The following is a 115343-nucleotide window of genomic DNA, read 5'->3' as shown; positions in this document are numbered from 1 at the left end:
GTCCCCGCGGGCACGGTCCGCGTGTTCGGGCACGACGCGGCGCGGGAACGCATGGCGGTGCGGCGCCTGCTCGGCTACGTCCCGCAGCAGCTGTCCGCCGACAGCGGGCTGACCGGCCGGGAGAACGTCGCCCTCTTCGCCCGCGTGTTCGACGTGCCGCGCCGCGAGCGTGCCGAGCGCGTCGCCCAGGCCCTCGGCGCCGTCGGTCTCGCCGATGCCGCCGACCGGCTCGCCGGCACCTACTCCGGCGGCATGGTCCGCCGCCTCGAACTCGCCCAGGCCCTGGTCAGCGCGCCCAGACTGCTCATCCTCGACGAGCCGACCATCGGCCTGGACCCGATCGCGCGCACCGGCGTGTGGGAGCACATCAACGCCGTACGCGCCGCCACCGGCATGACCGTGCTGGTCACCACCCACTACATGGACGAGGCCGACCAGTACTGCGACCGGGTCGGCCTCATGCACCGCGGCCGCGTCCGCGCCCTCGGCACCCCGGGCGAGCTGCGGGCGGGCCTCGCCGAGCGCCACGGCGCCGGCACCCTGCCCACACTGGAGGACGTCTTCCGCGACGTCGCCGGCAGTGGCCTCGACGACAGCTCCGGAGGAGGATTCCGCGATGTCCGAAGCACCCGCCGCACCGCGCGCCGTGTCGGCTGACGGCCACCTCGACGGCGGCGCCCCGCTGCTGCTCAGCCCGCCGGTGCCGCGCCCCGGCTGGCGGCTGCTGCCGGCCCGGGTCGTCGCCCTGTGCGCGGTCGAACTGCAGAAACTGCGCCACGACCGCACCGAGCTGTACACCCGCGCCGTCCAGCCCGCCCTGTGGCTGCTGATCTTCGGGCAGACCTTCACCCGCATCCGGGCGATACCCACCGGCGGCATCCCCTACATCGACTACATGGCGCCCGGCATCATCGCCCAGTCGGCGATGTTCATCGCGATCTTCTACGGCATCCAGATCATCTGGGAGCGGGACGCGGGCATCCTGAGCAAGCTCCTCGTCACCCCGACCCCGCGCTCGGCGCTGATCACCGGCAAGGCGTTCGCCGCCGGCGTGAAGTCCCTGGTGCAGGCGATCGTCGTCGTCGTCATCGCCGCCCTCCTCGGTGTCGCGCTCACCTGGAATCCGCTGAGGCTGCTCGGCGTCGCCCTCGCCGTGGTCCTCGCCTCCGTGTTCTTCTCCTGCCTGTCGATGACCATCGCCGGCATCGTCCTCAGCCGCGACCGCCTCATGGGCTTCGGGCAGGCGATCACCATGCCGCTGTTCTTCGGCTCCAACGCCCTCTACCCCGTCTCGGTGATGCCGGGCTGGCTGCAGGCCGTCAGCAAGGTCAACCCGCTGAGCTACCAAGTCGACGCCCTGCGCGGCCTGCTGCTCGGCACGCCCGCACATCTCGCCGCCGACTTCGGGGTACTGGTGGTGGCCGCCGCCCTCGGCATCACCGCGGCCTCCGCACTGCTCGGCCGCCTCGCCCGATGATCTCCCCCCGGCCGCCCGCCCGGTGATCTTGCCGGCGACGTGATGTGCGGCACGCGCGCGTACCCCGCCCGAACCCGTTGTGAACGGATTCTTCCTGGGCAGCGCTTGATCACCGATCAAAGCGGGCGAACCCGCTGGCCACAGCGCATTCCGCTCATTTGACAGTGCGATCGGCACACAGATAGACAGCTGCTCTCGAAGGTCGAGAGGGGCACTGTGTACGAGCCGAACGTGGTCGGGGACTGGCACGAGTACGACGAGCATGCCGGTCTGCGGGTCCGCGTCCACCGTCTGGAGGCGGCCGAGCCGCCGCGTGGACGCGACGACGCCGCCGACGGGCTGACGTACTTCAGCATCCGGGTCACCGTCGAGAACCGCGGCGAGCGCCACTACGGCATCCATCTGGAGGACGGCCAGCTCGACGTCCGGGTCGGCCCCGACGGCGAGGGCGCCTTCATCGACTGGCGCAACTCCCAGTTCATCGAGGGCTTCGACGTCTATCCGCTGCGCCGGGCCACCGCCGTCCTCTACGCCGCCGCGCCCGAGGCCGCCCTCTGCCACGTGGACGTGCAGGTGCAGCTGAGGGTGGACGAGGAGTGGACGGACCGCCGGCTGTGGACGGGCGGGATCGGCGTCGTGGAGGGGGCCACCGCGGCCGCCCCCGCCGGCAGCGGCCAGGCCGGCCTGGCCCACCAGGTCAGCGCGTTCCTGAGGGACCAGACGGAGCCCGGCACCGCCTGACGCGGGCGGCGGTGCCGTTCGCACGGCCAGTGGGCGGTGCACGTCCATGCCCCCCGCACGGTGCGTGGGCGGTGCGCGTCGATGCCACCCGTACGGTGCGTGGGCGGTGCGCGTCGATGCCGTCCGCACGGCCAGTGGGCGGTGCACGTCCATGCCGCCCGTACGGTGCGTGGGCGATGCGCGTCGACGCCGCCCGGTACGGTCAGTGCGCGATGCCGTCGATGATCTCCCGGGCGCCCTGCCGCAGCAGCGCCACCGCCACCGACGTGCCCAACGTGGCCGGGTCCAGCCGGCCCGCCCACTCGTGGGCGTTCAGCCGGGTCTTGCCGTCCGGGGTGAACACGCAGGCGCGCAGGGAGAGTTCGCCACTGCGGTCCACGCGCGCGTAGCCGGCGATCGGGCTGTTGCAGTGGCCCTGCAGCACGTGCAGGAACATCCGCTCGGCCGTGGCCTCGCGATGGGTCGCCGGGTCGCCCAGCCCGCTGACCGCGTCGATCAGTTCGGCGTCGTCCTCCCGGCACTGCAGAGCGAGGATGCCCGCGCCGATCGGCGGCATCATCGTCTCCGGTGACAGCACCTCGCTGATGACGTCCGTGCGGCCGATGCGCTCCAGGCCGGACACCGCCAGCAGCAGCGCGTCCGCCTCACCGGCGGCCAGCTTCTCCAGCCGGCGGTTGGCGTTGCCGCGGAACGGCACGCACTGCAGCTGCGGGTGCGTGGCGGCCAGCTGGGCGATCCGGCGCACCGAGGAGGTGCCGATCCGGGTGCCGTCGGGCAGCTCGTCCAGGGTCAGCCCGCCCGGGTGCACCAACGCGTCCCGGACGTCGTCCCGTTTCAGGAAGGCGGCGAACACCGTCCCGGCGGGCAGGGGGCGGTCGGCGGGCACGTCCTTGACGCAGTGCACCGCGAGGTCCGCCTCCCCGGCCAGCAGGGCGGCGTCCACCTCCTTGGTGAACGCACCCTTGCCCTCGACCTGGGAGAGATCGCCCATCCACTTGTCACCGGTCGTCTTCACCGGCACGACCTCGGTCCGCACACCCGGGTGCAGGACGGCGAACTCGGCGCGGACACGCTCGACCTGGGCCAGGGCCATCGGCGAATCACGGGAGACGATGCGGATCAGTTCCGGCGCAGACATGGGGCCACGATAGACCCTGGCGCCCCGCGCCTTGGGCCCGGTCACAGCATGACGTGCGCGACCTGGGTTTGGTCGAGCAGGCCGGTGAGCGAGAGGTCGCTGCCGTAAGCAGAAGGCCAGGGGCGGCAACGCTCGACCCGGCCCGGCCCCCGGTCGACCACCGCCCGGCATGCGGTCGACCGCCGGCCGCGTGCCCGGCGGCCGGCAGGGGGGTCCGGGCCGCCGCTTCACGGCCTCACCGCCCGCCGCCGTCCGGCAGGTCCGCCGCAGACTCCTCGGGCGCGAGGTCCGGGCGCAGCCGGAGCCAGGACGGCTGGCGCAGCATCCCGGACCGGGTACGGGTGCTGTAGCCGACCTCGCCGACCAGCCGGGGCAGCACCCAGTGGGCGTCCGCGATCCGGGGCGCGGGGTCGAAGGGGCACCGGCTGCTCGCGGCGGCCCGCAACAGCCGTGCCAGCTCGGTCCGTTCCGTCTCGCTCCAGCCGGTGCCGACCCCGCCGACGTACCGCAGCCGGCCGCCCGCCCGCTGACCGACCAGCACCGCGCCCGGCAGCCCGGTCAGCCGCCCCTTGCCGGGGAGCCAGCCGCCGATGATCACGTCCTCGGCCCGCATGTTCCGGATCTTGATCCAGGCCCGGGACCGCGTCCCCGGCTCGTACACCGAGTCCAGCCGCTTGCACACCAGGCCCTCCAGCCCGTGCTCCCGGGTCGCCGCGAGCGCCTCGGCGCCATGCCCGGTCACGGCCCCCGGCGTCGACCAGTACGGCCCCGCCAGCGCCAGCTCCCGCAGCCGTTCCCGGCGTCGTACGTACGGCAGCCGTACCAGTGACTCCGCCAGGTACGGCACGTCGAACAGCACCAGGTGCACCGGCACCCGGGTGGCCCGGCGTGCCGCACGCGCGGGGGCGTGCGCGAGGCCCATCCGGCTCTGCAGCAGCTGGAAATCGGCCCGGCCGTGCTCGTCCAGGGCCAGCACCTCGCCGTCCAGGACGGCGGGTGTCCCGGTCAGTGCGGTACCCAGCGCCTGCAGTTCGGGGTAGGCCGCGGTGATGTCCTCGCCCGAGCGTGCGCGCAGCAGCACACTGCCGTCACCGGGCAGGTAGACCATCACCCGCTGGCCGTCCTGCTTGGTCTCGTAGGCCCACCGCCCGTCCTGGGAGGCGGGCGGCAGCCTGCCGGGAGTGGCGAGCATCGGCGGGACGAGCGGCAGGTTCACGACGGTCACGGCTGAAGGTCTCGACCGCCGCCCGGACCCGCACGCTCCTTTCGCCACCGGTTCGCCTGAACGGGCCCGGCCTCAGCCGACCGCTTCCGTCGACGGCCGCGGGGCCACGGGTGCCGGCACGCCGCCGTCCCCCGCCGGTCGGGTCCACCCGCTGCCCTCACCGGTCCGGCCCACCCGCTGACCCCGCTCCCGCCGAAGACGGGCCGATGAGCGCACGGGCTCCGGATCGGCGGACGGCGTGCCGGGCGTGCCCGGTGGCCGCGGAGCGACCGGTCGGGGCGGGCCGGTCAGTCCGGTCGCGGTTGCCGGGCCCAGTCCAGGGACCGTTCGACGGCCCGCTGCCAGTTGTCGTACTCCGACTTTCGCAGCTGGGGATCCATGCCGGGCAGCCACTGGGCGGCCCGGTGCCAGTTGCGGCGCAGCACTTCGAGGTCCGGCCAGTAGCCGGCGGCGAGCCCGGCGGCGTAGGCGGCGCCGAGGGAGACCGTCTCGGCGACCATGGGCCGCACCACGGGCACGTCGAGCACGTCGGCCACGAACTGCATGAGCAGGTTGTTCGCCGTCATGCCCCCGTCCACCTTCAGCTCCCGCAGCCCGAGGGGGGAGTCGGCGTTCATCGCGTCGACCACTTCCCGTGTCTGCCACCCGGTGGCCTCCAGGACGGCACGCGCCAGGTGCCCCTTGGTGACGTACGAGGTGAGCCCGACGATGACCCCGCGCGCGTCGCTGCGCCAGCGGGGAGCGAACAGGCCCGAGAAGGCGGGGACGATGTAGCACCCGCCGTTGTCCTGGACCGTCCGCGCGAGCGTCTCGATCTCCGGGGCGCTGCTGATCAGGCCCAAGCGGTCACGGAACCACTGGACGAGGGCGCCGGTGACGGCGATCGACCCTTCCAGGGCGTACACCGGCCGCTGGTCCCCGATCTTGTAGGCGACGGTCGTGAGGAGACCGTGCCGGGAGCGCACGATGTCGCCGCCCGTGTTCAGCAGCAGGAAGCTGCCCGTCCCGTAGGTGCACTTGGCGTCGCCCGGGGAGAAACAGGTCTGGCCGAAGAGGGCGGCCTGCTGGTCGCCGAGGGCGGCCGTGATGGAGACACCGGGCAGCAGCGAGCGGGCCTCCCCGTAGGTCTCGGCGGAAGACCTGATCTCGGGCAGCATCGAGCGGGGCACTCCGAAGAAGTCCAGCAGCTCGTCGTCCCAGTCGAGCGTGCGGATGTTCATCAGCATCGTGCGGCTGGCGTTGGTGGCGTCGGTGATGTGCAGGCCGCTGCCGGGGCCTCCGGTGAGATTCCAGATCAGCCAGCTCTCCATCGTGCCGAACAGCACGTCGCCGTCCCGCGCGCGCTGCTCGATCCCCTTCACGTGGTCGAACAGCCACCGGATCCGCAGCGCCGAGAAGTAGGTGGAGGGCGACAGAGCGCACCGCCGCAGGAAGAAGGCCTCTCCGGGGTGCCGTGCGAGGTCGTCGACGAGGGACGCCGTGCGGGTGTCCTGCCAGACGATCGCCCGGCACAGCGGGGTGCCGGTCCGCCGGTCCCAGAGCACCGTCGTCTCCCGCTGGTTGGCCAGGCCGATGGCGGTGACCTGCCCGGTGTCCACCCCGGCTTCGGACAGGGCCTCGGGTACCACCCGTCGCAGGTTCTGCCAGATCTCGACGGCGTCGTGCTCGACCCACCCGGGGCGGGGGAAGTGCTGCTGGTGCTCCCTCTGTGCGACCGAGACCAGGCGCCCGCGGTGGTCGAAGAGGATGCATCGGGTCGAGTTGGTGCCCTGATCGATGGACATTACGTACCGTTCTGCCATGATCGGGTCTGCCTTCCGACGGATCGAGGGGGCGGCTGTCCTGGCCTACCAGCGGGCGGCTCCCAGATCCCGGGAGACCGCCCGCGCGGCCTCCCGGATCAGGGTGATCAGGGGCGGGCGGGGGTGGCCCCGGCCGTCGCAGACCCGCTCGACCGGACCGGACAGCCCGATGGCGCCGACGACGAGCCCGCCGTGGCCGCGGATCGGCGCGGCGAGCCCGGCCTCGCCCATGCTCATCTCCTGGGTCTCCGCGGCCCATCCGACCTCCCTGACCTCGGCGAGCGCCCGGGTCAGCCGCTCGGCGTCGACCAGGGTGTGCCGGGTGTACGCCTCCAGCCCCGGGGCCTGGTCCGGATCGACGGTCGCGGCCCCGTAGGCCAGCAGCACCTTGCCGAGCGAGGAGGCGTGCAACGGCAGCAGTGAGCCGACGTCCAGGGTCTGGAAGGTGTCGTCCGGCCGGAACACATGGTGGACGACGAGCACCCTGCCCTCCAGGGGCGTGCCGAGGCGTACCGCCTCCCCGCTGCGGGCGGCCAGGGCGTCCGCCCAGTTGAGAGAGCGGGAGCGCAGCTCGTTGACGTCCAGGTAGCTGGTGCCGAGATGCAGCAGGGCCGCTCCGAGCTGGTACTTTCCGGTCGCCGCGTCCTGCTCCACGAAGTCCACGTGCTGGAGTGTGCGCAGAATGCCGTGGGCGGTCCCCTTCGCCAGCCCGAGCGACGCGGCCACCTCGCCGAGCCCGAGCCGGCGAGGCCCACCGGCGAGCAGGCGCAGGATCGCCGCCGCCCTTTCGATCGACTGGACCGGGCCCGTCATGAGGCGAGCCTATTACCGACTCGTACACGCCGCCCGTGGACGGCGGGACGCCGGGAGGACGGCCCCGTTCGGTAATGCCGACCATCGTTCATTGACCAGCCCGACTTGTGTCCATAGCGTGCACGAAGGCCTGAAACGCGCCGGAAGGCGGCGCACGACCGGCAGCACATCCTCACCCCGGGAGAGAACATGGCGGCACAGCTCAACACGCTGTTTCGGGCGGCATGCGAACACGTGTGTCCGGTGCCGCCCGTGGCCGGCGCCGTCCCGGCCGTCCGCCGGCGGGTCGCCGCGGTCCTCGCCGAGTGGAGCGTGAGCCCCGAGATCGTCGAGGACTCGCTCCTGGTGGTGTCGGAACTGGCCACCAACGCGATCATCCACGCCCGGCCGCCGGCCGTGCTGCGGCTGTCGTGGACGGGGGGTGACGGCGACGGCACCCTGCGGGTCGAGATCACGGACGCGGGGCCCACACTTCCGCCGGGCCGTTCCCCGGCCGGGATCGACCCGGACGAGCACGGCCGGGGCGAGGCGATCGTGCACGCCCTGGCGACGCGTCACGGCATACGCACCCACCCGGCCGGCATCACCCGCTGGGCCGAACTCGTCGCCTTCTAGAGCGCGGATGCCCGGGACGGCACGGGAACCGGCTCGTCCGCGGTCTTGCGGAGCAGGAGCAGGGCGGCGTCGTCGTGCAGCCGGCCGCCCACATGGGCCAGGAGTTCGTCGTGCAACGCGGTGAGGGTGCGAGCCGGCTCGTCGCAGACATGGCGGGCCACCCCCTCGGCCAGTGGATAGAACGCGCGCGCGTGATCGCGGGCCTCGGTGACGCCGTCGGTGTGGAGCAGCAGTTGCTCCCCCACGGCGAAGGGCAGCCGCTGCAGGCGGGGGGCCTGGCCCGACAGGGCGCGCAGCCCGAGCGGCGGCGAGGGGTGGCCGGACTCCAGCGCCCTGACCTCTCCCGAGGCGGATATCAGCAGCGGAGGCGCGTGCCCGCAGTTGACGATCTCCAGCTGCCCCGAACGGCGGTGTCCGGCGACCACGGCGGTGACGAAGTCGTCGGGGCCGAGGTTGCGCGCCAGGCTCCGCTCGATCCTGCCGACGACGGCGAGCAGGTCGGGCTCGTCGTAGGCGGCCTCGCGGAACACCCCGAGCACCAGCGCCGCCGTCCCCACGGCGGGCAGCCCCTTGCCGCGCACGTCGCCGACGATCAGCCTGATCCCGTGCGGCGTCGGCACCAGGGCGTAGAGGTCCCCGCCGATCCGGGCCTCCGCCGCTGCGGCGCTGTAGCGAACGGCCACCTGGAAGGGGCCGACGGTCTCGGGGACGGGCTGGAGCAGGGCGTGCTGGGCGGCCTCGGCGACCGAGCGGACGGCCGCGAGGACCCGCTCACGGCGGCCGCGCAACGCGCTGGCCAGACCGCTCGCCGCGGCGACGGCGAGGACGGCGGACAGCATGGCCGCCAGCTCGCGGGGAGGAACCTCGTGCGCGATGCCCAGCGCCGCGCCCGTCACCGCGGCGAGGAGACCGACGCAGAGCACGCCCCGCGGCCCGTTGGTGGCCGCCGCCAGCGCGGGCCCGGCCGCCAGCAGCGGCAGCCAGGTCGCGCCCGTCCCCCCGGCGACGCAGACGATCAGGACACCGACGAGGACCAGTACCGGCAGCACGGGCATGCCCGCCGCCAGCTGCCCGGCGGCGCGGGGGACCCGCGCCCGGACGCCGGCGGCACGGGTTGCGGACAGCGGCGTCGACGCGTGGTCGCCGCCGTGGATTCGGGCCTTGCTCATGCTGTTCCGCAGTCCTCATCTGTACGGGTGCACACCCGGAATGTCCCTTTCGTCCAGGAAACGTGGCGGAACGGGCGGCCACAAGGCGCGGAATTTCAGATAGTGAGCGAGAGGCTCCTGGTCACCCGGCTCGCGACGGACAGCAGCCGGGCCCGGACGTCCTCGAGCGCGACCTGCCGCTCCGCCGGCATGGAGACGCCGAGCGAGCCCAGTGTGTCCCCCCGGTAGACGGGTACGGCGACGCACACGGTGCCGAGCGTGTACTCCTCCAGGTCCGTGACGGCCGGCGCCAGGGGCGACGACTCGATCCTGCGGAGCAGCTCCGGAAGGCTGGTGATGGTCCGGGGCGTGAGATCGGCGAGGTGGTGCCGGGACAGGTACTCCCGGCGGCCGTCCTCGTCCAGTTCGCGCAGCACGGACTTGCCGAGTGCGGTGGCGTGTCCGGCATCCTCGAAGCCCACCCAGAGATCCGCCCGCGGTGTGCGGGGGCCGTCGACGATCTCGGCGACCCGGATCTCTCCCTCCTCGTAGAACGTGAGGTAGGTGGCGCTGGACAGCTCGTCCCGCAGGGCGGCCAGCGCCGGACGGGCGCGGTTGAGCAGCGTCTGCGCGCCGCCCACAACGGACAGGTGGCTCAGTTTGTCGCCCAGGACGAAACCGCCGTCGTCCAGTTTCCGCGCGTATCCGTCGTGGACGAGCGTGCGCAGCAGGTGGTAGGCGGTCGCCAGCGGCAGCTGCGTCTCGCGTGCCAGTTGCTTCGCCGGTGCGCCGTTGCTGTGGGCGCTCACCGCTTCCAGCAAACGGAAGGCCCGCTGGACGGATGCGATGAGCGTGGGACCGTCCTGAGCGCCCATAGCCCCAGCCTGCTCCGGGCATCCGGCGGGGGCAAGGGGGGCGGCACGGTGTGGCGGCGAGACGGTGCCGAGGCGGTGCGGTGGTGGGCGGGCCCGGGCGGTGAGGTCGCGTGACGGTGGGGGCGCGGCGTCCGGTCGCGGCCCGTGGCACCGGGCCCGGGCCGGTTGTCGCCGGCGGCGCTCGTCGCGTGGGTGGGTCACTCCCGGGGGCCGGGCTCCACGTCCAGCCCCGTGCAGGCCAGCTCTTCGTCCACCTCGGCGCATGCCTCCACACCCCGGGGCGAGGACACCGGCAGCATCGGACTGCTGTAGCCGGTGGAGTCGTCGGCCGGATAGCTGGCCGAGAGTACGTCCCGGCCCGCCCGGATGGACACCTCGCGTGATCGCGGGGAGTGGATCCGCACCTCGGACCAGGCGGTGCCGCAGGCCGGTGAGTAGCGCAGCCGGACGGCGTACCCGGCGTCGGTGACCGCGCTCCGGGTCTGCGCGTCCCGGGCGCAGGCCGAGGCGTCGGGCAACTCGCCCTGGCAGGAGCGGCCGTGGCAGCGGGGCGGCGCCGGCAGCGGCTGCGCGGCGGGCACCGGCCCCGCGCGTCCGGACAGGGCGAAGGCGGCGGCCAGCCCGGTCACCGCACCGCACAGCACGAGAGCCGACAGCGGCAGCCAGCCGCGCCGGCGGCGCGGCGCGGGCGCCTCGGGCGGGTCCGACGGAGGCCCCGCGGCTTCGGCGTCCCACCGGGCCAGTGCGGGCTCGGGATCCACGCCGGCCAGCCGGCACAGGGCCGCCACCGCCGCCCTGGGAGGCCGCTGGGCGCCGGAGAGATAGCGGTGCCAGGCGGACTTGCTGTACGGGGTGCGTGCGGCCAGCGCGGCGAGACTCAGTCCCGTGCGGTCCTTCAGCTCGCGCAGTCCCACCGGCGGTGGCCCGTCCGGCGTGGTCGATCCTTGGGGATGCCGCATCGTGCGTTCCTCGACTCCCATTCCGCTATGGGCGCATTTCGCCCCTGTTGCCGGAATGGCTTCCCGTTCGAGCGGCGCCTGGAACTCCGGTGAGGCGGGAGAAGCGCGGAGTGGCGACATACCGAAGGCCCGTTCGGGGGTCGTCGAACGGGCCTTCGGCGGTCAGTGGGCGGGGTGGTGAGGGCCCGTCAGCACCAGGGGAGCGCGCGGTTCAGGCGCACGTAGCGGGCGGAGACGTAGCCGTGGTGGTGCGGCAGGCGGTACCAGGTGCGGTTGCCGTACACCGAGGAGCCGCGGGTCTTGCAGGTGAGCGCGACGAGCCGCCGGGTGTGCCGGTGGCCGATCACGCGATAGCCGGTGCCCGGACCGGAGCGGACGTTGAGCCGGGCGTGACGCGTGACGACGCGGCCGGTGGCGGCGACGCGGTACGCGGTGCGGTGTGACGTGAGGCCGGCCGTGGCGCGGTGCGACACGAGACCGGCCGTGACGAGGCGGTACGACGTGCCGGGCACGGCCCGGCGGTACGCCGGCGTCCGCGGGGCAAGGTGGTGCATCCGGCGCACCTGGTGCCCGAAGCGGTGGACCGGCTGGTGGACGCGGTGCGTGAGGTGGCCGCCGTGCAGGCGGATCCCGTCCTGGTGGGTGTGGTGGTGCCGCACGGTGACGCCGGGCACCGGCTGCGAGGTCGTGGCGCTCGCCGGCGCGGCGCCGGTCGCCGTCGGCAGGAAGGCGAGCACCGCGATCGTGCCCAGCACTCCGCTCTTGAGAGTCCGTCGGATCATGGAAACCTCCGGCTGTCGTTCTCGTGGCCACGAGCAGTGGTCACGAGAGCCAGATTTGCCGTGGCAGGCCCCGGGAATGCCGTTCCCCTGTCCCGGGGGACGGCCGGGACGTCCCCCGGGACGTGCGGGCATGGCCGCGGTCCGTCCGGTCCGGTATCCGGCGGGCGAGCCCGCCCGGTGCTTCGGCAGGGAGCCGGTCCGGTTCGACGGGGGCGCGGTCCGGGTTCGACGCGGAGGCGGTCCGGGTCGACGGGGAGGTGATCCGGGTCGCTGGGGGCGCGGTCCGGGTCGGCGGGGAGGCGGTCCCGGTCGCTGCGGGCGCGGTCCGGCGCCGACGGGGGCCGTCGCCCTTCCCGTCGTGGGGAGGCCCGGGCCGGAGGCCGGCGTCGCGGGAACCGCCTCGCGGCAGGTCTACTGTCGAGTAATATCCGGCGGCAGGTCATCAGAGGAGGAACAGTGTCCCGGTCCGAACGTTCACCCCTGCTGCTCGCCGGCCTGCTGGCCGCCGCAGGAGTCGCCCACTTCGCCGCCCCGCGGCAGTTCGACGCCACCATTCCCCGGATGCTGCCGGGCTCGCCCCGCACCTGGACGTACGGCAGCGGAGTCGTCGAACTGGCCCTGGCGGCCGGGATCGCCGCGCCCCGCACCCGTGCGGTGGCCGCGAAGGCGGCGGCGGCCTTCTTCGTCGGGGTGTTCCCGGCCAACGTGCAGATGGCCGTCGACTGGCGCCGCCGCCCCGCACCGCAGCGCAGGGCCGCCCTGGCGCGCCTGCCGCTGCAGGTGCCGCTGGTCCTGTGGGCCCGCGGGGTCGCCCGGAACGGGGAGGGGCGGTCGTGACGGGACGCGTCCAGGTCGGGGACAAGGTCGAGGACTTCGCCCTGCCCGACGAGACGGGCGCCGTCCGGCGGCTCGGTGAGCTGCTGGCCGAGGGCCCGGTGGTGCTCTTCTTCTACCCGGCCGCCCTCACCCCCGGCTGCACCGCCGAGGCCTGCCACTTCCGCGACCTCGCCGCCGAATTCGCCGACGTCGGTGCCCGCCCCGTGGGGATCAGCGGGGACGGTGTCGAGAAGCAGCGGGAGTTCGCCGGGCTGCACGGCCTCGGTATGCCGCTGCTCTCCGACGCCGACGGCGCGGTCCGTGAGCGGTTCGGCGTCAAGCGCGGCTTCTTCCTCGCCCCGACCAGACGCGCCACCTTCGTCATCGCCGAGGACCGTACGGTACTGGAGATCGTCCGCAGCGAACTGCGCATGAACACCCACGCAGACCGCGCCCTCGCCGCCCTGCGCGCCCACCGGTCCTGACCGGCTCCGCCCACCGGGCGTGCTCCGTCGCGCCCACCGGTCCTTTCCGGGCTCCGTCCACAGGCCCTGTACCGCCCCCGCCCGCCGGTCCTTTCCTCTGTCATCGGCCCTCTATCGCCCCCCGCCCGCCGGGCCTTTCCGGGGTCCGCCCCTCCGGTCCAGCAGCGCCCCGCCCCACCGCCCAGCCCCTCCCTTCCGCGGTTGATGCACCGGGGCAATCGGAACATCCTTGGATATATGGAGCATGTCGCCGCCATGGCGGTCATGGACGCCCAGGGCAGGGTGACCGGTTGGAGTGAGGGCGCGCGGCTGCTCACCGGGCATCCCGCCGGTGAGGTGGTGGGCCGGCCGGCGGCCGGCCTGCTGGCCGAGGAGGTGCCGGCCGACATCCTCGCCGCACGCACCGGGACCGTCGCCGTGCGCCATCACGACGGCCACCGCGTCGATCTGTCCCTCACCGCCTGCCCGGTGGCCGGGGACGGCGGACGGGCGGCCGGCTTCGTCGTGACGGCCGTTCCGGCGGACACCCTCCTCGCCGCCCGCGCCTTCGAGCAGGCCTCCATGTCCATGTCGGTGTTCGACCTCCGGCAGCGCTATCTGCTGGTCAACGAAGCCGCCTGCAAGGTGATGGGCGTGGACGAGGCCGCTCTGACGGGCCGGTTCTTCTCCGACACCGTGCCGGGCACCGAGTCCGACCAGGGCTTCCTGCGCCATCTCCGCGAGGTCTCGGCGACCGGCCGCCCCGTCCGCTACGAGAACTTCGCAAGCGCCCCGGCGCTGAACCGCGAGCATCTCTGGAGCATCGAGATGTGGCCGCTGCGAGCCGCCCCGGGCCGGCTGGCCGGCGTCGCGATCGCGGCCTTCGACAACACCGAGCAGTACTGGGCGCGGCGCCGCCTCTCCCTGCTGAACGAGGCCGCGGCCGGCATCGGCACCACCCTGGACGTGGTCCGCACCGCAGAGGAACTGATCCAGCTCCTCGTCCCGCGGTACGCCGACTTCGCCAGCGTCGACCTGCTCGACTGGGTACTCGGCGCGGACGAGCCGCCGATGCTGCCGGACGGCGCCGTCGTGCTGCGCCGAGTCGCCCACGGTTCCAGCCGGCCGGGCAACCCCGGAGCGGCGGTGCGCATCAACGACACCCATTCGTATCCGCCGCTCTCACCGCCCGTCCTGGCCCTGCGCGCCGGCCACGCGGTGCTCGGCCGGGCCGGTGAGCCCGGGGTCGTCCAGTGGCTCGAGGAGCGCAACACGCGTTCGCCCCAGGGGCGGCCCTTCCGGGAGGGCGGCCACTCCATGATCGCGGTGCCGCTGCGGGCCCGCGGCACCACCCTCGGCGTCGCGGTCTGCGTCCGCTCGGCCCACCCGGACGACTACGCCCCCGACGACTCCGTGTTCGCCGAGGAGCTCGCCAGCCGTGCCGCCGTCTGCATCGACAACGCCCGCCGCTTCGCCCGCGAACGCTCCACCGCCCTCGCCCTCCAGCACAGCCTGCTCCCGAGCGGCCTGCCAGGGCAGGTCGCGGTCGAGGTGGCCCACCGCTATCTGCCGTGCGGATCACTGGCCGGCATCGGCGGGGACTGGATCGACGTCATCCCGCTCTCCGGGGGCCGGGTCGCCCTGGTCGTGGGCGACGTGGTCGGCCACGGCATCCAGTCCCTGGCCACCATGGGCCGGCTGCGCACGGCCGTACGCACCCTCGCCGACGTGGACCTGCCGCCGGACGAACTCCTCACCCACCTCGACGACCTGGTCACCCACCTGGTGGCCGGCGACAGCGGCGACGAGGTCGCCGAGCTCGGCGCCACCTGTCTGTACGCCGTCTACGATCCCGTCTCCCGCCGCCTGTCGATGGCCGCCGCCGGCCATCCGGCACCGGCCGTCGTACTGCCCGGCGCCGCCGCCGAGTTCGTCCCCGTGGCCGCAGGGCCGCCCCTCGGCGTCGGCGGACTGCCCTTCGAGGCGGTGGATCTCGAACTCCCGGAGGGCTCCCTCGTCGCCCTGTACACCGACGGCCTGCTGGAGGACCGGGCGCGGGACCGGCCCGGCGCGGCCGAGGAACTGCGCCGGGCCCTCGGCGCACCCGCCGACACCCTCGAGACGCTGTCCGACAGCGTCCTGAAGGCCGTCATGCCGGGCCAGCCCGACGACGACGTCGCCCTGCTGCTCGTCCGCACCCGGGCGCTCGGCGCCGACCGGATCGCCACCTGGGACGTGACACCCGACCCCGCCCAGGTCGCCGTCCTGCGGCAGGCGGCCGACGAGCTGCTGACCGCCTGGGGCCTGGAGGAGACCGCCTTCGTCACCGAACTCGTCGTCAGCGAACTGGTCACCAACGCCATCCGCTACGGAGCCCCGCCCATCCAGCTCCGCCTCATCCGCGACCGCGCGCTCATCTGCGAGGTCTCCGACGGCAGTTCCACCTCGCCGCACCTGCGCCGGGCGCACGCCTACGACGAGGGCGGCCGCGGACTGCTCCTCGTCGCCCAGCTCACCCAGCGCTGGGGCAGCCGGCAGACGGGCAGCGGCAAGACGATCTGGGCGGAACAACCGTTGCCCGACACCTGATCACGGGGCGGGACTTCCTGCTGCGGTCGCAACGAATACGCGGCCTGCCTGCGGTGGTCGTACGGCGTACGCGGACTGTCTGCGGTGGTCGGACGGCGTACGCGGCCTGCCTGCGGTGGTCGTACGGCGTACGCGGACTGTCTGCGGTGGTCGGACGGCGTACACGGCCTGTTTGCAGCGGTCGTACGGCGTATGCGGGCGGCCTGCTGCGGTCGCACGGCGTACGCGGCGGCCTGCCGCGGCCGCGCGGTCTGCGACATCTACGACGGGCCCCCGGCACACCGGCCGGGTCCCGGACCCGTGATCGGGGTTCAGGCCGCGGCGCGCTCCCGCACCACGTCCCGGGGACTCTTTTCCTCGCGCAGCCCGAGGAACCGCGGATGGCGCAGCATCCCGTCCCGGGTCCACTCGGTGAACGCGACCTGTGCGACCAGCTCCGGCTCCGTCCAGCGGGCCCGCGGCTCCCGCACCACCCCGGAGAAGGGAGAGGTGTCCCGGCGCAGCCCGTCCAGCCGTTCGCGCAGCGCCAGCAGGGTGCGCCGGTCGAAGCCGGTGCCGACCTTGCCCGCGTAACGCAGCCGGTCGCCCTCGTAATGGCCGAGCAGCAGCGCACCCAGCCCGACCCGGCTGCCGGCCGGTTCGGTGAACCCGCCGATCACGAACTCCTGTGCCTGCTCGCACTTGAGCTTCAGCCAGTCCGTGGACCTGCGGGGCCGGTACGCCCCGTCGGCCCGCTTGGCGATCAGCCCCTCCCAGCCCCGGCCGCAGGCGTCGGCCAGCAACTCGGCGCCGCCCGCGTTGCGATGCGGGGTCAGCCGCAGCGGCGGCCGGTAGGTCAGCGCCCGGCGCAGCAGTGACTTGCGTGTCCGCAGGGGCAGTCGGCGGGTGTCGGCGCCGTCCAGACGCAGCAGGTCGAAGACGTAGTACGTCACCGCGACCCCGGACGCCTCGATGTCCCGGAGCCGGGTCAGCCCCATCCGCCGCTGCAGCCGCGCGAAGTCGGTACGGCCCCCGGAGAACGCCACCACCTCGCCGTCCACGACGAAGTCCGCGCACTCCTGCGCGGCGAGCGCCGCCACGATCTCGGGGTAGGTGTCGTTCAGCCGCTGCCCGGTGCGGGAGAGCAGCCGTACCCGGTCGCCCTCGCGCACCGCCAGCAGCCGGACCCCGTCCAGCTTCCGTTCGAACACCCAGCCCTCGCCGAACTCCCGCCGGTCGCTGAGTGTCGCCAGCATCGGGGTGGCCGCCAGTTCGGCGCCCGGCGCGGCCGGCCGCAGCAGCCGCCGCAGCTCCGCGGGCAGGGTGTCGAGCAGCCCGGGCACCGCCGTCACCCGTCGCCGGCGGCCGCGACCTGGGCGAGGGTGCGCCCGGTGCGCACCGAGCGGGCCCGCCGGGGATCCGGCGTGCCGTGCCTGTCCGACCGCGCCGGGCCCTTGCGCACCAGCAGCCAGGCCTCCTCGTCGTCGCCGCTCCGGAAGCGGGTGAGGGCGTACTCGCCGTGCAGCTTCCTGCCGTGCAGCCGGAAGGTGGCGTGCCCGCGCTCCAGCGACTCCGCGAAGTCCACCGGACGCCCCCGGCGGTCGTGGCTGAGCGGCTCGTAGGTCCCGTGGTCCCATACGATCACGGTGCCGCCGCCGTACTCGCCCGGGGGGATCACGCCCTCGAAGTTCTCGTAGTCCAGCGGATGGTCCTCGGTCGGCACGGCCAGCCGTTTGTCCCCGGGGTCGGTGGACGGCCCCTTGGGGATCGACCAGGACTTCAGGACGCCGTCGACCTCGAGCCGGAAGTCGAAGTGCATCCGGCGCGCGTCGTGGATCTGCACCACGAAGCGGGGTTCCTCGCCCACGTCCCCGGCCGCCTGGCCCGACGGCTCGCGGGTCCGCTCGAAGTCTCGCTTGCCGCGGTACTTCCGCAGCCGGTCCTCCGCTGCCACCTGCGGCTCCCTCCGGTACGTCCGTTTCGCCGGCCTCCGGGTACCCCGCACCGCGGCACTCAGGCAGCACCGCCCGTCCGGCGGGCCGCGCGCACCACGCCCCCCCTGCCCGGCCGCGCGCACCACACCCCCCTGCCCGGCCGCGCGCACCACGCCCCCCCTGCCCGACCGCGCGCACCACACCGCCCTGCCCGGCCGCGCGCCCCCTGCCCGGCCGGGCGCGTGGCCGCGCTCCGACGGGACATCCTCGGCAGCCTCAGCGCGTGCCCTCGCCCGGCATCGCCGCGGAACGCCTGGACGAGCGGCCGGTCACCGCACCCGTGCGGAGTCCGGCGGGGGCCGCAGGCGGCGGGCCCCGGCGTAGCCGGCCGCGACACCGCCCGACAGTGCCGCCACGCACAACAGCGCCGGGCCGGGACCGAGGCGCAGCAGCAGGGCACCGGTGACTCCGCCGACGAAGACACCGAGGACGGTGCCCAACCGGCGCGCCTGGGGCAGCACGGGCTCCCGGGCCGCGGCCGAACGGCCCGGCAGCAGGCCGGAGAGGAACTTGACCAGGGTGATCTGCAGGACCGTCGTCGGCATGTCGGGGATGCCCGCCTGCATCATCACGCGACTGCGCCATCCCATGGCGGCGGCGAGCAGCGCGACGGCGATGGCCGTGGCGAACTCCGGGGGAGTGCGCCGCCCGCTCACACCCACCACGGTCAGCCCGGCGAGCAGCACCGTCGCCGCCTCCAGGCAGAGCGCGGGCACGAACCACCGGCGCCCGCCACGGTCGAGCCGGGTGACGACCAGATGGGCGGCCACGGTCCCGGCCACGAAGGCCGCGAGGGCCTCGGCGGGCCGGGCGACCGGTGTCCCCGCCCTCACCACCCCGAACCCGAGGAACAGCACGTTGCCGGTCGTCAGCGCGGCGAACGCGTGCCCGAGCCCGAGAAAGGTGATGGCGTCGACGGCGCCCGCGATCACGGTCAGCGCGAAGAGGACGACGGCGATACGGACGTGCGTGCGCGCCGGTTCACCGTTCACGTCGTCCGCCGATCGACCGCTCAGCAGGGAAGGGGCGAACATCCGGATCGGCCTGCCGGCCCCGGGCGCGCCCGCCGCTCCCATCTTCCGGTGCCGCACCGCGCCCCGCATCCGGAACCGTTTCCGCGCAGACCGCCGGGGCCGCCGGCGGGTGGAGGGGCGGACGGCGGGTGGGCGGCCGGTACGGCTGCGTCCGGGAGGCCGCGTACCGAGGTCGCGGTACCGCAGTTCGCCGTGCGGGGGACGGAGGTGCCACGATCGTGGTGAGCCGGTACCGACGAGCATCGGAGCGCGCATGACGACGCACAGGGCCACTGCGGAGCACACGGAGCGGGTCGAGGGCGTGGAGGTGAAACCGGTCGCCGGGCACATCGGCGCCGAGATCACCGGCGTCGACCTCGCGGCGCCCCTCGCCCCCGCCGTGGTGGCCCTGGTCCGGCAGGCCGTGCTGCGGTGGAAGGTGGTCTTCTTCCGCGGGCAGCGGCTCGACCACGCCGGGCATGTCGCCTTCGCCCGCCGCTTCGGGGAACCGGTCGTCCTCGCCCGGCGGGGCAGCGCCTCACCGGCCGGCTTCCCGGAGGTGGAGACCACCGCGGACCGCCTGGAGCTGGGCGGCCGGTTCGGCATGGAGCACGAGGAGTGGCTGCGGCGGCGCCGGCACACCCTGCTGCGCGGCTGGCACTGCGACCACGGCGCCCGGATCGACCCGCCGGCCGCGACCGTCCTGCGCGCGGAGACCGTCCCGCCCTACGGCGGCGACACCACCTGGGCCAACCTGGCCGCCGCCTACGCCGGGCTGTCGGCGCCGGTCCGCGCCTTCGTGGACGGGCTGCGCGCCGAGCACCGGCTCGGCGTCGGTTATCAGCCCCGGCCCGGCGACGACGCCTACCTGCGCCATCTGCTGGACCATCAGGTCGCCTCCGTGCACCCGCTGGTCCGGGTGCACCCGGAGACCGGCGAGCGGGTGCTGTTCGTCAACGGCTACTACCTGGAGCAGATCGTGGACGTCTCCCGCCCGGAGAGCGCGGCGCTGCTGGAGATGCTGCTGGAGCAGGTCGTGCGCCCCGAGTACACGGTCCGCTTCCGCTGGGAGCCCGGAAGCGTCGCCTTCTGGGACAACCGGGCCACCGTCCATCTCGCCCCCGGCGACAACGCCCACCTGGGCCATCCCCGGATCATGCACCGGGTGATGCTCGCCGGAGACGTGCCCGTGGGTGTGGACGGAAGGCCCTCCGAAGCGGTCACGGGGACGGTGGCGGGCCGCTGGTGAACGGGTGCGGGCGAGCCGCCCGCACCCGTCCACCGGCGCGGGGCGTCGGTCAGCCCGCCGGCCGTCTGCCCAGCGCCGGGCCCAGCTTCGTCGCCATGTCCGTGAGAATCTGCACGTAGTCCTCGTGGTCGAAGCTGAACGGCAGCGCGAACGCCACCTCGTCGACCTCACGGAATGCGGCGTGGGCGTGCAGTCGTTCGGCCAGCTCCTGCGAGGTGCCGACCAGGTCCGGCGCGAACAGCAGCCGTGCCGGACCCTGCGGGGCGGCCGTGCGGGGCAGGCGCCGCGCCGCGTAGTCCGCGTACTTGGCACGCTGCTCCGGCGTCGCCGAGTCCGTGGGGATCACCACCAGGCCCTGCGAGACCCGGGCCGCCTCGCCGTCCGGGTGGTGCGCCCGGAACTCCCGGATGTGGGACAGCTGGATCTCGGCGAAGTCCGGCGCGGCGTCCGTGTCCCCGGCCTTGACGACGCTGCTGGTCAGGAAGTTCATCCCGTGCTCGCCCGCCCAGCGGGCCGAACCGAGGCTGCCGCCGCCGTACCACAGGCGCCGGCCGAGCCCGGGGGAGTGCGGCTGGACCACGTCCGAGAAGGTCTCGAAGCCCTCGACCCCGCTGAAGTCGGAGGCGGGCTTGCCGCGCACCAGGTCCAGCAGCCGCCGCACCCGCTCGTGACCGAAGTCCTCCGCGTCCCCGGTGTCCGGGTACAGGGCGTTCCTGACCTGCTCGTAGTGCGTGGGCGGCCCGACGCTGACGCCCGGGTTCAGCCGGCCGCCGGACAGGATGTCGACGGTCGCCAGGTCCTCGGCCAGCCGCAGCGGGTTCTCCCAGCCCAGCGGGATCACCGCGGTGCCCAACTCGATGCGCCGGGTGCGCTGCGAGGCGGCCGCCAGGACGGCGACCGGTGACGAGATGCCGTACTGCAGATGGCGGTGGCGGACCCAGGCGCTGTCGAAGCCGAGCCGCTCGCCCAGCTCGATGATCTCCAGCGTGGACTCGTGGCCCCGGGCCGGGTCCGCCGCGTCGAACAGGCCGATCGTGAGGAAGCCCAGCCTGCGCAGGGGCCGAGGGGTGGACGGCACGGGCTCCTCCAGCGGTCGCACGGCGGTCATACCGCGATTGTGGCAGCCGAGTGTGACAACCGTGTGATCCGGGTGTGATCAGCGCAGCGGGATGGTGACCTCGTCCTCCACCGGCGGATCGACCTCCTGCGCGCGGTTGCCGGTCGCGGCGAAGCAGCGCAGCCGTACCGCGTCCGCCGTGACGTCCAGGCGCAGGAAGCACTTGAAGAACGGCGGGCTGTAGGTGGCCGAGGACGGCGAGAACAGCTGGGTGTAGATCTTGCGCACCGGCAGCCGGAAGCGGGCGGCGCGCCCGGGCCGGCGTCCGGTGCCGAGGAGGCTCGCGACGAGCCTGGTGCGCCGGGTGACCCGCGTCCCGGCGTCGGGAGCGCGGGCCGGCTCGATGCCGAGGCGTTCGGCGACGACCGCGGTCGCCGCGGCCTCGGTCAGGTCGAACAGGCGCGGCAGCCGCAGCCGGCGGCCGTACAGGCGGCTGTAGAAGGCCAGCGAGTCACCGCGCAGCGGGTAGCAGCGGAAGTCGCGCTCGGTGACGCCCGCGACCGACACCCGCGGGATGGTGTGCGTGGCGTGCATGAAGGCGCCGCCGCCGCCCGCGACCACGTACTGGACGAGGCGGCCGTCCACGTCGACCGGATATCGCTGGTAGTTGTGGATGTCACCGCCGATCGCGGCCACGTAGTGGTGCTCGGCGGCCCGGACGACGTCGTCCACGGTGCCGCCGCCCTCGATGGGACAGGGATGGTGCTCACCGTCGACGTACAGCGGTGACCCGGTGATCAGGATCTTCGGCCGCGGTCCCCGGGACACCTCGCGCAGCCACGCGCCCTGTTCGGCGTCGATCGTGCCGAGCAGGCCGGTGTCGATGCCGACGATCCGCACCGGTCCGGCGTCGAGCGCCCAGTAGGGGCCGGGCTGTTCGGCCCGCTGGGCCGGGGCCGGCCGCAACGCCCGTGCCGCCGCCAGGCGTCGCTCGTCCGTGGGGCGCGGCCGGTGCCACAGCAGGGCGCGCCACCAGGCGCGGGTCAGGGGGCGGGGCCGGGGCTCGGGGGCGGGTGCGGGGGTGTCGGCGCAGAAGACGCGCATGAAGGCGCCGAGGTCCTCGTACCAGTCGTGGTTGCCCGGTATCGCGTATATCGGCGCCGGATAGCCCTGGTACGGCCGGAAGAACTTGTCGCCGTAGCCGTCGGCGGCGCCCACGGGATAGTTGACGTCGCTCGCGATCACGGCGAACTCGGTGTCCTGACCCATTTTCAGAAAGCCGGGCACGACGGCGTACTGGGGGGCGTCGCCCTCGCCGGTGTCCCCCATGACCATGAAGGAGAACCGGTCCGGAACCTCGCGCCGGATCACCTTGTCGGCGGGTGCCCCCGCCGCCTCCCGAAGCGCGACCAGGCGGCTGCGCGTCCGGCCGGTGGGATCACCGAACCAGGATGCCAGCACGCCGTTGCGGGCGGCCCACAGGGTCCGCGGGTTCAGCCAGGACAGCTTCTCGACGTGGTCCGGCATCAGTTGCCGGTAGGCGCCGGGTTCGGCGGGGCCCCAGCCGGCGCCCTGTGCGGTATCGCGTGAGGAGTCAGACACACGGTGCACCGTAACAACGCGCCGGTCACGGAAGGGATTCGGGGCGCGCGAACACCCGTGCGCCAAGCCGGCAGCAAGGCGCGGGAGCACCCGGTCGTCGGCCGGCCGGCCCTCGACCGGGCCCCCCTGTCCTCCGCCGCGGACACCGAGCGGCAACCGGCCGTGCGGTCCGCCGGACCCGGCTCCCCGTCCCACGGGCGTCGAGGTGCCCGTGCGGGCGCCGAGGCGTTCTGCCGTCGGACCCCGCGCGAGCACCCGGGACCCTCCCCGCCCGCGGCGGCGGCATAGGGAAAACCCTCGAAACACCTCTCCTGAGTGACATGTTCGAGACAAAGCTGGGATTCTCCACTCCGGCACACCGCACGCGTGGTGTGCGCACCCCATCACGGCCCCGCACAGCTCAGCTCACCCGGGCAGCAGACCCGTCTGCCCGGTCTGTCACCGGTCGCGACCCGGCGGCCGCAGCAGGAGGAGTACGAGTGAGACGCCTTCCCCACAGACCCCTTCCCCACAGAGGTCACCTCCGGACCACGGTCGGAGCCGCCCTGGTCTCCACCGCCGCCCTCCTCGCCGTGGGCATGCAGGCCGTCCCGGCGACCGCCCACCCGGCCACCGCGCACCCCGCCCCCGTGCGCACCGGCGGCCTGGAGGCCAGACTCTCCCCGGCCCAGCACCAGGCGCTGCTGGAGAGCGCCCGGCAGAAGACCGCCGCGACCGCCCGCACCCTCGGGCTCGGCGCGAACGAGAAGCTGATCGTCAAGGATGTCGTCAAGGACAACGACGGCACCGTGCACACACGGTACGAGCGCACCTACGCCGGCCTCCCCGTCCTCGGCGGCGACCTCGTCGTGCACACCCCGCCCGCCTCCCTGGCCGCGGGAACCGTGAGCACCACGTACAACAACAAGCACCGCATCCAGGTCGCCTCCACCGCCGCGACCTTCACCAGGGCGGCCGCCGAGGCCAAGGCCCTCACCGCGGCGAAGGCCCTCGTCGCCGAGAAGCCCACCGCCGACAGCGCCCGCAAGGTGATCTGGGCCGGCACCGGCACCCCGAGGCTCGCCTGGGAGACCGTGATCGGCGGCTTCCAGGACGACGGCACCCCCAGCAAGCTGCACGTCATCACCGACGCCACCACCGGCAAGGAACTGCACCGGTTCCAGGCGATCGAGACGGGCACCGGCAACACCCAGTACAGCGGCACGGTCTCCCTGACCACCGCGCTGTCGGGGTCGACGTACCAGCTGTACGACACCGCGCGCGGCGGCCACAAGACCTACAACCTCAACAAGGGCACCTCGGGCACCGGCACCCTGATGACCGACGCCGACGACGTCTGGGGCGACGGGACCGGCGCCAACACCCAGACCGCCGGCGCCGACGCCGCCTACGGCGCGCAGACCACCTGGGACTTCTACAAGAACACCTTCGGCCGCAGCGGCATCCGCAACGACGGTGTCGCCGCCTACAGCCGTGTCCACTACAGCAGCGGTTACGTCAACGCCTTCTGGGACGACAGCTGCTTCTGCATGACCTACGGCGACGGCTCGGGCAACACCCACGCCCTGACCTCGCTGGACGTCGCGGGGCACGAGATGAGCCACGGTGTCACCTCCAACACCGCGGGCCTGGACTACAGCGGGGAGTCGGGCGGGCTCAACGAGGCCACCTCCGACATCTTCGGCACCGGCGTGGAGTTCTACGCCAACAACGCCAAGGATCCCGGTGACTACCTCATCGGCGAGAAGATCGACATCAACGGCAACGGCTCGCCCCTGCGTTACATGGACAAGCCGAGCAAGGACGGCGGCTCGGCCGACAGTTGGTACAGCGGGGTCGGCGGCCTCGACGTGCACTACTCCTCGGGCCCGGCGAACCACATGTTCTACCTGCTGTCGGAGGGCAGCGGCACCAAGGTCATCAACGGTGTGACCTACAACAGCCCGACGTCCGACGGCGTCGCCGTCACCGGCATCGGCCGCGCCGCCGCGCTGCAGATCTGGTACAAGGCGCTGACGACGTACATGACGTCGAGCACCGACTACGCGGGAGCCCGTGCCGCCGCCCTGCGCGCCGCGACCGACCTGTACGGCGCCAACTCCGCGCAGTACGCCGGGGTGGGCAACGCCTTCGCCGGCATCAACGTCGGCGCCCACATCAACCCGCCCGCCAACGGCGTGACGGTCACCAACCCGGGCAGCCAGTCCGCCACCGTCGGCACCGCCGTGAACCTGCAGATCCAGGCGAGCAGCACCAACAGCGGCGCGCTGACCTACAGCGCCTCGGGTCTGCCCTCCGGCCTGTCGATCAACGGCTCGAGCGGGCTGATCTCCGGCACACCCAGCACGGCGGGTTCGTACAACACCACCGTGACGGTGACCGACTCCACCGGTGCGACCGGCACGGCCACCTTCGCCTGGACGGTCAGCACGACCGGCGGCTGCACCTCCAAGCAGCTGCTGGCCAACCCGGGCTTCGAGTCCGGCAGCACCGGCTGGACCGCCAGCACCGGCGTCATCACCACCGACACCGGTGAGGCCGCCCACAGCGGCTCCTACAAGGCGTGGCTGGACGGCTACGGCTCCTCGCACACCGACACCCTGTCCCAGTCGGTGACGATCCCCGCGGGCTGCAAGGCCAGCCTCACCTTCTACCTGCACGTCGACACCGCGGAGACCACCGGCAGCGTCCAGTACGACAAGCTGACGGTGACGGCCGGTTCGAAGACCCTGGCGACCTACTCGAACCTCGACAGTGCCTCCGGCTACACCCAGAAGACCTTCGACCTGTCCTCGCTGGCGGGCCAGACGGTCACGCTGAAGTTCAACGGCGTGGAGGACTCCTCGCTGCAGACCAGCTTCGTCGTGGACGACACGGCCCTGACGACCGGCTGATCCCGGCCTGACGACAGCGGTCCCGCACCCGGACGTCCGGGTGCGGGACCACTGTCGTTGTCAGCTCAGCGGATCCAGCGTCAGATACGCCTGCTGCGGGCCGCCGTCGTGCACCAGCGACTCCTGGTTGCCGACGTCGTCGAAGGCGAACGCGTACGCCTTCCCGTCGGCCATCTGCGCGTGGATCTTGCGCGCGTACTGGTTGGTCACCGCGTCCTGGTAGAAGTTCGCCGTGGTGGTGTCCGGCTGATTCGGATTGACCAGCAGGGTCGAACGGTTGAAACCGGCGCACAGCGTGCGGGAGATGGGGCCGCGCACGTTGTCGTTGGGTGCGTCCAGCAGCTTGTGGCAGCCGAAGATGCTGGAGGCGTCCGGCTTCTGGAAACTGGTGACGACCGCGCCCGAGGAGTTGGTGAAGTTCATGACGTTCCCCGACACCCGGCCGAAGTACTTGGTGTTCGGCTGGTCGGTGAACGGGGTGACGGTCAGCGTCGACGTCGTGTACTTCTGCCAGACCCGGTTCACGTAGTCGTCCATCACGTTCGCCGGCAACGCCCCCGTCTCCACGCCGTACAGCGGCGACAGGGCGCGCAGCACGGTGCCGTCGGAACGCGTCTGGATCAGGCCCGCCCAGCCGCCCGGCTGTCCGCGCAGGGCGTTGAAGAATCCCGTGTAGCCACCGGACTTGAGGTGCCCGGTGCTGCTCACCGTGCCGTCGGCCCGCTGCACGCCGACCGCGTACGGGGCCGAGAACATGTCGACCTGGGTGCTGTTGAGCCACAGCCCGGAGTCGTTGAGCGTGTACTCCGACCAGTTGAAGAGGATGTCCCGGTTGGGGTCGGAGGGGTTCTGCACGGCCGGCTGCACGAGCCCGCCCGTGGTCAGCCTGAAGTCGAGCTTGCGGCCGTAGGAGAAGTAGATCCGCCCGGAGAACTTCGGTATGCGGATCGTCGTCGACTGCCCGGCCGCCGGGCCGGGAATCGCCGCGTCCGGGGCGGGCGTCGGCGGGTTGCCGCCCGCGGGCCACGCGTGGAAGGTCCCGCTCGCATCCGCCCAGCCCTGCCGTCCCGAGGACAGCTGGGTGCCGAGGTCGTAGACGTAGACGGGTTCGGAGCGGCCCGAGTTGTTGGTGATCTTCAGAGGGATGGTGTCGGGTACGGCGGCCTGGGCGGGGCCGGTCGCGCCGAGCGCGAGCAGTCCGCCGACCAGGGCGGCCGCTGCCGCCAGGGGCAGTGCGGGGCGTGTGAGCCGATGAGGCACTCTCCACCTCCGTGTGGGGTCGGGGTCGCACGGACACGTGGTCCGTACCTGCCTGAGAGCGCTCTCAGCGTCGTGTGACGGCGCGTCCATGTCAATGATTCGGACGAGATCGGTATCCGGCGCCCCCCTCGCGGCGGGCGCCGGCATCCGGTGTCAGAACGTGCGTTTGAGCAGGTCGAGCAGGGCCGCCCAGTGCCGCTCGTCGGCCTCGCGGTCGTAGGCGGGCGTGTCCGCCTGCGTGTAGCCGTGGTGGGCGCCGCGGTAGACCTCGCAGACGTGCCGTACCCCGGCGCCGGTCAGAGCCTCCTCGAAGCGCGCGATCTGCTCCGGCGGCAGCGACGGGTCGTCGTCGGCGTGGCCGAAGTACAGCTCCGCGGTGATGTCCGGCGCCCCCAGGTGCGGGCTTCCGGGATCGTCGGTGGCGAGCCGTCCGCCGTGGAACCCGGCCGCCGCGGCGACCCGGTCCGGGAAGGCGGCCGCCGTCCACAGGGCGAGCCGGGCGCCCATGCAGTAGCCGGTCAGGGCGACAGGCCCCTCGGCCGTGAGCGGGCTGTCGGCCAGCCAGCGCAGATAGGCGCCCGCGTCCCGCTCGACCAGCTCCGGCGTCAGCGACGAGACGACCGGGCCGAGCCGCTCCCAGATCGACGGGTCGGCGGCCGGGTCGATGAACGCGGGCAGGTCGACGACCGGGGTCCGGCCGAGGCGGTAGAAGACGTTCGGTACGAGCACCGTGTAGCCGGCGGCGGCCAGCCGGTCCGCCATCGACCTCAGGTGCGGGCGCAGGCCGTAGGCGTCCTGGTAGAGCAGTACGGCCGGACGGGGACGTGCGTCGGCGGGGTGGACGAGGTAGGAGTCGGCGACGCCGTCCTCGGTGGGGATGTCGACGGCGGATCCTCGTACATCGGACATGGGAACAGGGCCCTCCCTCGGGAATGCGCGTCGGGCGCGGAACGTCTTCCCGGCGCCGCGGCTTCGGCCCATGCTGTCACGCGTGATCCGGGCCGGCGCAGCCGGAGGGCCGCGTCCTCACTCGAAGCGGCTGGGGTCGCCCGCACCCCGGCGGACGATCTCCGCCTCACCGCTGGAGAAGTCCACCACCGTCGTCGGCTCCGTACCGCAGTCGCCCGAGTCGACCACCGCGTCGACCGCGTGGTCGAGCCGGTCCTTGATCTCCCAGCCCTGAGTCAGGGGCTCCTCCTCGTCCGGCAGCAGCAGTGTGCTGGACAGCAGCGGCTCGCCCAGCTCCGCCAGCAGCGCCTGGGTGACCACATGGTCGGGGATGCGCACGCCCACCGTCTTCTTCTTCGGGTGCAGGAGCCTGCGCGGCACCTCGCGGGTGGCCGGGAGGATGAAGGTGTAGCTGCCCGGCGTCGAGGCCTTCACGGCCCGGAACACGTCGTTGTCCACCCGCACGAACTGGCCCAGCTGCGCGAAGTCCCGGCACATCAACGTGAAGTGGTGCCGGTCGTCCAGACGGCGGATGGACCGGATCCGGTCCATTCCGTCCTGGCTGCCGAGGCGGCAGCCCAGCGCGTAGCAGGAATCGGTCGGGTATGCGATGAGTGCCCCCGAGCGCACCGCGTCGGCGACCTGGCCGATGCTGCGCGGCTGCGGGTTCTCGGGGTGCACGTCGAAGTACTTCGCCATCCGTCGAGCTTATGCCGTCGCCGGGCGTCGCAGGCGCAGGCCCGGCAGCCGGCCGTACGAGACCGAGCGGTCGGTTTCCGGCCATCTCTCGTCCGTCCCGGAATTCCTGTGTGTAGCGCGCGGCATCGGGGGCATCGGACCTCTGAGCCGTCCGGGGCACCCCCCCGCTCCGGACGCGGCGTCTCCGCCGGCGGCCCCACCCCCCCCGGGCCGCCGGCGGAGCCTTGTCCGGCGGCGCGTGGTCTGCCGGCGCGCGGGCTTGTCCGGCGGCGCGGGCTCATCGAGAGGTGCGGCTCGTCCGGCGACTCGGGCCCGGGCGTCGGCCGTGGCGTCGGGTCACCTGGCCGCCGGCTCGGCCGGCAGGTCGAACACGTGCCGTGGGGAGATGACCTCCGTGACCGCCTGACCGATCAGCGTGCTGGGTTCCTCGTTGTCGTGGCCGATGTCGGTGTTGAGCAGCACGACGAGCGTGGTACGCGTCGCCGGAAGGTAGACGGTCAGGGACTCGTACCCCGGCAGGGAGCCGTTGTGGCCGATCCACCCCTGCACGTCGAAGACGCCCAGCCCGTACCCGGCGCCCGGGATCGTCGTCGGCGGGGTGACGAGCCGCTGCTTCTGCGTGGCGGGGCTGATCATGCGCCTGCCGTCCGGCAGCCGGCCGGTGGCGACGGTGGGCGCCCAGATGCGCAGGTCGTCCAGTGTCGAGATCATCGCACCGGCCGCCCAGCCCCAGGACGGGTTCCAGTCGGTCGCGTCGGCGACCTTTCCGTCGGCCGTCTGGTCGGTGTAGCCGTGCGCGTGCGGCGCGGGGAACTCGTTGCCCGTCGGAAAGAGCGTGTTCCTCATGCCGGCCGGACCGAGGATGTGCTGATCGATGTAGTCGCCGAGGCGCTGACCGCTCTCCTTCTCCACCACCAGGCCGAGCAGGATCAGGTTCGTGTTGGAGTAGGAGAACTTCCGCCCCGGTGCGAAGAGCACCGGATGCCTGAAGGCGTAGCCGAGCAACTGCCGCGGCGTGAAGGGACGTTCGGGGTCGGACGTCAGCGCCTTGAAGAAGCCCTCGTCCTCGGTGTAGTTGAACAGCCCGCTGCGCATGCCGGCCAGTTCGCGCAGCGTGATCCGGTCGCCGTTCGGGACGCCGTCGACGTATCCGCCGATCGGGTCGTCCAGGCCCACCTTTCCCCGGTCCACCAGCTGCAGCAGTGCCGTCACGGTGAACGTCTTGGTCTCGCTGCCGATGCGCGTGTACAGATCCGGCGTCATCCTCAGGCCGGTCGCCCTGTCGGCGACGCCGAACGAGCGGACGTAACGTGGCTGTCCCGGCGTCCAGATGCCCACGCTCACGCCGGGCACCTTCGCCTCCCGCATCACGCGCCGGACGGACGCGTCGAGTTGCCGTGCCACATCGGGGGTGAGAGCGCGGACGTCCGGTGTCGAGGGGGACGGGCTGGGCGACCCGGCGGCGAACGCGGCCGGTACGGAGGCCGGTAGGGCCCCTGCGGCGAAGGGTGTCAGCAACGTACCCGCCGCCACGGCGGCCAGGACCCCGCGGCGCAGACGTGCGGTGACGTGCGGCATGGGCTGACTCCCAGCACGTGAGACGAGACCGCGGTGAGCGGGACGCCGGAGCCCGGACCTTCCCAGCATAGGAGCGCCCGTCCCGCCGCGCCCGTCGACCCGGGGCGGTGTCGCCGCTACTGCCCGTACGACGGCGTCAGCACGGTCAGGGCGCCGTTGGCCTCGCGCAGCGCCTCCTCCAGGGTGCCGGGGGAGTGCAGTGCGCCGCCGCCGTCGGGCGGCACGAGCCAGTCCAAGAAGCGGGCGGGCCGGTACGGCGGCGGTACCGCGACCCAGGAGCCCTTGCCGGCGTAGCGCAGGCCGGCCCCCACCCAGCCGCCGGCCGGGTCCGGCGGCAGGAGGAACCCCACCCGGCCCGCAGCCGTGTCCACCAGGGTCGGGCCGGGCACGGGCAGCGAGGGCCGCCACAGCAGATCGAGGGTGAGCAGTCCGAGCCGTTCGGGAACGCTCAGCACGTCCCAGAAGCGGCCCGCCTCCAGCAGCGCGACGCCCTCCCCGTGATCCCATTCCCACTTGCATGCGCGGGGGTCTGCCGCCGCAGCGGCCAGCCATTCCACGCCCCGCATCCACATCGTCTTCGTCATGAACCGCTCCGGATGTCCTCGCTCGCCTGCTCTGGGCGCAGGGAACAGCCTTGACCGGGCACTTCGTGCACCTGCACACCAACCCGGCATATGCATGCTGGTAGATATTTCTAACTGGCGGAAGGGGTGGCGAGGCATGGCGTTTCAGGGGGGATGTTCGAAGTCCGCTTGTCGGTTCGTCAGCTCGGCAAGGGGGGTGCATCACCCTTGCGCACCCACCGCTGCCCGTGCGATGGCGGCGGGGACGGGCCCGGCGCCCCGGGCCGGGGCGCCGGGGTCAGACGACCGGTGGCTCGGGTGCCAATACCAGCATCGTGGCGTCGTCCCGGACGGCGTAGCGCAGCCGGGTCAGGTCCGCCCACACCGCACCCGGCAGCGCGGCGGTCGCCGTGCCGGTCAGGCCGGCCAGCCGCTCGGTCAGCGGATAGAAGCCGCCGGCCGGGTCACGGGCCTCCCAGACACCGTCGGAGGCCACGAACAGCCGGTCACCCGGGCCGAGGGCCAAGGTGGCCTCCTTCGGCGGATCGACACCGACCAGCCCGATCCCCAGGGGCGGCCCGGGCGTGACCGTCACGTCCACGGCCTGTCCCGCGCGCAGCAGGACGGGCGCCGGATGCCCGCAGGCCACCACCCGCACCGTCCGCGCGTCGGGGGAGAACTCCAGCAGCACCCCGGTGGCGAACAGCTCCGCGTGCCGCACGGCCGCCGAGTCGACCCGCAGTCTGCGGTCCATCCGCGCCGCCACCGACTCCAGGTCCGGCTGGTCGAGGGCGGCCTCCCGGAACGCCCCCAGCAGCGACACCACCGTCGCCATCGCCGAGAGCCCGTGCCCCTGCACGTCGCCCATCACCGCCCGCACCCCGTTCGGCCCCGCCCGCACGTCGAAGAAGTCGCCGCCCACCAGCGTCCCGTCCTGCGCCGCCCGGTAGAAGCCCGCGCAGCCGATGCCCGCGACGCTCTCGGGCAGCGGCGGCATGACGGCCCGTTGCACCGCCTCCCCGATCGCCCTCTCCGTGTCCAGCTGGGCGTCCCGGCGGCTGCGCACATAGGACACGAACACGCTCAGCGCGGCCACGAACGCGATGGTGAGCAGATCCGTGTTGCCGGGGCGGTTGAGATGGGTGCCGGGAAGGTTCAGCACGACGACCACGCCCACGCCGAGGACCGCGGTCGCCAGCGGGCCGTAGGAGAGCACCGCAAGCGGGGGAATGGCTCCGAGCAGGAAACCGAGATCGCCCGCGTGCGGGGTCATCAGTGTCGCCGTGGTCACCGCGGCGAGCAGCAGCACAGGCAGCACACGCACCCACCGCGGTGGCGGCGCGCCCCGCAACCAGCCGCGAGCCTCCGGTAGTCCGCGCGACCCCGAGCCGCGCACCGATCCCACATCCCCACGCTACGCCGCCGACCACCTCCCGGCCTCCTCCCGGCCGGGGACCGCGCGGCGGCCGGTGAAAACCGGTGGAGTCCGGCGCCGCGGCCGGTATACCGTCTGACCGCACGCCCGAGACCGACGGAAGGAGGGGAGTGTCATGGCCACTGTCATCCTGCGCTCCCCCCTCCCCGTCGCCCGGGTGTGCCACGCCTGACCGGGAGCGCGCCCCGCCGTACGCAGCACGCACCCCGGAGGATCCGTGACCGACCTGGTCATCCGCACGCTCGACGCGAGCAGTGCGCACCTTTTCGACACCATGCCCGACCCGCTGGCCTTCCGCGAGAAGCACCGGCGCACCCGCTACCGCCCCGACTGGCAGCGCATCGCCCAGCGCGACGGCCGCACCGTGGCCCGCGCCGCCTGGTGGGGCCTGCCCGAGGACTCCGATCCGCTCCTGATCAACTGGTTCGACGTGGCCGAGGGCGAGGAGGAAGCCGGAGCCGAACTCCTGCGGACCGCACCCTGGCGGCCGGGCGAACTCGAACTCGACCTGCCCTCCGGCTGGCGCGACGACCCCCGCCTGCGGGCGGCCGCCGACGTCCGCGCCGCCGCCGCGCGCACAGCGGGCTACGAACTGCTGGTGGAGCGCTTCCTGTACCGCTGGACCCCGCAGCACGGCCTGCCCGGACGACCCGGCCGCCTCGTCTTCGGCGGGGAACCGGACGACTCCGTCTTCTTCGACCTGCTGCGCCGCATCCACTCCGTCACCCTGGACGCGCACGCCCGCCGGGCCATCGAGCAGGGCGGCGTGGACCGAGCCGCACAGGCGGAACTCGACGTCTTCCACTGGATGCCGTCCCCGCGCAGCTGGTGGCAGCTGGCCCGCACTCCCGGGGGCGAACCGGTCGGCATGCACATCCCCGCCCGCAATGCGTCCGGCCCGTGCGTCGGATTCATCGGCGTCGTGCCCGAACAGCGCGGCCGCGGGTACGCCTACGATCTGCTCGCCGAGTGCACCCACTTCCTGGTCGGACACGGAGCCGAGTGGATCGCCGCCGCCACCGACCAGGGCAACTTCCCCATGGCCGCGCACTTCACCAGGGCCGGCTACCCGGTCGTACGGGAACGCGTCAACTACCGGGCCGACCACGCACCGGGCGCCGGATGACGTGCTGAGGCCGCGGCGGTCGCACGCACCCGGGCGACCGGCTGTGACCGGCCGTCTCCCTCAGTCACCTTCACGGTCAGCCTCGTCGCCGGCGCCACCGCCGTGACCACCGCGCGGTGAGCCGGTCCGGGCGGCGCCGGCCACCAGCCGGGCCTCCGCCGCCGCGAGGATCTCGGTGACGCGCAGGCCGAACGCGGCGTCGCAGGCGTGCGGGCGGCCCGTACGAGCCGCCGTGACCAGGGCGTCGGCGGCACGGGTGAGCGCGGGGACCGCTCCCTCGGAACTGCCCGGCAGGTGCGTCACCCCGGCCTCGCCCCGGAGTTCCACATCGGCGCCGGCCGCCGCGGGCGGGGCCGACAGGCTCAGGGTGAGGGTGCTCGACGCGCCGGTGGCGTGGTCGAGGACCAGATGGACGGTGTCCGCGGGACCGTGCGCGGCCGCCACGACCCGCCGTACGTCGCCGAGCACCGGCAGCAGCACGGACAGGGCGTGCGGGCCGACGTCCCACAGCGCGCCCTTCTCGCGCCGCCACGGGGAGGCCGCGAACGGGCTGCCGGTCGTGAACACCGACCCCAGCCACTGGGCGCGGGCGGTGAACCAGCCCGGCGCGGCGGCCTGTTCCTCGATCCAGGCCTCCGGCTCCTTCTGGAAGCGGGCGGTGAAGAACACCACCGAGGCCACCCCGGCGCGCTCCACGGCCGCCACGACGGCCCGTGCCTCGGCGGCCGACACCGCCAGCGGCTTGTCCAGCAGCAGATGACGGCCCGCCCGCGCCGCGCGCACCGCCAGCTCCGCCTGCACGGACGGCGGCAGGGCCACCGCCACCGCGTCCACGTCGGCCAGCAGCGCGTCCACGTCCGTATAGGCGGCGACGTCGTACCGCTCGCCCAGTTCGGTGGCCGCCGCCGGCCGGCGCCCCCACACTCCGGCGAACTCCACGCCGGTGTGCCCGGCGAGGGCGGGAGCGTACGCCGTCCGGGCCCACGGCCCCGTTCCCAGCAGTCCGATGCGCATGTCGCGTCTCCTGTCTCCGAGTTGTTCCCCGCAGTCTCGGCACACGGCGCCGCGAGCCGTCCCCGCGGCCCCGTCAGGCCGCGGGGGCAAGTCCTTCCCGCCGCGTCACCACGCCGCGCCGCCGGCCCTGCCGGGCAGCGTCAGGACGCCGCGCTCCGATCGCCCTCCGCGCACGTGCGGTCCGTGTCCGACCGCCCGGCGAGCCAGTCGGCGATGGTCGCGGCGATCGGTTGTCCGGTGTCCATCTCGATGAAACCGAACTGGCCCGACTGGTTGCATTCCAGGAACCACCAGATCCCGTCCGCGTCCTCCGCGAAGTCGAAGGCCCCGTAGGCCAGTCGGGCATCGCCCAGGTAGCGCAGCACGCTCTCGGCGACACGCGGGGGCACGTCCGCGGGCTGCCAGGGGGAGACCGACGGGGCGAAGCGGACGTCCACCTCCTCGGGCGCGTCCGGGTCGACGGGCTTGCGCGCGGCCAGCAGGGTGTCGCCGACGACGGTGAGCCGGATGTCGGCCCGCTTGGGGACCCGCCGCTGCAGCAGCGTCGGACCGAAGGCCACCGCCGAGAAGTCGGCGTCCGGCGGGACCCGCGTCGTGGGCACCGCGCGCGGCGGCTCCTGCGGGTGGGCACCGGAGACGGGCTTGACCACCAGGTCCGGGAACCGCTCCGCGAACTCCCGCGCCGCCTGCGGAAACGTCGTGATCAGCGTGGCGGGCACCGCCAGGCCGCTGCGCTGGGCGAGGTGCAGCTGCCAGGGTTTGTGGCGGGCGCGGCGGGCGGCGTCCGGGTGGTTCATCCAGCGCGCCTCGGTGGCCCGCAGCATGCCGTACAGGGCCTGCGCCGACTCCTCCGTCAGCCATGCGGACGGCTGGGCGGCGCGGGCCGCCGCGTTCCCGGGTCTGCGCACCCAGATGGAGCGCAGCCCGCTCAGGCCCACCAGGCGTCCGCCGACGGACAGATGCGCACGGTGGGCTCCCTGCACGAATTCGCCCGACAGTGCCACCCCGCGGGTGAGATCGGCGGGGTCGAGCCGGACGACGGGCACGCCGGCCTCGCCGAGCCGGAGGACCACCATGTCCGCCGTCACGTCCTCGTCACTGGTCAGGATGAGCACGGTCATCTTCCAAGGCCCACGCTTCAGTCGTCGAAGTGCGTCTTGGAACCCGCGGTCGACGTCGTCGTTCCGAGTGCTCTCAAGGTCGCGTGATCGGTGGCGGCGATCCGCCCGTCCGGGAGGACGTTCAACTGCAGTCCGGAGTCGTACGCATACGGCGTGGTGACGTCCAACTGCACTGCGGGCCGCGCGTAGTTGAGCGTGAACGGTTGCATGGTCTCTCCCTGATTCGGCTTTCACGTCCTTATACGAATCGAACGGGTGAATGGTTTCCTTACTCTGCGTGATGGTGACGCGGAGGAGTCGCCGCGAGAGTGCCGCGGACGGGCGGCAGTGAAACGTCGTCCTGCTGCGACGCCGGGCGGCACGCCCGCGTGACACATGACGAAGTGTCGGACATCACAGTAGATGGCGTCGAAACGGCGCGGAGTCACCTCGCCGGCGCCGGCGACGGGTGTCGGCGGGCGCCCTGGCGGACGGTCACCTCGCCAGCGCCTCGCGCGCCACCGTCAGGGCCTGTTCCGCGTAGCCCCGCCCGAACAGCACCGCGTGCACCAGCAGCGGGAAGAGCTGGTGCACCCCGACCCGCTCCGGACGTCCGTCGGCCGTCGGTGCCGTCTCCTCGTACCCGGCGAGGACCCGGTCCAGGTGAGGGCAGCCGAACAGCTGCAGCATGGCCAGGTCCGTCTCCCGGTGGCCGCCGTGCGCGGCCGGGTCGATGAGCCGGACCTCTCCGTCGGCGCCCCACAGCACGTTCCCGTTCCACAGGTCGCCGTGCAGCCGGGCGGGCGGCTCGGCGGGCCCCGCCAGCTCCGGCAGCCGGGCGCAGACCCGTTCGAACACGGCCGCCTCGGCCGGGCGGAGCGTGCCCCGGTCGACCGCGCCGCGCACATACGGCAGCACGCGCTGCTCGCCGTACCAGCCGGCCCAGTCCGGCCGGTCGGGGTGCCCTGCGTTGCGCATGGGAGCCAGGCCGATGTAAGCGTCCTCGGGGCCGCCGGGGGGCGGCGCTCCGAAGTGGGGCGCCCCGGCCGCGTGCAGGGCGGCCAGCGCCTGGCCGAAACGGTGCGCCGCCCCGGGGTCCGGGCGCCCGGTCGGCACCCGCTCGGTGACCAGCCAGCGCTCGTCCTGACCGAGCACCGCCGGCACCCCGACCGCCTCAGCGGCGGCCAGCCAGCGCAGTCCGGCCGCCTCGGCGCGGACCGCCCCGGGGGCGTCACCAGGCTTGACCATCACCGGCGTCCCGTCGTCCAGCGTCACTTCGGCGGGCCATCCGTGCGCCGCCCGGGCACCGGTGACCGGGCGTCCGGTGAGCCGGGACGCCACCTGCCCTGGATCCTCGTCTCGGTCGGCCACGCCCCCAGCGTAGGGCCGCGACACGGCCTCGCCGCAGAGCACTTCGACCATTACTACGACGCTTTTGAGTCAAACCCAGGCGGTTACTACCCGTGCCGATCTCGTACGACTAGCGTGAAGGCGCCGCGTCGCCACACCAGGGGCACAGGGCCCCACGGGACTTGCGAGCGGCGGAGGATCTTCCCCGTGACCACAGCATCCGTGCTGATGGCCGACGTCTTCGAAGTCCAGCCCTACACTCCCCACTGCGAGATCATCCTCGGCGAGGGCGCGCATGCCGTGATCGGCGTGTCCCCGGGCAACAGCTACTTCTCCGCCCGACGCCTGCACGAGCTCGCCCGCTGGGGACTGGACCGCTTCGACAGGGTCGACTTCGTCTACACCGACCTGTACGTGGCCGAGATGTACGAGGCTTCCGGCTATCGGCCCGACGAGGCCCGCCGCAAGGCCGTGAAGAACCTGAGAGGCGTCCGCGCCAAGGTGCGTGACGCGGTGTCGGCGGCCGACCCGCAAGGCCTGCGGCTGGACTGGCACCCGATGTCCGAATTCCGCACCAACCCCGCCTACCAGGAGATCCACCGGGAACTGCAGGCGCGCCTGGCGTCCGACGGTGCCTTCCGGGCCGTCTGCGACGCTCTGGTGAATCGTTTCCTCACTGCGCGTGGCGAGGCGCCGAACGAGCGGCAGCGAGCCGTGTGCCTGGAATACGTGTGCGCCGAGGCGCCGCTGTTCCTGGACACCCCCGCCATTCTCAAGGTGCCCTCCTCGCTCAACTGCTACCACCAACTGCTGCCGATGGCCGAACTGCTGTACTCACGCGGTGCCGGCCTGCGGGCCTCCCGCAACCAGGGCCACGCCATCGTCACCCCGACCGCCCTGGAAGGAGCCGTGGCATGACCACCGCCCCCGGCATCCGCGCCGACCACCCGCCCCTCCTCGACTTCCCGTTCTCCTGGGACGGCACCCGCGTGCCCGCCGAGGTGGCGGAACTGCGCGCCGCCGGCCCCGTGCGGCGCGTGCGCACCATCGCCGGCGACGAGGCATGGCTGGTGTCGTCGTACGAACTGTGCGCCCAGGTCCTGAAGGACGACCGGTTCTCCCTCAAGGACACCTCCGCACCCGGCGTGCCCCGGCAGTACGCGCTCACGATCCCGCCCGAGGTCGTGAACAACATGGGCAACATCACCGGGGCCGGGCTGCGGCGCGCGGTGATGAAGGCGCTCAACCCCAAGGCGCCGGGCCTGATGGACTGGATGCGCGAAGAGGCGCACCGCCTGGTGGACCTGATGCTGGCCGACGGCCCCACGGCCGACCTGCGCGGGGCGTTCTGCGAGCCGTACTCGGCGGGCATGCACTGCCGGCTGCTCGGCATCCCGCAGAGCGAGGCCCCGGCCTTCCTGCGCAGCCTCGACATCGCCTTCATGAACTCCGCATGCCCGATCACCGGTGCGCGGATCAACTGGGACCGGGACATCGCCCGGATGACGGCCCTGCTCGACGACCCGGCGACGCACGGCCTGATGGGTGAACTCGCCGCCCTGCGCGACGACCCCGACCACGCGCACCTGACCGACGAGATGCTGGCCACCGTCGGCGTCACCATGTTCGGCGCCGGCACCGTCTCCACCTCGGGCTTCCTCGCCATGGCCCTGGTCCACCTGCTGACCCGTCCCATCGCCCGCGATCTCCTCAGGGACCGCCCCGACCTGACCGGCGCGGGGGTGGAGGAACTGCTGCGGGTCAACCTCTCGATCGGCGACGCCCTGCCGCGCCTGGCCCTGGAGGACGTCCGGCTCGGAGACGTCGAGGTGCGCCGGGGCGAACTGGTCCTCGTGCTGGTCGAGGGCGCCAACCTCGACCCGGCCAAGTTCCCCGACCCGCACCGCTTCGACCCGTACCGCGACAACGCCGCCGACCACCTCTCCTTCGGCGGCGGCGCCCACTACTGCCCCGCCACCGCGCTCGGCCGCGCCCACGCCCGCATCGCCCTGGAGGTCCTGCTCGACCGCCTGCCACAGCTCGCGCTCGCCGTGCCGCCCGGCCAACTGGTGTGGCGCACCGGTTTCATGAAGCGGATACCGGAGCGGCTGCCGGTCACCTGGTAGCCCGTCGCGGGCGGCTGCCCGAGCGGCGTGCCCGGCCCGGTACCCCGGGCGGGGCCGCCCGGTACCCCGGGCGGGGCCGCCCGGACCGCGGTGCGTGAGCCGCCGGCGGACCGCGGTGCCCTGTCAGCCGCCGGCGGGGTACGCCGTCCGGGTCAGCCCCACCGGGTTGCCGGGCGGCAGCAGTCCGGCGCCCTCGACGGTGCGGGTGAGCGGCTCCAGCAGGCCGGCCAGGCGCGCGGTGCGCTCCGCGCCGAGCGCGGCCCACGGCCCTTCGGCCGCCGCGTCGGTCAGCGCCTCCACCTCCGCGCGCACGGCCGCCCCGGCCGGGGTGAGCGATCCGTCGGCGGCGATGCGGCCGCGCTCACGCTGCCGCGCCTCGGCCGCCGCCCAGTCCGCCTGCTCCCACTTCCGCGTCTGACGCAGGAACAGTGCGTCGGACTCGCCGGCCGCCGCCTTCAGCACCATGGCGTCCACCGGACCGAGGCCCTGGCCCACCAGCACCGCGACATGCCCGTCGCCCCGGTGCTCGCGCAGGGTCGTGAGGGCCTGCCACAGGCGTGCGGCCGGCTGTTCCGGGCGGTCCAGCGCCTGGTTGGCGGCGGCCAGCACCCGGCCCGCGGTGTCCGCGCCCGCCGCGGCCTCCCACGCGAGGTCCGCGGCCTCGGCGAACCCGGCGGAGCCGACGACCTCCGGCCCGAACAGGCCGGTCAGTGCCGCGTCCATCGCCCGGCCGCGCGCCGCCAGTATCTCGGCCGGAGCCGCGTACCCCCAGGCGTCCGGCAGCGCCCGCGCCACCCGGGAGGGATGGAAGACGTAGAACGAGCTGGTCACCACGGCGGGGGAGACCGCGCCGAGCGGCGCGGACCGCAGCGCGAAGTACCCCATCCAGTAGCCGCGCATCCCGAGCGCGTCCGCGGCCAGGCGCGCCTCCGGTGCGAAGTACACCAGGTCGTGCACCGGCTCGTACCGCTCCCACATGGCCCGCGCCATCCCGTCCGCCACCGCTTCCTCCCACCGCCTCGGCCTGCCGTTCCGTGGTCACCAGCCTGCGCTATGACGCCTGTCATAACAAGGGGTGCGGGTGATCGGCCGTCACCGGATCGGTCCGCGACCGCCCGGCCGGCGAGGCCGGGCCCGGCGCGCGCGGTCCCCGTCCGGTGCGCGCCGGCCCCGCCGCGCCGCTCAATTGACCCGGACGAGGGGCCGTACGGCGCAATCAGTGGGTCAGACGGGTGGTGCGGTGCCCCGGCTGGGCGGCCCGGATGGTGGGAGTCGAAGCCCTCACTGACGGTGGTTCATGTCGGGGCCGGGTCCAACCAGCTGATGAGGTATCCGCTGCCCGGTCACGTCGGAAGGACATCACTATGCGCTCTGCCCGCATGCTTCTGGCCACGGCGGCCGCCACGGGCGCCATCGCCATCGCCACGCCGGGCGTCGCGTTCGCCGCTTTCGGCGGCGACGACGGAGGCCGTGACGACTCCTCATACAGCCGGAGCCGGGACTCCGGCGGCGACCAGGAAAAGGGTGGTTCCGGCAGGGACCAGGAAAAGGATTACGGCAAGGAAGGCGGCGACGAGCACGGACGCGGCGAGCCGCGCGGCGGAATGCACACGGGTGGCGGAGCGCTCGCCTCGGTGCCCCGGAGCGGCAACTGGGGTTCGGGCTCGGACTCCGACTCGGGCGGCGACAGCCGGTTCGACCCCGAGAGCTACAAGGGCGGGGGCGACGACGGCGGCGGCAAGGGCGGCAAGGGCGGCGACGACGGCGGCGGCAAGGGCGGCAAGGGCGGCGACGACGGCGGCGGCAGGGGCGGCAAGGGCGGCGACGACGGCGGCGGCAAGGGCGGCTGGGGTGACGACGAGGAGAAGCCGCGCGGTGGCATGCACACCGGCGGTGGCGCGCTCGCCACTCCCGGAGTCACCGCGGGCGGCCTCGCCGTCCTCGCCGTAGGCGCCACCGGCATGTACGCACTGCGCCGCAAGAAGGCCACCGCGCCCGCGTCCTGACGGGGCGGCACGGGGCTGCGGGCGCCGTCGGCGCGTTGTGCGTGCCGGCGGCCCGCGCCCCCGGCCCCCCGCCCGGTCGCCGGTACCGGTGTCCTGCCCCTTGCTCCGATCCCCGTGCTGCCGTGCCCGAATGAGGTGATGTCCGATGGCAGCAGACCCATCCTCCCCGACCGCCACCGAATCCACGGACGAGCCGAATGCCGCCCGCGGCGGGCGCCTGGTGCTGTGGGGCGTGGCGATCGTCGTGCTCGCCGTCAGCATGTTCGGCGGGCACAAGGGCTCCAGCGGCGCGTCCGGCGCGTCCCGCGCCCCCGGCGCGAGCGCCGTCGCCCAGGCCGACCCCGAGCAGCCGGGCAACGCGCTGCCCCGCTCCGTGCCGACCCGCCTGCTCATCCCCAAGATCGCGGTGGACGCCCCCTTCACGTCCCTGGCCATCGGAACCACGGGGCAGTTGCAGCCCCCGCCGGCGGGGGACACCAATCTCGTGGGCTGGTACGCCGACGGCGCCACGCCCGGCGAGCAGGGCACCTCGATCATCGCCGGGCACGTCGACACGACGACCTCCCCCGCCGTCTTCGCCAACCTGGACCAGCTGGAGTCCGGCGACACCTTCTCCGTGGAGCGCGCCGACGGGCGGACGGCGCAGTTCGTCGTCGACACCGCCGAGTCCTTCGCCAAGGACGACTTCCCCAGCAAGCGGGTGTACGCCGACGCGGCGCGCCCCGAGGTCCGGCTGATCACCTGCACCGGTGACTACGACCACGAGGCGCGGGACTACACCGAGAACCTGGTCGTCTTCGCCCACCTGGTGTGACCGCTCCCGCCGGTCCGGGCGGTGGGGCCGGGAGCGTCGCGGGCCGGGGTGGCCCGGGCCGGGGTTGCGCGTGCCGGGGGCGGGCTCAGGCGGCGCGGGTTCAGGCGGCGGGGCCGGCGAAGGGGCCGCCCGCGGCGAAGGCCAGTGCCGCGAACCGCTCGCCGATCCGCCGGTGCGCGGCCGCGTCCGGGTGCAGGCCGTCGGGCAGCGGCAGCTCGCCGAAGTCGGCCTCGCCGTACAGCTCACGGCCGTCCAGGTAGTGCAGCCCCGGGTCGTCGGCCGCCCGTTCGCGGACGATCCGGGAGAGCTCCTCCCGGACGACGCCGAGGGTGAGCTTCCCGGTCGCCTTGTCCGCCGGGGCCCCGGCGGCGTGGAACCGCATCCGCCCCTCGCTCAGGGCGGAGAAGTCCGGGGCGGTGGGGCCCGGCGTGTCCTCGTGGATGGGACACAGGATCGGGGAGACGACGAGCAGCGGTGTGCCGGGATGCCCCTCGCGGACGGTGTCCAGGAAACCGTGGACGGCCGGGCCGAAGGCGCGCAGCCGCATCAGGTCCGTGTTGACCACGTTGAGGCCGAGCTTGACGCTGATCAGGTCGGCGGGGGTGTCGCGCAGCGCTCGAGCGGTGAACGGATCGAGCAGGGCGCTGCCGCCGAGACCCAGGTTGATCAGCTCCACCCCGCCGAGGGACGCGGCCAGGGCCGGCCAGGTGGTGGTGGGGCTCGCGGCGTCCGAGCCCTGGCTGACCGAACTGCCGTGGTGCAGCCACACCTTCCGGCCCCGGTCCGGTACGGGCTCCACGGGCGCGTCGGTGCGCAGGGCGACCAGTTCGGTCGTCTCGTTGTGCGGCAGCCAGATCTCCACGTCCTTGGGGGCGTCGGACAGGCCGGTGAAGCGCACGGTGCCGACGGGGCCGGGCCGGTGCTCGGCGGCACCGGTGCTCAGATCGACGGTGAGGGTGTTGCCGCCGCCGACGGTGGCGCCGCCGGCCGGCCGGCCGTCCACGAGCAGGTCGTAGACGCCGTCCGGGCGAGACGGTGCGCCCACGTAGACCCGTTTGGTCGCCAGGGTGTCGAGTTCGACGGTGGTCGCGCGGGTGCGGAAGGCCAGGCGTACGCCGGAGGGCTGCGACTCGGCCAGCGCCAGCTGGGGGTCGGCGCACTGGGCGCGGGCCCGGGCGGGCAGCCGGTGCGGCAGCAGCCCGTGGGCGGTGCGTTCCAGGTCGAGCGCGCCACGGATCAGTTCGGGGGTCAGGGGGGTGTCGAGCATGGGGTGGCCTGTGTCTCCAGGGGCGGGCAGGTGGGGGGTGTCAGAGGCCGGGCCAGTTGCGCAGCAGGGCGTCGAGGGCGTCCAGGATGCGGGTCCACGACTCCTGCGAGTCGGGAGCGCTGTGACTGAATCCGCCGGCCGCCTCCAGGCTGACGTAGCCGTGGAAGACGCTGCCGAGGAGGCGGACCGCATGGGTCTCGGCGGGCTCGGGCAGGTCGTAGCCGCGCAGGATCGCCCGGGTCATCAGCGCGTGCCGGCCGCCCGCGCTCGCGGCCGCCGTCTGAGGGTCCAGCGGGTAGCGGGCAGCCGTGTAGCGGCCCGGGTGCTCGCGGGCGTAGTCACGGTAGACGCCGGCGAAGGCGGTGAGGGCGTCCTTGGCGGCCCGCCCGGCCAGGGCGTCGGCGGCGAGGTCGGCCATTTCCTCCAGGGCGAGCAGCGCGATGCGCGTCTTCAGGTCCTGGGAGTTCCGCAGGTGGGAGTACAGGCTCGCGACCTTGACGTCGAACCGCCGGGCCAGCGCCGACACCGTCACCTGCTCGAAGCCGACCTCGTCGGCCAGCTCGGCGCCCGCTCGGACCAGGCGCTCGGTGGTCAGGCCTGCGCGAACCATCAGTGTGCTCCCATCCGTCAGGAAGGAGTATGCGTTTGCCTAAGGTGTTTAGGCAAACGGCGCAGGTGTGTAGGCATGTCGGTGCGGGGTGCGGGGTGCGGGGTGCGGGGTGCGGGGTGCGGGGTGCGGGGTGCGGGGACACCGGAGGGACCGGCCGGGGGACGTAATCGGGTCGCGCGCCGTCCGTCCGCCGTCCTAGCCTGCGCGGCATGGCGAAAGCACCCGTTCTCACGCCCCGCGCGGACGACTTCCCGCGCTGGTACCAGGATCTGATCGGCAAGGCCGAGCTGGCCGACAACGGGCCGGTGCGCGGCACCATGGTCATCCGACCGTACGGCTACGGTCTGTGGGAGCGGATGCAGCAGGAGATGGACGCCCGCATCAAGCGGGCGGGAGCCCAGAACGCCTACTTCCCGCTCTTCGTCCCGCAGTCGTACCTGACGAAGGAGGCCGAGCACGTCGAGGGCTTCGCGCCCGAGCTGGCCGTCGTCACGCACGCCGGCGGCAAGGAGCTGGAGGAGCCCGTCGTGGTGCGGCCCACCTCCGAGACGATCGTCAACGACTACTTCTCGAAATGGGTGCAGAGCTACCGCGACCTGCCCCTGCTCATCAACCAGTGGGCGAACGTGGTGCGCTGGGAGCTGCGGCCGCGCGTGTTCCTGCGGACGACGGAATTCCTGTGGCAGGAGGGCCACACCGCGCACGCCACCCGCGAGGAGGCCCGGGAGTACGCCGCCCACATCCACCGCGACGTTTACGCCGACTTCATGCGCGACGTCCTCGCCATGGACGTCGTACCCGGGCGCAAGACGGCCAGGGAGCGGTTCGCCGGCGCGATCAACACGCTCACCCTCGAGGGCATGATGGGCGACGGCAAGGCCCTCCAACTGGCGACCAGTCACGAGCTGGGGCAGAACTTCGCCAAGGCCTTCGACACGCGGTACCTGTCGAAGGACGGCCGTCAGGAGTACGTCTGGCAGACCTCCTGGGGCTCCACCACACGCATGATCGGCGCCCTGGTGATGATGCACGGGGACGACGACGGCCTGCGCGTGCCGCCCCGGCTGGCGGCCGTCCAGGCGGTGGTCGTCGCGGTCAAGGACGACGCGGCGGTGGCGGCCGAGGTCCAGGCGATCGGTGAGCGGCTGCGCGCGGCGGGCGTACGCGTCCACGTCGACGACCGCACGGACGTGCCGTTCGGCCGCCGGGCGGTCGACTGGGAGCTCAAGGGCGTGCCCGTGCGGATCGAGGTGGGACCGCGCGATCTGCACAGCGGCACAGCCGTCCTGGTCCGGCGCATCCCCGGCAGCAGGGAGCCGGTGCCGGCCGCCGCGCTGCCCGGGCTCGTGCCCGGCATGCTGAAGGACGACCAGGCGCTGCTGCTGGCGCAGTCCCGCGAGCGCCGCGAGGCCCGCACCGCCGAGGTGACCACGATCGGGGAGGCCGCCGAGGCCGCGAGCACCGGCTGGGCGCGCATCCCGTGGGCCGCGCTGGGCCCGCAGGGCGAGGCGACTCTTGCCGAGCAAGGGGTCTCCGTACGGTGCCTGGTCGCCGCCGACGGCTCGGTCCCCGGCAGTGACGACCAGCCGGGCAGCATCGCGATCGTGGCGCGCGCCTACTGACGGGAACACACCGGCTCCCGCGCGGGGCGGACTCCGGCGGCCGCCCCCGCCCACGCGCCTGACCAGGGCACGGGCTTCCGGGGCGGCGCCGTCTCGGCGCCGGCGGCCGCGCGCACCTGTCGTCCCGGCACCTGCCCGCTCCCCGGGGGCGCCGTCTCGGCGCCGGCGCCCGCGCGCACCTGCCACCCCGGCACCCGCTCCCTCCCCGGCGGTGCCGTCTCCGCACCGGCTCGCGCGGGCGCGTGCAGGACTGCGGGCCCGTGACTTGTGCGGGTCAGGACGGCGGGCCCGTGACTTGTGCGGGTCAGGACGGCGGGCCCGTGACTTGTGCGGGTGGGGACACGATGGAACGCTTCGGTCGGCCGGTCACGACCATGCCCGGTGACGGCTGTGAGCACCGGGTTCCCGGTTGGCGCACGCTCCCGGCCGGCCGCGGGACGAGACGGGGAGTGGACGGATGGAGCTGGAGCTGCGGCACCTGAGAGTGCTGTGCGCGATCGCCGACGCGGGCAGCGTGGGCCGCGCCGCCACGCAGCTCGGGTACTCGCAGCCCGCCGTCAGCACCCAGCTGCGGCGCATCGAGCGGCACCTGGGTGAACCGCTCTTCGAACGCGGCACCAGCGGGGTCCGCCCCACCCGCTACGGCGCCGAGGTGGTCGCCCAGGCCCGCGACGTGCTGGCCCGGGCCGACGCCATCGGTCACCGCCCGCCGGCCGAGCGGCCCCGCCGTACTCTGCGGGTGGCCGCGACCAACTCGCCCATGCTCTCCGGCACCCTCTCCCGGGTCCGCACCCGGCTGCCGGAACTGTCCCTGGCGGTCACCAGCGTCTACGCCTCCTCGCGCATCGTCGAACTGCTGGAGGAGGGCGCCGCGGACATCGCCATCGCCGCCGACTACCCGGGGATGGAGCTGCGGCATGCGAGCGCGGTGCGGCACCGCGGGATCGTCACCGAGCCGACGTTCGTCGCCCTGCCGTCCCGGCACCGGCTCCGGCAGTGCGCCCAGGTGCAGCTCGCCGATCTGGCGGAGGACGCCTGGTTCGTGACCCCGGACGACGGCGCGGGCTGGCCGGGGGTGTTCTACGACGCCTGCGCGGCGGCCGGGTTCACCCCGGTCGCCGTGCACGAGTTCCTCGGTGACCAGACCCAGCTGCAGAGCATGATCGCCGACGGCCTCGGGGTGTCGCTCGTACAGCCGACGCTGCGGCCCATGCCGCACGTCCTCGTGAAACCCCTGGTCGGCTCCCCGCTGTGGTGCCGCTATGTGCTCGCCTGGCGGCCCGACGTCGTCGCGGACGACATGGTGGAGACGGTGTGCCAGTCCGCCACCGCCGCGTACCGCGACCTCGTCGCCCAGGCACCTCACCTGCGGACCTGGGCCTCACGGACCTGGAGCGCCGCCGGGGCGTAGCGGCACCGCGGGAGCTCCGCGATGTTATGGGCCGACTGTGCCATGTGCTATGTCACACGCCATTGTTGGGCGTACGGCTCGCTGCCACAGTGCCTCACACGCCTCAACACCCCACAGAGGCGCATCCCTTCGTGGAGGAACCCAGATGCGCTATCGCTTCGCGCTGCCCGGGCACGCGCCCGGACGCAGAGCCCGACGCCTGGCGGGCGCCGCCGCCGTCTGCGTCACCGTGGCCGGTCTGCTGTCCACACCGGCAGCGGCGGCATCCCGGCCGCACCCCGGTACGGCGGCGGCCGCGCCCCGCAAGGCCGTTCCCCAGCCCTCACCCAGCGGTGCGGCCACCGCCGCGACGGAGCGTCCGGCCGCGCGGACCCGCCTGCCGAGTCCGGCCCAACTCCCGCCGCACGCACCGCAGCTGTCGCCCGGTCACGAGAGGGAACGCAAGAGCGTGGCGGCCTCCTGCACCCCGTCCGACTTCGGCGGCCGTACCGGCTCCGCCCTCGTCTCCTTCGTGAAGGCCGCGTCCACGGACTGCGTCAACACTCTCTTCCCGGTCACCGGCAAGGACGCGCACGACGTCTTCCGGCAGGCGCAGATGCTGACCGTCGCGAACGCCTACGCGCGCGCCGCCGGGCAGTACCGCGGTGACAACTCCGGCAGTCTGCAGCAGCTGGTGCTGTTCCTGCGCGCCGGCTACTACGTGCAGTTCAACCACCCCGCCGACGTGGGCGCGTACACCTCCCGGCTCACCACGGCCGTCACCGCCGGCCTCGACACCTTCTTCGCCCGGCCCCACTCGCGCGACGTCAGCGCGGCCAACGGCGGCGTCCTCGGCGAGACGGTCGTTCTCACCGACAGCGCCGACCAGCAGGGCCGTTACCTCCACGTCTACCGACGGCTGCTGAACGACTACGACAGCTCCTACGACTCCGTGGACAGCATGATCAGCGCCGTCAACGACGTCTACACGCCCCTGTGGCGCGGCAACTGGAACCCCGAGTACGTGAAGGCGGTCGAGGCCGACCCGCGCGTCATCGACACCCTGTACGACTTCGCGCGGTCCAACACGGACCTGCTCGGCACGAGTCTGGCGTTCCTGGACTCCAATGCCGGGATGAACGTGGCCCGTTACGTCGAACACGCCACGCTGCGCGACATCGCCGCGCCGCTGGCCAAGGACCTGCTGGACGCGACCGGGATCACCGGTCCGACGGCCGGGCTCTGGGTCGCCGTCGCCACGCAGGCGAACTACTACGACGCCGCCGGCTGCGCCTACTACGACGTCTGCGACCTGCCGGGCAAGCTGACCCGGGCCGTCCTGCCCACCACGCACCGCTGCGACGCCCATGTGACCCTGCGCGCCCAGGCGCTGACCGCCGCCGAGCTCGACGCCGCCTGCGCGAGCGTCCTCCACCAGGACGCGTACTTCGCCTCGCTGGTGAAGGCGACCGGCCCGATACCGGGTCAGTACGCCTCGGCGATCGAGCTCGTGGTCTTCGCGAGCCGCACCGACTACCGGACCTATGCGGGCGCCATCTACGGCATCAGCACCGACAACGGCGGCATGACCCTCGGGGGCGACCCGACGGACCCGGCCAACCGGGCCACCTCGATCATGTACCAGAAGGACCACGACGACGGCTTCGTGGCCCGGATCTGGAACCTCAACCACGAGTACACGCACTTCCTCGACGCCCGTGACGACATGCGCGGCGACTTCGGCCGGCAGATCTCCGTGCCGGACGTGTGGTGGATCGAGGGCCTGGCCGAGTACGTGTCCTACGGCTACCGGAACATCCCCGACGACCAGGCGGTCCAGGAGGCCGGCAAGCACACGTACCGGCTCAGCACCCTGTTCGAGAACACCTACGACAACAGCGACACGACCCGCGTCTACCCCTGGGGATACCTCGCCGTGCGCTACATGGCCGAGAGGCATCCCGACGACGTCCAGCGCATGCTCGTCAGGTTCCGCGCCGGAGACTACGCCGGTGGATACGCCGTCTACCACGACGGCATCGGCAGCCGCTACGACGCCGACTTCGACCAGTGGCTCACGGCGTGCGCCGCGGGAGCCTACGGCCGGCCGGCCCCGGCCTGACCGCACGCGCCGCGGTGGAACGGCCGCCGACCGGAGAACCCGGTCGGCGGCCGCACGCGTCCGCGGGCCCCGGCGTCAGACCGCCGTGACCGGGAACGTCGGGTACTCCACGCCCGAGACGTGCTGGACGACCCGCACGACCTGGCAGGAGTAGCCGAACTCGTTGTCGTACCAGAGGTAGAGGATCGCGTTGTCCCCGTCGACCTTGAGCGCGCCCGCGTCCACGATCGAGGCGTGCCGCGAGCCCATGAAGTCGCTGGAGACCGCGTCCGGCGCCGTGGTGAAGTCGATCTGGCGCTTGAGCGGCGAGGTCAGCGACACCTCACGCAGATAGTCGTGCACCTCCTCGCGGGTGGTCTCACGGGCCAGCTGCAGGTTGAGGATCGCGATCGACACGTCCGGCACCGGGACGCGGATCGAGCTGCCGCTGATCTTCGCCTTGAGGTCGGGCAGCGCCTTGGCGACGGCTGAGGCGGCGCCGGTCTCGGTGATCACCATGTTGAGCGGCGCGGAGCGGCCGCGGCGATCGGACTTGTGGTAGTTGTCCAGCAGGTTCTGGTCGTTGGTGAACGAGTGGACGGTCTCCACGTGCCCGCGCAGCACGCCGTACTCGTCGTCCATCGCCTTCAGCGGCGGGACGATGGCGTTGGTGGTGCAGGAGGCGCAGGACAGGATCTGCTCGTCCGGCTTGATCGTGTCGTGGTTGACGCCGTGCACGATGTTCGGGACGTCGCCCTTGCCCGGAGCGGTCAGCACGACCTTGTCGATGCCGGGGCGCAGGTGCTGGGACAGGCCCTCGCGGTCACGCCACTTGCCGGTGTTGTCGATGAGGATGGCGTCCCGGATGCCGTACTCGGTGTAGTCCACGTGCGACGGGTCGTCGGCGTAGATCACCTTGATCTCGTTGCCGTTGGCGACGATCGTGCTGGTGTTCTCGTCCACGGTGATGGTGCCCTGGAACTGGCCGTGGATGGAGTCGCGGCGCAGCAGCGAGGCGCGCTTGACGAGGTCTCCGGCCGCCCGGGCCCCGCCGCCGCGGACGACGATGGCGCGCAGCCGCAGGCCGTTGCCCGAGCCGGACTTCTCGATCAGCAGGCGGGCGACCAGGCGGCCGATCCGGCCGAAGCCGTACAGGACGACGTCGCGCGGTTCGCGGCGCTCGATCCGGTCGGGGCCCGTGGCCCCGGCGACGGCCCGGGCGGTGAACTCCGCCACCGTCAGGCCGCGGTCGTCGGCCTTGTGCAGGGTGGCCAGCATGCCCAGGTCGATCTGCGAGGGCCCGAGGTCGAGGGCGGTCAGGGCCTGCAGGTACGGCATGGTCTCGGTGACCGAGAGCTCCGCACCGGCGATCTGCCGGGCGAAGCGGTGCGTCTTCAGGATGCTGACCACCGACTTGTTCACCAGGGAGCGGCTGTGCAGCAGGACGGTGACGTCCCGCTCGCGGTGCAGCTTCCCGATGAGCGGGATCATCGACTCCGCGATCTCCTCGCGGATCTTCCAGTTGGTGAACGAGTCGTCGTTGACAGTCACAGATCTATCTTTCGAGCTAGGCAGCGCTCATATGCTAACCACACCCTACTTCGATCATCCCGGTGGGTTGCCGGGGGGTGCCGGGGCGTGAGGAGCCGCCCGTGTTCCGGCGACCTCCACGGCACCGGTCGCGGGGTCCGTTCCTGAATCAGGGTGGAAGTGCGGGAGAAACCCGGGTCGTGAATTGCGCGCCCGCACGGGCGTGCCCAAGGTCAGGGGCGTGAGCACCTCCTCCGTCCCCCGGCCCGAGCCGGCCGCCCCGTCCGGCCCACGCCGCTGCCCGACGCTCCCGCGGATCGCCCGGCGCGGTGTCCCCGAGGGCGCGCTCCCGGCCCTCGTCTTCTTCACCGCCGTCCGGCTCGCAGGCCTCCTGGCCGTGATCCTCACGAACGCCCTCAGGGGACGCCCCCTCGTCAGGAACCTGGCCCACTCCTGGGACTCGCGCTGGTACCTGCACATCGCCACCCATGGCTACGGCCGCCTGATCGACGTCACCCCGGGCGGCGCCGTCCAGACCGACTGGGCGTTCTTCCCGCTGTACCCGGCGCTCATCAGGGCGCTCACCACCGTCCTGCCGGTCACCCCGGGCCAGAGCGCCCTGCTCATCGCCTGGGCCGCGGCGGTCGCGGCCGCGTACGGCGTCTACGCCGTCGGCCACCGCCTGTACGGGCGCGGTGTCGCCACCGCCCTGGTCGCCCTGTGGGCCGTGCTGCCCCATGCCGTCGAACTGACCATCGCCTACACGGAGTCGCTGTTCGCCGCGCTCGCGGCCTGGTCCCTGTACTGCGTCCTGCGCGGCCGCTGGCTGTGGGCGGGCGGGCTGGCCGCGCTGGCGGGTCTGAGCCGGCCCAGTGGATTCGCGGTGGCGGTCGCCGTCTGCCTCGCGGCCGCCCACGAGGCGGTGCGGCAGCGCGGCCGGGTCCCGGCGAGCCTGTGGGCCGGCGCGCTGCTGGCCCCGCTGGGCTGGCTCGGCTATGTGCTGTGGGTGGGCGGCCGGACCGGTGACCTGCTCGGCGGCTATCTGCGGGTGCAGAGCGCCTGGAACTCCCGCTTCGACCTCGGCGCGGGCGCGCTGCACTTCCTGAAGGCCCTGCTCCTGCACGGCGGCGTTTTCGTCTACCCGGCCGCCCTGGTGATCGTCGCCGCGGCGGTCCTGCTGTTCGCCCTGCTGTGCCTGGAACGCGCCCCGCTGGCCCTGGTCGCCTTCTCCGGGGTGCTGATCCTGCTCGTGGTCGGGGGCTCCGGCTCCTTCTCGTCCAAGCCGCGCTTCCTGCTGCCGGCCTTCCCGCTGCTCATCCCGATGGCACGCGCGCTCGTCCGGACCTGGCGCCGGCGACCGGCCCAGGCGCTGCTCGTCCTCGGGGCCCTCACCGCGACGTCCCTGCTGTTCGGCGCCTATGTGCTGGTGGTGGCCCACTCTCCGCTGTGAACCACCGCGGGCCGGCGGTCCGGGCCGGCCCGCGTGTGCGTGGCGGGGCCGGGCCGCCGCCACGCCGCCCGGGCCGCGTTCGCGGCGGAGAGCACCCGTGCCCGGCGCCGCAGCGTGTCGGGCGGCCGGAACGTCCGTGGGCGCGGCCCGAGCGTTTCTTCTCGCGGTCCGAGCGGCGTGGTCGCGGTCCGGGTGTCCGTGCCGCGGGGTGGCGGGGTCGCTCAGCGCGGGTTGAAGACGACGCTGGCGAAGCGCTTGCTGTCGGGCGCCGCGTGACCGGGGGCGATCCGCTGGGCGGAGCCCCTGCACTTCTTCTGCGAGTAGACGACGAGCGGCTTCTTCGTCGCGTTGCGTGCTCCGCGCGCCTCCTGGGCCATGTCGAAGCACTTGTTCTCCGGCGGGGCGGCGAGGGAGTACGCCTGGCCCTTGGGGCCGATCCAGAGGAACGTACCGTCCGCGGCGAGGGCGGAACCGGTGGAGGTCAGGACGAGGGTGAGCCCGCCGAGCACGGCGACGAGCGGACGGCACAGGCGCATGTCGGTGTCCTTCGTGGGGTGGGGGAGGGGGCGGAAGACGCGGACGACGGCCGCATCCGCCATCTCACACCCGGGCCATCCGCGGCCCCGTCGCCGACACGGGCACGTCGGCCGTCCGGGCGACCCGCCACGCCGACGACGCTCAGACGGCCGTGCGACCGCCGTCCACGTTGAGCACGGCTCCGGTGATGTAGCTCGCGTCGTCCGACGCCAGGTAGGCGATGGCCGTGGCCACCTCCTCGGGCCGGGCGACATAGCCGAGCGGCGACTGCGCGGCCAGCTTGTCCAGGCCGTCACCCAGGATCTCCGCTCCGGGAGTCCGGGTGGTGCCGGGACTGACCGCGTTGACCCGCACGCCGCTCGGCCCGAACTCGGCGGCCCAGCTCTTGGTCAGCAGGTCGAAGGCCGCCTTGCTCGCGCCGTAGACGGCCGCATCGGCGATGCCCAGCTGGGCGGCCATCGTCGTGACGTTCACGATCGCACCCCTGCCGCGCTCGGCCATCGCCGGCGCGAGTTCACCCACCAGATAGAACGGAGCCTTCAGATTGACGCCGAAGACGGCGTCGAAGGTCTCCTCCGGGAAGCCCGGTGTCGGTCCCAGGGCGACGATGCCGGCGTTGTTCACCAGGATGTCGATGTGGCCGCCCGCCGCCGTCGAGGCACGACGCGCCACATCCCGCGCCGACCGCGCGTCCCCGAGGGCTCCCTGCACGAAGTCGGCCCTGCCGCCCCCGGCCCGGATGTCCGCGACGGCCTGCTCGCCGCGCTCCGCGTCGCGGCCCATGACGATCACATGCGCTCCCAGCTCCGCGAGTTTCACGGCGGTGGCCCTGCCGATGCCGCTCGTGGAACCGGTGACCAGCGCCGTACGACCCGAAAGACTCTGACCAGACATGACGCTCCTCGGACTGACCGTCCTGCATTGCCGGTTCCCACCAGCATCGGGCGGGACGGGCAGGCGCCGCATCAGGAGGCGGACGCCGCGCCCGGCCGGGGGCGCCGGGGGCGGGAGCCGCACCGGATCGGCACAGGGCCGCGTGGGGGAGGGGGCCGAATGTGGAGGGGCCGCACCGGGAGAGGACGATGCCTCGGCGGCGGCTGCCGCTCGCCACGGATGTGGAGGGCGCTGCGCGAAGGCCGTCAATCGCTGTGCGAAGGCCGTCAATCGGGGTAGGCGAGCAGGCCCGAGGAAAGGATCGCCATGACGACCTTCGTGATCAGCGTCCCCGGCACGTTCACCACCGCGGTGGCGGCGGACACCCGGACGCGGCTGGCCCGCGCGCTGCGGCCCGCCGATCCCCATGGCACGCGGCTGGGGAACGCCGAGGACCTGGACGTGCTCAGCGTCAACGAGGACAACACCTTCACGCTGCGCCTCACCGTCGAGGCGGACACCGGCCGGCACGCCGAGGAGGAGGCACGCCGGCTCGCGGACTCCGCTCTGCGCGACGCGGGAGTGGACGAGGCGAGCGCGCCTCTGGGGCCCGCCGTGATCACCGGAATCGACTCGGAGGTCCGCTGACCCCGGACCACGCGGCGGTGCCGGCCACCGGTGGGGCCGAATCATCGAAAACGGATAAAATCAAGTCATTTGCCGAATAGTCACGGCAGGCCTACCGCGTGTCACCGCCCCGCCGGAAGTGATCGATGCCCCGCAAGCGCGCCCCGGACGAAGGCGACGAGCTGCTGGCCAGACTCGGTTCGCTCACCGCCCAGGCGCGCCGGCGCGCGGAGCTGCAACGCACCCAGGTCGAGCTGGCCCTCGCACTGCAGCGGGGCATGCTGCCGCGGGACCTGCCCGCCGCCCCCGGCCTGCACCTGGCGGTACGGTACGCGCCGGCCAACCTAGGTCTCAACGTGGGCGGCGACTGGTACGACGCCTTCACCATGCCCGACGGCCGGATCGGACTGGCCATCGGCGACGTCCAGGGACACAACATCGAGGCCGCCGCCTTCATGGGCCAGGTCCGGGCCGGCCTGCGCGCGCTCGCCTCCGTCACCGGCGAGCCCGGCGAACTCCTCGCCCGCACCAACGACCTGCTGGTCTCCCTGGGCAGCGACCTGTTCGCCACCTGCACCTTCATGCGGCTCGACCCGGCCACCGGAGTTCTGGAGAGCGCGCGGGCCGGCCACATCCCCTGCGTGTGGGCCACCGGGGACGGGAAGTCCGGCGTCGCCGAGGACGAGGGAGGACCGCCGCTCGGCATCGAGAAGGGCGTGGACTACCCGGTGACCCGGTACCGGCTGGCCGCCGGCGGCCTCTTCGTCCTGCTGACCGACGGCGTGGTGGAGGGCCCGTCGCTGGACATCGAGGACGGCCTCGACCAGGTGGTGCGCCTCGCGGGCGTCGCCGCCGTCGCCGGTCTGGAGGCCCGCTCGCTGGCAACCGCCGTGATCAAGGGCGCCGAGGGCATCGGACACGAGGACGACGCCGCCGTCCTCGTCGTCGGCCTCGACGGCCCCGCCGGCCGACCGTGAACCGGTGCGGGCCGGGACCGGCGGCCGCCGGAGGGCGGCGGCCCCGTATTCAGCCGTAGAGCCGGACCGCGCGGTCCCTCGCCTCGCCGACCGTGCTCCGCCGGTGTGGGATGGCTGCTGTGGTGGGTTGTGAGGATCTGCGCCGGCCGGGCGGCTACATCGTCCGGGTGCTGGCCGTCGCGGCCTGCTACTACGCGGCGGGCCGGCTCGGCCTGCTGCGCGAGCTGTCCGTCGAGGGCGCCGTCGTCACCCCCATCTACCCGCCGACCGGCGTCGCGGTCGCCGCGCTGCTGATCCTCGGCCTGCCCTGCTGGCCCGGCATCACGCTCGGCGCCCTGTTCGTCGTGCTCTCCCTCACCGGCTTCCGCCCGGACGTGCTCGGCACCCTTTTCGGCAACACCGCGGCACCCGTGTGCGCGGTGCTCCTGCTGCGCCGGGCCGGGTTCCGCAGCGACCTCAGCCGACTGCGGGACGGCGTCGCGCTGGTGTTCCTGGCCGCCCTGGCCGCCATGCTGATCAGCTCCACCGTCGGCGTGGGCGTCCTGGTCCTCACGGACAGGCTGGCCGCGCACAGCTTCTGGCCCGTGTGGCTGGCCTGGTGGGTCGGCGACGCGATGGGCGTCCTGCTCGTCACCCCGCTGCTGCTGTTGCTCCGCCAGGCCCGCTGGCCGCCGCCGCTGGGGCGCTGGAAGGAGGCGACCGCGCTGGCCGTCGTCACCTGCCTCCTCGTACCGGTGGCCGTCTACGCCTCGATCAGCCTGCTCTTCCTCGTCTACCCGCTCATCATCTGGGCCGCCCTGCGCTTCCAGCTCGTGGGCGGCGTCCTGTGCGCGCTGCCGACCTCCGTCATGGCCACGATCGCCGCGACCGACGGCGCCGGGGCCTTCGCCGGGCTGGGCCGGATCGAGGTCATGCTGAAACTGCAGGCCTTCAACGGCGCGATGGCCCTCACCGCCCTGCTGCTGTCCGCCGTGATCATCGAACAGCGCAACACCCGGAACTCGGTGGAGAAGGCCTGCCAGGAACTCGTGGAGGTGCTGGAACACCTCACCGCCGGCGACGCCCCGCCGCCCCGCTCCCATGCCACGGACGACGGCGACGACCGCCCGTGGCCCACGGGGACCTCCTAGGTGCGGCGATGCCGCGAGGGCGTAGTGGCAGCGGGTGCGCGAACGGCGTGTCTAACGACCTGCCCGGGACACTGGGAGACGATGGGTGCGGCCCGCACGGGCAAGGGCCGGACCGGAGGAACAGGGGCGGCATGGAGCAGCGGGTGACACCGCGGACGGCGGGCGCGGCGGACAAGGCGACCGGGACGGCCGATCACGGCCGCCGGGACCCGGCACACCCTCGGGACGACGGCACGACCCGGCCGGGCGGGACCGCCGGCGCCCCCGGCCCGGCAGGGCACCGGGACGACGCCACCACCAGGCCGGCCGCGACCGCTCCCGGCCACCCGGCCCCGCCGCACGACCGGGACGACGGCACGACCCGGCCGGGCGGGACCACCGGCGCCCCCGGCCCGGCAGGGCACGGGGACGACGCCACCACCAGCCCGGCCGCGACCGCCGACGCCCCGCCCGGGGCCGACCGGAGCGCACGGACCTCCGGGGGCGCCGACGTGCGCCGCCGCATCCCGCGCACCGACGCGCTCCTGCGCGAGCCGCGGCTGTCCGCGGCACTCGAGCGGCTCGGGGCGGGCGTGGTGAAGTCCGCCGTCCGGCAGGCGCAGCAGCGGGCCCGGGCGGGGGACATCACGCCCGAACAGGTGCCGGACACGGCCCTCGCCTTGTTGCCGGGCAGCGCCGGCGGCCTGCGACCGGTGATCAACGCCACCGGAGTGCTGCTGCACACCAACCTGGGCCGGGCCCCGCTGTCCGCCGCGGCCCGGCAGGCGGTCCAGGAGGCCGCCGGACCCACCGACGTCGAACTGGAGCTGTCGACCGGCGTACGGGCCCGCCGGGGACGCTCCGCCCTCGCCGCGCTGCACGAGCGCGTGCCGTCCGCCGGTGCGGTGCACGTCGTCAACAACGGCGCCGCCGCCCTGGTGCTGGCCGCCACCGTGCTCGCGGCGGGCAAGGAGATCGTCGTCAGCCGGGGCGAGATGGTGGAGATCGGCGACGGCTTCCGGCTGCCCGACCTGCTCGTCTCCACCGGCGCGCGGCTGCGCGAGGTGGGCACGACCAACCGCACGACCGCCGCCGACTACGCCGACGCGATCGGCCCGGACACCGGGTTCGTGCTGAAGGTGCACCCGTCCAACTTCCGCATCACCGGTTTCACGAGGTCCGTCGAGGCCGCCGAACTCACCGGCCTCGGCGTCCCGGTCGTCGTCGACATCGGCTCCGGGCTGCTCGCGCCGCATCCGGCCCTGCCCGAGGAACCCGACGCCGACACCCAGCTCCGCGCCGGCGCCGCGCTCGTCACCGCCAGCGGCGACAAACTGCTCGGCGGGCCCCAGTGCGGACTCCTGCTCGGCGACGCGGGGCTCGTCCGCACCCTCGCCCGGCATCCGCTGGCCCGCGCCCTGCGCGTCGACAAGCTGACCCTGGCCGCGCTCGAGGCCACGCTCACCGGGCCGCCCACCCCGACCGCCCTCGCGCTCACGGCCGACCCCGACCGGTTGCTGGCCCGCGCAGGCCGGCTCGCCGCCGGCCTCGCCGCCGGCGGCTTCGACGTACGGGCCGTGGAGTGCACCGCCACGGTCGGCGGCGGCGGCGCACCCGGCGTTCCTCTGCCCAGCGCGGCGATCTCGCTCCCCGAGCGGTACGCCGCCGCACTGCGCACCGGCCCCCTCCCGGTCGTCGGACGCCTGGAGGCCGGCCGGTGCCTGCTGGACCTGCGGTCCGTACCGGAGCAGGACGACGAACGACTCGGACAGGCCGTCCGCTCGGTGGCCCCGGCGGGCGAGACGCGGACGGCCTCGTCGGGCGGTTCGCGGACGGTCCCGGCGGGCGGTTCGCGGACGGCCTCGGCGGGCGGTTCGCGGACGGCCTCGGCGGGCGGTTCGCGGACGGCCTCGGCGGGCGGTTCGCGGACGGTCCCGGCGGGCGGTTCGCGGACGGCCTCGGCGGGCGGTTCGCGGACGGCCTCGGCGGGCGGTTCGCGGACGGCCCCGGCGGGCGAGACGCGAACGGCCACGGCGGGCACCTCGCGGACGGCCCCGGCGGGCGAGACGCGAACGGCCAGGGCGGCCACCTCGGGGACGGTCCCCGCAGACGCCCCTCGGCCGGCCGCGGCGGCCGATAAGCCGACGCCCGCGGCAGCCGATAAGCCGACGCCCTCGGCGAGCGGCGAGCGGACGGCCCCCGTGGGCGGCGAGCGGACGGCCCCGGCGGGCGGGACGCCGACGGCCCCGGGGAAACCGGCCGCCCCGGCGAAGGACACGCCGGCCGCCCCGCCAGGCGGGAAGCGGTCGGCCGAGGGCGGGCGGCCGGGGCGGGCCGCCGCGGAAGGCTAGGCGGGCGCGATGCGGGTCCTCGCCACCGCCGGGCACGTCGACCACGGCAAGTCGGCCCTGGTGCGCGCCCTCACCGGCATGGAGCCCGACCGGTACGAGGAGGAGCGCCGCCGGGGTCTCACCCTCGACCTCGGCTTCGTGTGGACCGCGCTCCCGGACGGCGAGCACCTCGCCTTCGTGGACGTGCCCGGCCACGAACGCTTCGTCGCCACCATGCTGGCCGGCGCCGGGCCCGTGCCCGCCGTGCTGTTCGTGGTCGCCGCCGACCAGGGCTGGCAGCCCCAGTCCCAGGAGCACCTGGCGATCCTCGACGCACTCGGTGTCCGGCACGCCGTCCTCGCGGTGACCCGGTGCGACCTCGCGGACCCCGCACGGGTGCGCGCCGACGCCGTCGAGCGACTGGCCAAGACCTCCCTCGGCACGGTCCGGGCGGTCGCCGTCAGCGCCGTCACCGGTGCCGGCCTGGACGAGCTGCGCACCGAACTGGCCCGGCTGGCCGGCGAGTTGCCCGTGCCCGACGCCGAGGCCGACGTGCGCCTGTGGCTCGACCGGGCCTTCACCGTCCGCGGTCACGGCACCGTGGTGACCGGCACCCTCGGCGCGGGCACCCTGCGGGTCGGTGACCGGCTGGTCACCGGGGACGGCAAGGCCGTCCTGCGGGTGCGCGGGCTGCAGAGCCTGCACGAGGAGCGCACGGCCGTCAGCGGCGTGGCCCGGGTGGCCGTCAACGTGCACGGCGAGGGCGACGACGGCCTGCGCCGCGGGCAGGTGCTGCTGAGCCCGGACCGCTGGCTGTCCACCGAGGTGATCGACGTCCGGGTCGCCGGCGAGCCGGTGGCCGACCTGCCCCGCTCGGTCACCCTGCACATCGGCGCGGCCGCCGTACCGGTGGCCGTCCGTCCGCTCGGTGCGGACACCGCCCGGCTCACCCTGAGCCGCGGACTGCCCCTGCGGGTCGGCGACCGCGCGGTGCTGCGCGAACCCGGCGGCGGCCGCACCCCCTGCGGGGTCACCGTCCTCGACGTACGGCCACCTCCGCTGACCCGGCGCGGCGCCGGCCGGGCCCGCGCGGCCGAACTCGACGGCATGACCGGCCGCCCGGAGGGCGCCGCGGAACTGCGCCGCCGCAAACTGGTCCGCGGCGCCGAACTGCGGGCGATGGGCGTCCCCCCGCCCGTGGCGCCCGTCGCCGGGGACTGGCTGGCCGACGCCGCGCACTGGACGGACCTCCGGGACCGGCTGGCCACCGAGGTCGAGCGGCACGCCCGCGCACACCCGCTGGAGCCAGGGCTGCCCACCGAGGCCGCCCGCCGTCTGCTCGGCCTGCCCGACCGAGCCCTGGTCGACGCACTGGCCCGGGCGATCCCCCGGCTGCGGGCCCGGCAGGGCCGGCTGTACCCCCTCGACGCCACCCGGCCCACGCTCCCCCCGGCCGTCGGCGCGGCCGTGGACGCCGTGCGCGGCGACCTCGCCCGTACGCCGTTCCGCGCACCCGAGGCCGGCCGGCTCGCCGAACTGGGCCTGGACCGCAAGGCGTTGGCCGCAGCGGTGGCCGCCGGGGCTCTGCTCCGCATCGCCGAGGGGATCGTGCTGCTGCCCGGCGCCGACGCCGGGGCCGCGGCCGTGCTGGGCGGCCTGCCGCAGCCGTTCACGCTGAGCGAGGCGCGGCGCGCGCTCGACACCACACGCCGGGTGGCCGTACCGCTGCTCGAGTTCCTGGACGCCCGGGGCTACACGGAGCGCGTCGACGACCAGTGCCGGCGCTGCCGTGCCGGCGCGGTGAACGGAGGCGGACAGGAATCGAACCTGCCTGCCCGAGATCCTCGGGCACCTCGGTTTTGAAGACCGGGAGGGCCACCAGGCACCCACACGCCTCCACCGCCCGTCAGGCTACTGCTCCAGGAGACCGGGATGACACCGACCCGCCAAGCGTCCGTACGACTCACGCAGTTCGCCCACGGCGGCGGCTGCGCCTGCAAGATCCCGCCGGGTGAGCTGGAGGAGGTCGTCGCGGGGCTGACCGCGCCACCGCTCGCCGGGGGTGACATCCCCCTGCTCGTCGGGCTGGCCACCGGTGACGACGCGGCCGTCGTGCTGCACGGGGGGACTGCGGTCGTCTGCACGGCCGACTTCTTCACCCCGGTCGTGGACGACCCCTACGACTGGGGCCGCATCGCCGCCGCCAACGCCCTGTCCGACGTGTACGCCATGGGCGGCCGGCCGGTGCTCGCCGTCAACCTCCTGGCCTGGCCGCGCGACCGGCTCCCCTTCGACCTGGCCCGCGAGGTGCTGCGCGGCGGGCTGGACATCGCCACGCAGGCGGGCTGCCACGTCGGCGGCGGGCACAGCGTCGACGACCCCGAGCCCAAGTACGGCATGGCCGTCACCGGCATCGCCGATCCCGAGCGGCTGCTGCGCAACGACACCGGCCGGCCCGGGCTGCCCCTGTCGCTGACCAAGCCGCTGGGCCTCGGAGTCCTGAACAACCGGCACAAGGCCACCGGCGAGCGCTTCGAGCAGGCCGTCGCCACCATGACCGCCCTGAACCGGGAGGCCTCCGAGGCCGCGCTGGCCGCCGGGGCCACGTGCGCCACCGACGTCACCGGGTTCGGCCTCCTCGGCCATCTGCACAAGCTGGCCCGTGCCTCCGGCGTCACCGCCGTGGTCGACACCGCGGCCGTGCCCTACCTGGACGGCGCCCGGGAGGCCGTGCGGGACGGCTACGTCAGTGGCGGCACCCGGCGCAACCTCGAATGGGTCACCCCCCACACCGACTTCGGCAGCGCGGACATGGACACCCGGCTGCTGCTGGCCGACGCCCAGACCTCCGGAGGACTCCTCGTCGCCGGAGAGGTGCCGGGCGCCCCGGTGATCGGACGGCTGGTGCCGCGAGGGGCCCACTCCGTCGTGCTGGAGTGACCCGGGAGCCGCTCCGCTTCCGTCGGGCAGGTCCGCCGTCAAACCGACGCGGGTACCCCGGCTGTCCGGATCCATGCTGCCCCTGATCGGATGATTCTCGTGATCGGGGAAGATTGGCAGATCACTTTGTCCGATGCCGCGGGAGTGGGTTAGCCTGCGGCGTATTTTTCTCATCGTGCAAATCCGTGAACTGCGGAAATGCAACGCCAATGCCGGGTCAGGCCGCGTGCCCGGCCGTGGTTCCGAGCCCTCCGCACGAGGGCTCCTGGGGAGCGGAACGAGGGTGCGCATGGCCGGCAAGGCGACCGGGACGACCGACGTGGTCCCGGGTGACCAGGAACTGAGAAGACTGCTCGCGGGACTGACCGCGGTGCGCGACGGAGACTTCGGCACCCGGTTGCCGGACGACTCCACCGGCCTCATGGGCGACATCGCCACCGTCTTCAACGGCATGGTGGACCAGTTGTCCGTGTTCACCTCCGAGGTCACCCGCGTGGCCCGTGAGGTGGGCACCGAGGGCACCCTCGGCGGCCAGGCGCAGGTACCGGGCGTCTCCGGCACCTGGGCCGACCTCACCGACTCCGTCAACGCGATGGCGGGCAACCTCACCACCCAGGTCCGTGACATCGCCCAGGTCGCCACCGCCGTGGCCAAGGGCGACCTGTCGCAGAAGATCGACGTGCCCGCGCGCGGCGAGATCCTGCAGCTGAAGGAGACCGTCAACACGATGGTCGACCAGCTGTCCGCGTTCGCCGACGAGGTGACCCGGGTCGCGCGCGAGGTCGGCACCGAGGGCCGGCTGGGGGGCCAGGCTCAGGTGCCGGGGGTCGCCGGGGTCTGGCGCGACCTGACGGACTCGGTCAACTTCATGGCCGGGAACCTGACCGCCCAGGTGCGCAACGTCGCCCAGGTGACGACGGCGGTGGCGCAGGGCGATCTGTCGCAGAAGATCACGGTGGACGCGCGCGGCGAGATCCTGGAGCTGAAGAGCACCATCAACACGATGGTGGACCAGCTGTCGGCGTTCGCGGACGAGGTGACCCGGGTGGCCCGCGAGGTCGGCACCGAGGGCCGGCTCGGCGGGCAGGCGGACGTCAAGGGGGTGAAGGGAACCTGGCGCGACCTGACGGACTCGGTCAACTTCATGGGCGGGAACCTGACCGCCCAGGTGCGCAACGTCGCCCAGGTCGCCACCGCGGTGGCGCAGGGCGATCTGTCGCAGAAGATCACGGTGGACGCGCGCGGCGAGATCCTGGAGCTGAAGAACACCATCAACACGATGGTGGACCAGCTGTCGGCGTTCGCGGACGAGGTGACCCGGGTGGCCCGCGAGGTCGGCACCGAGGGCCGGCTCGGCGGGCAGGCGCAGGTGCGCGGAGTCGCCGGCACCTGGAAGGACCTCACCGACAACGTCAACGTGATGGCCTCCAACCTCACCGGCCAGGTCCGCTCCATCGCCCAGGTCGCCACCGCCGTGGCCAAGGGCGACCTCTCGCAGAAGATCACCGTCGAGGCCAAGGGCGAGGTCGCCGCCCTCGCCGACGTCATCAACACCATGGTCGACACCCTGTCCGCGTTCGCGGACGAGGTGACCCGGGTGGCCCGCGAGGTCGGCACCGAGGGACGGCTCGGCGGCCAGGCCCACGTGCCCAACGTGGCCGGCACCTGGAAGGACCTCACCGACAACGTCAACTCCATGGCCAACAACCTCACCGGCCAGGTGCGCAACATCGCGCTGGTGACCACCGCCGTGGCCAAGGGCGACCTGTCCAAGAAGATCGACGTCGACGCGCGCGGCGAGATCCTCGAGCTGAAGACGACCATCAACACGATGGTGGACCAGCTGTCGGCGTTCGCCGACGAGGTCACCCGGGTCGCGCGCGAGGTGGGCACCGAGGGGCGGCTCGGTGGACAGGCCGAGGTCGAGGGTGTCTCCGGCACCTGGAAGCGGCTCACCGAGAACGTCAACGAACTCGCCGGCAACCTCACCCGGCAGGTCCGCGCCATCGCCGACGTGGCCAGCGCCGTCGCGGAGGGCGATCTGACCCGCTCCATCACCGTCGACGCCTCCGGCGAGGTCGCCGACCTCAAGGACAACATCAACTCGATGGTGGAGTCCCTGCGCGAGACGACCCTCGCCAACCAGGAACAGGACTGGCTCAAGACCAACCTCGCCCGCATCTCCGGCCTCATGCAGGGCCACCGGGACCTGCCGGTCGTGGCCGAACTCATCATGGACGAGCTGGCGCCCCAGGTGTCCGCCCAGTACGGCGCCTTCTACCTCGCCGAGGACGGCGAGGCCGGGCCCGAGCTGCGCCTGGTCGGCTCCTACGGCCGTCCCGAGGAGGACACCAGACCCGTCCGGATGTCCTTCGGCCGCACCCTGGTCGGACAGGCCGCGCGCAGCCGCCGCACCATCGCCGTGGACGAGCTGCCGACCGGGTACGTCACCATCTCCTCCGGGCTCGGACAGATCGAGCCCACCGCACTGCTGCTGCTGCCCATCGTCTTCGAGGAGCAGGTCCTCGGCGTCATCGAACTGGCCTCGGTCACCCGGTTCACCCAGATCCACCGGGACTTCCTGCAGCAGCTGGTCGACACCATCGGCGTCAACGTCAACACCATCGTCGCCAACGCCCGTACCGACGAACTGCTCGAGGAGTCGCAGCGGCTGACCAGCGAACTGCAGTCCCGCTCGGCCGAGTTGCAGGCCCGGCAGGAGGAACTGCAGAGCTCCAACGCCGAACTGGAGGAGAAGGCCTCGCTGCTGGCCGACCAGAACCGCGACATCGAGGCGAAGAACCTGCAGATCGAGCAGGCACGCCAGGAACTGGAGGCGCGCGCCCAGCAGCTGTCGCTCGCCTCCAAGTACAAGTCCGAGTTCCTCGCCAACATGAGCCACGAGCTGCGCACCCCGCTCAACAGCCTGCTCATCCTCGCCCAGCTGCTGGCCCAGAACCCCTCTCGCAACCTCACCCCCAAGCAGGTCGAGTACGCGGGCATCATCCACTCCGCCGGCTCCGACCTGCTCCAGCTGATCAACGACATCCTGGACCTGTCCAAGGTCGAGGCCGGCAAGATGGACGTGACGCCCGAGCGCGTCTCGCTGCGCCAGCTGATCGAGTACGTGGAGGCCACCTTCCGGCCGATGACCTCGCAGAAGAGCCTGGAGTTCACCGTCGCCACGGCGCCCGGCGCCCCCGCCGACCTGCTCACCGACGACTCCCGGCTCCGCCAGGTCCTGCGCAACCTGCTGTCCAACGCGGTGAAGTTCACCGAACAGGGCGGCGTCGAACTGCGCGTGGAACCCGCCCCCGACCACGAGGTGCCCGCCGGTGTGGTGCGGGGGAGCGCGATCGTCGCGTTCCGCGTGAAGGACAGCGGCATCGGCATCCCCGAGCAGCAACTGGAGACCATCTTCGGTGCGTTCCAGCAGGCGGACGGGACCACGAGCCGCAAGTACGGCGGCACCGGGCTCGGGCTGTCCATCACCCGGGAGATCGCCCATCTGCTCGGCGGCGCCGTCAGCGTCGACAGCACCCCCGGCAAGGGCAGCACCTTCACCCTCTTCCTGCCCGTGGCCCTGCCGGACTTCGACGAGGCCCTGCGCAACGGGCGCAACGCGCCGAAGCCGCCGGCCGAGCAGCTGCCGGCGGACGGCGCGACGGGCCGCGAACTCCTGGCGGAGGCACCGCTCGCCGACGCGAAGCGGCAGCGCGCGCGCCGCCTGCTCGTCGTCGAGGAACGCTCGCGCGGTCTGCTGACCCTGGTCGCCGAGAGCGTGGTCGGGGACCTCGCACACGGCCCCGCCGACGAGGGCGGACTGCCCGTCGACATCATCACCGCGGTCGGCGCCCAGGAGGCGGCGGGTGCCCTCGCCGCCGAGCCCTGCCACTGCGTCGTGGTCGAACTGGGCGCGCCGGACGGGGAGTCCGCCCGCTTCCTGGACGCCCTGCGCGGGGACTCCGCCCTCGCGAGCGTCCCCGTGCTGGTGCACAGCTCGCACCGCACCGAGCACACCGCCGACGGGACAGACGGCCCGCTGGAGTACCTGTTCAGCCTCGACGAGCTGCGCGAGCGGATCGCGCTGCACCTGTCCGCCGAGGAACCCGGCGAGGTGCTCACCCTGGTCCGCGGCGACGAACCGCAGATCACCGCCCCGCACCTGATCGACGAGGACACCCACGGCCGTACCGTGCTGGTCGTCGACGACGACGCCCGCAACCTGTTCGCGCTCAGCGGCATCCTGGAACTGCACGGCTTCCGCGTCCTGCACGCGGAGAACGGCCGCAAGGGGATCGACACGCTGATGAACAACCCGGACGTCGAACTCGTCCTGATGGACGTGATGATGCCCGAGATGGACGGATACACGGCCACCGCGGAGATCCGCAAGATGGCGCAGTACGCCGACCTGCCGGTCATCGCCGTGACGGCCAAGGCCATGCAGGGCGACCGGGAGAAGAGCCTCGCCTCCGGCGCCAGCGACTACGTGACGAAACCGGTGGACACCCATGACCTCATCGCCTGCGTCCGGCGCTGGCTCCCCGCATGAGGACAGCACGGTGCCTGTCCGCACGACGAGGAGCGCGGACCCGGTGAGCACCCACGAACTCCCCGCCGTACCGGACACGGCCGGCCTCGTCCGGCTGCCCGACGTGGACGAGGTGTCGACCGACGTGCCGGCCGCCTCGCCGGTCGGCCGGCTCGCCGCCACCGTCGAGCGGCTGCGCCGCGAGGTACGGGCGGCCCAGGCCGAGGCCGAGGGCCGGGCCCTGATCGAACTGGCCAAGGGCATCCTCGTCGAGCGCCTCGGCTGCGGCCCGGCGCAGGCCGCGCGCCAGCTCGCCGAACTGACCGAGCAGGCCCAGACGACCCCGCTCGAATTCGCGGTGGACGTCATCAACCAGGCGGCCCGGGACCGTGTCTCGGAGGTGACCGAGGCGTTCCTGTCGGTCGCCGCGAACCCGCCGGAGACCGTCGAGGAGTCCGCCGCCGTACGGCTGCGTGCCGCCGAGAGCGGGGTGCTCGCCGCGCACGACGCCCAGGCGATGGCCGACTCGCTGCTCGAACACGCCCTGCGGCCGCTGGGCGCGGTGGCCGTCGCGATCTGGGCCGTCGGTTCGGACGGCTCGCTGAGCCTCGCGGGCAGCGCCGGCTTCCCGGCCGGCGAGGCGGCCCGCTGGCGGTACGTCCCGCCCGACGTGGTCACGGTCGCCCGGCGCGGCCTGACCGAACCCGACGGGCAGTGGCTGCCCTCGCTCGCCGGCTCCGGGCTGCCCACGCTGGGCCGCCGGGAGTACGGCGACGGCGCCCGCATCGCCCTGCCCGCGGGCGCGGGCGGCCGGATCCACGGCGTCCTGGAGATCGCCTGGCCCAAGCCCGAGGGCCCGCTGCCGCGCCCGGTCGTCCGGCAGGTGGAAGCCCTCGCCGAGCTGTGCGCGCACAGCCTGGAGAGCATCGCGCCGCCACCCGGCGCGGGGCAGGAACCCCGCATGCTGCCCGACGTGGTCGAACTGATGGACCTGGCGGACGGGCTGCACGACCCGGCCCTCGTCCTCGTGCCGCACCTCGACGGCAGCGGGGAACTCGTCGACTTCCGCATCCAGCACGTCAACGGCCGCTTCCTCGATCCGGCGGGCCGGCCACGAGCCGTCGTCAACGGCGCCCTGCTGCTGGAGGCCTATCCGATGACGGCCGGCGCCAGCGAGCTGTTCCAGCGCGTGGAGCGCGTCTACGCCACCGGTGAGCCGTTCCGCGCCCGCCGGATGCGGCTGACCGCCCTGGTCGACGAGGTGCCGCTGTCGGCCGTCGCGGACATCAGCATCAGCCGCCACGGCTCCAGCATGCTGCTCATCTGGCGCATCGAGGACGAGACGGCCCGGCTGGCCAGCCTGCTCCAGCACGCCCAGCGGCTCGGCCGGATCGGCGGCTTCGAGGAGAACCTGCTCACCGGCGAGATCACCTGGAACGGCCAGCTGTTCCACCTCTACGGCCGCCCGGCCACCAGCCCGCCGGTGGCCCTGGAGGAGCTGACCGCGTACGCGCATCCCGACGACGCCGTCTCCATCGGCCGTTTCCTGCGCACGCTGCTGCACCACCACCGGCCCGCGTCCGCCGCGTTCCGGTTGCAGCGTCCGGACGGCGTGACCCGGCACATGCGGGTGGTCGCCGAACCGGTCCTCGACACCGAGGGCCAGCTCTTCGGTGTCCGCGGCGCCTACCAGGACATCTCCGCCCAGCACTGGACCGAGGTGGCCCTCGCCGCCACCCGCGACCAGCTCGCCCACACCGAGCAGCAGGCCGACGAGCGCAACCGGCTGGCCCTGCAGCTGCAGCACGCCATCATGCCGCCCACCCAGGCCCCGTTGAAGGTGCCCGACCTCCAGGTGGCGGTGCGCTACCGGCCCGCCGAGACCGAGCAGCTGGTCGGCGGTGACTGGTACGACACCGTCGTGCTGCCGTCCGGGCTGGTGCTGCTGTGCGTCGGCGACGTCGCCGGGCACGGGATCGAGGCCGCCACCAGCATGGTCGTCCTGCGCAACGCGCTGCGCGGCCTGGCGGTGACCGGGGCGGGTCCGGCGCAGCTGCTGTCGTGGCTGAACATCGTCGCCCACCATCTGACCGGCGCCGTCACCGCGACCGCCGTCTGCGGGCTGTACGACGGTGAGCGGCGGACCCTGCGCTGGGCCCGGGCGGGTCATCTCCCACCGGTCCTGGTGCGGGAGTCGGAGGCCACCGCGCTGCCCACGCTCAAGGGGCTGCTGCTCGGTGCCCTACCGGAAGCGGTCTATCAGGAGACGGAAGTGCAACTCGCCGCGGGGGACACCCTGTTGATGTACACCGACGGCCTGATCGAGCGCCGGGACCGCTCGGTGGAGGAGTCCTTGTCCCATCTGCTGGAGACGGCGCGCTCGGCGCCGGCGACCCTGGACCAGAAACTGGACCGGCTGCTCACCTACAGCAGGTCCGACACCGACGACGACACCTGCATCGTGGGTATCCGGGTCGGCTGAGCCGGCGGCCCCTCAGCCGGACTGTCGGCCGGTGAGCCGCACGGTGGCGGTGATCCGCTTGCCGCGGGGCAGCGGGGTGACCTCCAGGTCGCTGGAGAGCATCGTGACCAGGTGCAGTCCGTGGCCGCCGACCCGCCGGGGGTCGGGAGGGCGCCGCCGGGGCTGCTCGGCGGAGGTGTCCGTCACGCTGATGCGCACCTGGGAGGCGTCGGGCGGCACCTCCAGCCCCAGCTCGCACGGGCCGGGGGCGTGCTTGGTGGCGTTGGTGACGAGTTCGCTGACGACCAGCTGGGCATCCTGCACCGAGCGCCGGTCCGGTGCCGGCTCCACCCGGGAGAGCAGCGTCGCGACGGCGTCTCTCGCGTCGGCGATGCTGGTGACGCCGCTGCCCCAGGTGCGGCTGCTCCGCAGGGGTGCGGGGCGGTCCTGCGTCGTCGTGTGCGTCCTGAGCGGGATGTCCATACCTCGTTGCCCTTTTCCTCCGGGGTCGGGGTCCCTTCCTGTCCACTCGGGATTCCTGCCGTCCTTGCTCCGGCTACCCGCTGAACCGTCGACCAAGGGGACGTCCGCCGGGAATCCTCCGGTTGCACACGATCCCCGGACGAGAGGCGGCCGGCCGGGTGGCGGCACGGCCGCCCGCGGTCGTACACGCCCCTCCCTCCGGCCTCGGTTGCGGAACAGGAACGGGTCCGGGAAAGCCGCCTCCACGGGGGTTTCCCGGACCCGTTCCGAAACCCGAATAGGTGGGCCCGATTCAGTGCTTGAAGGTGTCCTTCGTCTTTTCCTTGGCCTGCCGGGCGTCCCCGCGCGCGCCTTCCATGCGGCCCTCGGCCTCCAGGCGCTCGTTGCCGACCGCGCGGCCCGCGACCTCCTTGGCCTTGCCCTTGGCCTGCTCCGCCTTGGCCTTGGCCTTCTGGTTGCCAGCCATGGGTTTCACATCCCAACGTGTTCGCCGTGTGTGGTCGACATTCGGCTTGCCTCTGCGCCGCGGTCCAAACCAGGAAATCGGGTCCCGGGTCCAACCGAAAAGCGGGGGGTGGCCCGGCGGTCGGCGGGAAATCGCCGTTTCGGAGGCCGACGAACATGGTTCCTCCGCTTCTGGTTCTCGTCGGCAGACGCACCCGGGCGGAAGGAGCGGGCCGCGACCGTGTCCGGGGCCCGCTGGGGTGTGTACGGGCGCGGATTGCCCGGCCCCGGTTGTACAGCCCAGACTGATAAACCTAGTGTTATCACCTGTGGATACCACTGCACTCGCCGGCGCGCTGCGGCTGGCCATGGGGCGGATCGTCCGCCGGCTGCGCCAGGCGCACGCCGTAGGGGACGTGTCGCTCTCCGGAATATCCGTGCTGGCCCGGCTGGCCCGGACCGGCCCCGACTCACCGGGCTCGCTCGCCCACCTGGAGCGCGTACGGCCGCAGGCGATGGCCGGCACCCTGGCCGGACTCGAACAGCGCGGGCTGGTGAGCCGTAGCCCCGACGCCGTCGACGGGCGCCGGGTCATCGTGTCCGTCACCGGGGAGGGACGCGCGGTGCTGGAGCAGCGCCGGTCCGAGTCGGTCAGCCGTCTCGCCCGCGCCCTGGACGAGTTCACCCCGCAGGACCGGCAGGCGCTGCACGACGTCCTGCCCCTGCTCGACCGGCTGGCGGAACGGCTGTGACCGGCCGGGCGCCCGCCCGGCGGGACCGTGCCGCCGAGGGCCTGCGCGCCCGTGTGCTCGCCCGCTCCGCCCGCCTGCGCGACACGCCGCCGGGCCCCGGCTACAAGTGGGTCGCCCTCTCCAACACCACGCTCGGCGTGCTGATCGCCACGATGGACGCCTCCATCGTGATCATCTCGCTGCCGGCGATCTTCCGCGGGATCGGCCTCGACCCGCTGGCGGCCGGGAACATCGGCTACCTGCTGTGGATGATCCTCGGCTACCTGCTGGTCTCGGCCGTGCTGGTCGTCGTCCTCGGCCGGCTCGGCGACATGTTCGGCCGGGTCCGGATCTACAACCTGGGCTTCCTGGTCTTCGCCGGGGCCTCCATCGCCCTGTCCCTCGACCCGTTCCGGGCCGGCGCCGGCGCGCTGTGGCTGATCCTGTGGCGTGTCGTGCAGGCCTTCGGCGGCTCCATGCTGACGGCCAACTCCGCCGCCATCCTCACCGACGCCTTCCCGGCCCGGCAGCGCGGCACGGCCCTCGGCATCAACCAGATCACCGCGCTGGCCGGGCAGTTCCTCGGCCTGCTCGCCGGGGGCCTGCTCGCGGCCGTCGACTGGCGGGCGGTGTTCTGGGTGAGCGTCCCGATCAGTGTCACCGGCACCGTCTGGTCGTACCTGAGCCTCAGGGAGACCGCGACCGGCGTGCGGGGCCGGGTCGACTGGCTGGGCAACCTCACCTTCGCCTCGGGCGCCGGCATCCTGCTCGCGGGCATCACCTACGGCATCCAGCCCTACGGCGGCCACCCCACCGGCTGGACCAGCCCCTGGGTGCTCACCGGACTGTTCGGCGGCGCCTTCCTGCTGCTGGCGTTCTGCGTCGTGGAGAGCCGGGCCGCCGAGCCGATGTTCCACCTGCCGCTGTTCCGGGTACGGGCGTTCGCCGCGGGCAACCTCGCCGCCCTGCTCACCGCGATCGCCCGCGGCGGGCTGCAGTTCATGCTCATCATCTGGCTGCAGGGCATCTGGCTGCCCCTGCACGGCTACGACTTCGAGGACACCCCGCTGTGGGCGGGCATCTTCATGCTGCCGCTCACCCTGGGCTTCCTGGTCGCCGGGCCCCTCTCGGGCTATCTGTCCGACCGGTTCGGCGCCCGTCTCTTCTCCACCGCCGGGCTGCTCCTCGTCGCCGCGTCCTTCCTCGGCCTGCTCGCCCTGCCCGTGGACTTCGACTACGGCCTCTTCGCCGCGCTGCTGCTGCTCAGCGGCCTCGGTCAGGGCATGTTCTCCTCGCCCAACACCTCGTCCATCATGGGCAGCGTGCCGGCCCGCTACCGGGGTGTGGCCTCCGGGATGCGCTCAACCTTCCAGAACTCCGGTACGGCCCTGTCCATCGGCGTCTTCTTCTCCCTGATGGTGAGCGGCCTGGCCGCCTCCCTGCCGTCGACGCTGAGCAGCGGCCTGCAGGCACACGGAGTGCCCGCCCCGACCGCCCACGAGGTGGCGTCGCTGCCACCGGTCAGCACCCTGTTCGCCACGTTCCTCGGCGACAACCCCGTCGGCCACCTGCTCGGGGCCGGCGGCACCCTGGACCATCTGACCGCGGCCCAGCGCGCCATCCTGACCGGTCACACCTTCTTCCCGGAACTGGTCTCCGGCCCCTTCCACCACGGGCTGAGCATCGTCTTCGGTGTCGCGGCCGGCATGTCCCTGGTCTCCGCGCTGGCCTCGGCGCTGCGCGGCGGCCACGAACGCGCCGCCGACGAGACCCGGCCGAGCGGACCGGACCGCTCGCCCGAGGGGGAGGGCCGGCCCACGCGCACCTCCTCCTAGCCGGCGTACGCCCGCAGCGGACAGTGGCCCCAGGCGCGCACCGGACGGCGCGCGGCGGGCGAACAGGGAGCCGGGCGTTCGAAGCTCCCCCAGCACATCTCCGAACCGAGGGAGCCACGGACCGGGGACCAAGAGAAACCCGGTCTGAGTTCCAGTGTGCTCCTGCCCGGGGACCGCGTGCTGCCCTGGCACGCCTCCCGGGAGGGCGGCTGCCCGCCTTCTCCGGGCGCCAGGGCGGAGGGCGGGAGCGGAAGGGGTGGGGAACGCCGGCGGGCGGCGACTGATCGGGGCGGTGCCGTGTGTGCGGGTGCGGAAGCCGTGGCCGGTGTGGCGTGTGTGAGGGCGCCGAAGCCGTGGGCGGTGTCCCGTGCGGCGAGGCGCCCCGGTGATCGTGCGACGGGTGGCGGACCGTGCCGTGGTGCCGGCGCCCATGCCGCCGGAGGGCGGAGCACCCGCCGGGACCGGCGGCGCGGCCGGCGGTGCCGGCAGAGATCACGTTGCCGGGGGAAGCTCAGGTCTCGTGCCGTCGACGCAGGAAGTGCCGGAGTGCGAAGACGGCGATCAGGAGTGCGGCGGCGATGAGGACGTAGAGCTGGTAGCGCCTGATCTCGTCGTAGAGGGCCGTGATGTGGTCGCCCGCCAGATAGGCCAGGGTCGCCCACATGCCGACCCACAAAGCGGCGCCGAGGGCGTTGAAGGCGAGGAAGCGGCGCCAGTGCATGCCGGTCGTGCCCGCGATGATGCCGTTGGTCTGGCGCAGGCCCTCGACGAACCGGGCCACCGTCACGATCTTGCCGCCGTGCCGGGCGAAGAAGGCCTCGGCGGCCGCGAACCGCTTGGGGGTGAGGAAGACGTACCGGCCCCAGCGGTGCACGAAGGCCCGCCCGCCGACCCGGCCGATCAGATAGCCGATGTTGTCGCCGATGACGGCCGCGGCGAACGCGATGGCGGCCACGGCCACGATGTCCAGCCGCCCCGCGCCCGCGTACACCCCCGCCGCGAGCAGGATCGTCTCACCCGGCGCGGGAACACCGAAGTCCTCCACGAGGACCACGGCCCCGACGGCCCAGTAGCCGTAGTGGCCGAGCAGGGGCTCCAGAGGGGCCAGTGGTCCCGGCAGCGGAGGCGACATGCCACCACGGTACGGCCGTGCCGCGGCGCGGTGTCGAGTGCCGGCCGGCGGTGTCCTGGTCGCGTCCGGACCGGCCCCGTGGCCGGCGCGCCCTCGGTCCGGCAGGGGGAGCGCTAGGGGAGGGTGGGGGCGGCCTTGTCGTCATCGGGGCCGGACTGGCACGAGTGGCACAGTTCGTGGATCCCGTCGCGGGTGACGACGGTTCCCCAGCCGAGGCACTGTTCGCAGTCGCGCGCCAGGCTCAGCTCGGGGTGGGGAGGCAGGACGGGGGTGCGGGGGGCTCCGTACGCCATGCGGTGAGCGGCTCCTCGAAGTCGCGGGTGTAACGCAGGGGGAGAGGTCGGGGAGCCGGCGTGGGGCACGCTGGCAACGCTGTCCGGACCACCACCATTATGTCCTACTTTTCCCTTGTGTCCATACCCTCACGGCACGCGATGCCGGATTTTCCTGCACCCCGTGCCGGCTCAGTCGAGCGTGCCGAGCCGGGCCTCGCGCCACAGGTCCACGCCGCCCTCGGTGGCATACGTGTCGATCTCCGCCAGCTCCTCCTGGCTGAACTCCAGGTTCTCCAGCGCGGCCACGTTCTGCTCCAGCTGCTCGGTGCGCGAGGCGCCGATGACGAGGGAGGTCACCCGCTCGTCGCGCAGCGCCCAGGCCAGAGCCATCTGGGCGAGGGTCTGTCCGCGCCGGGCCGCGATGTCGTTCAGGGCGCGCAACCGGCGGCGCATGTCGTCCGTGAGCCATGCGGGGTCGAAGGACTTCCCCTGCGCCGCCCGCGAATCCTCCGGCACGCCGTCGAGATAGCGGCCGGTCAGCAGCCCCTGGGCGAGCGCGGTGAAGCCGATGACCCCGAAGCCCTCCTCCTCGGCCACGTCCAGCAGGCCGTCGGTCTCGATCCAGCGGTTGAGCATGCTGTACGAGGGCTGGTGGATCAGCAGCGGGGTGCCGAGGTCCCGCAGGATCGCGGCCGCCTGCCGGGTCCGCTCCGCGTCGTAGGAGGAGATGCCGACGTACAGCGCCTTGCCCTGGCGGACGGCGGTGTCGAGCGCGCCCATCGTCTCCTCCAGCGGCGTGCTCGCGTCCAGCCGGTGGGAGTAGAAGATGTCCACGTAGTCCACGCCCATGCGACCGAGCGACTGGTCCAGCGAGGCCAGCAGGTACTTGCGGGAGCCGCCGCCCTGCCCGTAGGGGCCGGGCCACATGTCCCAGCCGGCCTTGGTGGAGATCACCAGCTCGTCCCGGTGGGGCGCGAGGTCCTGCTTCAGCAGCCGCCCGAAGTTCAGCTCGGCCGAGCCGTACGGCGGGCCGTAGTTGTTGGCCAGGTCGTGGTGGGTGATCCCGAGGTCGAAGGCGCGCAGGGCGATCTCGCGCTGGGTCTCGAAGGGGCGGTCGTCGCCGAAGTTGTGCCAGTAGCCCAGGGACAGGACCGGCAGGTCCAGTCCCGAGCGGCCGGTGCGCCGGTAGCGCATGGTGCCGTCGTAGCGAGCGGGGTCCGCGACGTACGTCATCGGGTCTTCTCCGGGTGGTGCCGTAGGGGCGCCCGTGCGTGTGCGCAGGGGCCGCTCCAGCCTCCGTCGCGGTGCCGGGGAATGTCCAACCGCCGTCCCGTATGGGATTGAGTGGTTCCGTTTCTGAATCGGCCATCGGGGCAGGCGGTGATCAATGGCGCGAGAGAACGGAGACGCTCGTGAGCGGCGCGAAGTCCGAACCGGAGCAGCACGGCGGCAACCGGCCCCGGGTGCCCAAAGCCGTGGCACGGCTGCCGCACCAGGTCCGCGAGGAGTTGACCCGCAGGCTCCGCCGCAACCGCCGGGCCTTCGGCAAGGACGACGTCCAGGTCGTCGAGGCCCCGTTGCTCAAGCGCGCCGTCGGGGCCTCCGCGCTCGGCAACTGCATGGAGTGGTTCGACTTCGGCGTCTACAGCTATCTCGCCGCCACCCTCGGCAAGGTCTTCTTCCCGGGCGCCTCCCCGGGCGCCCAGGTCATCTCCTCGTTCGCGACCTTCGCCGCCGCGTTCGTCGTACGGCCCCTCGGCGGCCTGGTGTTCGGGCCGCTGGGTGACCGGATCGGGCGGCAGAAGGTACTCGCCACCACCATGATCATGATGGCGCTGGGCACCTTCGCCATCGGCCTCATCCCCGCCTACTCCACGATCGGGATCGCCGCGCCCGTGCTGCTCCTGCTGGCCCGCATGGTCCAGGGCTTCTCCACCGGCGGCGAGTACGGCGGTGCGACCACCTTCGTGGCGGAGTACTCACCCGACCGCAGCCGCGGCTTCCTCTCCAGCTGGCTCGACTTCGGCACCTTCGTCGGCTACGCCCTCGGCTCGGCCCTGGTCACCGTGCTGAACCTGACGCTGTCGGACGACCAGATGCTGTCCTGGGGCTGGCGCGTCCCCTTCCTGATCGCCGGGCCGCTCGGTGTGATCGGCCTCTACATGCGGCTCAAGCTGGAGGAGTCCCCGGCCTTCCAGCAGCAGTTGGACGAGCACGAGAAGAGCCTCGCGCAGGAGTCCGCGGGCAGCGAGTTCAAGGACATCGTCAAGAACCACTGGCGGGCGCTGCTCGTCTGCATGGGCCTGGTGCTGCTGTACAACGTCACCAACTACATGGTCACCGGCTACCTGCCCACGTATCAGACCGAGACCCTGAACCGCTCCAGCGGCTCGGCCGACCTGCTCGTGCTCATCGGCATGGTGTGGATCGTCGTGCTCATCACCTTCCTGGGCCGGCTCAGCGACCGGGTCGGCCGGCGGCCGCTCTACGCCGTCGGCGCCGCCGCGATGATCGTGCTCGCCATTCCGGCCTTCCTGCTGATCAAGGCGCACGGCACCTGGCCGCCGATCCTCGGGGTGCTGCTGCTGTCCACCCTGCTGGCGTGCTTCGCGGCTCCGAGCGCGGCCACTCTGCCCGCCCTGTTCCCGACCGCCGTGCGCTACGCGGCCATGGGCATCGGATTCAACTTCGCCGTCGCGGCGTTCGGCGGGACCACCCCGCTGGTCACCGCCGCGCTGGTCAGCGCCACCGGCGACGACCTCATGCCCGCCTACTACCTCATGCTGGCCGGCGCCATCGGCCTGCTGACCGTCAAGTTCCTTCCCGAGACCGCCCAGGTGCCGCTCAAGGGCTCGCAGCCGATGGTCGGTTCGCGGGAGGAACGCGGCGAGCTCATCACCACCTCCAAGGAGCTGTACGCGTTCACCCGGGAACGGGAGGAGGCGCGGCACGGCTGACCGCCCCCGCGGGCTCGCAGGGAGCTGTTCGATCCTACGAACTTCTCCCCGCCGGGTTACCGGTCCGCACCGCCTTTGATAGGAAACTTTCCTACCAGTATCGGCACGGACCAACGACCCACCCCCCACTCCCACTTGGAGCCCCCGTGGTGCATGCAGACCGCTCATCGGCAGCCCCCGCCCACCTCTCCCGCCGGACCGTCGTCGCCGCGCTCGGCGTCGTCGCCTCCGGCGCCCTGCTGGGGACCCGGCGTGCCGCCGCGGCACCGGCCGCCGCGCCGGGTCTGGACGACCCGGCGAAGAAGGAGACGGCGATGAAGCTGGTGTCGAGCGCGGAGAACTCCTCGCTCGACTGGAAGGCCCAGTACAAGTACATCGAGGACATCGGCGACGGCCGCGGCTACACCGCCGGCATCATCGGCTTCTGCTCCGGCACCGGGGACATGCTCGACCTGGTCCAGCTGTACACCGACCGCAAGCCCGGCAACGTCCTCGCCAAGTACCTGCCCGCCCTGCGCAAGGTCAACGGCACCGACTCCCACGCGGGACTGGACCCGAACTTCCCCAAGGACTGGGCGAAGGCCGCCCAGGACAGCGCGTTCCAGCAGGCCCAGAACGACGAACGCGACCGCGTCTACTTCAACCCCGCGGTCGCCCAGGGCAAGACCGACGGCCTGCGCGCACTGGGCCAGTTCGCCTACTACGACGCCATCGTCATGCACGGTGACGGCGACGACCCCACCAGCTTCCGCAACATCCGGGCGCGCGCCCTGCGCAGCGCCAAGCCCCCGGCCCAGGGCGGCAACGAGACGACCTACCTGAACGCCTTCCTCGACGCCCGGGTCTGGGCCATGAAGCAGGAGGAGGCGCACAGCGACACCAGCCGCGTCGACACCGCGCAGCGGGTGTTCCTGCGCAAGGGCAACCTCGACCTGAACACCCCGCTCGACTGGAAGGTGTACGGGGACAGCTACCACATCGGCTGACCCGCCGGGACGGCGAGGCGGCACGGCAGGCAGGCCGGCGCGGGTGCCACGGGACCCGTGCGCGCGCCCCGGCGGCCTGCCGTGCCGTGCGGCGCCGGAAGACGGCGATCGCCGGCGCACCCGCCTCGCCCCGGCGCCGTGCGCCGAGGCGAGGCGGGCGGGGCGCACTCGCATGGCACGCCCCTGACGAGGAAAGATGGGTGGTGAGTGCACGACCCCACCGATGCGGAGGAACAGAACTCATGCCGCACGAGCGAGCCGGCCGGCCGGCCGGTCCCGAGGACCTCGTCGACGTGGCCCGGCTGGTCACGGCGTACTACACACTGCACCCGGACCCGGCCGACCCGGGCCAGAGGGTGGCGTTCGGCACCTCGGGACACCGGGGCTCGTCCCTGGCCACCGCGTTCAACGAGGACCACATCGCCGCCACCAGCCAGGCGATCTGCGAGTACCGCGCGGGCCAGGGCACCGACGGCCCCCTCTTCCTGGGCGCCGACACCCACGCTCTGTCGGAGCCCGCCAAGGCGACCGCGCTGGAGGTGTTCGCCGCCAACGAGGTGACCGTGCTCATCGACGCCGAGGACGGCTACACGCCCACCCCCGCCGTCTCGCACGCCATCCTCACCCACAACCGGGGCCGCACCTCCGGGCTCGCGGACGGCGTGGTCGTCACCCCCTCGCACAACCCGCCCGCCGACGGCGGCTTCAAGTACAACCCGCCGAGCGGCGGCCCGGCGGCCTCCGACGCGACCTCCTGGATCCAGGACCGCGCCAACCAGATCATCACCGGCGGCCTGAAGGACGTCCGCCGGGTGCCGTACTCCCGCGCGCTCGCCGCGGGGACGACCCGGCGGTACGACTTCCTCGGCTCCTACGTCGCCGACCTGCCGAGCGTCGTGGACCTGGACGCCGTCCGCACGGCCGGCGTGCGCATCGGCGCCGACCCGCTCGGCGGGGCCTCCGTCGCCTACTGGGGCCGTATCGCCGAGGAGCACCGCCTCGACCTCACGGTGGTCAACCCGCACACCGACCCGACCTGGCGGTTCATGACGCTGGACTGGGACGGCCAGATTCGCATGGACTGCTCCTCGCCGTACGCGATGGCCTCCCTCATCGAGCAGCGCGACCGGTTCCAGATCGCCACCGGCAACGACGCCGACGCCGACCGGCACGGCATCGTCACGCCGGACGCCGGCCTGATGAACCCCAACCACTACCTCGCCGTCGCCATCTCCTACCTGTACCGGCACCGCGAACAGTGGCCCGCCGAGGCGGGCATCGGCAAGACCCTGGTCTCCTCCAGCATGATCGACCGCGTCGCGGCCGACCTCGGGCGCCGCCTGGTCGAGGTGCCGGTCGGGTTCAAGTGGTTCGTGGACGGGCTGATGAACGGCGACCTCGGGTTCGGGGGCGAGGAGTCGGCCGGAGCGTCCTTCCTGCGCCGGGACGGCTCGGTGTGGACCACCGACAAGGACGGCATCATCATGGCCCTGCTCGCCTCCGAGATCACGGCGGTCACGGACCGGACCCCGTCGCAGCACTACGCCGACCTGACCGGACGTTTCGGCGCACCCGCCTACGCCCGCATCGACGCGCCCGCCACCCGCGAACAGAAGGCGCTGCTCGCCAGGTTGTCGCCGGACCAGGTCACCGCGGACACCCTGGCGGGAGAGCCGGTCACCTCCGTCCTCACCGAGGCGCCCGGCAACGGCGCCCCGATCGGCGGCATCAAGGTCTGCACCGAGAACGCCTGGTTCGCGGCCCGCCCCTCCGGCACCGAGGACGTGTACAAGGTGTACGCCGAGTCCTTCCTCGGCGCCGACCACCTCGCCCGGGTGCAGGAGGAGGCCCAGGCGGTGGTCCTGGGGGCGCTCGGCGGCTGACGGTCCGTACGGCGGCCTCCGGCGGGGTGCGGCGGAGGCCGCCTTCGGTGCCAGGTCGTGGCGGCGGCCCGGCCCACCCGCGGCCCGGGTTCGGATGCGCCCGTGGGCCGCGCCCGCTCGCGCCGGCCGGCCGGCGCGCTCGTGCGGGTGGGGGCCGCTCAGCCGTGGTCGCGGCCCGCGTCCAGCCGGTTCAGGACCGCCTGTGCCATGGCCGCCTCGCCCTTGGCGTTGGGGTGGGCCGGAGCCGCGGGGGAGGCCGGCTGCAACGGCTCGATCCAGCGGTCCGCGGGGGCCTTGCACATGTCGTGGCCGACGGTGGGCCGGTAGGTGTCGGCGTACTCGGCCCGGTTCACCGCCGCCACCAGGCGCAGCATCAGGTTCAGCCGCTTCTCGGTGTCACGGAGGTAGGGGAAGTCCTGCCGCGCGAACGGCACCTGCGGGAAGCAGCCGCTGCCGTCGTCGGGCAGCAGGTCCGGATAGCCGACGACGACCACCCGGGCATGCGGCGCCCGGGCGCGCACCGCGCGCAGCACCCGGTCCACCTTCGGCGCGGTGCGGACGACGGCGAGGGTCAACTGGTCGTATCCGCCGGCCCGGTAGGAGCGTTCGCACGGGTTGCCCGCCGGATCCTGGGCGGCCAGGCGGGCACAGGTGCCGATGATGGGGCCGAAGCCGACGTCGTTGCCGCCGATCTGGAGGGTGACCAGGTCCGTGTCCCGGCGCAGCGCGTCGAGTTGCGGGGGGTTGGAGCCCTGCGCCTGCCACATCTGCGCGGTCGTGGCACCACCGCAGCTGACGTCCGTGAACGAGGTCGCCTGCCGTTGCGCCGCCACGAGGGAGGGGTAGTTGTGGTCCGAGCGTGCGCACCCGGCGTCCACCTGGCCCGGGATACCGGGGCCCGAGGTGTAGGAGTCGCCGAGAGCCACGTAGGCCAGGCCGTGGCCACCGGGGTGCGCGGCGGCCGGTGCCGTGGACGCGGCGACCAGGGCGCATCCGCTCATCGCCACTCCGAGTGCGGTGGCCCGCCGCCGGCCTCTCGCCCCGCCCGCCACCCGCGTGCCGTCGTTCACCATGGTTCCGCCCCCTGAGGCCGCTGCGGCGCGCGGGGGCCACCGTGGAGCAGCCCTCGCGCCTTCGACTGGGCCTGTATACCGTCCGGTTGGTCTCACCGACCAGAAGCGGGAGGCAACGACTTCCGGCGAAGCGCCCGCGCAACGGGTGCCGGAGGAGGGTCCGTTCGGCCGAGACCGAGGCGGGCGGGCGGGGGGACGCGGGCACCGTGCGGCAGGAGGCCGGGGCACCGTACGGCGAAGGGGCCGGGGGTTAGGGCACCAGGGGGCCGGGGCACCGGCCGGCAGGGCAGCCGCCGATGCCCCGGGGCTCCGTCACACTCCGGCCACGGGCTCCGCGGCGGCGCCCACCCGGAGCAGGGAGTCGTCCTCGGGCCGGGCCCCGGAGAGACGGTGGCGTGCGGCGATGAGGGCCATGTCGACGTCCCTGGTGCCGGTGGCCACGCACAGTGTGTAGGAGATGTCCGCGAGCCGCTGCCGGGCCTGCGGTGTGCTCTCCTCGGCACCGAGCAGCGTGAGGGCCTCGTACTGGGCGATGAGGTCCTGCAGTACCGCGGGGTGTGCCATCAGCATGCGTTCCGCCTCCCTGGGCGCGTGGTCGATCTGCGAAGTCGCAGCGCGGATACCCGCGCGCGAGGACCGCATTCCACCCCGGCCGGACATCGCCCCCGGCGCCTCACGCCCCCCGCCGGCACCGGGCGCCGCGGGCCTCGCCCGGGCGCCCGCGGCCACCTGCCCGCATCCGCCCGACGTGGTAGTGCTGCCCGCCGTGCCCGGGGGGTCGGCCCCTGTCCGGCGCACCGGAACGTCACCCGGTCGGGTGCTCTCCGCCGCGGGCCCGCCCGGCGACGCGCCGCGATCGTGATCCTTCCGTGATCATGCCCGTGTGAGTCTGCAACCTCGAAGTGCCCTGCGAACCCGTGTCGTTCCGGCCGTGCTAGGCACTCTCAGTGTCCTGTCCCTGCTGTCCGCCCTGTCCGCCCTGCCCGCCGCCGCCCAGCCGGCGCACCGGGACGACCACCGCGCGGCGCCGCCGCCCCGTCAGGTCACCGCCGAGGAGACCCGCACCGACCTGTACCTGCGGTCCGTGCGCGACCGGCCCGCGGCCCTGCGCGACTTCTTCCGGCAACTGCCCAAGGGCGGGGATCTGCACAACCACCTCTCCGGCGCGGTGTCCACGGAGTACCTGATCGAGCTGGCCGCCCAGGACGGACTGTGCGTCGAGACCGCGACGCTGACCGCGGTCGTCCCGCCCTGCCGCACCGGCACCCGGCCCGCCGCGGACGCCCGCACCGACCGCGCGTTCCACGACGCGCTCCTGCGTGCCTGGTCCATGGAGGGCTTCCCGCCGGACCGCAACGGCCACGACCACTTCTTCGACACCTTCGGCAGGTTCGGCGAGGTCACCTGGCGGCACCGGGGCAAGCTGCTGGCCGAGGTCGCCGACACCGCCGTACGCAACAACCAGTTCTACCTGGAGACGATGGTCACCCCCGCCTCGGACGGCGCGAAGGCGCTTGCCGCCCGGGTCGGCTGGGACGCGGACCTCGCCGCCCTGCACCGCAAGCTGCTCGCGGGCGGCGGGCTGGACAGGCTCGTCGCCGAGGCCCGTAAGGAGGCCGACGACGGTGACGCGGAGTTCGGGGCCGCCGAACGCTGCGGCAGGCCGGACGCCCGGCCCGGCTGCGGGCTCACCGTCCGCTGGATCTCCCAGGCCTCCCGGGGCAGCGCTCCGGAGCGCGTCTTCACCCAGCTCGCCCTCGGCTTGCGCCTGGCCGAGGCCGACCCGCGGTTCGTCGCCGTCAACCTCGTCCAGCCCGAGGACTGGGACAGCTCCCTGCGTGACTACAGTCTCCAGATGCGCATGGTCGGCTATCTCCGCACCCAGTACCCGAAGGCCCATGTGACCCTGCACGCCGGGGAGTTGTGGCCCGGCCTGGTCAAGCCCGAGGACCTGCGCTTCCACATCCGGGAAGCCGTCGACGTCGCCCGCACCGAGCGCGTCGGGCACGGGGTCGACCTCGTCCACGAGGACGACTGGCGGCGCACCGCCCGCACGATGGCGGCCCGCCGGGTGGCCGTGGAGGTGCCCCTCTCCAGCAACGCCCAGATCCTCGGCGTGAAGGGGGCCGACCACCCCTTCACCACCTACCGCCGCTACGGCGTCCCGGTCGTCCTCGCCACCGACGACCCCGGTGTCTCCCGGATCGACATCAGCCACGAGTACCAGTACGCGGCCGCGGCCTACGGCCTGCGCTACCCCGAGCTGAAGGACCTGGCCCGCGCCTCGCTGGAGTACGGGTTCCTGCCGGGCGCGAGCCTGTGGCAGACCGTCCCCACCGCCCGGGGCTATCACCCGGTCACGGCCTGCCGCGCCGAACGCCCCGGCCTGCCGGTGCGCGGTGCGGCCTGCCGGCACCTCCTCGCGGGCAGCGCGAAGGCGCGATTCGAATGGCGTCAGGAGGTCGCCTTCGCCGCCTTCGAGCGGACGCACTCCCGCTCGTCCCGCTGAGGCCACCGGGTGACGCGGGGTGGGGCCCGGTTCGCGCCCGGGCCGCATCCCGCGTCGCGGCGGCCGTCGGGAGGCAGGGGTTTACCCCGGGTCACGGCGGCCGTCGGGCGACCGCGCCCCCGCTCGCGGACCGGAAAGCGACCTTTGGCCGACAAAGGGCCCGTCCCGCGACCGGCGGCCCCGGTTCCGCCGGTGCGAGAACGTCGTGTCCGCGCCAATACCGGCGTGCGGAGCGCCGCTCTCGCGAACCGTGCGGGCGCCCTCCCGGAGCGCCGTGCACGCGCCGTGACGTGTCGTCACGGGTTCGCCGCAGCTTCTTCACGCGGTGAGCACTTTCGGCCGCCGGGTGCCCGCCGCGGGTCCGGCGGGGCAGACGCCGTGCCGACCGCCTGCCTAGCCTCCCGGCCCATGCGATCACCTCTGATGAGACGTCTTGGTCTCACCGCCGTCCTCGCCTTCCTCCTCGCCGTCTTCGGCCTCGCACCCGCCGCGAGCGCCGACCCCGCGCCGGCCGCGCTCACCTTCGGCACCGACAGCGCCACCACCACACCCGGTGGCACGGTCAACCTCTCGATGACGATCACGAACAACAAGACCTACGACATCTGGTTCGTGTACCAGACCATCGACCCGACCTGGCTGACCACCCAGCGTCCGGACCTGAAGTACGGCTTCACCGGCTGCAGCCTGGCCACCGCCGCCGGCGCCACCCCCTGTTCCGGTACCGGCCCGAACAACCTCGGCGGCAACTACGGCGCCACCATCCCGCCCGGTCAGAGCCGTACCGTCACGCTAACCCTCCATGTCGCCGCCGACTCCGGCTGCAACGGCAACATCGGCTTCTACTCGTACTACTACGCCGAGTTCAGCGACAGCACCAACACCAACGGCGGGCCCGTGTACACGCCCGAGACGCGGGTGCTCTGCGCCTGACGGACTTCCCTGTTCCGCGGCGCGGGTGTCCTGAAACCGGCCTCCCCGCCGAACCCCCGTCACGCCGCGGGTCACCGATACGCCGCCCGGCGGGCCGTCGCGGTCCGCCGGGCGGCCGGACCTGGGGCCGGAGCCGTCCGGACGCCGCGATCCCCTCGCCACCAAGACGGTGCAACGGACAGTCAGGTTGCTTCAGGATGTTGCCGGACACCTGCACTTTTCCGTCATCTTTCGTAACTTGACCACAAAAGCTACACGGGGACATCACCATATGACGCGGATGTGCGCCGATCGGCTTCTGAGGGGGAATGCCGGCGTCGCGCAAGGGGGTGTGTCCGCTCTTCGCGAGCCGTGCTCACCCCTGCCCGGGGAGGGGACTTCACCGCATGAAGCGGACCGTACGCACCACCGTGTCGACGGTGGGCGCGCTCATCACCGCGCTATGCCTTCAGGCCGGCCCGGCACAGGCCGACGCCACCGGCGTACCGCGCATCGACCTCAGAGTCCTGGTGGTGAGCGACGGTGGTCCGGCCACCGACGCCATCGCCGCCGAACTCGACGCCGCCGGAACGCCGTACACCAAGGTCGACCTGACGAACGCCGGCCGGCCCACCATCGACGCCGCCTTCCTCGCGGACAGCGTCGACGGCCGGCCCCGGGCGAAATTCCAGGCCGTCGTCCTGCCCAACGACAACCCGTTCGCGGCCGGTTCCACCGAGATGGCCGCGCTCTCCGCCTACGAGCAGACCTACGCCATCCCGCAGGTCGACGCCTACACCTACGCCCGCCCCCAGGTCGGACTCCAGGTCCCGGCCTCCGGAGGCTACTCGGGCGGCATCGACGGCGTCCGCGCCGAGGTCACCGCCGCGGGCAAGGCCGGGCCGTTCGGATACCTCGACGGCGCCGTGCCCTTCGAGGACAACTCGCCCTCCGTCGGCGAGAGTTACGCCTACCTTTCGTCCCCCGCCCCGGGCGCCGACTTCACGCCGTACGTCCAGGCGCCGGTGCCCGGCACCAGCAGGCAGGGCTCCCTGGTCGGCGAGTACCAGCACGACGGACGGCGCGAACTGGTCGTCACCTTCGTGTACAACCAGTACCAGCAGCAGTTCCGGCTGCTGGCCCGCGGCATCGTGGAGTGGATGACCGGCGGGGTGCACCTGGGCGCCTCCCGCAACTACTTCGCCGTGCACGTGGACGACGTGTTCGCCGCCGACGACCGCTGGGACACCCAGCTCAACTGCACGCCGGGCGACGTCGACTGCTCCGGCGGAGCGGGCACGCCCAGCCCCATCCGGATGACCCCGGCGGACGTCGACTACGCCACCGCCTGGCAGAACAGCCACGACTTCACCCTCGACCTGGCCTACAACGGCTCCGGCAGCCTCGACCAGCGCGCGGACGACAACGGCGTCGACCTGCTCGCCGACAAGCTCATCGCCGACCGCGACCGGTTCCGCTGGATCAACCACACCTACACGCACGCCTTCCTCGGCTGCGAGCAGAACGTCACCGTCGTGCCGTGGACGTGCCGGACCAACACCGACGGCAGTACCGCCTGGGTCAGCCGCAGCACCATCGACTACGAGATCGCCACCAACCGCGCCTGGGGCCAGGCCGCCGGACTGCCGCTGGAGACCGACGAGTTAGTCACCGGCGAGCACTCCGGGCTGAAGATCCTGCCGCAGCAGCCGCAGGACAACCCCAACCTGGCGCTCGCGCTCGCCGACGACGGGGTGAAGTGGCTCGCCTCCGACAACTCCCGTGACCCCGCGCAGCGCCAGGTCGGCCCCGCCACCACGGTCTCCCGCTACCCGATGAACGTCTTCTACAACGCGGGCCGGGCCACCGAACAGGCCGACGAGTACAACTGGCTCTACACCAGCCGCGCCCAGGGCGGCAGCGGCATCTGCGAGGACAGCCCCGCGACCACGACCTGCCTGCCGGCGCCGCTGGACACCGCCACCGGCTACGCCGACTACATCGTGCCGCTGGAGACCCGCATCGACCTCGGCCACGTGCTGTCGAACGACCCCAAGCCGCACTTCATCCACCAGTCCAACCTCGCCGAGGACCGCATCGCCTACCCGGTGCTCAGCGGCGTACTCGACGGCTACCACGGCCTGTTCGCCGACAACACCCCCGTGGTGAACCTGCGGATGAAGGACATCGGTGCCGAACTCCGGCGCCGCACCGCGTGGAAGAACGCCCTGAACGCCGGACAGGTCACCGCGTACCGCATCGGCGACGCCGTGACCGTGCAGGCTCCGGACGGCACCGCCGTCACCGCGACCCTGCCCACCGGAACCACCCTCGACGGCAACGCCTTCGGCAGCGCCTACGCGGGCCGCGTGTCCGGCTGGACCGCCTCCGCCGGCAGCGCGCTCACCTTCACCCTGCCGTCGTCCTCCGCCGCCCCGGCCGCGGCCCCGTCCGCCACGGCGGCGGCCACCGCACCGTCCCCGCGCACCAAGCTCCCGACCGGCGTGACCGAGCAGGTCCCGTACAGCCCGGACAACTGACCGGCGCACCGAACCGAGGGCCCGTCCGCGCCACCCGCCCCACCGGGCGGGGCCGGACGGGCCCCGGTTCCGGCCGCCCACCGGCGGACGGAACCGCACGACCACCCCACACCTCGGCCGTGGAGCACAATCGATGCACGTTCAGCACGGCGTGCGCCGCCCCGGCGCCGCGCACGTCACCCTGCTCACCGAAGGCACCTACCCGCACAGCCATGGCGGTGTGAGCGTCTGGTGCGACCAACTCGTCCAGGGCATGCCCGACCTCGACTTCGACGTCATCGCCGTCACCGGAACCGGCCGCGAACCCGTCGTATGGGACCTGCCCAGCCACGTCCACGAGGTCCTCTCCGTCCCGATGTGGGGAGACCCGCCGGACGGACGCCCACCCCGGGGCCGCGCCCGCAACCGGCTGGGCGCCGCCTACGAACGTTTCCTCACCGCCCTGCTCGACCCGCGGGCCGAGGACCAGTTCGCGCCCGCGCTATACACCATGGCCCGGGCCGCCGGCGACGGCATGCTGAGCCCGTTCCTCCGCGGCGACCGGGCCGTGTCCATCCTGGCCGCGGTGTGGAACCGTCCCGGGCTCGCCGTCCGCGAGGCCCGGCCCAGCCTGCACGACGCGGTCACCGCCACCGCCCTGCTCGAACACGTCCTGCGCCCGCTCGCCGCGCCACTCCCGCGGCGGGGTGTCGCCCACGCGGTCAGCGGCGGGGTCGCCGTCCTGCCCGGCCTCGCCGCCCTGGAACGGTACGACGTGCCGCTCCTGCTCACCGAGCACGGCGTCTACCTGCGCGAGCGCTACCTCGGCTACCGCACCGCCCCCTACCGCTGGCCGGTGAAGGCCGTCGTCCTCGGCTTCTTCCGGCTGCTGGCCGAGGAGAGCTACCGCCGCGCCGCCCTGATCACCCCGGGCAACCGCTACAACCGGCTCTGGGAGGAACAGGGCGGCGCCGACCCGCAGTCGATCCGCACGGTCTACAACGGCGTGGACCCCGCCGCCTTCCCGGCCGCCGGACCCCAGCCGGACACGCCCACGCTCAGCTGGGCGGGACGGGTGGACCCGATCAAGGACCTGGAGACCCTCATCCGCGCCTTCGCCCTGGTGCGGGCCGAGATCCCCGAGGCCCGGCTGCGCCTGTTCGGCGGCACGCCCCGGGGCGGAGAGGCGTACCGGGAACGCTGCGAGGCGCTGGCGGCCGAACTGGGGCACGCGGACGCCGTCACCTTCGAGGGCCGGGTCGACGACATCAAGGACGCCTACGCGGCCGGGAACGTCGTCATGCTCTCCAGCATCAGCGAGGGCTTCCCGTTCACGCTCATCGAGGCCATGTCCTGCGGACGGGCGACCGTCTCGACCGACGTGGGCGGGGTGCGGGAGGCCGTCGGCGACACGGGCCTCGTCGTCCCGCCGCGCGACCCGGCCCGCATGGCCGCGGCAGCCCTGGAGCTGTTGGGCGACGCCGGGCGGCGCGGGGCGATGGGGGAGGCGGCCCGGCTGCGGGTGATCGAGCAGTTCACCCTGCGCCAGACCGTCGACACCTTCCGCTCGATATACCTGGAACTGCCCACGCACACCAGCCGGTCGACCGTGCCGGCCGGACGGCGGCAGGACCTGCGGATCGCCGCGAGGAGTCTGGCCGGATGAGCGGACCCATGGCCCTCGAACCGGGCGGAAGCGAACAGGACACCCTCGCCCTGCGGCTCGCCGGGACACCGCTGCGCCGCGACGACCGCACCCTCGCCCTGCGGCTGCCCGCGTACGGCCCGGACGAGGAGGCGGTGAGCCGGCTGGCCGCCGAACTCGCCGACCGCATAGGGCCGGCCGTCCACCCCTACGAGGTGGCCGCCCTGCTGGAGGCCGAGGGCCTGACCGCCGACCAGATCAAGGACGGTTACGGCCACCCGAACCTGTTCTCCCTCGCCACCGCACTCTACGAACAGGTGCCCAGGACCTTCCCGGAACCCGCACCGGCGGCCGACCCGTGGCGCCCGGACACCGTCCGCTGCCTGCTGCGCGGCGTCCTGTTCGCGCTGCCGGGACTGGCCTACCTGCTCACCGCCCCCCTGTGGCAGCCGGGACGGCACGCCGCCGGGCTGATCGTCGCCGGCCTCGTCTCCTGGGCGTGGGGCCAGGGCCTCGGCCACCGCGCCCACCTGCGGATGGTGACCGGACGCCGGGAGGCCGCCCGTACCCTCCTGACCGGCGCGCCCCTCGGGGCGGCACTCGCCACGGCCGCCGCCGTACCGCTGGCCGGCGGCGGCGCGGCGATCCCGGTGGCGGCAGCGCAGTCGCTGTATCTCGCCGCGGCCGGTGTCCTGCTCGTCCTGGCCCGCGAGCGGCTGCTGCTGGCCGCGCTCAGCCCGGTCGTCGCGGGCGCCGCCGTGCTGCCCCGGTGGGACCCCGGCACCCCGCTGCGCGTCGGGCTGCCGCTGCTGGCGCTGCTGGCCGCACTCGGCGCGACCGGTCACGTGCTGCGCGGCGCCCTCGCCGCCCCGGCAACCGCCGACACCAGGCGGACTCCGGTGCTACGGTCCGTGCCGTACGGGCTGTTCGGGCTCGCCGCCGGTCTGCTCGTCCTGATGGAGGGCCGCCGGGAGCCGTACGCGGTGATCGTGCTGACCGTCAGCATGGGCCCCGCCGAATGGCTGCTGTACCGCTACCGCGGGCTGTCCGTCGCCGCTCTGCGCGCGACCGCCACCCCCGTCGGCTTCCTGCTGCGCTCGACGGCCGTCCTCGGCCTGTGTCTGCTCGCCTATCTGCTCCCGCTGCTGCCCGCCGCCTACCTCACCGGCGCCGCACCGGCCACCCTGCTGCTGCTCGCGGCCACCCTGTGGACCGCGCTGCTCCTCCAGGCCTTCGGTACCGCCTGGCCACCGGCCGCGATCTGCCTGGCCGCCGCGTGCGCGGCCGGCGCGGTCACGCTGCTGCGCCTGCCACCGGGGCCGGCCGCGCTGCCGCTGTGCTGCGGCGCCGCCGCGCTGTGCCTCGTGGCGTGCGTGGTGCGGCTCCTCGGCCGCCCCGCCCGGCACGCCTGACGTCTCACCCAACACCGCATCAACCCGTCGGAAGGACACCGCAGTTGACCTCCGTACCGCTCGCCGCCGTCACCGGAGCCGAAGGCTTCATCGGCTCCCACCTCACCGAGGCCCTGGTCGCCTCCGGCCACCGGGTCAGAGCCATGGCCCAGTACAACTCCTTCTCCTCCTACGGCTGGCTGGAGACCCTCGCCCCGGACGTCCTCGACCACGTCGAGATCGTCCTCGGTGACGTCCGCGATCCCGGCTCGGTCCGCGGCCTGCTGGAGGGCGCCGACACCGCCTACCACCTGGCCGCGCTGATCGCGATCCCGTACTCCTACCAGGCCCCGCACAGCTACGTGGAGACCAACGTCACCGGCACCCTCAACGTGCTGGAGGCCGTGCGCGCCCTGGACACGCCCCGGCTCGTGCACACCTCCACCAGCGAGACCTACGGCACCGCGCAGACCGTGCCCATCACCGAGGACCATCCCATCAACACCCAGTCCCCGTACGCCGCTTCGAAGGCGGGCGGGGACCGGCTGGCCGACAGCTACCACGCCAGCTTCGGCACCCAGGTCGTCACCCTGCGCCCGTTCAACACCTTCGGACCGCGCCAGTCCATGCGTGCGGTCATCCCCACCGTCATCGGCCAGGTGGCGGCGGGGGAGCGCACCATCACGCTCGGCGATCTGCGACCCACCCGCGACTTCACCTTCGTCAAGGACACCGCCCAGGCCTTCCTCGCCGTCGGCACCGCCCCGGCCGAAAAGGTCGTCGGCCGCACCTTCAACGCCGGTACGGGCGGCGAGATCTCCGTCGGCGACCTCGTCGCACTGATCGGGAAGGTCATGGACACCGCCCTCGACGTCCGCGAGGACACCGCGCGCGTCCGGCCGGCCGGCTCCGAGGTGATGCGTCTGGTCGCCGACGCCACCCGGCTCGCCGACGCCACCGGCTGGCAGCCCGCCCACACCCTGGAGCAGGGCCTCGCCCAGACCGCTGAGTTCTTCCGCGATCCCGCCAACCTCGCCCGGTACAAGACCGGCATCTACAACATCTGACCGGTTCCGGCACGTTCCCCGTGTCCCCCGATCCGGCCGGTTCCGGCACGTTCCCCGTGTCCCCGTCCGGCCGGTCCCGGCACGTTTCCCATGTCCCTACGTCAAACGTCTTCACGGCAACGAAGGAGGAGCCCCATGCACGCAGTGATTCTGGCGGGAGGCAAGGGCGTCCGGCTGCGGCCCTACACCACCGCGCTGCCCAAGCCGCTCGTCCCCATCGGCGACCAGCACGCCATCCTGGAGATCGTGCTGCGCCAGCTGTCGGCGGCCGGCTTCACCCACTGCACCATCGCCATAGGCCACCTCGGCGAGATCATCCGCGCCTACGTCGGCGACGGCGCGCAGTGGGGCATGAGCGTCGACTACGCCACCGAGGACAGCCCGCTCGGCACCATGGGCCCGCTGCTCAACCTGAGAGACCGGCTGCCCGACACCTTCCTGGTCATGAACGGCGACGTCCTCACCGACCTCGACTACGCCGATGTGCTGCGCCGGCACCGGGAGTCGCGCGCCCCCCTGACCATCGCCACCTACGCCCGCAAGGTGCACATCGACTTCGGCGTACTGACCACCGACGCCAGCAAGGTGGTCGCCTTCACCGAGAAGCCCAGCATGGACTACCGCGTCTCCATGGGCGTCTACGGCCTCAGCCGCGACACCCTCGACGGCTACACCCCGGGCCTGCCGCTGGGCTTCGACGAGCTGGTCCTCGACCTGCTCCGGGACCAGACCCCGCCGCACGCCTACGAGTTCGACGGCTACTGGCTGGACATCGGGCGCCCCGACGACTACGACCGGGCCAACGCCGAGTTCACCAGCCGCAAGTCCCTGCTGCTCAAGGGAGCCTGAGTACCGCATGCGCATTCTCGTCCTCGGCGGCACCGGATATCTGGGCCGCCATGTGGCCGAGCGGCTGCGCGCCCTCCCGGGCGCGCAGATCCTCGCCGCCGGCCGCGACGCGGCGGCCGGGTACCGGATCGACCTCGCCACCGACCGACCCGAGCGGCTCGCCAAGACCCTGGCGGCGGCCGCGCCCGACGCCGTGGTCAACTGCGCGGGCGCCACCGGCGGCGACCCGGTGACCCTGGCCGAGGTCAACGCCCGTGGCCCCGCCGTACTGTGCGCCGCGCTGCGCGAGGCGGCTCCCGCGGCCCGCCTGGTGCACCTCGGCTCGGCGGCCGAGTACGGGCCCGGCACCCCGGAAGAACCGGTCACCGAGTCGGCACCCGCCTGCCCGGTCACCCCGTACGGCGCGACCAAACTGGCGGGCACCCTCGCGGTGGCCTCCGCCGCCCTGGACGCAGTGGTGCTCCGGGTCGGCAACCCGGTCGGCCCGGGGGCGCCCCTGGCCGGGCTGCCCGGCCGGATGGCCGCACTGCTCCGCTCGGCCGGCGCGGACCCCGCGGCGGAGCTGCGGCTCGGGGACCTCTCCGCGCACCGCGACTTCGTCGACGTCCGGGACGTCGCCGGCGCGGTCGAGCTGGCCGCCACGGCCCCGGGCCCGCTGCCGCCCGTGCTCAACATCGGCAGCGGAACGGCCGTACCCGTACGGGAGTTGGTGCACCGACTGGCCCGGCGGTCGGGATTCCGGGGGAAGCTGGCGGAGAGCACGGGCGGCTCGGCACGCTCGGCCCGGGTGTCCTGGCAGTGCTCCGACATCACCCGCGCCGACCGTGCCCTCGGCTGGCGTCCCGCCCATGACCTGGACGACGCCCTCGACGCGTTGTGGGCGGCCACGGCGGAGAGCGGGCCCGTGCCGTGAGCCTGCTGATACCGCTCTATGTGCACCCGGCCGAGGACCCCGGAGCCTGGCACCGCCTGATCTCGGCGGCCGCCCGCACCTACGCCGTCGTCCTCAACCCCGCGAGCGGCCCCGGCACCGCCCCCGATCCCGCGTTCACGGCGGCGGCCCGGGCCCTGCGGGCGGCCGGCGCCCGCGTGCTCGGCTACGTCGACACCGACTACGGGGTGCGGGAGCGGGCGGAGATCGCCGAGGACGTACGCCGGCACCAGGAGTGGTACGCCACCGACGGCTTCTTCCTCGACCGTGTCACCGCCACGGCGGCGGGCCTGCCGGCCTGCCGCCGCCTGGTGCGGGAGCTGCGCCGGCTCGGCGCGGGCACCGTCGTCCTCAACCCGGGCGCCCACCCGGACCCGGGGTACGGCCGCCTCGCCGACCTGACCGTCACCTTCGAGGGCCACTGGACCACGTACGTCACGGCGTTCACCCGGCCGGCCTGGACGGCGCGGCACCCGCCCGACCGGTTCTGCCACCTGGTGTACGGCGTCCCGGAGGCACTGGTGCCGCTCGCCGTGCGCACCGCGCACGAGCGGGGCGCGGCGGTGTGCGGGCCGGTGACGGGCGAACCGCCCAACCCCTGGGCGGCGTTGAGCCCCGCACTGACCGGCGCGGCGGATGTGGGAGGCTGAGCGGGTCCGCATCCGCGCAACGGGAGGCGATCCACCCCCATGGCCGTCATCCACCACACGACCCTGAAGCCGACCAAGACCGAACTGCTCGCCGCCTGGCTGCCCGCCCGCCCCTGGTACCGGGGCGCCCCCGCACCGGTACTGGAGAGGGCGGGCGGTTTCCGGCTGGACGACCCCGAGGGCGAGGTCGGCATCGAGTTCATGGTGGTCACGGACGCGACGAGCCCGCAGCGGACGGATTACCTGGTACCGCTCACCTACCGGGGGACGCCGCTCGAAGGGGGCGAGCAGGCGCTCATCGGCACGTCGGAGCACGGCGTGCTGGGCAGACGCTGGGTCTACGACGGCTGCCACGACCCGGTACTGGTCACCGAGTTGCTGTCGCTGATCGAGGGCAGGGCGCAGGCGATGGCCCAGAGCATCAGCGACACGCCAGACCACGAGGTGACCCGCTCCCACACCGGGGCCGTCCTCACCGGCGGCACGTTCGCTCCCGAGCCGGCCGACGACCGGGACGGCACGCGGCTGCCCACACCCGGTGGCCCGGTCCTGCACGTCCACCGCGTGCTCACACCCACCGACGAGAACCCGCCGGCGGCGCCCCGGGGCGCCCTCGGGCACGTCGCCACCGGCTGGCCGGGCCCGGACGGCACCCGGCTGCGGGCCGTCCTGTTCACACTGCGCTCCGCCTGATCGGGCGCCGCCCGCCGACCGGCCGACGGTGGCCGCAGGACCGGCCGGCGGTGGCCGTAGGGCCGGTCAGCGGGGCCAGCAGGACCGGCCGGTGGTGGTCGTAGGACCGGTCGGCGGCGCCTGTAGGGCCGGTCGGCGATGGCCGTGGGACCGGTCGACGGTGAATAGGTGGCTGGCGCTGCGAGACGGCCGGCGGTGAAGAACCGGTCTGTGGTGAAGAACCGGCCCGTGGTGAAGGACCGGTTGGCGGCGCGGGACCGGCCGGCGGAGGACCGGTCAGCGGTGTGAGACACCGGCGGAGCGGGACCGGCCGGCGGTGCTGGGCTGGTCAACGGTGCTGGGCTGGTCAACGGCGCTGGCCGGTCAACGGTGCCGGGCTGGTCAACGGCGCTGGCCGGTCAACGGTGCTGGGCCGGTCACCGGTGCTGGGCTGGTCACCGGTGCTGGGCTGGTCAACGGTGCTGGGCTGGTCAACGGTGCTGGGCTGGTCAACGGTGCTGGGCTGGTCAACGGTGCCGGGCCGTCAAACGGTGCCGGGCCGGTCGGCGGTGCGCCCCGGCGTCGGCGGACCGGGCGCGCAGCCGCCCCCTGTCTGGCATGGACGGGTCAAATCTGTCACTCTTTCGGCAGTCGTCGCCCGCACCCCATGAGGGCGCGACGGGCTCCTCGGCACCAAGCACACGAACGCGCAAGCCCCGTCCGCGGCCGCCCCGGCGCACCCCAGCCGACCGGGCGGCCTCCGAGCCGGCCGGACCACGGCCGCCGCAAAAGGAGTAGCGTGTGAGACCGACCCCCCACAAGGCCCTCGGCACCGGCGTGCTCGCCGTCGCCGCGGCGGCCGCCCTCGTACTCCCCGGCACACCCGCCGCCGCTCGGCCGGCCACGGCCCCCGCCGCCTGCACTCCGGCCCAGGCGGTCGCCAACGGCGGCTTCGAGAGCGGGACCGCACCGTGGACCGCGTCCCCGTCCACGGTGATCACCAGCCGCACCGGGCAGAGCGCCCACGCCGGCGGCTCCTACGCCTGGCTGGACGGATCCGGCGGCACCCGCACCGACACCCTCGGCCAGAGCGTCACGATCCCGGCCGGGTGCAGCACCGCCACCCTGACCTTCTGGCTGCACATCGACACCGCCGAGACGACCTCGTCCACCGCCTACGACAAACTGACGGTCAAGATCGGCAGCACGACGCTGGCCACCTACTCGAACCTCGACAAGAACACCGGCTACGTGCAGAAGTCGCTCGACGTGTCCTCGTTCGCCGGCCAGACGGTGAACCTGTCCTTCACCGGCACCGAGGACTCCAGCCTCCAGACGAGTTTCGTCCTCGACGACATCGCCCTCGACACCTCCGGCGGCACCACACCGCCGCCCGGCGACTCCACCCGCACCCCGGCGGCACCCTCGTACACCGTCAGCCTCGCGAGCGACACGAGCGGCACCGCCTGGACCGGGCACGAGAGCGTCACCTTCACCAACGCCTCCGCCGCCCCGCTGGGCGAGGTCTACCTGCGGCTGTGGGACAACTACCACGGCAGCTGCGACGCGATGCCCATCAAGGTGGGCAACGTCACCGGCGGCACGGCCGGCGCCCTCTCCGTCGCCTGCACCGCCCTCAGGATCGACCTGCCGTCCCCGCTCGCCCAGGGCCGCAGCGCCACCGTCGGCTTCGACCTCGGCATCACCGTGCCCAGCGGCGCCGACCGATTCGGCCACGACGGGGCGTTCAGCTTCATCGGCAACGCGCTGCCCGTCCTCGCCGTCCGCGACGGCGCGGGCTGGCACCTGGACCCGTACACCAACAACGGCGAGTCGTTCTACTCCCTGGCCGCCGACTTCAAGGTGACCCTCGACCACCCCAGCGGCCTGCTCGTCCCGGCCACCGGCACCTCCACCGACACACCCGGCTCCAGCGGCCGTACGGTCACCACCGCCACCGCCGCCAAGGTCCGCGACTTCGCCTGGGCGGCCGGCCCCTTCACCAAGATCTCCGGCACCTCCGCCGCCGGCGTCCCGGTGAACGTCTACTCCGTCTCCGGCATCAGCTCCTCCAGCGCCCAGTCCATGCTCAGTACCGCGAGGAGCGCCGTGGACGCCCACGCGGCCCGCTTCGGCGCCTATCCCTACGGCGAGCTGGACGCGGTCATCGACAACAACTACTGGTTCGGCGGAATGGAGTACCCCGGATTCGTCCTGGACCTGGTCAGCACCACCGCCCTCACCCATGAGATCGGCCACCAGTGGTGGTACGGCATCGTCGGCGACGACGAGTACAACAGCCCCTGGCTGGACGAGGCGTTCACCGACTACGCCACCGATCTCGCGCAGGGCAAGACCGGCAGCGGCTGCTGGAGCAGCGTCTCCTGGGCCTCCGGTGCCGAGAAGATCACCAACTCCATGGCCTACTGGGACGCCCACTCCTCGCGCTACTCCACCGTCGTCTACGGCTACGGCAAGTGCGCCCTGCACGACCTGCGGCGCCTCATCGGTGACACCGCCATGAGCAAGCTGCTGAAGGACTACGCGACCGCGCACTGGTACGGCGTGTCCACCACGGCCGAGTTCAAGGCGGCGGCACAGGCCGCCACGAGCACGGACCTGACCTCCTTCTGGACCCAGCACCGCATCGACGGCTGAGCCGGAGACGGCCGGCCGGGCGAGGCCCCCGCGCGGCGCCCCGCCCGGCCGGAGCCACTCGTCTGGACCAAAGTCGGGCCGGGATGGCCTTCGTTGGGCGGTATCCGGAGTGCGGCGCCACCCGACCGCGGGTCAGATGGATGTCGTGCACCCTCTGATAAGACTCCACCGCCGCCGCTCACGCCTGGCCGTCACGGCAGCCCTGACCGGCCTCCTCCTCGCCCTGTCCGCCCCGGCGGCCCTGCCGGGAACGGGGCCCGACACCCCCGCCCGTGGCAGCGCCTACATGGGCATGGGCGTCCTCGCCCACGACGGAAGCGGCGTCGGCCCCGACGCCCCGAGCAACGACAACCGCGTCACCCAGACGGAAGGCGTCGACGTCGCCAGTTACCAGGGCAACGTCGACTGGCCGACCCTGTGGGGCGCCGGCAACAGATGGGCCTACACGAAGGCCTCGGAGGGGACCTACTACACCAACCCCTACTTCACCCAGCAGTACAACGGCTCGTACGACACCGGCATGATCCGCGGCGCGTACCACTTCGCCACTCCGGACACCACCGGCGGCGCCGCGCAGGCCGACTACTTCGTGGACCACGGGGGCGGCTGGTCCAAGGACGGCAAGACGCTTCCCGGCGTCCTCGACATCGAGTGGAATCCCTACGGAGCCGCCTGCTACGGCAAGACCAAGAGCGGGATGGTCACCTGGGTACGCGACTTCCTGAACCGCTACAAGACCCGTACGGGCCGCGCCGCGGTCATCTACACGGCCACCAGCTGGTGGACCGACTGCACCGGCAACTACGCGGGATTCGGCGCTTCCAACCCGCTCTGGATCGCCCGCTACGCCGCCACCGCGGGAACGCTCCCGTCGGGCTGGACGGCGTACACGATGTGGCAGTACACCTCCACCGGGAAGACGGTCGGTGACCACGACCGCTTCAACGGCTCGGCGTCCCAGCTGAAGGACTTCGCCACGGCATGACCGCCGGCCGTGCGGCGGGAGTCGGGCCGCAGGGCCGAAGCGAAGCGACCAGGGCATGGGCGGCGCGGCACAGCCGTCCGTGCCCCGTGGAGGGGGCAGCGTAGGCGACCCGTCGGGGATGACCCCTCGGGTGGCCGCGGGTGTGCGGCGCCGCGTCGCCGTCCAGGGCGCGCTCGAGGTCCTGGACGGCGACGGGGCCGCGGGAACGCCGGGGCCGCACCCCGTGGTGGCAGGTCACGCCAGTTCCACATCGCCTCCCGACGCGGTTGCCGACTCGGACGCGCCTGCCGCACCTTCCGGGCCCGTCGTGGTCGCCGCAGGCGCGGTTTCCGCGGCCGCCGTCGCCCCGGGCGGGACCCGGCCCGGCGCGGGGCGCCGTACCACCAGGCTGCTCACCTCGAACGACATCCCGGTCGTCTCCGGCGGGGGCGGGGGGTGGTAACGCCCGGCGCAGACCGAGAGGTTGACGATGAGGTAGGCACGCCAGTCCCGGCCCACGCCCCGCCCGTCCTCGAAGACCCGCTCGCCGTTCAGCCACCAGTTCACCGAGCGCCGCCCGAACTCCGTGCGCAGGTCCACCCACGCACCCGGGCGGACGGCGTCGTCGCGGTGGTAACGGTTGGTGCCGCGTACGTGGTTGGTGAATTCCAGCAGATCCGGGTTGTCGGGGTGGTATTCGAAGACGTCGATCTCCTGGTCGCCGTCCCGCCAGGTCCAGATGGCAGGCCAGGCGCCGGTCTCCCGGGGCAGCCGGACACGGGCTTCCAGGACGTCACCCGGCCGTACCGTGAACCCCTCCTCACTGCCCTCGGTCGTCAGCAGGCCCGTGTTCCACCTGCCGTCAGGCCGGCGCCTGGCCCGGAAGACCCCCGAGCGGCTGTAACCGGCGTCGGGGACCAGGTAGTCCAGTTTGTCGTCACGCGGATTGACCGGCCCCCCGTCGGGATAGGCCCACGAGCGGCCGGCGACCCACTGGGCCGCGGAGGTGAAGTCCGCGATGAAGACGACCTGGGACCCGGCTGCGCGTCGCGGGGCCGGCAGCCGGCCACTCGGCGTCGATTCGTCCATGCCGGATGTCTCACCCATCGGTGACCGGGCATGCGCCCGGGCCCCGACTCGGCGCCGAGATTGACCCTTTCGAGGGACCGCCCCGGCGCGGCGCACCGATCCGCAGCACCTCGGCGACCGCGTGTCCTGTGCCGTCGAACCTTCTCCTTCTCCTTCGCCCCGCTCCAGGCCGAACTCGCACTCCTGGGACACCGTTCGGTCGCCGTGGAGCCGCCCGGCCATGGTTTCGCCACCTGAAGTGGCTGATCGGCACCGGCGGCCCGCCTCCTGAGCGACATCGCGGCGACGGCGGGCCGGCCGGGGCGGGAACGACACGGCCCGACGGTGGCGCCAAGGCCGCGGCGACCCACTCCACACCGCCCTGACCAGCGCAGACATCGACCGGCACACGCTCAAGGTCGCATACCACAGGACCGCCGCCGCGCTGCCCGCCGTCGAACCCGTCCTGGTGCGGCGCGAGTCCGCCCGACCGGCCCGCCCGCCGGAGCCGCGCGGCCGGGACGCCCTCGTGCCTGCCGTCAGCCCGTCAGGCCGCGCCGCAGGAAGTCGACGCTCTCCGCCACGACGGCGGGCACCTCCGCGGAACCGAGGAAGATGTGGTCGGCCCCTTCGACGGGCCGCACGGTGACCTCCCCGCCCGCTTCCCTGAGCACCCGGGCCAGCGCCTCGCTCTGGCTGTAGGGCACGACCTGGTCCTCGCGGCCGTGGACCAGCAGGAAGGGGGGCGGAGTGCCGCCCGTCGCGTACGTCACGGGGCTGGCGGCACACGCGCGTACCGGCCGTTCGGCCTCCGGGCCGCCGAGCAGCGTCGTGAGAGGGCTCGGGTACGACGGTCCGCCGGGCATGGGCGGCAGGGGCCGGGCGAGCAGCGGCTCGATGTCGGACACGCCGTACCAGTCGACCACCACACGCACCGCACTGTCCTCGCCGGTTACGCCCTCCGTGCCCTCGAGCCAGGCTCCGTGCGCGCCGGCGCGGACCAGACCGGCCAGCGCGGCGAGGTGGCCGCCCGCCGACTCACCCCAGGCGCCGATGCGTCCGGGGTCGATGCCCAGCACCGTCGCGTGCCGCCGTACGTACCTGATGGCGGCCTTGACGTCGTGCAACTGGGCCGGGAAGGGCGCTTCGAGGCTGTGCCGGTAGTCGACGCAGACGAGGGCCAGCCCGGCGCCGAGCACGGCCCCGTGCAGCAGCTCCACCGGCACGGTCGGCGGCGGATAGCGCCGATCGCCCTCCAGCCAGCCGCCGCCGTGGATCCATACGACGGCGGGTGCGGGTGCCGGGACGGGCGGCACGTGGACGTCCAGCAGTCGCGGCCGGTAGCCGGGCGAGGTGGCGTAGCTCAGCCCGGCGAAGCGGGTCACGCCGTCACTGCCGGCCACCGCCGGGGTGGGCGCCAGACAGGAGGGCGGCGGCCAGGTCGTGTCGCGCGGGTCAGAGGCGGTGGACGTCATGTCGGGGGCCTTCCGTCACGAGCCGGGGTGATCGGCCGGGGGAGCGAAGCCGTCGGCGCGGGATGTTACACGTGTAAGCCCCCGTTCCTGGGGAAGTTCGACCACGACCGTGTCGGAGCCGGCGGAAGCCTGTGCGGCGAGCTGGGCCACCGCCCGGCCCGCCGCCACCGCGCCCCGCCACGGCCGCACGCGGGGCGGTACGGTCGGCGCCATGGCTGATGTGCGGCTGACCACCTCGTCCTGCCCGGTCCCCGGCGTCGTCGACGACCTCGGGGAGGCCCGCGCGCCACGGAGCGCCGGCCGGGGTCGAGGCGTGTCGCACGTCGAGATCCTGCAGTTGCTCGTCTCCCCGGTGCACCGGTTCGCGGGCCGGCCGGGCGAGGGACTGCCCGAGCTGCCGGGCGACGAACTGGTGCCGGCGGCCGAGGTGCGCGCGGGGCTCGGCATCGTCGGCGACCGGTACTTCAACCACCCCGCCCACCGCAACGCCTCGATCACCCTCATGGCGGCCGAACGGATCCCGCCGTACGAGCCGCACGAGGGGGATCTGCTGCGGACCCGGCGCAACGTCCTGCTGCGCGGAGTCGACATCGACGCCTACATCGGCGCGACGGTCTTCCTCGACAGCGGCACCGGACCGGTCGACCTGGCGGTGCGCGGCGCTGCCCGGCCCTGCGCGTGGATGGACACCACTCTCGGCCCCGGGGCGCAGCGCGCGCTGCGCGGCGGCGGGGGAGTCCGCTGCCGGCCGCTGACCGACGGCACCCTCACGGTCGGCCCGGCCGTGTTCGGCGTTCGGGAGCCGGGACCGGCGTAGAGGCACGACGGCGCCACCGGGTCCGGCCGGCCGCGGTCAGCTGCCGGAGACCGCCAGCTGGTCGGCGAGCCGGTGGGCCTGCGCGAGCAGTGTGCCGTAGGTGGCCAGTTCGTCGGGGTCGTCCGGCAGGGAGCGGACCAGGTCCCGGCGCAGCTCCTGCAGCGTCTCCCGCAGGTCGGCCACCGCCTTGTGCAGTTCGTCGTAGCGCTCGTCGCTGAACCGGCTGTCACCGTAGAGCCACAGCGCATCGGCGGTGCGGCACAGGAACTCGGCGTACCGGTGCGCGACTTCGGGGCGCGGCGCCGGCTTGTCCTCGGCGGCGGCCTCCAGCACCGTCCGGGTCACTCCCGCGGTGTGTACGGCCGCGTAGTCGAGGACCACCACCGCGTCGTCGTACTCCTTGCCCACCGCCGGCGCGGTGCCGGCGCGGCGCAGGCGCAGGTTCCCGCGCAGGCTCTCCCGGCTCCATCCGACCGACGAGTGGGCCTCCGCCACGAGCTGGCGCAGCCGCAGGGCCCGGTCGTGCCAGGCGCCGGCCTCCTCGGCGTTCCAGCGACCCTCGGCCAGCCCGTCCGCCACGGCCCGCAGGATGTCGTGGGCCTCCTCGGTGGCGTCCCGCAGCACGGAACGGCTGTCCCGCAGATACAGCGGCGGCCGGATCAGTGCGTTGACGGCGATGCCGACGACCGCGCCGAACAGGGACTCGCCGAGCCGGGCCGCCGAGGTGGTGACGGTGACCGAGCCGTTGGTCAGGACGAACAGGGCGCCGGTGGCCGCGTAGATGCCGTGGCTGCCGAGGCGCCTCCACTGGCCGAGCAGCATCGTGAGGGGCAGCACCACCGCCATGGCGACGACCGGGTCGTGCAGCAGCAGTCCGACCGCGGTGGCGACGACCGTGCCGGCCGCGACCGCCGCCAGCTGCTGCAGGCCGTGCGCGATCGACCGGTACACGGTCGACTCCACCAGCACCACCGCCACCCACGGTGCCACGAAGGCCACCGGCGCGTGCAGCCACCAGCCCGCCACCGCCCAGGCCACCCATGCGGCGAGCGCCCCCTTCAGCGCCTGGACGGTCAGATCGCGCTCGCGACCGGGTCCGGCACCGGCCCGGCGTACCCAGCGCACCGCCTCGTACAGATCACGTGCCGAGGCCTGCCATGTCGTTCGTATCCCACGCACGCGGCCCGGGTGCCACCCGGGCACCGTCTCATGCCCCTCGCCCGCATCTCACACGGTCGTGGCTCGCGTCACACGGTCGTGCATGCTCGCGCGCCGAAGGGGGTACGACGACGGCGGCGCCGTCTCCTTGGGACGAGGAGACGGCGCCGCCCTTCCTCACACGCCCCCGGCGTCGGGCCAGCCGTCCGATGAGGTGGACGAGCCCGGCGAGGACGTCGGTGAGAAGGTTCACGGTCGTGTTGCTCCGTGCGGTGTGGCCGAGAGCGGGACCGGTGCGGCAACCACGGTCTGCAGCCCGTCCTTCGCACACCGTGAGTATCCGGCCGGTCACTCGACCCCCGTGGTCATATGAACGACGACCGGCCGTTCGAGGGAACACCTGATCCCGCGTTCGGACCGGATCGGCGGAGCGCCGTCCGGGAGCAGGGACCGGAGCCGGTCGGTCACGAAGGATCGGTCCGCAGGGCGTTGAGCACCGCCCAGACCACCGAGACGAACGGCACGGCCACCACCGCGCCGATCACGCCGGCCACGATGCTGCCCGCGATGACGGACACGGCGACGACGAGCGGGTGCAGCCGCACCGCCCAGCTCAGCACAAGAGGATGCAGCACATGCCCTTCCAGCTGGCCGATCACGACGATGAGCACCAGGACCGCCAAGGCCGTGACCGGTCCGCGCCCGGCGAGCGCGACGATCGTGGCGACACCGAGCGCCACCGGCGAGCCCACCAGCGGCACGAACGCCGCGAAGAACTCCAGCAGGGCCAGCGGCAGCGCGAGCGGCACCCGCAGCACCAGCAGGGCGACACCGACCAGTACGGCGTTGGTGGCGGCCACGATGATGATGCCGCGCGTGTACCCGGCGAAGGTCCGCCAGGCCGCCCGCCCTGCCCGGTCCCAGGCCGGCCGGGCACCGCTCGGCAGCAGCCGGTCGCGTGCCCAGCCCCACAGGTGCTCGCCGGAGTGCAGGAAGAACACCGAGGCGAACAGCGCGAGGACACCGCCCGTGACCACCTCGACCACTCGGCCGAACTCGTTGACCGCGCTGCTCAGCAGGGACGACCGGTGCGTGGACACATAACGCGTCAGCTGGTCCTGGAGCGCGGAGAGCTTGCCGGGGCTGAGCCGGAACGGCGGCCGTTGCAGCCAGTCCTGGATGCGGTGCACGCCGCCGCCGAAGTCGTCCACCAGCCGGGGCCACTCGCCCGCGACCGCGTTGCCCACCAGGGCGAACAGGGCCAGCAGGAGCAGCAGGCTGCCCACGAGGACCACGGCCACGCTCAGCGGTCTCGGCAGCACCCGGGCGAGCAGGTCGGTCGGCGGGCGCAACACCGAGGTGACGACCAGCGCGAGGAACAGGGCGACGGCGATGAGCTGGAAACTGCCGAGGATGCTGAAGATGCCGTACACGACGACGCCGACCGCGATGAGCCGCCAGGCGTAGGCCGCGGCGATCCGCAGCCAGGGCACCGTCCGCACGGCCTCGGGACGCCGCGGGCCGGGGCGCGCGGGGGCAGGGAGCCGCACGGAGTAGGCGGGCCGGCTGCCCAGCACGGCGCCCTCCGCCCGGCTTCCGCCCCTCGGTCCGGCCGCCCGCCGACGCGCATCACCCACCACTGCTCCCGCCTGCTCTCCGTCCCGGTCGCTGACGGCCCGTCACATCTAGAGAACGGTAAGCGCAAGGCGGGGGAGTGCCTCGTGCAACGCGCCCGCGCGCCCGAGAGCGGACGGTCACAGGACCTTCACAACCGGGGAGGCTGCGCGGGCGCGGACCGGGGGACCCGGCCGGTGTCATCGGTACGGAGGGAGAACCTCCTGTGATCATCATCGCGGTACTGCTGCTTCCGGTCCTCAGCATCCTGCTGTACGGCCTGGACCAGGTCGAGGACCGGTGGGTCGCCCGGCCCCCAGCCTCCCGGCACGCACGTCCCCGGAAGCGTCGTCGGGCGAGGGTGGCCCGTCACTGAGAACGCGGGCGCGGGGCGTCACCGGGTGCGGGGGCAGGCTTCCGCCGGGCACGGGTGGACTCGGCCGCGGGCCCGGCTGCTCCCGGCCACGTCTCAGGTGTACTCGGCCGCGCGGCCGACCGGCAGCAGCTCGCGGATGTCCGCGGGCAGCGCGCCGGCCATCCGCTCGGTCAGCTCCGGGGCGAGTGCGGCGTCGAGCACCTCGAGCACGGCGACGGCATTCCGCAGCGCCGTCTCCTCGTCGGTGCCCGCCCGGTCGGCGATGCGGCCGGCGAAGGCGGTCAGGCCGAACCGCTCGCCCGTCGCGCCGGAACCGTCTCCGGACGTGTCGGTCATCTCCGTCATGGCCACCGCCATGTCGGGCGGCAGCTGAGCGGCCACATGCCGGGCCAGTCCGGCGGGCAGCCGCTCCGCCAGTGTGCTCACGACCGCGTGCGCGGCCCGCTCGGCGGTGTTCCGGTCGGGCAGGTGGGCGAGCACCTGCACCTTTCCCATCAGCTCGTCGTGATGCATGGAACCGGTCCCTTCCTCAGCAGTACCTCTCCACGCCGGGCGAGGCGGCCCCGGCCGAGTACCCCCCTCACGCGCACCCGCCCCGCCCCGCCCCGCCCGCCCCGGGCTGGCCCCTCCCGCCCGCCGCGTCCCGTCCGTCCCGCCCCGTCCCGCCCGGCACGCCGGCCACTCGCCGGACCCGGCGAACGGCGGTCTACTGGTGATCCGGACTCCGGCGGACACCCGGGCCCGTGGTGTCGTGGCCCCGCCGCGGGGCAGACGCCGGGACGGGGCACAGGCGGCACGCGACGTGCGAGGTGTGGATGTCAGGAGTGGGGCTGGCGGGTGCGCCCGACCTACCGCACCGGCGCCGCGCCTGATGCAGGCGTGTACCCGGCGCGGTTTCCGGATCATGCAGGTCAGGGTGGAACGGCTGCCGGGCGGCACGGACGACGCCGCACGGGCGCTGCTGGAGCTCGAGGGCCCCGACGACTCCGCCCGGCTGACGTCGGATCTGTTCCAGGAGGAGGGGGTGCTCGACATGGAGCTGATCCCGGCGGCGGACGAGGAATGACCGGTGGTGTCGCGGTCGATGACCGGTGGTGTCGCGGCCGCTTCAGCTCTCGGCCTTCTGCTGTGTCCACGTCCAGGCGTACTGCAGCCAGTCCGCCACCGTCAGGGCGGCGAAGCCGCCGCAGACCAGCCGGGTGAACCGGGGCGCCGCCGCGTAAGAGCACATCAGGGCCCCCGCCGCCCAGGCGGAGGCGCAGAACGGGCACGCCAGCAGGTCGCCGACGGCCCGCCGGACCCCGCTGCCCCGCGGCTCGTCCATGACCTCGCCGCCCTCACCGTGGCCCGCGCGACGGGTGAACGGGGCACGGAGGAAGCTCGTCACCTTGTCCCTGGTCAGCAGCCGTGACGCCTTGTACGAAGCGGTGCCCAGCAACGCCACGTCCCACGGCGGCACCTCCTGGGGCAGCCGGACCCCCCGCTGCCGGGCCACCAGCGCGAAGCCGCCGACGCCCGCCGCGAACACGGAGGCGAGGACGGCGTAACCGCCCAGCGGTTCTTCGCCCTGGTCGTCGTAGTGTGCGGCGTCCGTCGTCATGAGTCCTCCCAGACCTCCCCGATGCGTGCCGTCCTGGCACGGCCCGCCCCGGGTTCCCCTGCCCGAGGGGGCGACACGTGCCGGCGGCCCCGGGGCGGAGGCGGGGGCACGGCGGGCGGAGGCGGGGCGGTGGCTCGGGGTGGGGGAGGCGCGGGGTGGGGGATGGGGTGGGGGGAGGCGGAGCCGGGGTGGCGGATGGGTGGGAGAGGCGGACGCGGAGTGGCGGATGGGGGTGGGGGAGGCGACGCGGGATGGGGGGGGTGGGTGAGGCGGACGCCGGGCGGGGGCGGACGTGGGCGAGGCCACATATGACCTGGTTCGCATCCCCTCCCGGCCCGGCATGGTGCCGGGCTACGGTGGCCTGGCGCCCTGACCCCCACACCCCGGACGGCCCGGCTGTGCTCACTGATCTGTCCTCCCTCATCGCCGCGACGGCACGCTGGCTGACCAGCGCCTACCCGTCGTGCGGCGGCGCGCTGGCCTCCGCCCTGTGCGAGGCGCAGGCCCGGCAGGCCGTGACCGTCGCCGCCTGGCTGCGGTATCCGACCGAGATCGACGCCGCCCTGGTCACGATGGCGGGGCCCGGAGGCGCCGCCCGCCTCGACTGGGTCACCGGAGCCGAGCAGGCCGGCGAGCAGCCGGCCGAGGAGTGGGCCTGGCGGACCTGGGTGGACGAGGTCGTCGCCAGCTGGGCGGCGGGTCTGCTGACCGACCCGGAACTGGCCGGACTGGCCGTCGAGGCGCTCGGCGACGGCGAGCACGCCTCCGGGGCCCCGGTGGAGTTCCGGCGGCTGATCGACCCCGACGACGGCGACCGGCGCGCAGCCGCCCTGCTGCGCCACCCCGACCTCCTCGCCCCGGTGGCCGGCCTCCACCACGACCAGCTCCTCGACCGGCTCAAGCCCGGCGGAGCCCTCGCCGCCTGACCGCCCGGACCGCAGGGACCGCCCGCCCCACAGACGCGTATCGCGCCCGGACGCCGGACCACACGCGCCGTCGTGCCCGCCCGGCCTACTCCGGCCCGCACCAGGACGCCGGACCGCCCGGCGACCGTACGGACCCCGTGGACGCGGCCGCGCACCAGGACGCCGGACCGCCGGGCGACCGTGCGGACCCGCGGACGCGGCCGCGCGCCCGGACGCCGGACCGCAGGGGCTGCTCAAGAACGCCGAGGTGAGGGCCGAGCACGCCGTCCAGCGCAGGCTCGGCGCGATCGCCGCGGCCCTGCTGGAAGCGCATGGGGGGCTGAGCGGCCAGGCGTTCGAGGACGTGCGGAATGCGATCCGGATGGAGGAAGAGACCTGAGACGGGCGGACGAAACGCCGCCGGGGTTCTTCACGGCACCCCGGACAGGGACGAACATGCCGTGTCATGGACATTCTGCTCGTCGCCAGCGCGTTTAACAGCCTCACCCAGCGCCTGTACGCCGAACTGTCGGACCACGGGCACCGCGTCGACGCCGTACTCGCCTCGCACGGCCCCGGCCCGGTCCGGGCCGCCGTACGCGAACTGCGTCCGGACCTGGTCGTCGCGCCGATGCTCAAGACGGCCCTGCCCGAGGACGTGTGGCGGGAGCACACCTGCCTGATCGTGCACCCCGGGCCGCCCGGCGACCGGGGCCCGTCCTCGCTGGACTGGGCCATCGCCGAAGAAGCACCCCGATGGGGCGTGACCGTGCTCCAGGCGGAGGCGGCCATGGACGCGGGCGCGATCTGGGCGTCCGAGCCGTTCCCGGTGCCGCTCGTCGGCAAGAGCGACCTGTACCGCAACGAGGCCTCCGACGCCGCCGTGACCGCCGTCCTCACCGCCGTACGACGCTACGCCGGCGGCTCCTACAAGCCGCTCCCGCAGACCGACGAGTCGATCGACGTCGTCTGGCGCGACGCCTTCCGGCAGGAGCGGCGGCGTATCGACTGGGAACGCGACGACACCGCGACGGTCCTGCGCAAGCTGCGCGGCGCCGACTCGCAGCCGGGCGTCCTCGACGAGCTGCTCGGCCGGGAGGTGTTCCTGCATGGCGGGCACCCCGAGGACCTGCTGCGCGGCCGCGCCGGCGAACTGCTCGCACACCGCGCGGGCGCCGTCTGCCGGGCCACCCGGGACGGGGCCGTCTGGATCCCGGAACTGCGCCCCCGCAAGAACTCCGGGGACCCCGCGCCCTTCCGGCGCCCGGCCACCTCCGTCCTCGCCGGCTTCACACGCCCCGCAGTACCCACCGGCCGCACCGGCCCCGCGGGTCTTCCAGGCGAAAGCGCACCGGCTCTGCCGGAGGCCCCCGTCCCCTTCGAACTGCCCCCGGACCGGCGCACCTGGAGCGACGTCCGCTACCGGCAGCGCGGGGACACCGGCTTCCTCAGCTTCTCCTTCCCCGGCGGCGCGATGAGCACCGACCAGTGCCGCCGGCTCCTCGCCGCCTACGAGTTCGCGCTGACCCGCCCCACCCGCGTCCTCGTGCTCGGCGGCGCCCGCGACTTCTTCTCCAACGGCATCCACCTGAACGTCATCGAGGCGGCCCCCGACCCGGCCGCGGAGTCGTGGACCAACCTCAACGCCATGGACGACCTGGTCGAGGCGGTGCTGCGCACCACCGACCGGCTGGTGGTGGCCGCGCTCGCCGGCAACGCGGCAGCCGGCGGGGCCATGCTCGCCCTCGCCGCCGACCAGGTCTGGTGCCGCGCCGGCACCGTCCTCAACCCGCACTACCGGCGCATGGGCCTGTACGGCTCGGAGTTCTGGACGTACACCCTGCCCCGCCGCGTCGGCCCGGAGCAGGCCCGGCGACTGACCACCGAGGCGCTGCCCGTCAGCGCGGCCACCGCCGAGCGGCTCGGCCTCGTGGACCGGCTGCTGCCGGCCGCACCCCAGGACTTCGCGGCCGAGACCGAGCGACTGGCGGCCGCGCTCGCCGCCGGTCCCGGCCTGGACCGGCGCATCGCCGCCAAGGCCGCGGCCCGCGCCTCCGACGAACTGCAGCGCCCCCTCGCCGAGTACCGGCGGGCCGAACTCGCGCGTATGCGCGCCGTCTTCTTCGACGCGGGCGCCCCCTACCACGCCCTGCGCTCGGCCTTCGTCCGGAAGACACCGAGCGGCTCTCCCAGGCCCCTCGCCGCACCGGACGGAGACCTCCGGTGACGCCGCGGATCCTGGTGGCCGGCGTCGGCAACATCTTCCTCGCCGACGACGCCTTCGGCCCCGAGGTGATCCGGGCCCTCGAACACCGCCCGCTGCCGCCCGGGGCCCGGGTGCACGACTACGGCATCCGCGGCATGGATCTCGCCTACGCCCTGCTGGCCGGCTACCGCACCGTCGTGCTGGTCGACGCGGCCCCGCGCGGCCACCGCCCCGGCACCCTCACCCTGATCGAGGCCGAACCCCCCGACGGCACCGTCGCGCCGGAGGCCCACGGCATGGACCCGGCGAAGGTGCTGGCCCTGGCCACACACCTGGGCGACGAACCCCTGCCCCGGGTGCTGGTCCTCGCGTGCGAGCCCGAGACGCTGCCGAACGGCGACGCCGACCTCTTCCCCGACCTCAGCGCACCGGTCCGGGAAGCCGTCGGCCGGGCCGTGGACGCACTGCACGCGCTCGTCCCCGCGCTGCTCGCCGATCCCGCCGGCCCCGTCCCCACGCTGCTCGCCGATCCCGCCGGCCCCGTCCCCGCGCCGCTCGCGGACTCCGCCGGCTCCGTCCCCGCATTGGGCCGCCCGATGGAATCAGGGGCCCCGTGCCCGGCTGCGCTGCCCGGCTCGGCGCCCGGCTGAGCCGAAGATCGGTGGGACCCGGGCCGCACGCGACGCGGCCCGGGCTCAACCGCCGCATCCGAGGAGCAGCCCCATGTGCCGGTCCGACGTCAAACAGGCCGTCCTGGCGAAGAACGACGATCTGGCCGCGAGCCTGCGCGCCGACCTCGCCCGCCGGGGCGTGTGCCTGGTCAACCTGCTGTCCAGCCCCGGGAGCGGCAAGACCGAGCTCCTCGGCCGGGTCCTGGCCCGCGCGGTGGAGCGCGGCGTGGCGGTGGCCGCGCTCACCGCCGACCTGGCCACCGAGAACGACGCCGTCCGGCTGGCCCGGTCGGGCGCGCCCGTCCAGCAACTGCTCACCGACGGACTGTGCCATCTGGAGGCACGCCAGGTACGCGCGCGGCTGGAGGGCTGGCTCCCGGCGGACACCTCCGTGCTCTTCGTGGAGAACGTCGGCAACCTCGTCTGCCCGGCCTCCTACGACCTGGGCGAGACCCTGCGGATCGTGCTGATGGCCGTCACCGAGGGCGAGGACAAGCCGCTGAAGTACCCCACCGCCTTCGGCTCCGCCCATCTGGTCGTCGTCACCAAGACCGACCTCGCCGAGCCGGCCGGCTTCGACGAGGCCGCCTTCCGGGCGAACGTCCACCGGGTCAACCCGGGCGTGGAGATCGTACGGTCCTGCGCCCGCACCGGCGTCGGCGTCGGCACCCTGCTGGACCGCGCCCTCGCCGCCCGGGACGCGGCCCCCTCGCACCGGCCGCCCCTCGCCCCGCACCCGCACGGCCATCACCACCCCGCCTCCGCCGCCCCTGCCGTATGACCGCCCCCGCCGCCGGCCTGGTCCGGCGCAGGCTCACCGTGCACGGCACCGTGCAGGGCGTGGGCTTCCGCCCGCACGTGCACCGTCTGGCCGCGGGCCTCTCCCTCACCGGATTCGTCGGGAACACCGGTGACGGCGTGCTCATCGAGGTCGAGGGACCGGCACCGGAGGTGGACCGCTTCTGCGACCGGCTCGCCGAGGAGCCGCCGCCCCTGGCCACCGTGACCGGCATCCTCGGACAGACCCTGCCCGCCACCGGCGAGAGCGGCCCCTTCACCATCCGCTCCACCGACCGGGCCGGCGGCCGCACCCAGCTCCCGCCCGACACCGCGACCTGCGCCGACTGCCTGCGCGAACTGTCCGATCCGGCCGACCGCCGGCACCGGCACCCCTTCATCACGTGCACCCACTGCGGCCCCCGCTTCACCATCGCCACCGGCCTGCCCTACGACCGCGTGGCCACGACCATGGCCGGCTTCCCCATGTGCCCCGCCTGCGCCCGGGAGTACGGCGATCCGGCCGACCGGCGCTTCCACGCCCAGCCCGTCGCCTGCCCCGACTGCGGCCCGCGGCTCACCCTGGTCGCGGCCGACGGCATCGGCGTACGCCCGGCCCGCGACGCGGACGCCCTGACCACCGCCCGGGCCCTGCTCGCCGCCGGGCGGATCGTCGCCGTCAAGGGCGTCGGCGGCTACCACCTGGCCTGCGACGCCACCGACGCCCGGGCCGTCAGCACCCTGCGCGGACGCAAGGAGCGGGGCGGCAAGGCCTTCGCGGTGATGTGCGCGGACCTGCCCACGGCCGAACGGATCGCGGTCCTCACCGACGCGGAACGGGCCGCGCTCACCAGCGCCCGCCGCCCGATCGTCCTGCTGCGCCACCGCCGACCGGCGGCGGGCCCCCGCCTCGCCGACGACGTCTGCCCGGGCAGCCCGCACATCGGCGTCATGCTGCCCTACACCCCCGTCCAGACGCTCCTTTTCGGGCTGCCCGGCGACCGTCCGGGCCCCAGGATTCTGGTCATGACGAGCGGCAACCGCTCCGGCGAGCCCATCGTCACCGACGACACGGAGGCACTGGCCCGGCTGGCCGGCCTGGCGGACGCCTGGCTCCGCCACGACCGGCCCATCGCCGTGCCCTGCGACGACTCCCTGCTCCGGGTCCGCCCCGACGGCACCGAACAGGTACTGCGCCGCTCCCGCGGATACGTGCCCCGCCCCCTGCGCCTGCCGGTCCCGGTCCGGCCCACCCTCGCCGTCGGCGGCGACCTCAAGAACGTGCCCTGCCTGGGCGAGGGCGACCACGCCTGGTTCGGGCCGCACATCGGCGACATGGGCGAGCTGGCCACGCTGGAAGCCGCCGAGCGGGCCGAACGGCACCTCACACGTCTCACCGGAGTCACGCCACGGCTGGTGGCCGCCGACCGGCACCCCGGCTACCACTCCACCGCACGGGCCCGCACCCGGGCCGCCCGGCTCGGCCTCGCGCCCCCCGCTCTGGTCCAGCACCACCACGCCCACATCGCCGCCGCCATGGCCGAACATGGCCTCGACGGCACCGAGCCCGTGATCGGCGTCGCCTTCGACGGCACCGGGTACGGCGACGACGGCACGGTGTGGGGCGGCGAGATCCTGCTCGCCGACTACACCGGGTACCGGCGCTTCGCCCACCTGGCCCCCGCCCCGCTGCCCGGCGGCGACGCCGGTGTGGCCAACCCCTGCCGGCTGGCGCTGGCCCGGCTGTGGGCGGCGGGACTGCCGTGGGAGCCGCAGGTGCCGAGCGTCCTCGCCTGCTCGGACACCGAACGCGCGGTGCTGCGCCGCCAGTTGGAGCGCCAGGTGGCCTGCGTGCCGACCTCCAGCATGGGCCGGCTCTTCGACGCGGTGTCGTCCCTCGCCGGGATCTGCCACCGCTCGGAATACGAGGCCCAGGCCGCGATGGAGCTGGAGGCGGCGGCACAGGCGAGGGAGGCGGACGCGCGGGCGTACCCGTTCGGCCTCGGCGGCGAGGGCACCCTCGTGTGCAGTCCCACGCCGATGCTGCGGGCGCTGCTCGCGGACCGCCGCCGTGGTACCCCCGCCCCCGTCCTCGCGGCCCGGTTCCACCGGGGCGTCGCACGGACCGTGGCCGAACTGTGCCGGCGGGCCCGCGCGGCCGGCGGCCCGGCCACCGTCGCCCTCACGGGAGGCGTCTTCGCCAACGCCCTGCTGGAGGAGGAGAGCACCGCCCTGCTCGCCGCGGACGGCTTCACGGTGCTCCGGCACGGTGAGGTCCCGCCCAACGACGGCGGGTTGGCGCTCGGCCAGCTGATGGTCGCGGGAACAGCAAACAACCAAGAGACGGAGTGACCCATGTGTCTGGCAGTGCCCGGCAAGGTCGTGTCCATCGATCATCGCGCCGATCCCCTGACCGGGCTGATCGACTTCGGCGGCGTGCGGAAACAGGCGTGTCTCGAGTATCTGCCCGACGTGCGGGTGGGGGAGTACGTGATCGTCCACGTCGGGTTCGCGCTGCAGCGCCTCGACGAGGAGTCGGCCCGGGCCTCCCTGGAACTCTTCGAGCAACTCGGGCTTCTGGAAGAGGAGTTCGGCGACGCCTGGCAGCAGGCGGCACGGCAGGAGAGCGGGAGTGAGGCCCGGTGAAGTACATCGACGAGTTCAACGACCCGGACCTGGCGCGCCGGCTGCTGGACGAGATCCGGGCCACGGCCACCCGGCCCTGGGCCCTCATGGAGGTCTGCGGCGGTCAGACCCACTCCATCATCCGGCACGGCATCGACCAACTCCTGCCCGACGAGGTGGAGTTGATCCACGGTCCGGGCTGCCCGGTGTGCGTCACCCCGCTCGACGTCATCGACAAGGCCCTGGAGATCGCCGCCCGCCCCGACGTGGTCTTCTGCTCCTTCGGGGACATGCTCCGCGTGCCGGGCACCGGCCGGGACCTGTTCCGGGTCAAGGGCGAGGGCGGTGACGTACGTGTGGTGTACTCACCGCTCGACGCCCTCGACCTGGCCCGGAAGAACCCGGACCGCCAGGTCGTCTTCTTCGCGATCGGCTTCGAGACGACCGCCCCGGCCAACGCCATGGCCGTCCACCAGGCCCGCCGTCTCGGCCTGGACAACTTCAGCCTGCTGGTGTCCCACGTCCGGGTCCCCCCGGCGATCGAGGCCATCATGACGGCCCCCAGCTGCCGGGTGCAGGGCTTCCTCGCCGCCGGGCACGTGTGCAGCGTCATGGGCACCGCCGAGTACCCGGAGCTGGCCGAGAAGCACCGCGTGCCCGTCGTCGTGACCGGCTTCGAGCCGCTGGACATCCTCGAAGGCATCCGCCGCGCCGTCCACCAGCTGGAGCGCGGCGAGCACCGGGTGGAGAACGCCTACGCGCGCGCCGTGCGGGACGAGGGCAACCCGGCCGCCGTACGGATGATCGAGGAGGTGTTCGAGGTCGTCGACCGCAACTGGCGCGGCATCGGCCGCATCCCGGCCAGCGGCTGGCGGCTGACCGACGCCTTCCGCGCCTACGACGCCGAGCACCGCTTCGACGTCACCGGCATCCGCACCGAGGAGCCCGCCGTGTGCCGGGCCGGCGAGGTCCTGCAGGGACTGATCAAGCCGACCGAATGCGAGGCGTTCGGCACGGTCTGCACCCCGCGCACCCCGCTCGGCGCCACCATGGTCTCCAACGAGGGCGCCTGCGCGGCCTATTACCTGTACCGCCGGATGAACGGCCCGGCACCGCAGGGATCCCGGATCCCGCGTGAGGAGATGAACCCCGTTGGCTGATCTCGCCACCGAAGACACCGAAGTGATGGCAGCCGTCGGAGCCGCCGCCACCGTCACGGCGGACGCCACCGCCACGGCCGTTGACCCCGCCGACTGGACCTGTCCCGCCCCCCTGCGCGACCAGCCGGTCGTCGTCATGGGGCACGGCGGCGGCGGTGCCCTCTCCGCCGAACTGATCGACCAGGTCTTCGCCCCCGCCTACGGCAACCCCACCCTGGCCGCCCTCGCCGACTCGGCCGTCCTCCGGCTGGGCGGCGCGCGGCTGGCCTTCTCCACCGACTCCTACGTCGTACGGCCGCTGTTCTTCCCCGGCGGCAGCCTCGGCGACCTCGCCGTCAACGGCACCGTCAACGACCTGGCGATGAGTGGCGCCCGGCCCGCCTACCTCTCCACCGCCTTCATCCTTGAGGAGGGTGTGGAGCTGGCCGTCGTCGAGCGCGTCGCGCGGGCACTCGGCGCGGCGGCCGAGGCGGCCGGCGTCACCGTCGCCACCGGCGACACCAAGGTCGTGGAGTGCGGGCACGGCGACGGCGTCTACATCACCACCGCCGGCGTCGGCCTCGTGCCCGACGGAGTCGACATCCGCCCGCAGCGCGCCCGGCCGGGCGACGCCGTCATCGTCAGCGGCCCGATCGGCCTGCACGGCGTGGCGATCATGAGCGTGCGCGAGGGCCTGGAGTTCGGTGTCGAGATCGCCTCCGACACCGCGCCCCTGGCGGACCTCGTGGCCTCCATGCTGGCGGTCACCAAGGACATCCACGTCCTGCGCGACCCCACCCGGGGCGGCCTCGGGGCGTCCCTCAACGAGATCGCCCGCGCCTCCGGCACCGGTGTGCGGCTGCGCGAGCGTGCCCTCCCGGTCCCGGACGAGGTCGCGAACGCCTGCGGCTTCCTCGGCCTGGACCCGCTGTACGTGGCCAACGAGGGCCGGCTGGTCGCCTTCGTGCCCCCGGAGCACGCCGAGGCCGTCCTCGCGGCGATGCGTGCCCACCCCCAGGGGGCCGGCGCCGCCCTCATCGGGGAGTGCGTGCCGGACCACCCGGGCATGGTCGTCGTCGCCACCGGCCTCGGCGGCACCCGGGTGCTGGACCTGCCCCTCGGGGAGCAACTGCCCCGGATCTGCTGAACCGCCCCCCGGCCCCGCCGTCAGGCCGGGGCCGGGACCGGCTCGACGTCCGTGATCTCCAACTCCCGGCCGCTGCGCAGCTCCTGCGAGGGCCGGTCGCAGGCCGGACACCAGAAGAACGGCGGCATGCCGAGCGCGAACTCCTCGGCACACCCACCGCACCACGCCCGCGCGGCGACCTGCTCCACCACGAGCCGCGCCCCGGCGAGCGCCGTGCCGTCGCGCGCCACCTCGAAGGCGAACTGGAGCGCGTCGGGCACGACACCGGCCAGCTCGCCGACCCGGACGGTCACCGACGACACGCCGTCGGCGCCGTCCGAGCGGGCGATCTCCTCGGCCTGTTCCACGATCGCGGTGGCGATCGACAACTCGTGCACGGCGGCCCCTCAGGGGTACCGGCGGTTCGCGCGCAGCCCGCCGGTCATCCGGTAGATCCTCACCTCGCGCACCATGCCGGGCAGTTCCTTGATGAGGAGAGCCGTCAGCAGGCCGCCCACCAGGGCGGCCTGTGCCATCAGCACCTGGCGGCCGGTCGTCACCGCCCTCGCCGTCCTCGCCTTTCGGCAGCGCTTCTTCACGGTCGCTTCCCGCCTCTCATCCCGGTGAGATGTTCGGCATGACGTCCAGCAGGGCGTCGTGCCGTTTCCAGTGGATCCCGGTGGAGCGGCGGGCGTCGGAGGTGCCGTCCCGGTGGAATCCGGTCTGATGGTCGTGCGGCCCCCTGTTGCCCTGGTGCAGTCCAGGCACGTGCCTGGGCATGTCGGGCTTCGCCTGGGGGCGGCCCACTCGGATGGTGCCCATGATCGATCTCCTTCCAGGCCCTCACGGGCGCTCGGTGAGCTCCGCGAAGAACCGTTCCACGGCCGGCCACACCCGGCCGCCACCGGACAGGCCCCGCCACTCGCGGCGGACCAGGGCGACCATCCGGTAGCAGTCGTCGACCGGCACGATCCAGTGTTCGTCGAGGCCGCGCACGGTGTTCACCAGCAGCGCCTCCACGTCGGGTGCCACGGAGGCGAGCTGCGGACACGTCGCGACCATCCGCTGCCAGGCCGCCGCGTCCACCTCCCAGCGCATCGCCCCCGCCGGGCTCGGCCCCTGCGCGGTGACCGTGCCGTCACCGCGTGGCACGAAGAACACGAGCCCCACCGGCACGCCCAGCAGCGCCGTGTCCACGGCCGGCAGCCGGACCCGGCGCCGGGGCACGAGCCGGTACCGGCCCGCCCCGTCGTCGGCGAACAGCACCGAGCACGCCCGGCACACGCACCGCACCTCGGCGGCGTCGGTGTCGTACAGGTGCGGGTGCTCGCCGGGCACGTGCGCAGCGCACAGCTCGCAGCGTTCCTCCTCGGCCACCGCCGCCCGGTCGGCGGCGGTGCGGATGACCCGGGCCAGTGCGCCGTCCATCGTCACCGCGTCTCCTGCGGCCGGGCCGCGGTCCGGCGCGTCAGCGTGGTGAGCGGAACGAACGCCGGGTCCGGCCGGCGCCCGGCGTCCGACGGCGCGGTCCGCACCGCCGTCAGCTCCGGCGCGGCCGCCAGCACCGCGGCCTCGGTGCGCGTACCGAGAAAACTCCTGTGCGCCGGCTCG

General features: G+C 73.5%; 98 protein-coding genes, 1 tRNA gene and 3 pseudogenes (1 of these 102 running past the window's edge). 54 read left to right on the top strand and 48 right to left on the bottom strand.

The window, feature by feature from the left end; translation table 11 throughout:
* The 3 genes from ABVB68_RS25070 to ABVB68_RS25060 form a co-directional block, all read left to right on the top strand.
* Window positions 1–657: the 3' portion of an ABC transporter ATP-binding protein gene (locus ABVB68_RS25070; RefSeq protein WP_503006234.1), read on the top strand. Its footprint begins 198 nt before the window's first position; the window shows 657 of its 855 coding nt (coding positions 199–855); its start codon lies beyond the left edge, outside the window; the stop codon is at window positions 655–657.
* The gene (locus tag ABVB68_RS25065) at window positions 617–1477 is read left to right on the top strand and encodes an ABC transporter permease (protein ID WP_353603371.1); all 861 of its coding nucleotides are present in this window, start codon (window positions 617–619) and stop codon (window positions 1475–1477) included. Before ABVB68_RS25070 ends, ABVB68_RS25065 begins: the two co-directional genes overlap by 41 nt.
* 216 nt (window positions 1478–1693) lie before the next feature.
* Window positions 1694–2218 carry a hypothetical protein gene (locus tag ABVB68_RS25060; RefSeq protein WP_353603370.1) on the top strand — a complete coding sequence of 175 codons (525 nt, stop codon included), beginning with the start codon at window positions 1694–1696 and terminating at the stop codon, window positions 2216–2218.
* A 202-nt stretch (window positions 2219–2420) separates the two neighbouring features.
* Here the strand turns inward: ABVB68_RS25060 and hemC are convergent, their stop codons facing one another.
* The 4 genes from hemC to ABVB68_RS25040 all read right to left on the bottom strand — a co-directional run bounded on the left by hemC (window position 2421) and on the right by ABVB68_RS25040 (window position 7196).
* Window positions 2421–3356 carry a hydroxymethylbilane synthase gene (gene hemC / locus ABVB68_RS25055; RefSeq protein ID WP_353603369.1) on the bottom strand — a complete coding sequence of 312 codons (936 nt, stop codon included), beginning with the start codon at window positions 3354–3356 and terminating at the stop codon, window positions 2421–2423.
* Window positions 3357–3591: 235 nt separating this feature from the next.
* Entirely contained in the window at window positions 3592–4572 is a 981-nt protein-coding gene (gene ligD / locus ABVB68_RS25050) for a non-homologous end-joining DNA ligase (protein ID WP_353603382.1), read from the bottom strand.
* Between the two features lie 296 nt (window positions 4573–4868).
* Window positions 4869–6383 (bottom strand): glycerol kinase GlpK, encoded by a 1515-nt coding sequence (gene glpK, locus ABVB68_RS25045; RefSeq protein WP_353603368.1) that lies wholly within the window; start codon window positions 6381–6383, stop codon window positions 4869–4871.
* Window positions 6384–6428: 45 nt separating this feature from the next.
* Window positions 6429–7196, bottom strand: coding sequence for an IclR family transcriptional regulator (locus ABVB68_RS25040; protein ID WP_353603367.1), 768 nt, complete (start codon window positions 7194–7196; stop codon window positions 6429–6431).
* 252 nt (window positions 7197–7448) lie between these two features.
* On the opposite strand from ABVB68_RS25040, the gene ABVB68_RS25035 reads away from it, so the two are divergent.
* A complete protein-coding gene (locus tag ABVB68_RS25035) occupies window positions 7449–7811 on the top strand; it encodes an ATP-binding protein (RefSeq protein WP_353603366.1) in 363 nt (120 codons plus the stop codon).
* Here ABVB68_RS25035 and ABVB68_RS25030 read toward each other — a convergent pair.
* The 4 genes from ABVB68_RS25030 to ABVB68_RS25015 all read right to left on the bottom strand — a co-directional run bounded on the left by ABVB68_RS25030 (window position 7808) and on the right by ABVB68_RS25015 (window position 11575).
* Entirely contained in the window at window positions 7808–8980 is a 1173-nt protein-coding gene (locus ABVB68_RS25030; protein ID WP_503006232.1) for a PP2C family protein-serine/threonine phosphatase, read from the bottom strand. The two genes, ABVB68_RS25035 and ABVB68_RS25030, sit on opposite strands and share 4 nt — an antisense overlap.
* Window positions 8981–9075: 95 nt before the next feature.
* Complete coding sequence (locus ABVB68_RS25025) at window positions 9076–9834, bottom strand: IclR family transcriptional regulator (protein WP_353603365.1); 759 nt, start codon at window positions 9832–9834, stop codon at window positions 9076–9078.
* A gap of 197 nt (window positions 9835–10031) precedes the next feature.
* Window positions 10032–10793 (bottom strand): XRE family transcriptional regulator, encoded by a 762-nt coding sequence (locus tag ABVB68_RS25020; protein WP_353603364.1) that lies wholly within the window; start codon window positions 10791–10793, stop codon window positions 10032–10034.
* A 188-nt stretch (window positions 10794–10981) separates the two neighbouring features.
* Window positions 10982–11575, bottom strand: coding sequence for a hypothetical protein (locus tag ABVB68_RS25015; RefSeq protein WP_353603363.1), 594 nt, complete (start codon window positions 11573–11575; stop codon window positions 10982–10984).
* A gap of 456 nt (window positions 11576–12031) precedes the next feature.
* On the opposite strand from ABVB68_RS25015, the gene ABVB68_RS25010 reads away from it, so the two are divergent.
* The 3 genes from ABVB68_RS25010 (at window position 12032) to ABVB68_RS25000 (ending at window position 15444) form a co-directional block, all read left to right on the top strand.
* The gene (locus tag ABVB68_RS25010; protein WP_353603362.1) at window positions 12032–12412 is read left to right on the top strand and encodes a DoxX family protein; all 381 of its coding nucleotides are present in this window, start codon (window positions 12032–12034) and stop codon (window positions 12410–12412) included.
* Window positions 12409–12876 (top strand): peroxiredoxin, encoded by a 468-nt coding sequence (locus ABVB68_RS25005; RefSeq protein WP_353603361.1) that lies wholly within the window; start codon window positions 12409–12411, stop codon window positions 12874–12876. The genes ABVB68_RS25010 and ABVB68_RS25005 overlap by 4 nt, the downstream gene beginning before the upstream one ends.
* 237 nt (window positions 12877–13113) lie before the next feature.
* Window positions 13114–15444, top strand: a complete 2331-nt coding sequence (locus ABVB68_RS25000; RefSeq protein ID WP_353603360.1) for a SpoIIE family protein phosphatase — start codon at window positions 13114–13116, stop codon at window positions 15442–15444.
* A gap of 311 nt (window positions 15445–15755) precedes the next feature.
* Here the strand turns inward: ABVB68_RS25000 and ligD (ABVB68_RS24995) are convergent, their stop codons facing one another.
* The 3 genes from ligD (ABVB68_RS24995) to ABVB68_RS24985 all read right to left on the bottom strand — a co-directional run bounded on the left by ligD (ABVB68_RS24995) (window position 15756) and on the right by ABVB68_RS24985 (window position 18451).
* On the bottom strand, window positions 15756–16766 hold the full coding sequence (gene ligD / locus ABVB68_RS24995; RefSeq protein WP_353603359.1) for a non-homologous end-joining DNA ligase: 1011 nt from the start codon (window positions 16764–16766) through the stop codon (window positions 15756–15758).
* 5 nt (window positions 16767–16771) lie between these two features.
* A complete protein-coding gene (locus tag ABVB68_RS24990; protein WP_353603358.1) occupies window positions 16772–17377 on the bottom strand; it encodes a DNA polymerase ligase N-terminal domain-containing protein in 606 nt (201 codons plus the stop codon).
* 309 nt (window positions 17378–17686) lie between these two features.
* Complete coding sequence (locus tag ABVB68_RS24985) at window positions 17687–18451, bottom strand: YoaK family protein (protein WP_353603357.1); 765 nt, start codon at window positions 18449–18451, stop codon at window positions 17687–17689.
* 253 nt (window positions 18452–18704) lie between these two features.
* Between ABVB68_RS24985 and ABVB68_RS24980 the strand changes: the two genes are divergently transcribed.
* Entirely contained in the window at window positions 18705–19679 is a 975-nt protein-coding gene (locus ABVB68_RS24980) for a TauD/TfdA dioxygenase family protein (protein ID WP_353603356.1), read from the top strand.
* Between the two features lie 49 nt (window positions 19680–19728).
* Here the strand turns inward: ABVB68_RS24980 and ABVB68_RS24975 are convergent, their stop codons facing one another.
* Window positions 19729–20757 carry an LLM class flavin-dependent oxidoreductase gene (locus ABVB68_RS24975; protein ID WP_353603380.1) on the bottom strand — a complete coding sequence of 343 codons (1029 nt, stop codon included), beginning with the start codon at window positions 20755–20757 and terminating at the stop codon, window positions 19729–19731.
* Between the two features lie 78 nt (window positions 20758–20835).
* Window positions 20836–22338: a metallophosphoesterase family protein gene (locus ABVB68_RS24970; RefSeq protein ID WP_353603355.1), complete on the bottom strand. Its 1503-nt coding sequence runs from the start codon at window positions 22336–22338 to the stop codon at window positions 20836–20838.
* A gap of 578 nt (window positions 22339–22916) precedes the next feature.
* On the opposite strand from ABVB68_RS24970, the gene ABVB68_RS24965 reads away from it, so the two are divergent.
* Window positions 22917–25232 carry a M4 family metallopeptidase gene (locus tag ABVB68_RS24965; protein WP_353603379.1) on the top strand — a complete coding sequence of 772 codons (2316 nt, stop codon included), beginning with the start codon at window positions 22917–22919 and terminating at the stop codon, window positions 25230–25232.
* A 60-nt stretch (window positions 25233–25292) separates the two neighbouring features.
* On the opposite strand, the gene ABVB68_RS24960 is transcribed toward ABVB68_RS24965, so the two are convergent.
* The 6 genes from ABVB68_RS24960 to ABVB68_RS24935 form a co-directional block, all read right to left on the bottom strand.
* Entirely contained in the window at window positions 25293–26492 is a 1200-nt protein-coding gene (locus ABVB68_RS24960; protein ID WP_353603354.1) for a glycoside hydrolase family 64 protein, read from the bottom strand.
* A 153-nt stretch (window positions 26493–26645) separates the two neighbouring features.
* Entirely contained in the window at window positions 26646–27401 is a 756-nt protein-coding gene (locus ABVB68_RS24955) for a dienelactone hydrolase family protein (RefSeq protein WP_353603353.1), read from the bottom strand.
* Between the two features lie 117 nt (window positions 27402–27518).
* Window positions 27519–28139 carry an L-threonylcarbamoyladenylate synthase gene (locus ABVB68_RS24950; protein WP_353603352.1) on the bottom strand — a complete coding sequence of 207 codons (621 nt, stop codon included), beginning with the start codon at window positions 28137–28139 and terminating at the stop codon, window positions 27519–27521.
* A 336-nt stretch (window positions 28140–28475) separates the two neighbouring features.
* On the bottom strand, window positions 28476–29717 hold the full coding sequence (locus tag ABVB68_RS24945) for a serine hydrolase domain-containing protein (RefSeq protein ID WP_353603351.1): 1242 nt from the start codon (window positions 29715–29717) through the stop codon (window positions 28476–28478).
* A 116-nt stretch (window positions 29718–29833) separates the two neighbouring features.
* Window positions 29834–30301, bottom strand: coding sequence for a hypothetical protein (locus ABVB68_RS24940; protein WP_353603350.1), 468 nt, complete (start codon window positions 30299–30301; stop codon window positions 29834–29836).
* A 277-nt stretch (window positions 30302–30578) separates the two neighbouring features.
* A complete protein-coding gene (locus ABVB68_RS24935) occupies window positions 30579–31685 on the bottom strand; it encodes a PP2C family protein-serine/threonine phosphatase (RefSeq protein ID WP_503006231.1) in 1107 nt (368 codons plus the stop codon).
* A 247-nt stretch (window positions 31686–31932) separates the two neighbouring features.
* Here ABVB68_RS24935 and ABVB68_RS24930 point away from each other — a divergent pair, with 247 nt between their 5' ends.
* On the top strand, window positions 31933–32841 hold the full coding sequence (locus ABVB68_RS24930; protein ID WP_353603348.1) for a GNAT family N-acetyltransferase: 909 nt from the start codon (window positions 31933–31935) through the stop codon (window positions 32839–32841).
* A 60-nt stretch (window positions 32842–32901) separates the two neighbouring features.
* Here ABVB68_RS24930 and ABVB68_RS24925 read toward each other — a convergent pair whose 3' ends face one another.
* The 4 genes from ABVB68_RS24925 to ABVB68_RS24910 form a co-directional block, all read right to left on the bottom strand.
* Window positions 32902–33855, bottom strand: coding sequence for a Gfo/Idh/MocA family protein (locus ABVB68_RS24925; RefSeq protein WP_353603347.1), 954 nt, complete (start codon window positions 33853–33855; stop codon window positions 32902–32904).
* Window positions 33856–33995: 140 nt separating this feature from the next.
* Window positions 33996–34976, bottom strand: a complete 981-nt coding sequence (tgmB, locus tag ABVB68_RS24920; RefSeq protein WP_353603346.1) for an ATP-grasp ribosomal peptide maturase — start codon at window positions 34974–34976, stop codon at window positions 33996–33998.
* A gap of 17 nt (window positions 34977–34993) precedes the next feature.
* Window positions 34994–35185 carry a putative ATP-grasp-modified RiPP gene (gene tgmA / locus ABVB68_RS24915; RefSeq protein ID WP_020938095.1) on the bottom strand — a complete coding sequence of 64 codons (192 nt, stop codon included), beginning with the start codon at window positions 35183–35185 and terminating at the stop codon, window positions 34994–34996.
* 265 nt (window positions 35186–35450) lie between these two features.
* Window positions 35451–36296, bottom strand: a complete 846-nt coding sequence (locus tag ABVB68_RS24910; protein WP_353603378.1) for a fructosamine kinase family protein — start codon at window positions 36294–36296, stop codon at window positions 35451–35453.
* A 216-nt stretch (window positions 36297–36512) separates the two neighbouring features.
* Here ABVB68_RS24910 and ABVB68_RS24905 point away from each other — a divergent pair, with 216 nt between their 5' ends.
* Both ABVB68_RS24905 and ABVB68_RS24900 read left to right on the top strand, forming a co-directional pair.
* Window positions 36513–37223: a cyclodityrosine synthase gene (locus tag ABVB68_RS24905; RefSeq protein WP_353603345.1), complete on the top strand. Its 711-nt coding sequence runs from the start codon at window positions 36513–36515 to the stop codon at window positions 37221–37223.
* Window positions 37220–38431: a cytochrome P450 gene (locus tag ABVB68_RS24900; RefSeq protein WP_353603344.1), complete on the top strand. Its 1212-nt coding sequence runs from the start codon at window positions 37220–37222 to the stop codon at window positions 38429–38431. Before ABVB68_RS24905 ends, ABVB68_RS24900 begins: the two co-directional genes overlap by 4 nt.
* Before the next feature lie 123 nt (window positions 38432–38554).
* Here the strand turns inward: ABVB68_RS24900 and ABVB68_RS24895 are convergent, their stop codons facing one another.
* Window positions 38555–39433, bottom strand: a complete 879-nt coding sequence (locus ABVB68_RS24895; protein ID WP_353603343.1) for an SCO6745 family protein — start codon at window positions 39431–39433, stop codon at window positions 38555–38557.
* Window positions 39434–39795: 362 nt separating this feature from the next.
* On the opposite strand from ABVB68_RS24895, the gene ABVB68_RS24890 reads away from it, so the two are divergent.
* Both ABVB68_RS24890 and ABVB68_RS24885 read left to right on the top strand, forming a co-directional pair.
* Window positions 39796–40437: a hypothetical protein gene (locus tag ABVB68_RS24890; RefSeq protein WP_353603342.1), complete on the top strand. Its 642-nt coding sequence runs from the start codon at window positions 39796–39798 to the stop codon at window positions 40435–40437.
* Window positions 40438–40582: 145 nt separating this feature from the next.
* Window positions 40583–41251, top strand: a complete 669-nt coding sequence (locus ABVB68_RS24885; RefSeq protein WP_353603341.1) for a class F sortase — start codon at window positions 40583–40585, stop codon at window positions 41249–41251.
* Window positions 41252–41351: 100 nt separating this feature from the next.
* Here ABVB68_RS24885 and ABVB68_RS24880 read toward each other — a convergent pair whose 3' ends face one another.
* Both ABVB68_RS24880 and ABVB68_RS24875 read right to left on the bottom strand, forming a co-directional pair.
* Window positions 41352–42518: a GDSL-type esterase/lipase family protein gene (locus tag ABVB68_RS24880; RefSeq protein WP_353603340.1), complete on the bottom strand. Its 1167-nt coding sequence runs from the start codon at window positions 42516–42518 to the stop codon at window positions 41352–41354.
* 40 nt (window positions 42519–42558) lie between these two features.
* On the bottom strand, window positions 42559–43128 hold the full coding sequence (locus ABVB68_RS24875) for a TetR/AcrR family transcriptional regulator (RefSeq protein WP_353603339.1): 570 nt from the start codon (window positions 43126–43128) through the stop codon (window positions 42559–42561).
* A 209-nt stretch (window positions 43129–43337) separates the two neighbouring features.
* On the opposite strand from ABVB68_RS24875, the gene proS reads away from it, so the two are divergent.
* The 3 genes from proS to ABVB68_RS24860 all read left to right on the top strand — a co-directional run bounded on the left by proS (window position 43338) and on the right by ABVB68_RS24860 (window position 48262).
* Entirely contained in the window at window positions 43338–44750 is a 1413-nt protein-coding gene (proS, locus tag ABVB68_RS24870; RefSeq protein WP_353603338.1) for a proline--tRNA ligase, read from the top strand.
* A gap of 457 nt (window positions 44751–45207) precedes the next feature.
* Entirely contained in the window at window positions 45208–46161 is a 954-nt protein-coding gene (locus ABVB68_RS24865; RefSeq protein WP_353603337.1) for a LysR family transcriptional regulator, read from the top strand.
* Between the two features lie 145 nt (window positions 46162–46306).
* Complete coding sequence (locus tag ABVB68_RS24860; RefSeq protein WP_353603336.1) at window positions 46307–48262, top strand: collagenase; 1956 nt, start codon at window positions 46307–46309, stop codon at window positions 48260–48262.
* 75 nt (window positions 48263–48337) lie between these two features.
* Here ABVB68_RS24860 and ABVB68_RS24855 read toward each other — a convergent pair whose 3' ends face one another.
* Window positions 48338–49792, bottom strand: a complete 1455-nt coding sequence (locus tag ABVB68_RS24855; protein ID WP_353603335.1) for a glyceraldehyde-3-phosphate dehydrogenase — start codon at window positions 49790–49792, stop codon at window positions 48338–48340.
* A gap of 220 nt (window positions 49793–50012) precedes the next feature.
* Between ABVB68_RS24855 and ABVB68_RS24850 the strand changes: the two genes are divergently transcribed.
* Complete coding sequence (locus ABVB68_RS24850) at window positions 50013–51221, top strand: putative hexosyltransferase (protein WP_353603334.1); 1209 nt, start codon at window positions 50013–50015, stop codon at window positions 51219–51221.
* Window positions 51222–51442: 221 nt separating this feature from the next.
* Here the strand turns inward: ABVB68_RS24850 and ABVB68_RS24845 are convergent, their stop codons facing one another.
* Together ABVB68_RS24845 and ABVB68_RS24840 are read right to left on the bottom strand one after the other, a co-directional pair.
* Complete coding sequence (locus ABVB68_RS24845) at window positions 51443–51820, bottom strand: hypothetical protein (protein ID WP_353603333.1); 378 nt, start codon at window positions 51818–51820, stop codon at window positions 51443–51445.
* Window positions 51821–51899: 79 nt separating this feature from the next.
* Window positions 51900–52652, bottom strand: a complete 753-nt coding sequence (locus tag ABVB68_RS24840) for an SDR family NAD(P)-dependent oxidoreductase (protein ID WP_353603332.1) — start codon at window positions 52650–52652, stop codon at window positions 51900–51902.
* A gap of 306 nt (window positions 52653–52958) precedes the next feature.
* On the opposite strand from ABVB68_RS24840, the gene ABVB68_RS24835 reads away from it, so the two are divergent.
* The 5 genes and pseudogenes from ABVB68_RS24835 to ABVB68_RS24815 form a co-directional block, all read left to right on the top strand.
* Window positions 52959–53279, top strand: coding sequence for a hypothetical protein (locus tag ABVB68_RS24835; RefSeq protein ID WP_353603331.1), 321 nt, complete (start codon window positions 52959–52961; stop codon window positions 53277–53279).
* A gap of 125 nt (window positions 53280–53404) precedes the next feature.
* Window positions 53405–54235, top strand: a complete 831-nt coding sequence (locus ABVB68_RS24830) for a PP2C family protein-serine/threonine phosphatase (RefSeq protein ID WP_353603330.1) — start codon at window positions 53405–53407, stop codon at window positions 54233–54235.
* Between the two features lie 110 nt (window positions 54236–54345).
* Entirely contained in the window at window positions 54346–55365 is a 1020-nt protein-coding gene (locus tag ABVB68_RS24825; RefSeq protein WP_353603329.1) for an MASE1 domain-containing protein, read from the top strand.
* 491 nt (window positions 55366–55856) lie between these two features.
* Window positions 55857–57134, top strand: a pseudogene (selA, locus tag ABVB68_RS24820) (L-seryl-tRNA(Sec) selenium transferase); the annotation flags it as partial.
* Between the two features lie 570 nt (window positions 57135–57704).
* Window positions 57705–59438 (top strand): annotated as a pseudogene (locus tag ABVB68_RS24815) (SelB domain-containing protein); the annotation flags it as partial.
* Between the two features lie 41 nt (window positions 59439–59479).
* Here ABVB68_RS24815 and ABVB68_RS24810 read toward each other — a convergent pair.
* A tRNA-Sec gene (locus ABVB68_RS24810) sits at window positions 59480–59572 on the bottom strand.
* Between the two features lie 34 nt (window positions 59573–59606).
* Here ABVB68_RS24810 and selD point away from each other — a divergent pair.
* The 3 genes from selD to ABVB68_RS24795 all read left to right on the top strand — a co-directional run bounded on the left by selD (window position 59607) and on the right by ABVB68_RS24795 (window position 67630).
* Window positions 59607–60614, top strand: a complete 1008-nt coding sequence (gene selD / locus ABVB68_RS24805) for a selenide, water dikinase SelD (RefSeq protein WP_353603328.1) — start codon at window positions 59607–59609, stop codon at window positions 60612–60614.
* Between the two features lie 289 nt (window positions 60615–60903).
* On the top strand, window positions 60904–65169 hold the full coding sequence (locus ABVB68_RS24800; protein WP_353603327.1) for a HAMP domain-containing protein: 4266 nt from the start codon (window positions 60904–60906) through the stop codon (window positions 65167–65169).
* Window positions 65170–65212: 43 nt separating this feature from the next.
* Complete coding sequence (locus tag ABVB68_RS24795; RefSeq protein WP_353603326.1) at window positions 65213–67630, top strand: SpoIIE family protein phosphatase; 2418 nt, start codon at window positions 65213–65215, stop codon at window positions 67628–67630.
* Between the two features lie 12 nt (window positions 67631–67642).
* Here the strand turns inward: ABVB68_RS24795 and ABVB68_RS24790 are convergent, their stop codons facing one another.
* Window positions 67643–68092 carry an ATP-binding protein gene (locus ABVB68_RS24790; RefSeq protein ID WP_353603325.1) on the bottom strand — a complete coding sequence of 150 codons (450 nt, stop codon included), beginning with the start codon at window positions 68090–68092 and terminating at the stop codon, window positions 67643–67645.
* 292 nt (window positions 68093–68384) lie between these two features.
* A complete protein-coding gene (locus ABVB68_RS24785; protein WP_353603324.1) occupies window positions 68385–68558 on the bottom strand; it encodes a CsbD family protein in 174 nt (57 codons plus the stop codon).
* A gap of 307 nt (window positions 68559–68865) precedes the next feature.
* Here ABVB68_RS24785 and ABVB68_RS24780 point away from each other — a divergent pair, with 307 nt between their 5' ends.
* Together ABVB68_RS24780 and ABVB68_RS24775 are read left to right on the top strand one after the other, a co-directional pair.
* Complete coding sequence (locus tag ABVB68_RS24780) at window positions 68866–69288, top strand: MarR family winged helix-turn-helix transcriptional regulator (RefSeq protein WP_353603323.1); 423 nt, start codon at window positions 68866–68868, stop codon at window positions 69286–69288.
* Between the two features lie 53 nt (window positions 69289–69341).
* Entirely contained in the window at window positions 69342–71102 is a 1761-nt protein-coding gene (locus ABVB68_RS24775; protein ID WP_353603377.1) for an MFS transporter, read from the top strand.
* Between the two features lie 511 nt (window positions 71103–71613).
* Here ABVB68_RS24775 and ABVB68_RS24770 read toward each other — a convergent pair.
* The 3 genes from ABVB68_RS24770 to mgrA form a co-directional block, all read right to left on the bottom strand.
* Complete coding sequence (locus tag ABVB68_RS24770) at window positions 71614–72234, bottom strand: DedA family protein (protein ID WP_353603322.1); 621 nt, start codon at window positions 72232–72234, stop codon at window positions 71614–71616.
* Window positions 72235–72347: 113 nt separating this feature from the next.
* A complete protein-coding gene (locus tag ABVB68_RS24765; protein WP_353603321.1) occupies window positions 72348–72527 on the bottom strand; it encodes a hypothetical protein in 180 nt (59 codons plus the stop codon).
* A gap of 171 nt (window positions 72528–72698) precedes the next feature.
* Complete coding sequence (gene mgrA / locus ABVB68_RS24760; RefSeq protein WP_353603320.1) at window positions 72699–73742, bottom strand: L-glyceraldehyde 3-phosphate reductase; 1044 nt, start codon at window positions 73740–73742, stop codon at window positions 72699–72701.
* Between the two features lie 230 nt (window positions 73743–73972).
* Here mgrA and proP point away from each other — a divergent pair, with 230 nt between their 5' ends.
* The 3 genes from proP (at window position 73973) to pgm (ending at window position 78335) form a co-directional block, all read left to right on the top strand.
* Window positions 73973–75466, top strand: coding sequence for a glycine betaine/L-proline transporter ProP (gene proP, locus ABVB68_RS24755; RefSeq protein ID WP_503006233.1), 1494 nt, complete (start codon window positions 73973–73975; stop codon window positions 75464–75466).
* A gap of 146 nt (window positions 75467–75612) precedes the next feature.
* Window positions 75613–76452 carry a chitosanase gene (locus tag ABVB68_RS24750; protein WP_353603318.1) on the top strand — a complete coding sequence of 280 codons (840 nt, stop codon included), beginning with the start codon at window positions 75613–75615 and terminating at the stop codon, window positions 76450–76452.
* A gap of 242 nt (window positions 76453–76694) precedes the next feature.
* On the top strand, window positions 76695–78335 hold the full coding sequence (pgm, locus tag ABVB68_RS24745; protein ID WP_353603317.1) for a phosphoglucomutase (alpha-D-glucose-1,6-bisphosphate-dependent): 1641 nt from the start codon (window positions 76695–76697) through the stop codon (window positions 78333–78335).
* A gap of 158 nt (window positions 78336–78493) precedes the next feature.
* Here the strand turns inward: pgm and ABVB68_RS24740 are convergent, their stop codons facing one another.
* Window positions 78494–79408 (bottom strand): SGNH/GDSL hydrolase family protein, encoded by a 915-nt coding sequence (locus ABVB68_RS24740; RefSeq protein WP_353603316.1) that lies wholly within the window; start codon window positions 79406–79408, stop codon window positions 78494–78496.
* 312 nt (window positions 79409–79720) lie between these two features.
* Window positions 79721–79978: a DUF5133 domain-containing protein gene (locus ABVB68_RS24735; protein ID WP_353603315.1), complete on the bottom strand. Its 258-nt coding sequence runs from the start codon at window positions 79976–79978 to the stop codon at window positions 79721–79723.
* A gap of 361 nt (window positions 79979–80339) precedes the next feature.
* On the opposite strand from ABVB68_RS24735, the gene ABVB68_RS24730 reads away from it, so the two are divergent.
* The 12 genes from ABVB68_RS24730 (at window position 80340) to ABVB68_RS24675 (ending at window position 96196) form a co-directional block, all read left to right on the top strand.
* A complete protein-coding gene (locus ABVB68_RS24730) occupies window positions 80340–81917 on the top strand; it encodes an adenosine deaminase family protein (protein ID WP_353603314.1) in 1578 nt (525 codons plus the stop codon).
* 408 nt (window positions 81918–82325) lie between these two features.
* Window positions 82326–82850, top strand: a complete 525-nt coding sequence (locus ABVB68_RS24725) for a COG1361 family protein (protein WP_353603313.1) — start codon at window positions 82326–82328, stop codon at window positions 82848–82850.
* Between the two features lie 386 nt (window positions 82851–83236).
* The gene (locus ABVB68_RS24720; RefSeq protein ID WP_353603312.1) at window positions 83237–85369 is read left to right on the top strand and encodes a hypothetical protein; all 2133 of its coding nucleotides are present in this window, start codon (window positions 83237–83239) and stop codon (window positions 85367–85369) included.
* 133 nt (window positions 85370–85502) lie between these two features.
* On the top strand, window positions 85503–87014 hold the full coding sequence (gene pelF, locus ABVB68_RS24715; RefSeq protein WP_353603311.1) for a GT4 family glycosyltransferase PelF: 1512 nt from the start codon (window positions 85503–85505) through the stop codon (window positions 87012–87014).
* Window positions 87011–88405, top strand: a complete 1395-nt coding sequence (locus ABVB68_RS24710; protein WP_353603310.1) for a hypothetical protein — start codon at window positions 87011–87013, stop codon at window positions 88403–88405. Before pelF ends, ABVB68_RS24710 begins: the two co-directional genes overlap by 4 nt.
* A gap of 44 nt (window positions 88406–88449) precedes the next feature.
* Window positions 88450–89451 (top strand): GDP-mannose 4,6-dehydratase, encoded by a 1002-nt coding sequence (locus tag ABVB68_RS24705; protein ID WP_353603309.1) that lies wholly within the window; start codon window positions 88450–88452, stop codon window positions 89449–89451.
* 135 nt (window positions 89452–89586) lie between these two features.
* Window positions 89587–90300 (top strand): nucleotidyltransferase family protein, encoded by a 714-nt coding sequence (locus tag ABVB68_RS24700; RefSeq protein WP_353603308.1) that lies wholly within the window; start codon window positions 89587–89589, stop codon window positions 90298–90300.
* 7 nt (window positions 90301–90307) lie between these two features.
* Complete coding sequence (locus ABVB68_RS24695) at window positions 90308–91213, top strand: NAD-dependent epimerase/dehydratase family protein (protein ID WP_353603307.1); 906 nt, start codon at window positions 90308–90310, stop codon at window positions 91211–91213.
* Window positions 91210–91881: a spherulation-specific family 4 protein gene (locus ABVB68_RS24690; RefSeq protein ID WP_353603306.1), complete on the top strand. Its 672-nt coding sequence runs from the start codon at window positions 91210–91212 to the stop codon at window positions 91879–91881. Before ABVB68_RS24695 ends, ABVB68_RS24690 begins: the two co-directional genes overlap by 4 nt.
* Before the next feature lie 39 nt (window positions 91882–91920).
* Window positions 91921–92574, top strand: coding sequence for a maltokinase N-terminal cap-like domain-containing protein (locus ABVB68_RS24685; protein WP_353603305.1), 654 nt, complete (start codon window positions 91921–91923; stop codon window positions 92572–92574).
* Between the two features lie 780 nt (window positions 92575–93354).
* Window positions 93355–95211, top strand: coding sequence for a M1 family metallopeptidase (locus tag ABVB68_RS24680; RefSeq protein ID WP_353603304.1), 1857 nt, complete (start codon window positions 93355–93357; stop codon window positions 95209–95211).
* A gap of 136 nt (window positions 95212–95347) precedes the next feature.
* Window positions 95348–96196, top strand: a complete 849-nt coding sequence (locus ABVB68_RS24675) for a lysozyme (RefSeq protein ID WP_353603303.1) — start codon at window positions 95348–95350, stop codon at window positions 96194–96196.
* A 234-nt stretch (window positions 96197–96430) separates the two neighbouring features.
* Here the strand turns inward: ABVB68_RS24675 and ABVB68_RS24670 are convergent, their stop codons facing one another.
* Both ABVB68_RS24670 and ABVB68_RS24665 read right to left on the bottom strand, forming a co-directional pair.
* The gene (locus ABVB68_RS24670; RefSeq protein WP_353603302.1) at window positions 96431–97264 is read right to left on the bottom strand and encodes a LamG domain-containing protein; all 834 of its coding nucleotides are present in this window, start codon (window positions 97262–97264) and stop codon (window positions 96431–96433) included.
* A 518-nt stretch (window positions 97265–97782) separates the two neighbouring features.
* Window positions 97783–98718 carry an alpha/beta hydrolase fold domain-containing protein gene (locus ABVB68_RS24665; protein ID WP_353603301.1) on the bottom strand — a complete coding sequence of 312 codons (936 nt, stop codon included), beginning with the start codon at window positions 98716–98718 and terminating at the stop codon, window positions 97783–97785.
* 211 nt (window positions 98719–98929) lie between these two features.
* On the opposite strand from ABVB68_RS24665, the gene ABVB68_RS24660 reads away from it, so the two are divergent.
* Window positions 98930–99535 (top strand): molybdenum cofactor biosysynthesis protein, encoded by a 606-nt coding sequence (locus ABVB68_RS24660; RefSeq protein WP_353603300.1) that lies wholly within the window; start codon window positions 98930–98932, stop codon window positions 99533–99535.
* A gap of 36 nt (window positions 99536–99571) precedes the next feature.
* Here ABVB68_RS24660 and ABVB68_RS24655 read toward each other — a convergent pair whose 3' ends face one another.
* From ABVB68_RS24655 to ABVB68_RS24645, 3 genes are all read right to left on the bottom strand, one after another.
* Window positions 99572–100714, bottom strand: coding sequence for an FUSC family protein (locus tag ABVB68_RS24655; protein ID WP_503006230.1), 1143 nt, complete (start codon window positions 100712–100714; stop codon window positions 99572–99574).
* Window positions 100715–101157: 443 nt separating this feature from the next.
* Complete coding sequence (locus ABVB68_RS24650) at window positions 101158–102333, bottom strand: AI-2E family transporter (RefSeq protein ID WP_503006229.1); 1176 nt, start codon at window positions 102331–102333, stop codon at window positions 101158–101160.
* Between the two features lie 443 nt (window positions 102334–102776).
* The gene (locus ABVB68_RS24645) at window positions 102777–103196 is read right to left on the bottom strand and encodes a DUF2267 domain-containing protein (protein ID WP_353603299.1); all 420 of its coding nucleotides are present in this window, start codon (window positions 103194–103196) and stop codon (window positions 102777–102779) included.
* A 391-nt stretch (window positions 103197–103587) separates the two neighbouring features.
* On the opposite strand from ABVB68_RS24645, the gene ABVB68_RS24640 reads away from it, so the two are divergent.
* Entirely contained in the window at window positions 103588–103749 is a 162-nt protein-coding gene (locus ABVB68_RS24640) for a hypothetical protein (protein WP_353603298.1), read from the top strand.
* Window positions 103750–103791: 42 nt separating this feature from the next.
* On the opposite strand, the gene ABVB68_RS24635 is transcribed toward ABVB68_RS24640, so the two are convergent.
* A complete protein-coding gene (locus ABVB68_RS24635; protein ID WP_353603297.1) occupies window positions 103792–104283 on the bottom strand; it encodes a DUF1360 domain-containing protein in 492 nt (163 codons plus the stop codon).
* A 398-nt stretch (window positions 104284–104681) separates the two neighbouring features.
* Here ABVB68_RS24635 and ABVB68_RS24630 point away from each other — a divergent pair, with 398 nt between their 5' ends.
* The 9 genes from ABVB68_RS24630 (at window position 104682) to hypE (ending at window position 113753) form a co-directional block, all read left to right on the top strand.
* Window positions 104682–105209 carry a hypothetical protein gene (locus ABVB68_RS24630; RefSeq protein WP_353603296.1) on the top strand — a complete coding sequence of 176 codons (528 nt, stop codon included), beginning with the start codon at window positions 104682–104684 and terminating at the stop codon, window positions 105207–105209.
* A gap of 247 nt (window positions 105210–105456) precedes the next feature.
* Window positions 105457–105588 (top strand): hypothetical protein, encoded by a 132-nt coding sequence (locus ABVB68_RS24625; protein ID WP_353603295.1) that lies wholly within the window; start codon window positions 105457–105459, stop codon window positions 105586–105588.
* Window positions 105589–105654: 66 nt separating this feature from the next.
* Entirely contained in the window at window positions 105655–107415 is a 1761-nt protein-coding gene (locus tag ABVB68_RS24620) for a hydrogenase maturation protein (protein WP_353603294.1), read from the top strand.
* A complete protein-coding gene (locus ABVB68_RS24615) occupies window positions 107412–108044 on the top strand; it encodes a hydrogenase maturation protease (protein ID WP_353603293.1) in 633 nt (210 codons plus the stop codon). Before ABVB68_RS24620 ends, ABVB68_RS24615 begins: the two co-directional genes overlap by 4 nt.
* Before the next feature lie 73 nt (window positions 108045–108117).
* Window positions 108118–108846 (top strand): hydrogenase nickel incorporation protein HypB, encoded by a 729-nt coding sequence (hypB, locus tag ABVB68_RS24610; RefSeq protein ID WP_353603292.1) that lies wholly within the window; start codon window positions 108118–108120, stop codon window positions 108844–108846.
* The gene (gene hypF, locus ABVB68_RS24605; protein WP_353603291.1) at window positions 108843–111194 is read left to right on the top strand and encodes a carbamoyltransferase HypF; all 2352 of its coding nucleotides are present in this window, start codon (window positions 108843–108845) and stop codon (window positions 111192–111194) included. Before hypB ends, hypF begins: the two co-directional genes overlap by 4 nt.
* Before the next feature lie 3 nt (window positions 111195–111197).
* On the top strand, window positions 111198–111488 hold the full coding sequence (locus ABVB68_RS24600) for a HypC/HybG/HupF family hydrogenase formation chaperone (protein WP_353603290.1): 291 nt from the start codon (window positions 111198–111200) through the stop codon (window positions 111486–111488).
* The gene (gene hypD / locus ABVB68_RS24595) at window positions 111485–112627 is read left to right on the top strand and encodes a hydrogenase formation protein HypD (RefSeq protein WP_353603289.1); all 1143 of its coding nucleotides are present in this window, start codon (window positions 111485–111487) and stop codon (window positions 112625–112627) included. The genes ABVB68_RS24600 and hypD overlap by 4 nt, the downstream gene beginning before the upstream one ends.
* Window positions 112628–112652: 25 nt before the next feature.
* Entirely contained in the window at window positions 112653–113753 is a 1101-nt protein-coding gene (hypE, locus tag ABVB68_RS24590) for a hydrogenase expression/formation protein HypE (RefSeq protein WP_353603288.1), read from the top strand.
* Window positions 113754–113773: 20 nt separating this feature from the next.
* Here hypE and hypA read toward each other — a convergent pair whose 3' ends face one another.
* The 5 genes and pseudogenes from hypA to ABVB68_RS24565 form a co-directional block, all read right to left on the bottom strand.
* A complete protein-coding gene (hypA, locus tag ABVB68_RS24585; RefSeq protein ID WP_353603287.1) occupies window positions 113774–114130 on the bottom strand; it encodes a hydrogenase maturation nickel metallochaperone HypA in 357 nt (118 codons plus the stop codon).
* Between the two features lie 9 nt (window positions 114131–114139).
* The gene (locus ABVB68_RS24580; protein ID WP_353603286.1) at window positions 114140–114292 is read right to left on the bottom strand and encodes a hypothetical protein; all 153 of its coding nucleotides are present in this window, start codon (window positions 114290–114292) and stop codon (window positions 114140–114142) included.
* A gap of 55 nt (window positions 114293–114347) precedes the next feature.
* Window positions 114348–114554: a hypothetical protein gene (locus ABVB68_RS24575; RefSeq protein WP_353603285.1), complete on the bottom strand. Its 207-nt coding sequence runs from the start codon at window positions 114552–114554 to the stop codon at window positions 114348–114350.
* Between the two features lie 21 nt (window positions 114555–114575).
* Window positions 114576–115166: a DUF5947 family protein gene (locus ABVB68_RS24570; RefSeq protein ID WP_353603284.1), complete on the bottom strand. Its 591-nt coding sequence runs from the start codon at window positions 115164–115166 to the stop codon at window positions 114576–114578.
* A pseudogene (locus tag ABVB68_RS24565) lies at window positions 115163–115343 on the bottom strand (hypothetical protein); the annotation flags it as partial. The pseudogene ABVB68_RS24565 and the gene ABVB68_RS24570, both read right to left, overlap by 4 nt.

Origin of the sequence: Streptomyces sp. NPDC096012 (assembly GCF_040426375.1) — a bacterium.
GTDB lineage: Bacteria > Actinomycetota > Actinomycetes > Streptomycetales > Streptomycetaceae > Streptomyces.
Note: the sequence above shows the minus strand (reverse complement) of the source record. Positions and strands in the feature narration are given on the sequence as shown.

Bases quoted from the DNA above. Each gene is read 5' to 3' on its own strand.
- ABVB68_RS25065 (WP_353603371.1), top strand. From the start codon at position 617: ATGTCCGAAGCACCCGCCGCACCGCGCGCCGTGTCGGCTGACGGCCAC.
- hemC (WP_353603369.1), bottom strand. From the start codon at position 3,356: ATGTCTGCGCCGGAACTGATCCGCATCGTCTCCCGTGATTCGCCGATG.
- glpK (WP_353603368.1), bottom strand. From the start codon at position 6,383: ATGGCAGAACGGTACGTAATGTCCATCGATCAGGGCACCAACTCGACC.
- ABVB68_RS25040 (WP_353603367.1), bottom strand. From the start codon at position 7,196: ATGACGGGCCCGGTCCAGTCGATCGAAAGGGCGGCGGCGATCCTGCGC.
- ABVB68_RS25030 (WP_503006232.1), bottom strand. From the start codon at position 8,980: ATGAGCAAGGCCCGAATCCACGGCGGCGACCACGCGTCGACGCCGCTG.
- ABVB68_RS25025 (WP_353603365.1), bottom strand. From the start codon at position 9,834: ATGGGCGCTCAGGACGGTCCCACGCTCATCGCATCCGTCCAGCGGGCC.
- ABVB68_RS25020 (WP_353603364.1), bottom strand. From the start codon at position 10,793: ATGCGGCATCCCCAAGGATCGACCACGCCGGACGGGCCACCGCCGGTG.
- ABVB68_RS25015 (WP_353603363.1), bottom strand. From the start codon at position 11,575: ATGATCCGACGGACTCTCAAGAGCGGAGTGCTGGGCACGATCGCGGTG.
- ABVB68_RS25000 (WP_353603360.1), top strand. From the start codon at position 13,114: ATGGAGCATGTCGCCGCCATGGCGGTCATGGACGCCCAGGGCAGGGTG.
- ABVB68_RS24985 (WP_353603357.1), bottom strand. From the start codon at position 18,451: ATGTTCGCCCCTTCCCTGCTGAGCGGTCGATCGGCGGACGACGTGAAC.
- ABVB68_RS24980 (WP_353603356.1), top strand. From the start codon at position 18,705: ATGACGACGCACAGGGCCACTGCGGAGCACACGGAGCGGGTCGAGGGC.
- ABVB68_RS24965 (WP_353603379.1), top strand. From the start codon at position 22,917: ATGCAGGCCGTCCCGGCGACCGCCCACCCGGCCACCGCGCACCCCGCC.
- ABVB68_RS24955 (WP_353603353.1), bottom strand. From the start codon at position 27,401: ATGTCCGATGTACGAGGATCCGCCGTCGACATCCCCACCGAGGACGGC.
- ABVB68_RS24950 (WP_353603352.1), bottom strand. From the start codon at position 28,139: ATGGCGAAGTACTTCGACGTGCACCCCGAGAACCCGCAGCCGCGCAGC.
- ABVB68_RS24945 (WP_353603351.1), bottom strand. From the start codon at position 29,717: ATGCCGCACGTCACCGCACGTCTGCGCCGCGGGGTCCTGGCCGCCGTG.
- ABVB68_RS24940 (WP_353603350.1), bottom strand. From the start codon at position 30,301: ATGACGAAGACGATGTGGATGCGGGGCGTGGAATGGCTGGCCGCTGCG.
- ABVB68_RS24925 (WP_353603347.1), bottom strand. From the start codon at position 33,855: ATGCGCATCGGACTGCTGGGAACGGGGCCGTGGGCCCGGACGGCGTAC.
- tgmB (WP_353603346.1), bottom strand. From the start codon at position 34,976: ATGACCGTGCTCATCCTGACCAGTGACGAGGACGTGACGGCGGACATG.
- tgmA (WP_020938095.1), bottom strand. From the start codon at position 35,185: ATGCAACCGTTCACGCTCAACTACGCGCGGCCCGCAGTGCAGTTGGAC.
- ABVB68_RS24900 (WP_353603344.1), top strand. From the start codon at position 37,220: ATGACCACCGCCCCCGGCATCCGCGCCGACCACCCGCCCCTCCTCGAC.
- ABVB68_RS24890 (WP_353603342.1), top strand. From the start codon at position 39,796: ATGCGCTCTGCCCGCATGCTTCTGGCCACGGCGGCCGCCACGGGCGCC.
- ABVB68_RS24885 (WP_353603341.1), top strand. From the start codon at position 40,583: ATGGCAGCAGACCCATCCTCCCCGACCGCCACCGAATCCACGGACGAG.
- ABVB68_RS24880 (WP_353603340.1), bottom strand. From the start codon at position 42,518: ATGCTCGACACCCCCCTGACCCCCGAACTGATCCGTGGCGCGCTCGAC.
- ABVB68_RS24875 (WP_353603339.1), bottom strand. From the start codon at position 43,128: ATGGTTCGCGCAGGCCTGACCACCGAGCGCCTGGTCCGAGCGGGCGCC.
- proS (WP_353603338.1), top strand. From the start codon at position 43,338: ATGGCGAAAGCACCCGTTCTCACGCCCCGCGCGGACGACTTCCCGCGC.
- ABVB68_RS24865 (WP_353603337.1), top strand. From the start codon at position 45,208: ATGGAGCTGGAGCTGCGGCACCTGAGAGTGCTGTGCGCGATCGCCGAC.
- ABVB68_RS24860 (WP_353603336.1), top strand. From the start codon at position 46,307: ATGCGCTATCGCTTCGCGCTGCCCGGGCACGCGCCCGGACGCAGAGCC.
- ABVB68_RS24845 (WP_353603333.1), bottom strand. From the start codon at position 51,820: ATGGCGGATGCGGCCGTCGTCCGCGTCTTCCGCCCCCTCCCCCACCCC.
- ABVB68_RS24840 (WP_353603332.1), bottom strand. From the start codon at position 52,652: ATGTCTGGTCAGAGTCTTTCGGGTCGTACGGCGCTGGTCACCGGTTCC.
- ABVB68_RS24835 (WP_353603331.1), top strand. From the start codon at position 52,959: ATGACGACCTTCGTGATCAGCGTCCCCGGCACGTTCACCACCGCGGTG.
- ABVB68_RS24830 (WP_353603330.1), top strand. From the start codon at position 53,405: ATGCCCCGCAAGCGCGCCCCGGACGAAGGCGACGAGCTGCTGGCCAGA.
- ABVB68_RS24825 (WP_353603329.1), top strand. From the start codon at position 54,346: ATGGCTGCTGTGGTGGGTTGTGAGGATCTGCGCCGGCCGGGCGGCTAC.
- selD (WP_353603328.1), top strand. From the start codon at position 59,607: ATGACACCGACCCGCCAAGCGTCCGTACGACTCACGCAGTTCGCCCAC.
- ABVB68_RS24800 (WP_353603327.1), top strand. From the start codon at position 60,904: ATGGCCGGCAAGGCGACCGGGACGACCGACGTGGTCCCGGGTGACCAG.
- ABVB68_RS24790 (WP_353603325.1), bottom strand. From the start codon at position 68,092: ATGGACATCCCGCTCAGGACGCACACGACGACGCAGGACCGCCCCGCA.
- ABVB68_RS24785 (WP_353603324.1), bottom strand. From the start codon at position 68,558: ATGGCTGGCAACCAGAAGGCCAAGGCCAAGGCGGAGCAGGCCAAGGGC.
- ABVB68_RS24770 (WP_353603322.1), bottom strand. From the start codon at position 72,234: ATGTCGCCTCCGCTGCCGGGACCACTGGCCCCTCTGGAGCCCCTGCTC.
- ABVB68_RS24765 (WP_353603321.1), bottom strand. From the start codon at position 72,527: ATGGCGTACGGAGCCCCCCGCACCCCCGTCCTGCCTCCCCACCCCGAG.
- mgrA (WP_353603320.1), bottom strand. From the start codon at position 73,742: ATGACGTACGTCGCGGACCCCGCTCGCTACGACGGCACCATGCGCTAC.
- pgm (WP_353603317.1), top strand. From the start codon at position 76,695: ATGCCGCACGAGCGAGCCGGCCGGCCGGCCGGTCCCGAGGACCTCGTC.
- ABVB68_RS24740 (WP_353603316.1), bottom strand. From the start codon at position 79,408: ATGGTGAACGACGGCACGCGGGTGGCGGGCGGGGCGAGAGGCCGGCGG.
- ABVB68_RS24735 (WP_353603315.1), bottom strand. From the start codon at position 79,978: ATGCTGATGGCACACCCCGCGGTACTGCAGGACCTCATCGCCCAGTAC.
- ABVB68_RS24725 (WP_353603313.1), top strand. From the start codon at position 82,326: ATGCGATCACCTCTGATGAGACGTCTTGGTCTCACCGCCGTCCTCGCC.
- ABVB68_RS24720 (WP_353603312.1), top strand. From the start codon at position 83,237: ATGAAGCGGACCGTACGCACCACCGTGTCGACGGTGGGCGCGCTCATC.
- pelF (WP_353603311.1), top strand. From the start codon at position 85,503: ATGCACGTTCAGCACGGCGTGCGCCGCCCCGGCGCCGCGCACGTCACC.
- ABVB68_RS24710 (WP_353603310.1), top strand. From the start codon at position 87,011: ATGAGCGGACCCATGGCCCTCGAACCGGGCGGAAGCGAACAGGACACC.
- ABVB68_RS24700 (WP_353603308.1), top strand. From the start codon at position 89,587: ATGCACGCAGTGATTCTGGCGGGAGGCAAGGGCGTCCGGCTGCGGCCC.
- ABVB68_RS24695 (WP_353603307.1), top strand. From the start codon at position 90,308: ATGCGCATTCTCGTCCTCGGCGGCACCGGATATCTGGGCCGCCATGTG.
- ABVB68_RS24685 (WP_353603305.1), top strand. From the start codon at position 91,921: ATGGCCGTCATCCACCACACGACCCTGAAGCCGACCAAGACCGAACTG.
- ABVB68_RS24675 (WP_353603303.1), top strand. From the start codon at position 95,348: ATGGATGTCGTGCACCCTCTGATAAGACTCCACCGCCGCCGCTCACGC.
- ABVB68_RS24670 (WP_353603302.1), bottom strand. From the start codon at position 97,264: ATGGACGAATCGACGCCGAGTGGCCGGCTGCCGGCCCCGCGACGCGCA.
- ABVB68_RS24665 (WP_353603301.1), bottom strand. From the start codon at position 98,718: ATGACGTCCACCGCCTCTGACCCGCGCGACACGACCTGGCCGCCGCCC.
- ABVB68_RS24660 (WP_353603300.1), top strand. From the start codon at position 98,930: ATGGCTGATGTGCGGCTGACCACCTCGTCCTGCCCGGTCCCCGGCGTC.
- ABVB68_RS24645 (WP_353603299.1), bottom strand. From the start codon at position 103,196: ATGCATCACGACGAGCTGATGGGAAAGGTGCAGGTGCTCGCCCACCTG.
- ABVB68_RS24640 (WP_353603298.1), top strand. From the start codon at position 103,588: ATGCAGGTCAGGGTGGAACGGCTGCCGGGCGGCACGGACGACGCCGCA.
- ABVB68_RS24635 (WP_353603297.1), bottom strand. From the start codon at position 104,283: ATGACGACGGACGCCGCACACTACGACGACCAGGGCGAAGAACCGCTG.
- ABVB68_RS24620 (WP_353603294.1), top strand. From the start codon at position 105,655: ATGGACATTCTGCTCGTCGCCAGCGCGTTTAACAGCCTCACCCAGCGC.
- hypB (WP_353603292.1), top strand. From the start codon at position 108,118: ATGTGCCGGTCCGACGTCAAACAGGCCGTCCTGGCGAAGAACGACGAT.
- hypF (WP_353603291.1), top strand. From the start codon at position 108,843: ATGACCGCCCCCGCCGCCGGCCTGGTCCGGCGCAGGCTCACCGTGCAC.
- ABVB68_RS24600 (WP_353603290.1), top strand. From the start codon at position 111,198: ATGTGTCTGGCAGTGCCCGGCAAGGTCGTGTCCATCGATCATCGCGCC.
- hypE (WP_353603288.1), top strand. From the start codon at position 112,653: ATGGCAGCCGTCGGAGCCGCCGCCACCGTCACGGCGGACGCCACCGCC.
- ABVB68_RS24575 (WP_353603285.1), bottom strand. From the start codon at position 114,554: ATGGGCACCATCCGAGTGGGCCGCCCCCAGGCGAAGCCCGACATGCCC.